At 67.8% G+C, this 115343-nt stretch carries 92 protein-coding genes and 1 pseudogene (1 of these 93 cut by a window edge); 35 read left to right on the top strand and 58 right to left on the bottom strand.

The window, feature by feature from the left end:
* On the bottom strand, positions 1-276 hold the beginning of the coding sequence (locus FXO19_RS03440) for a rhomboid family intramembrane serine protease (RefSeq protein ID WP_149193631.1). Its footprint begins 348 nt before the window's first position; only the first 276 of its 624 coding nucleotides appear in the window; its start codon is at positions 274-276; its stop codon lies off the left edge, out of view.
* A gap of 184 nt (positions 277-460) precedes the next feature.
* On the opposite strand from FXO19_RS03440, the gene FXO19_RS03445 reads away from it, so the two are divergent.
* From FXO19_RS03445 to FXO19_RS03480, 8 genes are all read left to right on the top strand, one after another.
* The gene (locus FXO19_RS03445; RefSeq protein ID WP_149193832.1) at positions 461-2239 is read left to right on the top strand and encodes a M14 family metallopeptidase; all 1779 of its coding nucleotides are present in this window, start codon (positions 461-463) and stop codon (positions 2237-2239) included.
* On the top strand, positions 2236-3090 hold the full coding sequence (locus tag FXO19_RS03450) for an endonuclease/exonuclease/phosphatase family protein (RefSeq protein WP_149193632.1): 855 nt from the start codon (positions 2236-2238) through the stop codon (positions 3088-3090). Before FXO19_RS03445 ends, FXO19_RS03450 begins: the two co-directional genes overlap by 4 nt.
* An 89-nt stretch (positions 3091-3179) precedes the next feature.
* Positions 3180-3596: a YbaY family lipoprotein gene (locus FXO19_RS03455; protein WP_187775607.1), complete on the top strand. Its 417-nt coding sequence runs from the start codon at positions 3180-3182 to the stop codon at positions 3594-3596.
* A 28-nt stretch (positions 3597-3624) separates the two neighbouring features.
* Positions 3625-4344: an MliC family protein gene (locus tag FXO19_RS03460; RefSeq protein ID WP_149193634.1), complete on the top strand. Its 720-nt coding sequence runs from the start codon at positions 3625-3627 to the stop codon at positions 4342-4344.
* A gap of 403 nt (positions 4345-4747) precedes the next feature.
* Positions 4748-5374, top strand: coding sequence for a TetR/AcrR family transcriptional regulator (locus tag FXO19_RS03465; protein ID WP_149193635.1), 627 nt, complete (start codon positions 4748-4750; stop codon positions 5372-5374).
* A 42-nt stretch (positions 5375-5416) separates the two neighbouring features.
* The gene (locus FXO19_RS03470; protein WP_149193636.1) at positions 5417-6133 is read left to right on the top strand and encodes an ABC transporter ATP-binding protein; all 717 of its coding nucleotides are present in this window, start codon (positions 5417-5419) and stop codon (positions 6131-6133) included.
* A gap of 6 nt (positions 6134-6139) precedes the next feature.
* On the top strand, positions 6140-8509 hold the full coding sequence (locus FXO19_RS03475) for an ABC transporter permease (protein WP_223115410.1): 2370 nt from the start codon (positions 6140-6142) through the stop codon (positions 8507-8509).
* 19 nt (positions 8510-8528) lie between these two features.
* A complete protein-coding gene (locus FXO19_RS03480) occupies positions 8529-9812 on the top strand; it encodes an efflux RND transporter periplasmic adaptor subunit (protein ID WP_149193637.1) in 1284 nt (427 codons plus the stop codon).
* An 84-nt stretch (positions 9813-9896) separates the two neighbouring features.
* On the opposite strand, the gene FXO19_RS03485 is transcribed toward FXO19_RS03480, so the two are convergent.
* Together FXO19_RS03485 and FXO19_RS03490 are read right to left on the bottom strand one after the other, a co-directional pair.
* The gene (locus FXO19_RS03485; RefSeq protein ID WP_149193638.1) at positions 9897-11786 is read right to left on the bottom strand and encodes an ATP-binding cassette domain-containing protein; all 1890 of its coding nucleotides are present in this window, start codon (positions 11784-11786) and stop codon (positions 9897-9899) included.
* Between the two features lie 657 nt (positions 11787-12443).
* The gene (locus FXO19_RS03490; RefSeq protein ID WP_149193639.1) at positions 12444-14003 is read right to left on the bottom strand and encodes a protein adenylyltransferase SelO; all 1560 of its coding nucleotides are present in this window, start codon (positions 14001-14003) and stop codon (positions 12444-12446) included.
* Positions 14004-14526: 523 nt separating this feature from the next.
* Between FXO19_RS03490 and FXO19_RS03495 the strand changes: the two genes are divergently transcribed.
* Positions 14527-16326 carry a DEAD/DEAH box helicase gene (locus FXO19_RS03495; RefSeq protein WP_149193640.1) on the top strand — a complete coding sequence of 600 codons (1800 nt, stop codon included), beginning with the start codon at positions 14527-14529 and terminating at the stop codon, positions 16324-16326.
* A gap of 56 nt (positions 16327-16382) precedes the next feature.
* The gene (locus FXO19_RS03500; RefSeq protein WP_149193641.1) at positions 16383-17138 is read left to right on the top strand and encodes a type 1 glutamine amidotransferase; all 756 of its coding nucleotides are present in this window, start codon (positions 16383-16385) and stop codon (positions 17136-17138) included.
* Here FXO19_RS03500 and FXO19_RS03505 read toward each other — a convergent pair.
* The 4 genes from FXO19_RS03505 to FXO19_RS03515 form a co-directional block, all read right to left on the bottom strand.
* Positions 17135-17635 carry a pyridoxamine 5'-phosphate oxidase family protein gene (locus tag FXO19_RS03505; protein ID WP_149193642.1) on the bottom strand — a complete coding sequence of 167 codons (501 nt, stop codon included), beginning with the start codon at positions 17633-17635 and terminating at the stop codon, positions 17135-17137. The genes FXO19_RS03500 and FXO19_RS03505 overlap by 4 nt on opposite strands.
* 61 nt (positions 17636-17696) lie before the next feature.
* Positions 17697-18974 carry a threonine synthase gene (locus FXO19_RS03510; protein WP_149193643.1) on the bottom strand — a complete coding sequence of 426 codons (1278 nt, stop codon included), beginning with the start codon at positions 18972-18974 and terminating at the stop codon, positions 17697-17699.
* A 4-nt stretch (positions 18975-18978) separates the two neighbouring features.
* Entirely contained in the window at positions 18979-19155 is a 177-nt protein-coding gene (locus FXO19_RS19105) for a hypothetical protein (RefSeq protein ID WP_187775608.1), read from the bottom strand.
* The gene (locus FXO19_RS03515; RefSeq protein ID WP_149193644.1) at positions 19152-19910 is read right to left on the bottom strand and encodes a sulfurtransferase; all 759 of its coding nucleotides are present in this window, start codon (positions 19908-19910) and stop codon (positions 19152-19154) included. Before FXO19_RS03515 ends, FXO19_RS19105 begins: the two co-directional genes overlap by 4 nt.
* Positions 19911-20278: 368 nt before the next feature.
* On the opposite strand from FXO19_RS03515, the gene FXO19_RS03520 reads away from it, so the two are divergent.
* Both FXO19_RS03520 and FXO19_RS03525 read left to right on the top strand, forming a co-directional pair.
* Positions 20279-20653: a VOC family protein gene (locus FXO19_RS03520; RefSeq protein ID WP_149193645.1), complete on the top strand. Its 375-nt coding sequence runs from the start codon at positions 20279-20281 to the stop codon at positions 20651-20653.
* 322 nt (positions 20654-20975) lie between these two features.
* Positions 20976-21383 carry a VOC family protein gene (locus tag FXO19_RS03525; RefSeq protein WP_149193646.1) on the top strand — a complete coding sequence of 136 codons (408 nt, stop codon included), beginning with the start codon at positions 20976-20978 and terminating at the stop codon, positions 21381-21383.
* Between the two features lie 65 nt (positions 21384-21448).
* Here FXO19_RS03525 and FXO19_RS03530 read toward each other — a convergent pair whose 3' ends face one another.
* From FXO19_RS03530 to FXO19_RS03555, 6 genes are all read right to left on the bottom strand, one after another.
* Positions 21449-22081: a hypothetical protein gene (locus FXO19_RS03530; RefSeq protein WP_149193647.1), complete on the bottom strand. Its 633-nt coding sequence runs from the start codon at positions 22079-22081 to the stop codon at positions 21449-21451.
* A gap of 172 nt (positions 22082-22253) precedes the next feature.
* Positions 22254-22877 carry a hypothetical protein gene (locus tag FXO19_RS03535; RefSeq protein ID WP_149193648.1) on the bottom strand — a complete coding sequence of 208 codons (624 nt, stop codon included), beginning with the start codon at positions 22875-22877 and terminating at the stop codon, positions 22254-22256.
* Between the two features lie 49 nt (positions 22878-22926).
* Positions 22927-24258 carry an MFS transporter gene (locus FXO19_RS03540; protein WP_149193649.1) on the bottom strand — a complete coding sequence of 444 codons (1332 nt, stop codon included), beginning with the start codon at positions 24256-24258 and terminating at the stop codon, positions 22927-22929.
* A 19-nt stretch (positions 24259-24277) separates the two neighbouring features.
* On the bottom strand, positions 24278-24643 hold the full coding sequence (locus FXO19_RS03545) for a DUF6164 family protein (RefSeq protein WP_149193650.1): 366 nt from the start codon (positions 24641-24643) through the stop codon (positions 24278-24280).
* An 84-nt stretch (positions 24644-24727) separates the two neighbouring features.
* Positions 24728-25183 carry a PA2169 family four-helix-bundle protein gene (locus FXO19_RS03550; RefSeq protein ID WP_149193651.1) on the bottom strand — a complete coding sequence of 152 codons (456 nt, stop codon included), beginning with the start codon at positions 25181-25183 and terminating at the stop codon, positions 24728-24730.
* 256 nt (positions 25184-25439) lie between these two features.
* Positions 25440-27488 (bottom strand): alpha/beta hydrolase family protein, encoded by a 2049-nt coding sequence (locus FXO19_RS03555; RefSeq protein WP_149193652.1) that lies wholly within the window; start codon positions 27486-27488, stop codon positions 25440-25442.
* Between the two features lie 297 nt (positions 27489-27785).
* Between FXO19_RS03555 and FXO19_RS03560 the strand changes: the two genes are divergently transcribed.
* Positions 27786-28265, top strand: coding sequence for an FKBP-type peptidyl-prolyl cis-trans isomerase (locus FXO19_RS03560; RefSeq protein ID WP_149193653.1), 480 nt, complete (start codon positions 27786-27788; stop codon positions 28263-28265).
* A 205-nt stretch (positions 28266-28470) separates the two neighbouring features.
* Here FXO19_RS03560 and FXO19_RS03565 read toward each other — a convergent pair whose 3' ends face one another.
* The 5 genes from FXO19_RS03565 to FXO19_RS03585 all read right to left on the bottom strand — a co-directional run bounded on the left by FXO19_RS03565 (position 28471) and on the right by FXO19_RS03585 (position 33252).
* On the bottom strand, positions 28471-29118 hold the full coding sequence (locus tag FXO19_RS03565; RefSeq protein ID WP_255516270.1) for an HD domain-containing protein: 648 nt from the start codon (positions 29116-29118) through the stop codon (positions 28471-28473).
* A 99-nt stretch (positions 29119-29217) separates the two neighbouring features.
* Positions 29218-29937: a DUF998 domain-containing protein gene (locus tag FXO19_RS03570; RefSeq protein WP_255516271.1), complete on the bottom strand. Its 720-nt coding sequence runs from the start codon at positions 29935-29937 to the stop codon at positions 29218-29220.
* Positions 29938-30030: 93 nt separating this feature from the next.
* Positions 30031-30492 carry a DMT family transporter gene (locus FXO19_RS03575; protein WP_149193655.1) on the bottom strand — a complete coding sequence of 154 codons (462 nt, stop codon included), beginning with the start codon at positions 30490-30492 and terminating at the stop codon, positions 30031-30033.
* 170 nt (positions 30493-30662) lie between these two features.
* Positions 30663-32237, bottom strand: a complete 1575-nt coding sequence (locus FXO19_RS03580; RefSeq protein ID WP_223115411.1) for a M20/M25/M40 family metallo-hydrolase — start codon at positions 32235-32237, stop codon at positions 30663-30665.
* Between the two features lie 73 nt (positions 32238-32310).
* Positions 32311-33252: an AraC family transcriptional regulator gene (locus FXO19_RS03585; protein ID WP_149193656.1), complete on the bottom strand. Its 942-nt coding sequence runs from the start codon at positions 33250-33252 to the stop codon at positions 32311-32313.
* A gap of 169 nt (positions 33253-33421) precedes the next feature.
* On the opposite strand from FXO19_RS03585, the gene FXO19_RS03590 reads away from it, so the two are divergent.
* Both FXO19_RS03590 and FXO19_RS03595 read left to right on the top strand, forming a co-directional pair.
* Positions 33422-34420 carry an aldo/keto reductase gene (locus tag FXO19_RS03590; RefSeq protein ID WP_149193657.1) on the top strand — a complete coding sequence of 333 codons (999 nt, stop codon included), beginning with the start codon at positions 33422-33424 and terminating at the stop codon, positions 34418-34420.
* Between the two features lie 131 nt (positions 34421-34551).
* The gene (locus tag FXO19_RS03595; protein WP_149193658.1) at positions 34552-34860 is read left to right on the top strand and encodes an HPF/RaiA family ribosome-associated protein; all 309 of its coding nucleotides are present in this window, start codon (positions 34552-34554) and stop codon (positions 34858-34860) included.
* Positions 34861-35133: 273 nt separating this feature from the next.
* Here the strand turns inward: FXO19_RS03595 and FXO19_RS03600 are convergent, their stop codons facing one another.
* Positions 35134-36336 carry a glycosyltransferase gene (locus FXO19_RS03600; protein ID WP_149193659.1) on the bottom strand — a complete coding sequence of 401 codons (1203 nt, stop codon included), beginning with the start codon at positions 36334-36336 and terminating at the stop codon, positions 35134-35136.
* 156 nt (positions 36337-36492) lie between these two features.
* Complete coding sequence (locus tag FXO19_RS03605) at positions 36493-37476, bottom strand: glutathione S-transferase family protein (protein ID WP_149193660.1); 984 nt, start codon at positions 37474-37476, stop codon at positions 36493-36495.
* A 352-nt stretch (positions 37477-37828) separates the two neighbouring features.
* Here FXO19_RS03605 and FXO19_RS03610 point away from each other — a divergent pair, with 352 nt between their 5' ends.
* A complete protein-coding gene (locus FXO19_RS03610; protein WP_149193661.1) occupies positions 37829-38218 on the top strand; it encodes a hypothetical protein in 390 nt (129 codons plus the stop codon).
* 299 nt (positions 38219-38517) lie between these two features.
* Here FXO19_RS03610 and FXO19_RS03615 read toward each other — a convergent pair whose 3' ends face one another.
* The 21 genes and pseudogenes from FXO19_RS03615 to FXO19_RS03725 all read right to left on the bottom strand — a co-directional run bounded on the left by FXO19_RS03615 (position 38518) and on the right by FXO19_RS03725 (position 71904).
* Positions 38518-41619, bottom strand: coding sequence for a TonB-dependent receptor (locus tag FXO19_RS03615; protein WP_187775609.1), 3102 nt, complete (start codon positions 41617-41619; stop codon positions 38518-38520).
* A 443-nt stretch (positions 41620-42062) separates the two neighbouring features.
* On the bottom strand, positions 42063-45566 hold the full coding sequence (locus FXO19_RS03620) for a GH92 family glycosyl hydrolase (RefSeq protein WP_149193663.1): 3504 nt from the start codon (positions 45564-45566) through the stop codon (positions 42063-42065).
* A gap of 69 nt (positions 45567-45635) precedes the next feature.
* Positions 45636-46898, bottom strand: a complete 1263-nt coding sequence (locus FXO19_RS03625) for an AGE family epimerase/isomerase (protein WP_149193664.1) — start codon at positions 46896-46898, stop codon at positions 45636-45638.
* Positions 46888-47892: a carbohydrate kinase family protein gene (locus FXO19_RS03630; protein WP_149193665.1), complete on the bottom strand. Its 1005-nt coding sequence runs from the start codon at positions 47890-47892 to the stop codon at positions 46888-46890. Before FXO19_RS03630 ends, FXO19_RS03625 begins: the two co-directional genes overlap by 11 nt.
* A 7-nt stretch (positions 47893-47899) precedes the next feature.
* Positions 47900-49216, bottom strand: coding sequence for a sugar MFS transporter (locus FXO19_RS03635; protein WP_149193666.1), 1317 nt, complete (start codon positions 49214-49216; stop codon positions 47900-47902).
* Between the two features lie 84 nt (positions 49217-49300).
* Complete coding sequence (locus FXO19_RS03640) at positions 49301-50335, bottom strand: LacI family DNA-binding transcriptional regulator (protein WP_149193667.1); 1035 nt, start codon at positions 50333-50335, stop codon at positions 49301-49303.
* 123 nt (positions 50336-50458) lie between these two features.
* Positions 50459-52870 (bottom strand): GH92 family glycosyl hydrolase, encoded by a 2412-nt coding sequence (locus tag FXO19_RS03645; RefSeq protein ID WP_149193836.1) that lies wholly within the window; start codon positions 52868-52870, stop codon positions 50459-50461.
* Positions 52871-53468: 598 nt separating this feature from the next.
* Positions 53469-53969, bottom strand: a pseudogene (locus FXO19_RS19110) (copper homeostasis protein CutC).
* A 10-nt stretch (positions 53970-53979) separates the two neighbouring features.
* On the bottom strand, positions 53980-54999 hold the full coding sequence (locus FXO19_RS03660; protein ID WP_149193669.1) for a DUF6708 domain-containing protein: 1020 nt from the start codon (positions 54997-54999) through the stop codon (positions 53980-53982).
* A gap of 3 nt (positions 55000-55002) precedes the next feature.
* Positions 55003-57882: a T6SS effector BTH_I2691 family protein gene (locus FXO19_RS03665; RefSeq protein WP_149193670.1), complete on the bottom strand. Its 2880-nt coding sequence runs from the start codon at positions 57880-57882 to the stop codon at positions 55003-55005.
* 23 nt (positions 57883-57905) lie between these two features.
* On the bottom strand, positions 57906-58778 hold the full coding sequence (locus FXO19_RS03670; protein WP_255516287.1) for a DUF4123 domain-containing protein: 873 nt from the start codon (positions 58776-58778) through the stop codon (positions 57906-57908).
* Positions 58744-61707 carry a type VI secretion system Vgr family protein gene (locus FXO19_RS19515; RefSeq protein WP_255516272.1) on the bottom strand — a complete coding sequence of 988 codons (2964 nt, stop codon included), beginning with the start codon at positions 61705-61707 and terminating at the stop codon, positions 58744-58746. The genes FXO19_RS03670 and FXO19_RS19515 overlap by 35 nt, the downstream gene beginning before the upstream one ends.
* Before the next feature lie 90 nt (positions 61708-61797).
* A complete protein-coding gene (locus FXO19_RS03685) occupies positions 61798-62148 on the bottom strand; it encodes a hypothetical protein (RefSeq protein ID WP_149193672.1) in 351 nt (116 codons plus the stop codon).
* A gap of 38 nt (positions 62149-62186) precedes the next feature.
* Complete coding sequence (locus FXO19_RS03690) at positions 62187-65078, bottom strand: type VI secretion system ATPase TssH (RefSeq protein WP_149193673.1); 2892 nt, start codon at positions 65076-65078, stop codon at positions 62187-62189.
* A gap of 121 nt (positions 65079-65199) precedes the next feature.
* A complete protein-coding gene (tssG, locus tag FXO19_RS03695) occupies positions 65200-66288 on the bottom strand; it encodes a type VI secretion system baseplate subunit TssG (RefSeq protein WP_149193674.1) in 1089 nt (362 codons plus the stop codon).
* On the bottom strand, positions 66252-68087 hold the full coding sequence (gene tssF / locus FXO19_RS03700) for a type VI secretion system baseplate subunit TssF (protein WP_149193675.1): 1836 nt from the start codon (positions 68085-68087) through the stop codon (positions 66252-66254). Before tssF ends, tssG begins: the two co-directional genes overlap by 37 nt.
* 1 nt (position 68088) lies before the next feature.
* Positions 68089-68574 (bottom strand): type VI secretion system baseplate subunit TssE, encoded by a 486-nt coding sequence (gene tssE, locus FXO19_RS03705; RefSeq protein WP_149193676.1) that lies wholly within the window; start codon positions 68572-68574, stop codon positions 68089-68091.
* Positions 68575-68740: 166 nt separating this feature from the next.
* The gene (locus tag FXO19_RS03710) at positions 68741-69238 is read right to left on the bottom strand and encodes an Hcp family type VI secretion system effector (protein WP_149193677.1); all 498 of its coding nucleotides are present in this window, start codon (positions 69236-69238) and stop codon (positions 68741-68743) included.
* Positions 69239-69377: 139 nt separating this feature from the next.
* Positions 69378-70868, bottom strand: coding sequence for a type VI secretion system contractile sheath large subunit (tssC, locus tag FXO19_RS03715; RefSeq protein WP_149193678.1), 1491 nt, complete (start codon positions 70866-70868; stop codon positions 69378-69380).
* A 3-nt stretch (positions 70869-70871) separates the two neighbouring features.
* The gene (gene tssB / locus FXO19_RS03720) at positions 70872-71372 is read right to left on the bottom strand and encodes a type VI secretion system contractile sheath small subunit (protein ID WP_149193679.1); all 501 of its coding nucleotides are present in this window, start codon (positions 71370-71372) and stop codon (positions 70872-70874) included.
* A gap of 40 nt (positions 71373-71412) precedes the next feature.
* Positions 71413-71904, bottom strand: coding sequence for a tetratricopeptide repeat protein (locus tag FXO19_RS03725; protein ID WP_255516273.1), 492 nt, complete (start codon positions 71902-71904; stop codon positions 71413-71415).
* A gap of 416 nt (positions 71905-72320) precedes the next feature.
* Here FXO19_RS03725 and tssJ point away from each other — a divergent pair, with 416 nt between their 5' ends.
* From tssJ to FXO19_RS03775, 10 genes are all read left to right on the top strand, one after another.
* Positions 72321-72977, top strand: coding sequence for a type VI secretion system lipoprotein TssJ (tssJ, locus tag FXO19_RS03730; protein WP_149193681.1), 657 nt, complete (start codon positions 72321-72323; stop codon positions 72975-72977).
* A 203-nt stretch (positions 72978-73180) separates the two neighbouring features.
* Positions 73181-74518: a type VI secretion system baseplate subunit TssK gene (gene tssK, locus FXO19_RS03735; RefSeq protein WP_149193839.1), complete on the top strand. Its 1338-nt coding sequence runs from the start codon at positions 73181-73183 to the stop codon at positions 74516-74518.
* Positions 74515-75303, top strand: a complete 789-nt coding sequence (locus tag FXO19_RS03740; RefSeq protein ID WP_149193682.1) for a DotU family type IV/VI secretion system protein — start codon at positions 74515-74517, stop codon at positions 75301-75303. Before tssK ends, FXO19_RS03740 begins: the two co-directional genes overlap by 4 nt.
* A 7-nt stretch (positions 75304-75310) precedes the next feature.
* Entirely contained in the window at positions 75311-78079 is a 2769-nt protein-coding gene (locus FXO19_RS03745) for a type VI secretion system Vgr family protein (RefSeq protein ID WP_149193683.1), read from the top strand.
* 10 nt (positions 78080-78089) lie between these two features.
* Positions 78090-79532 carry a hypothetical protein gene (locus FXO19_RS03750; RefSeq protein WP_149193684.1) on the top strand — a complete coding sequence of 481 codons (1443 nt, stop codon included), beginning with the start codon at positions 78090-78092 and terminating at the stop codon, positions 79530-79532.
* Positions 79533-79534: 2 nt separating this feature from the next.
* Entirely contained in the window at positions 79535-80506 is a 972-nt protein-coding gene (locus FXO19_RS03755) for a hypothetical protein (RefSeq protein WP_149193685.1), read from the top strand.
* Positions 80507-80682: 176 nt separating this feature from the next.
* Complete coding sequence (locus FXO19_RS03760) at positions 80683-81330, top strand: hypothetical protein (protein WP_149193686.1); 648 nt, start codon at positions 80683-80685, stop codon at positions 81328-81330.
* Positions 81331-81536: 206 nt separating this feature from the next.
* Positions 81537-82298 carry a hypothetical protein gene (locus FXO19_RS03765; RefSeq protein WP_149193687.1) on the top strand — a complete coding sequence of 254 codons (762 nt, stop codon included), beginning with the start codon at positions 81537-81539 and terminating at the stop codon, positions 82296-82298.
* Between the two features lie 214 nt (positions 82299-82512).
* The gene (locus tag FXO19_RS03770; RefSeq protein ID WP_149193688.1) at positions 82513-82980 is read left to right on the top strand and encodes a hypothetical protein; all 468 of its coding nucleotides are present in this window, start codon (positions 82513-82515) and stop codon (positions 82978-82980) included.
* Between the two features lie 53 nt (positions 82981-83033).
* The gene (locus tag FXO19_RS03775) at positions 83034-83828 is read left to right on the top strand and encodes an NRDE family protein (RefSeq protein ID WP_149193689.1); all 795 of its coding nucleotides are present in this window, start codon (positions 83034-83036) and stop codon (positions 83826-83828) included.
* Positions 83829-84110: 282 nt separating this feature from the next.
* On the opposite strand, the gene FXO19_RS03780 is transcribed toward FXO19_RS03775, so the two are convergent.
* On the bottom strand, positions 84111-84617 hold the full coding sequence (locus tag FXO19_RS03780) for a hypothetical protein (protein WP_149193690.1): 507 nt from the start codon (positions 84615-84617) through the stop codon (positions 84111-84113).
* Positions 84618-84754: 137 nt separating this feature from the next.
* Between FXO19_RS03780 and FXO19_RS03785 the strand changes: the two genes are divergently transcribed.
* Positions 84755-86170: an alpha/beta hydrolase family protein gene (locus FXO19_RS03785; RefSeq protein WP_187775612.1), complete on the top strand. Its 1416-nt coding sequence runs from the start codon at positions 84755-84757 to the stop codon at positions 86168-86170.
* A 243-nt stretch (positions 86171-86413) separates the two neighbouring features.
* Here FXO19_RS03785 and FXO19_RS03790 read toward each other — a convergent pair whose 3' ends face one another.
* The 6 genes from FXO19_RS03790 to FXO19_RS03815 all read right to left on the bottom strand — a co-directional run bounded on the left by FXO19_RS03790 (position 86414) and on the right by FXO19_RS03815 (position 92136).
* A complete protein-coding gene (locus FXO19_RS03790; RefSeq protein WP_149193692.1) occupies positions 86414-86851 on the bottom strand; it encodes a hypothetical protein in 438 nt (145 codons plus the stop codon).
* Positions 86852-86865: 14 nt separating this feature from the next.
* The gene (locus tag FXO19_RS03795; protein WP_149193693.1) at positions 86866-87063 is read right to left on the bottom strand and encodes a PspC domain-containing protein; all 198 of its coding nucleotides are present in this window, start codon (positions 87061-87063) and stop codon (positions 86866-86868) included.
* 97 nt (positions 87064-87160) lie between these two features.
* Positions 87161-88231, bottom strand: a complete 1071-nt coding sequence (locus tag FXO19_RS03800; RefSeq protein WP_149193694.1) for a class III poly(R)-hydroxyalkanoic acid synthase subunit PhaC — start codon at positions 88229-88231, stop codon at positions 87161-87163.
* Position 88232: 1 nt separating this feature from the next.
* Positions 88233-89468, bottom strand: a complete 1236-nt coding sequence (gene phaE / locus FXO19_RS03805) for a class III poly(R)-hydroxyalkanoic acid synthase subunit PhaE (RefSeq protein ID WP_149193695.1) — start codon at positions 89466-89468, stop codon at positions 88233-88235.
* 63 nt (positions 89469-89531) lie between these two features.
* Positions 89532-90152, bottom strand: a complete 621-nt coding sequence (locus FXO19_RS03810) for a CDP-alcohol phosphatidyltransferase family protein (protein ID WP_149193696.1) — start codon at positions 90150-90152, stop codon at positions 89532-89534.
* A gap of 157 nt (positions 90153-90309) precedes the next feature.
* Positions 90310-92136: a 3-hydroxybutyrate oligomer hydrolase family protein gene (locus FXO19_RS03815; RefSeq protein ID WP_149193697.1), complete on the bottom strand. Its 1827-nt coding sequence runs from the start codon at positions 92134-92136 to the stop codon at positions 90310-90312.
* A 249-nt stretch (positions 92137-92385) separates the two neighbouring features.
* Between FXO19_RS03815 and FXO19_RS03820 the strand changes: the two genes are divergently transcribed.
* Both FXO19_RS03820 and FXO19_RS03825 read left to right on the top strand, forming a co-directional pair.
* Positions 92386-93102 (top strand): response regulator, encoded by a 717-nt coding sequence (locus tag FXO19_RS03820; protein WP_149193698.1) that lies wholly within the window; start codon positions 92386-92388, stop codon positions 93100-93102.
* A 41-nt stretch (positions 93103-93143) separates the two neighbouring features.
* Entirely contained in the window at positions 93144-93596 is a 453-nt protein-coding gene (locus tag FXO19_RS03825; protein ID WP_255516275.1) for an NIPSNAP family protein, read from the top strand.
* Between the two features lie 24 nt (positions 93597-93620).
* Here FXO19_RS03825 and FXO19_RS19115 read toward each other — a convergent pair whose 3' ends face one another.
* The 4 genes from FXO19_RS19115 to FXO19_RS03840 all read right to left on the bottom strand — a co-directional run bounded on the left by FXO19_RS19115 (position 93621) and on the right by FXO19_RS03840 (position 100439).
* Complete coding sequence (locus FXO19_RS19115; RefSeq protein WP_187775613.1) at positions 93621-93791, bottom strand: hypothetical protein; 171 nt, start codon at positions 93789-93791, stop codon at positions 93621-93623.
* A 66-nt stretch (positions 93792-93857) separates the two neighbouring features.
* Positions 93858-94346, bottom strand: coding sequence for an NUDIX hydrolase (locus FXO19_RS03830; RefSeq protein ID WP_149193699.1), 489 nt, complete (start codon positions 94344-94346; stop codon positions 93858-93860).
* A 127-nt stretch (positions 94347-94473) separates the two neighbouring features.
* A complete protein-coding gene (locus FXO19_RS03835; protein ID WP_149193700.1) occupies positions 94474-97833 on the bottom strand; it encodes a hybrid sensor histidine kinase/response regulator in 3360 nt (1119 codons plus the stop codon).
* 377 nt (positions 97834-98210) lie between these two features.
* Positions 98211-100439 carry a TonB-dependent receptor gene (locus tag FXO19_RS03840; RefSeq protein ID WP_149193701.1) on the bottom strand — a complete coding sequence of 743 codons (2229 nt, stop codon included), beginning with the start codon at positions 100437-100439 and terminating at the stop codon, positions 98211-98213.
* A 158-nt stretch (positions 100440-100597) separates the two neighbouring features.
* Here FXO19_RS03840 and FXO19_RS03845 point away from each other — a divergent pair, with 158 nt between their 5' ends.
* Entirely contained in the window at positions 100598-101995 is a 1398-nt protein-coding gene (locus FXO19_RS03845) for a GntP family permease (protein WP_149193702.1), read from the top strand.
* Positions 101996-102166: 171 nt separating this feature from the next.
* On the opposite strand, the gene FXO19_RS03850 is transcribed toward FXO19_RS03845, so the two are convergent.
* Positions 102167-104413, bottom strand: a complete 2247-nt coding sequence (locus tag FXO19_RS03850) for a glycoside hydrolase family 3 N-terminal domain-containing protein (protein WP_149193703.1) — start codon at positions 104411-104413, stop codon at positions 102167-102169.
* Between the two features lie 233 nt (positions 104414-104646).
* On the opposite strand from FXO19_RS03850, the gene FXO19_RS03855 reads away from it, so the two are divergent.
* The 5 genes from FXO19_RS03855 (at position 104647) to FXO19_RS03870 (ending at position 110585) form a co-directional block, all read left to right on the top strand.
* Entirely contained in the window at positions 104647-105066 is a 420-nt protein-coding gene (locus FXO19_RS03855) for a hypothetical protein (protein ID WP_149193704.1), read from the top strand.
* A gap of 312 nt (positions 105067-105378) precedes the next feature.
* Complete coding sequence (locus tag FXO19_RS03860) at positions 105379-106650, top strand: HlyD family secretion protein (protein ID WP_149193705.1); 1272 nt, start codon at positions 105379-105381, stop codon at positions 106648-106650.
* Positions 106647-108794, top strand: a complete 2148-nt coding sequence (locus tag FXO19_RS03865) for a peptidase domain-containing ABC transporter (RefSeq protein WP_149193706.1) — start codon at positions 106647-106649, stop codon at positions 108792-108794. The genes FXO19_RS03860 and FXO19_RS03865 overlap by 4 nt, the downstream gene beginning before the upstream one ends.
* Positions 108795-108901: 107 nt before the next feature.
* Positions 108902-109078, top strand: coding sequence for a hypothetical protein (locus FXO19_RS19120; RefSeq protein ID WP_187775614.1), 177 nt, complete (start codon positions 108902-108904; stop codon positions 109076-109078).
* 517 nt (positions 109079-109595) lie between these two features.
* Complete coding sequence (locus FXO19_RS03870) at positions 109596-110585, top strand: MvdC/MvdD family ATP grasp protein (protein WP_149193707.1); 990 nt, start codon at positions 109596-109598, stop codon at positions 110583-110585.
* A 21-nt stretch (positions 110586-110606) separates the two neighbouring features.
* Here the strand turns inward: FXO19_RS03870 and FXO19_RS19125 are convergent, their stop codons facing one another.
* From FXO19_RS19125 to rbfA, 5 genes are all read right to left on the bottom strand, one after another.
* Positions 110607-110846 carry a DUF6624 domain-containing protein gene (locus FXO19_RS19125; protein ID WP_317133781.1) on the bottom strand — a complete coding sequence of 80 codons (240 nt, stop codon included), beginning with the start codon at positions 110844-110846 and terminating at the stop codon, positions 110607-110609.
* A gap of 68 nt (positions 110847-110914) precedes the next feature.
* Positions 110915-113023 (bottom strand): polyribonucleotide nucleotidyltransferase, encoded by a 2109-nt coding sequence (pnp, locus tag FXO19_RS03875; protein ID WP_149193708.1) that lies wholly within the window; start codon positions 113021-113023, stop codon positions 110915-110917.
* Positions 113024-113290: 267 nt separating this feature from the next.
* Positions 113291-113551 carry a 30S ribosomal protein S15 gene (gene rpsO, locus FXO19_RS03880; protein WP_149193709.1) on the bottom strand — a complete coding sequence of 87 codons (261 nt, stop codon included), beginning with the start codon at positions 113549-113551 and terminating at the stop codon, positions 113291-113293.
* Between the two features lie 155 nt (positions 113552-113706).
* On the bottom strand, positions 113707-114666 hold the full coding sequence (gene truB, locus FXO19_RS03885; RefSeq protein ID WP_149193710.1) for a tRNA pseudouridine(55) synthase TruB: 960 nt from the start codon (positions 114664-114666) through the stop codon (positions 113707-113709).
* A gap of 232 nt (positions 114667-114898) precedes the next feature.
* Complete coding sequence (gene rbfA, locus FXO19_RS03890) at positions 114899-115255, bottom strand: 30S ribosome-binding factor RbfA (protein ID WP_149193711.1); 357 nt, start codon at positions 115253-115255, stop codon at positions 114899-114901.
* Positions 115256-115343: the final 88 nt, after the last annotated feature.

Below are 115343 nucleotides of genomic sequence, written 5' to 3' on the forward strand. Positions count from 1 at the left end.
CGACAGGTAGAACGCCAGGTATCCGAGCGCGCCGATGCGCTCGGCGAAGAACTGCTCCATCACGCTGCCGAAGAAATACAGCGTGATCATGTTGAACAGCAGGTGCATCCAGTCGGCATGGATGAAGCCATGGGTGACCAGTCGCTCGTACTGGTGATGGCGGTCGATCGCCGGCGGCCACAGGATCAGCCGCGCGAGCAGCTGCGGATTGTTGAACGCCTGCCATGACACCAGTGCGGTGACGCCGATGATGGCCAGGGTGACGATCGATTCCATCCCTTCTCCAGATGCCGATTGCGGCAGTGATCATTGCCGGACGTCCACGGTGGACGCGGAAAGCGAAGCCTAGCGCATCCATGCGCCGCCGCGTGCCGGCGCATGCGGATCGTGCCTCTGCGCGCACTGCAGTCTGGCGCGCAAACGGGCATCATTGGCGTTTCCCGATCACGCCCCGGTGCCAATGAACCGTCTGTCGCTCGCCGCCGCGCTGCTGTCCTGCCTGCTCCCCGCCATGTCCGTCTCCGCCGCTCCCGATCCCGCACTCGTCACCGCGTCCGAACGCAGCGGTTTCGTGCAGACCGGCCGCTACGACGAGGTGATCGCGTTGTGCGACGCCTTCGCCAAGGCCTACCCGGACGCGGTGCGTTGCTTCGACTTCGGCACCTCGCCGGAAGGCCGGCCGATGAAGGCCCTCGCCGTCTCGCGCAGCGGCGCGCTCACGCCTGCGGCGGCGCGCGAGCGCGGCCTGCCGGTGGTGCTGATGCAGGGCGGCATCCACGCCGGCGAGATCGACGGCAAGGACGCCGGCTTCCTGGCGCTGCGCCAGGCGCTCGACGGCGAAGCCGCGCCCGGCGCGCTGGAACGGCTGGTGTGGGTGTTCGTGCCGGTGTTCAGCGTCGACGGCCACGAGCGCTTCGGCGCCTGGAACCGCCCCAACCAGCGCGGTCCCGAGGAGATGGGCTGGCGCACCACCGCGCAGAACTACAACCTCAACCGCGACTACGCCAAGGCCGACGCGCCGGAGATGCAGGCGATGCTGCGCCTGGTGAACGAGTGGGACCCGATCGCCACCATCGACCTGCACGTCACCAACGGCGCCCAGTTCGAGCACGACATCGCCATCCAGGTCGAGCCGCTGTATTCCGGCGACGAGGCCCTGCGCGAAGCCGGGCGCGCGCTGCGCGACGGGGTGATCGACGATCTTGCCGCGCAGGGATCGCTGCCGCTGCCGTTCTATCCGTCGCTGGTCGAATACGACAATCCGGCGTCCGGCTTCGAGGACGGGGTCTCGCCGCCGCGGTTCTCCACCGGCTATTTCCCGCTGCGCAACCGCCTCGCCATGCTGGTCGAAACGCACTCCTGGAAGGACTACCCGCACCGGGTGCGGATCACCCGCAACACCGTGGTGTCGGTGCTGGAGCGTACGGCCCGCGACGGCCACGACTGGCTGCGCCTGGCGCACGAGGCGGACGCGCGTGCCGCGCAACTGGGCGGACGGCCGGTGCCGCTCGACTACAAGGCCACCGACGCCAGCCGCACGATCGACTTCCGCGGCTATGCGTACACGCGCGAGCCGTCGGAGATCTCCGGCGCGCTGATGACCCGCTACGACGAAACCACGCCGCAGGTCTGGACGGTGCCGCTGCGCGACGAGGTGGTGCCGGACCGCAGCGTTACGGCCCCTGGCGCGGGCTATCTGGTGCCGCCGGCGCATGCGGCGTGGATCGCGGAGAAACTGGACGTGCACGGCATCGGCTACACCCGGATCGCGCGCGCCCTGCCCCGGGCTGACGTCCAGACCTTCCGCGCCGACAGTACGGCGCTGGCGGCCGCCACGGTCGAGGGTCACCAGATGCTGACGCTCGAGGGCGAGTGGAAGGCCGAGCCACGCGACGTGCCCGCCGGCGCCCTGTTCGTGCCGATCGCGCAACCGAAGGCGCGCCTGGTGACGGCGCTGCTGGAGCCGCAGGCGCCGGATTCGTTCGCCTCCTGGGGATTCTTCAACAACCACTTCGAGCGCAAGGAATACATGGAGGCCTACGTCGCCGAGGACGTGGCGCGCGAGATGCTGGCCGCCGACCCGCAGCTGAAGGCCGAATTCGAACGCCGCCTGCGCGAGGACGCCGATTTCGCCGACAGCCCGCGCGCGCGCCTGGACTTCTTCTACCAGCGGCACAGCGCCTGGGACGAGCGCCACAATCTCTACCCCGTCTACCGGACCGAACACGCCCCGCGATGATCCGCACCCTCGCCCGCCTGTTGGCACCGGTCGCAACGCTCGTGCTGCTGAACGCCTGCGCCAGCAACGCATCGCGCGCGCCGGCTGCATCGGCGGGCGGTGACGGCGCGACCTTCAGCGTCGTCACCCTCAACATCTACCACGACCGCGACGGCTGGGACCGGCGCCGGCCGCTGGTGATCGAGGGCCTGCGCGAATTGCGGCCGGACGTCATCGGCCTGCAGGAGGTGCTGCAGCACGAGACCCTGCGCAACCAGGCCGAGGACATCGCCGAGGCGCTGGGTTACCAATACCACTTCGTCTCCACGGCGCCGGAAGAAGAGGCCAAACGTTACGGCAACGCGATCCTCACCCGGCACCCGATCCTCGCGCGCAGCGAACGCCGGCTGCGGCCACTCGAGGACTCGCGCACGGTGGCGCACGTGCGCATCGCGGTCGACGGCAGGCCGGTCGACGTCTACGACACCCATCTGCACCACACGGCGGAAGGCGGCGCGATGCGCGCCGAACAACTGGCGGACGTACTGGCCCATATCGACGAGAACGACGACGGCACGCCGCTGGTACTGATGGGCGACTTCAATGCCGAGGCCGACCGCCCGGAGCTGCAGCCCCTGGCCGAACGCTACGTCGACACGCTCGGCAGCACCCACCCCGGCAAGAACATCACCACGCTCAATCCGCACTACTTCCCCGACCGGCACGAACGCATCGACCATGTCTTCGTGCAACGCGGGCGCTTCGAGGTGCTCGAAGCGCACCGCGTACTCGACCGGCCGGACGCCGCCGGCACCTGGCCCAGCGACCACTTCGGCGTCATGGCTCGGCTGCGCCTGTCGCCTGTACGCTGACCTCATCCACCCCACGCTATGCTCGCCCAGGATCGCCAAGGAATCATCCGATGCACGTCCGCCTCGCCTCCGTCGCCTGCTGCCTGGCCATGGCGGTCGGCGCCTGCCAGTCGCCGTTCTCCGGCCCTCGCGTCGACAGCGACGCGATCGTTGAAGCCGCCGGGCCCGATCGCGCCGTGATCCGCGGCAGCGCCACCTACTTCGAAAAGATGCTGATGCCGACCGACTCGGTGCTGTCGGTGCGGCTGGTGGACCGTGATGTCGCAGCCGACAGCCAGCAGGCAATCATTGCCGAGGCCGCCTTCAGCGATATCGCCGGGCCTCCTTATGCGTTCGTTCTTCCCTACGACCCCGCGCGCCTGAAGAAGGGCGGCCGCTACGGCATCACCGCCAACCTGACCACGCCGCAGGGGGAGACATTCTTCGCGACTGCCGAGCCGGTGCCGTTCGAACCCGACGAACCCGGCACGATCAAGTTCAGGATGATCCGCCTGCCAACGCCCTGAACCGGCCTGCCAGGCAAGGAGCTTGCCCATGAACATCGCCGAGACCGCAACACTGACCGTCGTCCTCGCAACATGCCTGTCCGCATGCCAACAGCCGACGGATACCGCGGACCCCGAGCTCGAAGCTGTTTCCACCATCGATTCCGGCGACGGCGACGCCATGGTTCCGCCATCGGATGCCTCGACCAGCCGCAGCTTCCGCTGCGACGAGATCCTGGTCGCCAGCCGCGTCGATGCCGGTGATGGGCCGCTCACGCTGTCCCTGTCCGGGCGCAGGCTGGTGCTCGCGCCAGAAGCATCCGCGTCCGGGACCGCCTACGCCGACCAGCAAAGCAACGAATTCCGGTTCGACGGCGAGACGGCGACGCTCACCCTGCACGGCGATCCGCCCCGCACCTGCCTGCCGACCACCCAGGTCTCGCCCTGGGACGCCGCCGCCGCGCGTGGCGTCCGTTTCCGCGCGATCGGCCAGGAGCCCGGCTGGCTGCTCGAAGTCGGCAGCGGCGACCGGCCGACGCTGACCGCACAGCTGGACTACGGCGAGCGCTTCATCGAAGTGGAAAACGCCGAACCCAGGGCCGACGACGGCGGCTTCGAGGGGACGACCACCGAGGGCACCGTCGTCCGGCTCGATATCGAACGCGAGGCCTGTGCCGATCCCATGAGCGGCGAGCCTTTCGAGGCCAGCGTGCGGTTGCAGGTCGGCAAACGTACCTATGCCGGCTGCGGCGCGTACCTGGACGACTGATCGCGTTCCTCGACCCTACTGCTTTTCCTGGCCGGGCCCAGGATCGCCCTCCTCCGTAGGAGCGCGCCACGCGCGCGATGCCGCGGGTGCCGGCAGGACCCGGTGGATGGCGCGATCCTGGACCGGCAGGCGCGCCGGCCATCGGAATCCGCAGGCGGCGAAGCACCCGCGGCATCGCGCGCATGGCGCGCTCCTATGGAGGGCGACCATGCCGGTCGTCGCCGGAGGATGGCGGCCCAAGTCCGGGGCAGCTTTTCGACGTTGGCCGCGTCGCCCGGCACCACCCGCAGACGCCTCCAGCCGCATTCGCTTGACATCCCGGCGCCTGCGTGGAGGATTAGACCAACTGGTCCAACCGAAAAGTCCTACCGATCGGTCCAGCTGTTCCGTGTAGAGCATCCACATGCCGCGACCAAGATTCCTCAAACTCGACGAAGCCCGCCGCGAACAGGTGCTGGAGACCGCCGGCGAAGAGTTCGCCGCGCATGGCTACGACCAGGCCTCGCTCAACCGCATCATCGAGCGCCTGGGCCTGAGCAAGGGCCAGTTCTACTACTACTTCGACGACAAGATCGACCTGTTCCAGGCGGTGATGGACTGGGCCTGGACGCTCGGCGTGCCGGAGGAGATCGGCGACTTCAGCCACCTGCAGGCCGACACCTTCTGGCCGACGCTGGAACGGCTGTCCGAGCGTTCGCGGGCGCTGCTGCGCGAACGCCCGTGGTACGTCGGCGTCTGGCGCCCGCTCTACCACCCGCCCGCGGACGAGCGCGCGCAGCGGATCGCGCAGGAGAAGATCGAACAGATCAACGCGATCCGCCGCACCTTCATGCGCCACGGCCAGAAGATCGGCTGCATCCGCAGCGACATGCCCGAGGACCTGCTGCTGGCCGCGATCTTCGGCCTGCGCGGTGCACTCGACCGCTGGTTCGTCGATCACTGGGACGAGCTGTCGGCCGAGCAGAAGGACACCCTGCCCCGGCTGATGCTCGACATGTTCCGGCGCATGTTCGAACCGCCCGCCGACTGACTGCCGATCGAGCAGCGATCCCGCCTGCCGCGATCCGACGCCATGACCGACGACGCCACCCCTGTCTTCGAAGTCGAGGGCCTCAACAAGGTCTACACCATGGGCGAGGTCCGGGTGCAGGCGCTGGATGACGTCGATCTGCGCCTGCGCGACGGCGACTTCGTGGTACTGCTCGGCGCCTCCGGCTCCGGCAAGTCGACCCTGCTCAACCTGCTCGGCGGCCTCGACACGCCGAGCAGCGGCCGCATCCGCTATCGCGGCGATGAACTCAACGCCGGCGACGAAGCAGCGTTGACCCGCTATCGCCGCCACCACGTCGGCTTCGTATTCCAGTTCTACAACCTGATCCCGAGCCTCACCGCGCGCGAGAACGTCGCCTTGGTGACCGAGATCGTCGACGACCCGCTGTCGCCGGAGGAAGCGCTGGCGCTGGTCGACCTCGAGCACCGGCTCGACCATTTCCCCTCGCAGCTGTCGGGTGGCGAGCAGCAGCGTGTGGCGATCGCGCGCGCGGTCGCCAAGCGGCCGGCGGTGCTGCTGTGCGACGAGCCCACCGGCGCGCTCGACCTCTCCACCGGCGTGGTGGTGCTCAAGGCGCTGGCGCAGGTCAACGCCGAGATGGGGACCACCACGCTCGTGATCACCCACAACGCCTCGATCGCCGACATGGCCGACGTGGTGCTGCGCATGGCCGACGGCCGCATCGTCTCCAGCGAGCGCAACGCGCACAAGCGCTCGCCCGACGAACTGGAATGGTGACGGCCGATGGCGATCTCGGCACTGAACCGCAAGCTGCTGCGCGACCTGCTGGCGATGGCCGGCCAGGCGACGGCGATCGCGCTGGTGCTCGCCGCCGGCATGACCATGTGGGTGATGTACCTGTCGAACTTCCAGTCGCTGCAGCGCACCCAGCAGGCGTACTACGAACGCCAGCGCTTCGCCGACGTGTTCGCTTCGCTCAAGCGCGCGCCCGAGCCGCTGATCGAGCGTATCGCCGCCCTCCCCGGCGTGGTGCGCGCGGAAAGCCGGGTGGTGGCCGACGTGGTGCTCGACGTGCCCGGCCTGCAGGAGCCGGCCAGCGGCCGCCTGATCTCGGTGCCGGCGGACCGGCGCCCGGACCTCAACGACCTGCACCTGCGCGCCGGACGCTGGATCTCGCCGACACGCGCCGACGAGGTGATGGCCAGCGAGTCCTTCACCGAGGCGCACGGCTTCCACGTCGGCGACCAGGTGGCGGCCATCATCAACGGCCGCAAGCGCACGCTGGAGATCGTCGGCATCGTGCTGTCGCCGGAGTACGTCTACAGCATCCGCCCCGGCGAGCTGGTGCCCGACGACCGGCTGTTCGGTGTGTTCTGGATGGAGCGGCGCGCGCTGGCCAGCGCCTTCGACATGGAGGGCGGATTCAACGACGTCATCCTGAAACTGGCGCCGGGGGCGCTGACCGACGACGTCATCGCCCGGCTGGACACGCTGCTGGAGCGCTACGGCGGCCTCGGCGCCATCCCGCGCGCGCTGCAGCCCTCGCACTGGACGCTGGACGCCGAACTCCAGCAGCTGCGCAGCATGGGCATCGCGGTGCCGGCGATCTTCCTGCTGGTCGCCGCGTTCGTGCTCAACGTCGCGCTCAGCCGCGCCCTGGCGCTGCAGCGGCCGCAGCTGGCCGCGCTCAAGGCGCTGGGCTACCGCAACGACGAACTCGCCTGGCATTACCTGAAATGGGCGCTGGCGATCGCCGCGGCGGGCGCGCTGCTGGGGGTGGCCGCCGGCGCCTGGCTCGGCGCGGCCATGACCGACCTGTACGCGCAGTACTTCAGCTTTCCCGACACCGACTACCGCGTTTCGCCGGCGGTCGTGCTCGGCGCGGTGGCGGTCAGCCTGCTGACGGCGATGGCGGGCGCGTATTCGGCGGTACGGCGCGCGGTGCGCATCCCGCCGGCCGAGGCGATGCGGCCGGAGCCACCGGCACGTTACCGGCGCAGCCTGATCGAGCGGCCCGGGCTGCGCGAGCGGTTCGGCATGGCCACGCGCATGATCCTGCGCAACCTCGAACGACAGCCGCTGCGCGCGCTGGCGTCGGTCACCGGCATCGCCTTCGCCGCCGGCATCCTGTTGTTCGGCTTCGCGCTGGTCGCCTCCACCGAGCGCCTGATCACGATCCAGTTCTCGGTCGCCGAACGCCAGGACGTGACGGTCAACTTCGTCGAGCCGGCGTCGTCGACCGCACACCATGCCCTGGCACGGCTACCCGGCGTGCTGGCGGTGGAACCGCAGCGCACGGTGCCGGCGCGCCTGCGCGCGGGCTTTCACCACCGCGACCTGGCCATCACCGGGTTGCCCGCCGATGCGCGGCTGCGCCGCATCGTCGACAGCGACGGGCAGGCGGTGGCGCTGCCGCCGGAGGGGCTGGTGCTGTCGACGATGCTGGCGCGCGTGCTCGACGTCGCGCCCGGCGACCGCGTCACCCTCGACATCCTGCAGGGCAGCCGGCCGCGCCGCGAAGCCCAGGTGGCCGGGCTGGTCGACGACGCGGTCGGGTTGTCGGCCTATATGGAAATCGAGGCGGTACGCCGCCTGATGCGCGAGGGCGGCACCCTGTCCGGCGCGGCGCTGAAAATCGACCCGGCGCAGGAGCAGGCGCTGTCGCGGGCGCTCAAGGCGCTGCCGGTGATCGCCGGCGTGGCGATCAAGCGCACCGTGATCGAGAACTTCCGCGAGACGCTGGCGCAGAACATCGGCCTGATGATCGGCATCAACGTGCTGTTCGCCGGCATCATCGCCTTCGGCGTGATCTACAACGCCGCGCGCGTGTCGCTGTCGGAACGCTCGCGCGAGCTGGCCAGCCTGCGCGTGCTCGGCTTCACCCGCGCCGAGATCTCGCTGATCCTGCTCGGCGAGCTGGCCATCCTGACCGCGCTCGCGCTGCCGCTCGGCATGGCGCTGGGCTACGGCATGGCGCTGGCGATGGTGCGCTCGATCGAGAGCGAGGTCTATCGATTTCCGCTGGCGATCACCTCCGCCACCATGGCCTGGTCGGCGCTGGTGGTGATCGCCGCGGCCGCCGTCTCCGGCCTGATCGTGCGCCGCCGGCTCGACCGGCTCGACCTGGTCGGCGTCCTGAAGACACGAGAATGACTTTCGAGGAGTGAGCACGATGCCGCGTCTCCGCGATTCCCTGCGCAGGATTCCCGCCTTCTTCGGTCGCTTAGGCTTCCTGAAGAAGCGCAGCGTACTGTTCGGCGCCGCAGTGGTATTGGTCCTGTTGCTGGTGGCGCTGTGGCCGCGCGCGATGGAGGTCGACCTCGCCACCGCGACCGTCGGCGAGCTGCTGGTCACCGTCGACGAGGAAGGCGAAACCCGGGTGCGCGAGCGCTACATGGTGTCAGCGCCGGCGGCCGGCGAGATCCGCCGCATCGAACTGGAACCGGGCGATCCGGTCGAGGCCGGGCGCACGGTGGTGGCGCGGTTGCGTCCCTCGGCGCCGGTGCCGCTGGACGTGCGCACGCGCGCCGAGACCGAAGCCGCCATGCAGGCGGCCCAGGCCGCACTCGGACGCGCGCAGGCCGAGCGCGCGCGCGCCGCGACCGTGGCCACGCGGGCGCAGCAGCGCTACGCCAGGTTGCGCGACCTGCAGGACAGCGGCGCCATCGCCCGCGACACGATGGAGGCGCAACAGGCCGAGGCGCAGGCGGCGCGCGACGCCGTCGAATCGGCAGAGCATGCAGTCGAACAGGCGCGGCACGAACTGGCGGCCGCGCGCGCGCGGCTGATCCGGCAAGGCGCCGTCGCGGAGGACCCCGCGCCCGATGCATCCGATGCCGGCGACATCGACGGCGACGACCTGCTGGTGTTCGCACCGGTCGACGGCGTGGTGCTCCGGCGCCTGCGCGAGAGCCGCGGCGTGGTACCCGCCGGCGCGGAGCTACTGGAAGTCGGCGACGCCCGCGGCCTGGAGATCGTTTCCGACCTGCTGTCTTCCGAGGCGGTGGGGGTATCGTCCGGCGATCCGGTGCGGATCGAGCAGTGGGGCGGCGGCGAGACGCTGCGCGGACGGGTGCGGCGGATCGAGCCGGCCGGTTTCCTCAAGATCTCGGCGCTGGGGGTCGAGGAACAACGCGTCAACGTGATCATCGATTTCGAGGATCCGGTGGAGGCGCGCGAGGCGCTCGGCGACGCCTACCGGGTCGAGGTGCGGATCGTGGTCTGGCAAAAGCCCGATGCCCTCAAGCTGCCGGTCGGCAGCCTGTTCCGCGAGGGCGGGGACTGGGCGGTGTTCGTCGCCGAGGACGGCCGCGCACGGCTGCGTACCTTGACCCTGGGGCCGCGCAACGACCGCGAGGCGGAAGTGGAAGAAGGCCTGCGCGAAGGCGAGCAGGTGGTGCTGTATCCGGCCGACGATCTGCGCGACGGCGCACGCATCAAACCGCGCGGGGACTGAATCGAGCTGTCAGGTGCACGCGGCCGGCCATGGCCGCATCGTTCTTCGTCGGTCCTGCTCAGGATGATCGGCAACGATTTTCCGTCAGCTGGAGGACGCGCCCTCCAGCGCTTCCCAGCGTGCATAGGCAGCTTCCAGTTCCTTCTGCGCCTCGGCCAGGGCCGCATTGTGGGCCGTGACGGCGGCGGCGTCGCGCCGGTAGAACGCCGGGTCGGCGATATCCGCCGTGAGCTCGGCGACCCGTGCTTCCAGGCGCTCGATGGTGGCGGGCAGCTGTTCCAGCTCACGCGTCTCGCGATAGCCGAGCTTGCGCCTGGGCGTCGGCGCGGCGACAGGCGGCGCTTCCGTCCTGGCCGCGGCCCCCGGCCGGGCATCGGCGGAATCCGCGGCCGACGCCGGACGCTGCCGCAACCAGTCGCTGTACCCGCCCACGTAGTCGCCGACGTGCCCGTCGCCTTCCATGACCAGGGTGGAGGTGACCACGTTGTCGAGGAAGTCGCGGTCGTGGCTGACCAGCAGCAGCGTGCCCGGGTAGTCGGCCAGCAACTCCTCCAGCAGTTCCAGCGTCTCGACGTCGAGGTCGTTGGTCGGCTCGTCCATCACCAGCAGGTTGGACGGCTGCGCGAACAGCTTCGCCAGCAGCAGCCGGTTGCGCTCGCCGCCCGACAGCCGCGTGATCGGCGCGCGCGCGCGCTCGGGCGTGAACAGGAAGTCCTGCAGATAGCCGACCACGTGCTTGCGCTTGCCGCCGACCTCGACGAACTCGAGTCCCTCGGCGACGTTCTCCAGCGCGTTCCAGTCCTCGCGCAGCGCGGCGCGGTACTGGTCGAAGTACGCGACCTGCAGCTGGGTGCCGATTCGGATCTCGCCGGACTGCGGCTGCAGCTGGCCCAGCAGCAGCCTCAGCAGGGTGGTCTTGCCGGTGCCGTTGGCGCCGATCAGGCCGATGCGGTCGCCGCGCAGGATGGTGCCGCTGAAATCCCGCACCAGCGGCTTGCCCGGATAGCCGAAGGACACGTGCTTGGCCTCGATCACCTTCTTGCCGGAGTTGCCGGCCTGCGCGGTTTCCATGCGCACGTTGCCGCTCAGGTCGCGCCGCTGCGCACGGTCGCGGCGCATCGCCTCCAGCCTGCGCACGCGGCCTTCGTCGCGGGTGCGCCGGGCCTTGATGCCCTGGCGGATCCAGACCTCCTCCTGCGCCAGAAGCTTGTCGAAGCGCGCATTCTCCTGCGCCTCGGCATTCAGCCGCTCCTCGCGGCGGCGCTGGTAGTTGGCCCAGTCGCCGGGCCAGTCGCTGACCTGGCCGCGGTCGATCTCGACGATGCGGGTCGCCAGCGCGCGCAGGAAGCGGCGGTCATGGGTCACGAACACCAGCGCCCCCGCCCAGCCCTTCAGGAAGCCCTCGAGCCAGTCGATCGCGGCGATGTCGAGGTGGTTGGTCGGCTCGTCGAGCAGCAGCACGTCGGGTGCGGACACCAGTGACCGCGCCAGCAGCACGCGGCGCTTCATGCCGCCGGAGAGCCGGCCGAAGACGTCGTCGCCGTCGAGATCGAGCCTGGCCAGCGTTTCCTCGACCCGCTGGTCGGCCGACCAGCCGTCGGCGGCTTCGATCTTGGCCTGCACGGCCGACATCGCGTCGGCGTCGAACGCGTCGGCGTGACTGAGATGGTGGAACTCCGCCAGCCAGGCGCCCAGCTCGCCCATGCCCTCGGCGACCACGTCGAACACCGTGCCGGAGGCGCCCGCGGGCACCTCCTGCTCCAGGCGCGAGACGCGCACCCCGCCCTCGCGGCGGATCGTGCCGTCGTCTGGCCGCAGGTCGCCGGACAGCAGCCGCAGCAGGGTGGACTTGCCGGCGCCGTTGCGGCCGATCAGGGCGATGCGCTCGCCGGAATCGATGGACAGGCTGACTTTCTCGAGCAGGAGCGGGCCGCCGACGCTGTAGTCGACGGCGTTCAGGGTGATCAGGGGCATCGGCATAGTCTACCGGCTGCCCGCCTCCGGGGGCTGATGGCCGGCTGACCGGACCCCCTGTTCGCCGGTCGCCGCAGGCAGTACATTTGCGCCACGATCGACCACCCACCAGCGGAGCACGCCCATGGCCAAGAGCCTGGACAAGAAGAAGGAAGACAAGAAGAAGCCGGAAAAGTCGCTGAAGGAAAAGCGCGCGGCCAAGAAGGACAAGAAAGCCGGCAAATGAGCCGGCTTTTTTGTTGCGCGACTGCAGGAACCCGGCAGCTGGCCTCCTCGTAGGAGCGCCCCATGGGCGCGATACCGCGGCTGTCGACAGGATCCGGCGGATGCCGCGACTCTGGACCGGCAAACACATCGGTCATCGGCGTCGCCGGCGGCGATGCGCCCGCGGCATCGAGCGCATGGCGCGCTCCTACGCGAACGCCAGACGCGGCTTGAACGAATCGCCGCCGAGGTTGCCACACCGTAGGAGCGCCCCATGGGCGCGATACCGCGGCTGTCGGCAGGATCCGGCGGATGCCGCGATTCTGGACCGGCAAACACACCGGCCACCGGTGTCGCCGGCGGCGATGCGCCCGCGGCATCGCGCGCGTGGCGCGCTCCTACGCGAACGCCAGGCGCGGCTCCAACGAATCGCCGCCGGCGCGGCGCTTCACCCTACGAACTGCAGGACAGCATCGAACACCCGGCACGGTCGCGGGCCCAGTCCGGCCGCCGGGCGGCGAACTGTTCGCGGCCGGGTTGCTCCTCGTACGGCCGACGCATCACCTCCAGCAGCTCGTGGATACCGCCGTAGTCGCCTGCGTGGGCGCGATCGATCGCCTGCTGCGCCAGGTAGTTGCGCAGCACGTAGCGCGGGTTGGCGGCGTTCATCCGTTCGCGGCGCTGCTGCGGCGTCAGCGGGTCGTCGTGCAGCCGCGCCGCGTAGCGCGCCAGCCAGTCGAGGAAGCCGTCCTCGTGCGCGCGCAGCTTGCCGTCGTCGTAGAACGCGTCGCGCAGCGGGCCCAGCGCCGGCTGGTCCGGATCGAACTCGGCCAGGCCGCGGAAGAACAGGGTCATGTCGACCTCGCCGGCGTGCAGCAGCCCGTACAGCTGCGCGGCGAGCGCCGGGTCGTCGTCGCGGCACTCGGCCAGGCCCAGCTTGCGCGCGACGTTGTCGCGATCGGCCTGCACGAACGCGGCGCCGTAGCGGTCGAGCCCGGCCTGCAGCGGCTCGATCCCGTCGAACAGCGGCGACAGCGCCTGCGCCAGGCGCGACAAATTCCAGTGCGCGACGCGCGGTTGCCAGCCGAAACGGTAGCGGCGGCCATGGGCGTCGGTGGTGTTCGGGGTCCAGTCCGGGTCGTAGTCGTCGATCCAGCCGTACGGGCCGTAGTCGATGGTCAGGCCGAGGATCGACATGTTGTCGGTGTTGAGCACGCCGTGCACGAACCCGACCCGCATCCAGTGCGCGACCAGCACCGCGGTGCGCTCGCAGACCTGCGCGAACCAGTCGCCGTACAGCGCCTCGCCCTCGCCTGCCAGCTCAGGAAAATCGCGGCGAATGGTGAAGTCGGCCAGCCTGCGCAGCAGGTCGACGTCGCCGCGCGAGGCCGGCAGCTCGAACGTACCGAAGCGGATGAACGACGGCGCCACCCGGCAGACGACCGCGCCGGGCTCGTCCCGGGGATGGCCGTCGTAGAACATGTCGCGCTCGACCGCCTCGCCGGTCGTCACCAGGCTCAGCGCGCGGGTGGTCGGCACGCCGAGGTGGTGCATGGCCTCGCTGCACAGGAACTCGCGGATCGACGAGCGCAGCACGGCGCGGCCATCGGCCGTGCGCGAATACGGCGTCTTGCCCGCGCCCTTGAGCTGCAGTTCCCAGCGGCCGCCGTCGGCGCCGATCGCCTCGCCCAGCGTGATCGCGCGTCCGTCGCCGAGTTGCCCGGCCCACTGCCCGAACTGGTGGCCGCCGTAGTTGGCGGCGAACGGCGCCATGCCGTCGAGTAGCGCATTGCCGGCGAACACCTGCGCGAACTCCGGCGAGGCAACATCGGCCTCGGAAAACCCCAGCGCGTCCGCCATCTCGCGCGAATGCGCGATCAGCTTTGGCGCCGGCACCGGGGTAGGCGTCACCCGCGACCACGCCGCGCCTTGCACCTGGCGCAGGCGCGGGCCCGTCTCCGGATCGCCGGGCAGGTCACGCAGGAACGCATTGTCGAACCGTGGCAGCTGCATCGTCGCGAGCCTATCAGGGCGCCCGCCAACGCAGCGGGAACGGCGCCGCCGCCTGCCGGAACGGCCGGCACGCGCCGCTTTCACGCGGAAATGACCCCCATGGCCTAGCCGTGTCATGCAGTGTATTTCGGGAGCAGGCGAGGTTGCGGGCTTCGGAGCCGGCGGCGCCCGGGCCGGGACATGCTCCCCGGCTCGGTCTGGCCATCCATGGCCCGACTCGCCGCCGCAGCCCGTGCCGCTTCGCGGCCCGGTCCGGTCCGGCGCAGCGCGCCGGGCGTTCGCACAGGCCGCGCGGCAGTGCCGCGCAAGCGGCCCGTGCTCACCCATGGCCTGCTTGTCCGCACATCCCGGCACGGGCGCGCCGCATCGGCGATTTGCTTTCGGATGCCCGGAAGCTCGCACGCGTCGGAGCGGGAACGGCGCCGGACATAGCTCAACCGCCACGACGAGACGTTCGCGCCGGAGGCGTAGAATGCCCGGTTGCCCCGAACGGCTGCCCGCTGGCGCCGAACAGAGATTGTCCATGAGCGCCGAAACCGCCCACGATATCCGCTTCACCGATCTTGCCCTCTCCGAACCGCTGCTGCGCGCGCTGGCCGACGTCGGCTATGAGTCGCCGTCGCCGATCCAGGCCGCGACCATTCCGCCGCTGCTGGCCGGCCGCGACGTGCTCGGCCAGGCGCAGACCGGCACCGGCAAGACCGCCGCGTTCGCGTTGCCGGTCCTCAACCAGCTCGACCCGGCCGCAAGGAAACCGCAGGCGCTGGTGCTGGCGCCGACCCGGGAACTGGCGATCCAGGTCGCCGAGGCGTTCCACAAGTACGCCCGCCACCTGCCCGGCTTCCACGTGCTGCCGGTGTACGGCGGCCAGGGCTACGGGCCGCAGCTGAGCGCGCTCAAGCGCGGCGTGCACGTGGTGGTCGGCACGCCGGGGCGCGTGATCGACCATCTCGAGCGCGGCACGCTGGACCTGTCGGAACTGCGCTGCCTGGTGCTGGACGAAGCCGACGAGATGCTGCGCATGGGCTTCATCGACGATGTCGAGGCGGTGCTGAAGAAGACCCCCGAGACCCGGCAGGTCGCGCTGTTCTCGGCGACGATGCCACAACAGATCCGGCGCATCGCGCAGACCTACCTCAAGGATCCGGTCGAGATCGCGATCAAGTCGACCACCACCACCGCGGCCAACATCCGCCAGCGCTACTGGATGGTCAGCGGCGTCAACAAGCTCGACGCGCTCACCCGCATCCTCGAGGCCGAGCCCTTCGACGGCATGCTGGTGTTCGCGCGCACCAAGCTCGGCACCCAGGAGCTGGCCGATAAGCTGGCCGCTCGCGGGCTGTCGGCCGCGGCGATCCACGGCGACGTGGAGCAGAAGCAGCGCGAGAAGCTGGTGCAGTCGCTCAAGGACGGCCGCATCGACATCCTGGTCGCGACCGACGTCGCCGCGCGCGGACTCGACGTCGAGCGCATCAGCCACGTGCTGAACTACGACATTCCCTACGACACCGAGAGCTATGTGCACCGCATCGGCCGTACCGGCCGCGCCGGGCGCAGCGGCGAGGCGATCCTGTTCGTGGCCCCGCGCGAGCGCGGCATGCTCGGCGCGATCGAGCGCGCGACACGGCAGAAGATCGAGCCGATGGAACTGCCGAGCGTCGAAACCGTCAACGAGCGCCGCGTCGCCAAGTTCCTCGAGCGCATCGGCAGCGGCCTGGAGAGCGGCCAGATCGGCCTGTTCCGCGAGCTGATCGAGCGCTACGAACGCGAGCACAACGTCCCCGCGGTCGAGATCGCGGCGGCGCTGGCGGGCCTGCTGCAGGGCGACACGCCGCTGCTGCTGGAACCGCCGCGCGCCCGTCCGAAGCCGGCCCCGGACCGCGGCGAACGTGCCGAAAGGAGTGAAAGGCGCCCCGACCGCGGCGATGCGCGCCCGGCGGAGCGCCCACAAAAGCCGCGGGCGCCCCGCGACCAGGGCCCGCGCGCGCCGCAAGCCGGCATGGAAACCTTCCGCATCGAGGTCGGCCACCGCCATGGCGTGCAGCCCGGCAACATCGTCGGCGCGATCGCCAACGAGGCCGACCTGGAAAGCCGCTACATCGGCCGCATCGACATCCGCGACGACCACAGCCTGATCGACCTGCCGGAAGGCATGCCGCGCGAACTGATGGAACACCTCAAGCGCGTGCGCGTGGCCGGGCAGCAGCTGAGCCTGCGCCGTGCCGAAGCCGGCGACACAGACGCGCCGCCCCGCGGCAAGCGCCCCTTCGCCGGTCCGCCGCGCGGCAAGCCCGCCGGCCGTCCCAAGCCCGGAAAGCGCTGAGTCGCGAACGGCAGGCCGGTACCGGAGAACGGAAAAACTCCGGCTAGAATCCGGCGATGTCCCGCATCCTGGTATTCCAGCACGTCGCCGCCGAACCGCTCGGCACGCTCGATCCGTTGATCCGGCGCCGCGGGCATCGCATCCGCTTCGTCAACTTCGAACGCGAGCCGGACGCGCAGCCGAACATCGACCGCTACCGCGGCCTGGTGGTGCTGGGCGGGCCGATGAACGTCGACGATCGCGCCCGTCGCCCGCACCTGCGCACCGAACTGCTGGCGATCGAGCGCATGCTGCAGCAGGGCAAGCCGGTGCTGGGCATCTGCCTCGGCGCACAACTGCTCGCGCACGTGCTAGGCGCCGGCGTGACGCGCCGCCAACAGCCCGAGATCGGCTGGTATCCGCTGCACGTCACCGATGCCGGCCGCGGCGACCCGGTGCTGGCATCGCTGCAAACCGCCGCCCCGGTGTTCCAGTGGCACCGCTACCAGTTCGAGGTCCCGAGCGAAGCCGTGCATCTGGCGCGCACCGACACCTGCGAATCCCAGGCCTTCCGCTGGGGCGAGAACGCCTACGGCTTCCAGTTCCACCTGGAGATGGACCAGCCCCTGGTCGAACGCTGGCTACACCACCCGCACTATCGCGAGGAACTGCTGGCCTCGGGCCTGCCGCATGACGCACGGGCGATCCAGGCGCAGACGCGGCAACACATCGCCACGATGCAGGCCAACGCCGACGCGGTGTTCAACAATTTCCTCGACCTCGTCGGCCGCCCGCAGAAGCTCTACACCCTGCCCACGCGCGAATTCTTCTAGGGCAGGTCCACGCGCTCGTTGCCGGCCGCCCTTCCGCGATCGCCGGTCACCGCGGCGCTGGCGATGTCCAGCGCCTTGCCGATGGCGGTGCCGGGGCCTTCCCAGTATTCGGCCGTCCTGGCGTCGACGTGGATCAGGCGCAGCTGCGGGTCGTGCTCGCCTTCCGGGAAGAAGACCCGCATCGTCGGCGACCACAGCTGCTCGAGCTTGGCGCGATCATCGACGATGGTGGCGATGCCCGACACGGAGACGTAGATGCCCCTGGACGGATTGGCATAGGCAACGCTGACCTGCGGATTGGCGCCGATCTCCGCCACGTTGCCGCTGTCGGCACGGGTGATGAACCAGAGGTCGCCATCGAACTCGACCTCCTGCGTGCCCATCGGCCGGCTCACCAGCCGGCCCTCCGGGGTCGCGGTGGTAAGCATGGCGATGTCCACGCCCTCGATGAGTCTGGCGAGCTTGCGGATGTGGTCGCTGCGGTCGTGGTCGCTCACGGAAGGGCCCTCCGCCGGAATTGCGCCCATGACAACGCAACTCCCGCATAAGGCGGGTGAATCACCCGGCGTTAACGCCGTCGCCAGCCTGCAACAGGTGCCGCAATGCCGGCAGATACTTCTCCGCCGAGCCGGTGTTGACAGCGACCACGCGCTCGCCGGCGGCCAGCAGGCCGCGGTCGAGCAGCTGCGGCAACGCCGCCAGGCACGCCGCCCCTTCCGGCGAGATCCAGTCCCGGGTGCTCCGCCACCGGGCCACGAGTTCTTGCGCGATCTCGGCCTCGCTCACCGCCACCGCCGCGCCGCCGCTGGCGCGCACGATCTGCAGCACGCGGAAGTGGCCGACGCCGCCGGGCACGTTGAGCCCGATGGCGAGGGTCGCGCCCGCGGGCAATGCCGTCGTGTCGTCGGCGCCGTCGTCGAAGGCGCGCACCAGTGGCGCGGTCGAGGCGCTCTGCACGCACAGCATGCGCGGCCGCGCGCTGCCGATCAGGCCGAGCGCCTCGAGCTCGTCCCAGGCCTTCCACATGCCGAGCACGCCGGTGCCGCCCCCGGTCGGGTAGATCACCGCATCCGGCAGCGACCAGCGCGTCTCGCCGTGCGCGGGCTCCGCCAGTTCCAGGCCGAGCGATTTCTTGCCCTCGATGCGCCAGCCCGGTTCCTGGAAGGTCGCGACCGAGAAATAGCCCTGCGGCAGGTAGCGCTCGCGCAGCAGCGCCGCCGCCTCGCGGATGGTGGGACCGGCGAGCTCGAGAATGACCTGTTGCGGGTGGCGGTGCGCGGCAGCGGCGACGTTGCCGAGGATCGGCATCGGCGTATCGCCCGGCATCGCCACGACCACCGACAACCCGCCCGCCAGCGCGTAGCGCACCAGTGAATCGCCGGCGTTGCCCTGGGTCGGCACCGCGAGCTTGGATAGCCCCAGCCGCCGCGCCTGGGCGACGACCATCGCCATCCCGCGGTCCTTGAAGCTCTGGGTCGGATTGGCACCAAATCCCGGATGCGCCCTGCCCTCGTCCTTGACCCGCAGGTCGAGCGCGGCGCGGCGCGCGAGCGGATGGTCGCGGTAGTCGAGCAGCGGGGTGTTACCTTCACCGAGCGCGACCACATGCGCGGCATCGGCGGGATCCGACACGTCCAGCGCCATCAGCGCGCCAAAGCGCCACATGTCACGGCGCCCCGGGTCGTACCAGGCCGCATGCGGCCTGTCCGCCGCCAAGCGCTCGAGGTCGAGCACCATCTCCAGCGGCCGGCCGTCGGCCGGGTCGAGGTTCATCGGCGCGTCGGCCGGGTACTCGACCGCCGACCCGAGACCACGCAGGCAGCGCACGTAGCTCATCGGCTCATGGCCCGAGCACGTGGATCACCTCGGCCAGTTCCGGCCAGCCGAACAGCGGCGCGAGGAACCAGTACGCGCCGACGATCACCAGCAGCCACATCGCCAGCTTCAGCGCGAAACCGACCAGCTTGAAGGCCAGGTACAGGCCGAGAACGATGACGACGATCCCGAGCCAGCTCACGCGGCATCCTTCAGGCTTCCACCGCCGTCGACCCGCGGCCGCAACGCCGGATCCAGGGCGACGCGGCCGTCGAACACGAAGCAGTCGCCCTCGTAGCCGTACCCGCCGACCTGCTCGAAGTAGCCGAGGATGCCGCCGTCGAGCTGCAGGACATGCGGCATGCCGGCATCTTGCATCCACAGCGCGGCCTTCTCGCAGCGGATGCCGCCGGTGCAGAAGCTCACCACGGTCGCATCGGCCAATGCATCGCGATGCGGCGCCAGCGCCTCCGGCAGCTCGCCGAAGTTGTCGATCGGCAGCGTCAGCGCACCAGCAAAACTGCCGTAGCCGACTTCCTCGCGGTTGCGGGTATCCAGCAACACCAGCCGCCGGCCGGCATCGTCCGCGCCGCGGCGGATCCAGCGCGCGAGCTCGGGAGCGGTGACGGCAGGTGCACGCCGCCCCAACGGCGCGGTTGCGGCGCAGCGGAAGCGGATGATTTCCGGCTTGACCTTGACCTTCAGGCGCGCGAACGGCTGTGTGCGGCTGCGGCTGAATTTCGCCGGCAGCCCGGAGAAGCGCGAATCCGCGCCGAGCCGCACGAGAAAGGTGTCGATGGCGCCCGCCTCGCCGGCCAGGAACAGGTTGATCCCCTCCCCGGCCACCAGCACGGTGCCGCGCAGGCCGCCCGCCTCCGCCCAGGTGCGGACCTGCCGCGCCACGGCAAGTGGATCCTCGATGACCACGAAACGGTAGGCGGCGACGTTGCTCAGCATGCGCGGATTGTACTGGCTGCTCGCGGCGGACGGCCCCCTCTGATCACGCATCGGTGCACGGCCATGGTAGCGGGCGATCGTCCGCAAACTCGGCACCTGATCCCTTGCGCAACATTAAACCTTCAGGTTGACAATTGATCGGCCCCGTATATATTCAACCATATGGTTTCTAATAATTCTGGCCGGTCGATGCCGTGTACAGGCACTTCCCGACCACACCCGCTCCGGGATGCGTAGTGCGCATCGCCGGCGGCATCCTGGACGGCCGCTCCGCGAACGTCGCGGCCTGCCGCTCACCCTCATTCACGACACGGATCCCGTCAGGAACTCGTCCGATCCATCACCGCACTGCACACAGGAGAAACGTCATGAACCCTCCGGTCCCGTCGATCAAGGGTGGCCGCAACATCGCCATGAAGGTCCCGCCACACGCCTGGGATGCCACCGTCGCCTTCTACCGCGACGTGCTCGGGCTGAAGCCGATCACCGGCCACGCGCCCGAGATCGGCTTCGAGTTCGGCGCCAACCAGCTGTGGATCGACCGTGTGCCGGCGCTCAGCCAGAGCGAGATCTGGCTGCAGGTGACCACCGACGATATCGACGCCACACGTGCTCGGCTCGAGGCCGCGGACATCGTGCGCTGCGACGATATCGAACCGCTCGGGGAAAGTGCCCGCTCGTTCTGGATCCTGAGCCCGGCCTCGATCGTGCACCTGGTCTCGCCGTCCGAACGCGAGTGGTGACATTGCAAGGCCTCCACAGCGAACACATCGGCGGCATTCGGCCCGGCCGATCGCGCGTTTCCGGTACCGGCGGGCACAGGATCGAGCCGCGGATCGCTGGACGTTACGCGCTGTTGGTTCGGCAACGGCCTGGCCCATCCGGCCAAGCGCCGCCGCTAGCGGGTTGCTGGCTGGATACGACGGCGTCGCCCGGCATGGCATGCTGCCCACGCGCGGCAGACCCGACTGCCCGGTAATCCGCGTCGGCGGCAACGCCGCCCCGCCGTGACCGCACCGGTCCTGCAGCGCACGTCCCGACAGAATCCCGACCGAGGAGCCCCCGATGAGCAGCATTGCCCTAGTTCCGCATCTCGCCGTCAGCGATGGCGAGGCGGCCATCGCGTTCTACGAAAAAGCCTTCGGCGCCAAGCTGGAAGCGAAACATCCTGCCGACGACGGCAAGCGGTTGATGCACGCGCACCTGAACTTCGACGGCGCCGCACTGTATCTGCACGACGAGTTTCCGGAGTACGGAGGAAGCGGCGGCGCCACGGCGCCGAACCGGCTCGGCGGCGTGAGCTGCGTCCTGCACCTGGAGGTCGCGGATGCCGATGCGGGCTGGGCGCAGGCGGTGGATGCCGGTGCCGAGGTGGTCATGGCGCTGGAGAACCAGTTCTGGGGCGCGCGCTACGGCCAGCTCCGCGATCCGTTCGGCCATGTCTGGTCGATCGGCGGCCCGCTGAAGGAATAGACACGGCGTCGGTACACCCGGCCGTCACGACGGCCGGGTGCCACGGGCGCGCCTGCCGCCGCGGCTCAGCGACGCGCGAAATACTGCGAGGAGGTGCAGACGGCGATGTCCTCGGCGCTGGGCGCGGGCATCTCGCTGCCGCGCAGGCCCATCACCCGGACCACGTCGTTGTCGTCTTCGGAGATCTTGGCGATGGCCAGATAGTCGGTCTTGAAGTTCCGGCAGAAGGCGCTGCCGGGGCTGAGCGTCGGCGACTTCTCCGACACCACCCGCCGCAGCTCGACCGGATGCTCGGCGCCGATCATCAGCGCGTCGGCGTAGCGTTCGCCAGGGCGATACTCGTCGCTGCCGCGGACGATGGCGACGCGTTCGGTGACGAATTCGGCGCCGTTCTCGCCGCGAATCAGCGCACCTTCGATGGTCACGTTGCCGGTCACGGACTCGGCGATCGGACTGCCGGACTCGAACGCCCCCAGCGCCACCGGATGCAACATCGGCGGGGCAGCGCGCCCGGTGGCCCGGGCCGGATCGGCCTCCGGCACGTCCGCCGGCGGCGGTGCCTGGACCACGACCGCCGAGGTGCGGACGGTCGTGCCGGATGCGGTATCCGGCGCCGGCTGGCAGCCCGCCGCAAGGGCGAGCGCCGAAAGCGCGCAAGCGGCCAGGACGGCACGAGTGCCTCGTGGGATCTGTTTCATCACTTGGAGAACTCCATCGCAAGGTACTCCAGCGCACGAGCTCGGGGGAGGCAAGGCTGGAATCCCGGATTATGCGGGCCGGAGTGCGGCAAGATGTTCAACCTGCGTGAAACGCACCTCCAACTCCCGCTACCGGGCGCTCAACTCCGGTCAACGGAACTTGCGCGCATTCTCACCTGGCGGCTTCGTAGTGCGCCGCGGCGCACAGGGCGATGTCCTCGGCTGCGGCCGCCGGCATCGATTCGCCGCGCAGGGCGATCAGCTTGACCGTATCGCCGCGCTCCGAGGGCACGCTCGCCAGTGCGATGTAGCCGGTACCCGTATCTCCGCAGAACGCCGCATCCGGCTCTTCGTCGGGCGGGGTCTCTTCCAGCACCCGGCGCAGTTCCACCGGCTGTTCGCTGCCGACGGCCAATGCGTCGGCGTAGCGCTCGCTCACCCGGTATTCGTCACCCGCACGGACGATGGCGATGCGCTCGGTGACGAACTCGGCGCCGTTGGCGCCGCGGATCGCATCGTCCTCGAGCGTCAAGCGACCGGTGGCCGCTTCCGCCACCGGATCCCTGGGTTCGAACTCGCCCAGCGCCACCGGCCGTACTTCCGGCGGTGCCGCGCGCTCGACCCGCTCCGCGGAGGGATCCGCCTCGGGATTTTCCTGCGGTGGCGGCGCGATGCTCTCCGCCGGAGGTACGGCATCGTCCGCCCGTTCGGGTTGCGACGAATTGCAGCCGCCGACGAACCAGGGGACGGCCGCGACACAGAGAGCGAGGGAGAGATGGCGGAGTCGTGTATTCATCGCAAGGATCGATGAGCCGAAGCAATGCCCAATCATAGGAAGCAGGCATTCACGCCACGTGAGCACGCCCGGCTTCATCGCCCGTGACACCATCGGCCTCATACCCGCGCCGCGGCACCGCCAGCAGCGCGCCCAGCGTCAGCAGCGCCGCCGCGCACAGGTACCAGCCGACGGATTGCAATCCGTAGCGGCCCGCCAGCCAGGTGGCGATGTACGGCGCCAGCGACGCGCCGAAGATCCCCGCCAGGTTGAACGCCAGCGACGCACCGGTATAGCGCACCGCAGCCGGAAACTGCTCGGCCAGCAGCGTGCCGAGCGGGCCGTAGGTCAGGCCCATCAGGCCCAGCCCCAGCACCAGGAACAGCAGCGTGCCGCCGAGGCTGCCGGCGACGAACAGCGGCGCGAAGCATAGCCCGAAGACGAAGATCGCCAGCGTTGCCAGGATCATCGCGCGGCGGCGTCCGTAGCGATCGGCGTACAGCGCCGCCAGCGGAATCGTGAGGCCGAAGCACACCACCCCCAGCATCTGCAGCCACAGGAACTGTTCGCGCGTGTAGCCGAGCTGCGAGGTGCCCCAGCTCAGCGCGAACACCGTCATCAGGTAGAACAGCACGAAGGTCGCCAGCGCCAGCACCGTGCCGAGCAGCAGTGCACGCGGGTAGCGCAGCAGCACTTCCGCCATCGGCAGGCGCACCCGCTCCTGCCGATCGAGCACGCGCTGGAAGGCAGGCGTCTCGTGGATGCGCAGCCGCACCCACAGGCCGACCGCCACCAGCACCGCGCTGGCCAGGAACGGGATCCGCCAGCCCCAGGCGAAGAAGGCATCGTCGTCCATCACCGCGGTCAGCAACAGGAAGGTGCCGGTCGCCATGAAGAAGCCGATCGGCGCGCCGAGCTGCGGGAACATGCCGTACCAGGCGCGCTTTTCCGGCGGCGCGTTCTCGGTCGCCAGCAGGACCGCCCCGCCCCATTCGCCGCCCAGCCCGAGCCCCTGCCCCAACCGGCACAGCGCCAGCAGCAGCGGTGCCGCCATGCCGATCTGGGCGTGGGTCGGCAACAGGCCGATGACCACGGTCGAGACCCCCATCGTCAGCAATGCCGCCACCAGGGTGGTCTTGCGGCCGACCCGGTCGCCGAAGTGCCCGAACACGGCCGAACCGACCGGGCGCGCGAAGAACGCCAGCGCGAACGTCGCCAACGACTGCAGCGTCGCCGACGCCGGATCGGCCGCCGGAAAGAACAGCGCCGGAAACACCAGCACCGCGGCGGTGGCGTAGATGTAGAAATCGAAGAACTCGATGGTGGTGCCGACCATGCTGGCGAACAGCACCCGGCGCCGGCCGGCGCCGGTGGTCGCACCCGAGTGGTCGGCCACCGTCATCGGCGGCGCACCGACGACTTCACCGCCACAGCAGGTATCCCGGCAAGGCCATCAGTGCCAGCAGCAGTACGATGCCCAACACCCGCAGCAGGACCCAACCTGGCCGCTCACGCAGCAGCGAGGCGAAGGTCTCGGCGCTGCCGTCGCGGCGCGCGGCCGCGTGCTCGGCGCGAACGCGCGCCCGGCGCTCGCCCTGGTAGGCCACCATCAGCCGCTTGGCCTCGGCGATGTCGCTGTCGTGCTTGACCCAGATCCCGCCATGCGAAATGCCGAACGGTCCGGGCCTGGTCTGGTACCAGGCGATGCGGTGTGCATCCAGGAAACCGCACACGTCCGCGATCTCGTCGTCGGGCACGTGGCGCAGGTTGAGCAGCAGCTTCGACATGGCGCCATGATACCCGCGTGACCGGGACCGGGTTTCCGCCCGGAAGGCCGGCTATCGCAGCCGGCCTTCGCGCCGACGCGCTTGCTAGGCGGCGTGCTTCATCGCCTGCTTGCGGTCGCGCATCACCTGATGGCAGGACCGCACTTCCGGCAGCAGCCGATTGACGATGTCGCGGGCGGCGACCGGGACGTCCTGGTCGCTGGCGGCCTTCTCGAAGGCCTTCAGCAGCCGGTCCTCGGACTCCTCCAATTCGGCCACGTAGCCGTAGGCCTTGTCGCCGAGCGTGGCGCGGACCTTGCCGTAGAACTGCTGCATGCTGCCGACGGCGGTGCCGGAGGTTTCCACCTTGCCGCCGGCCGCCTGGACCGCGCTACCGAGTTCGTTGACGATCGCCGCCTTGATGCCGGCGATGCGGGTGAACAGTGCCTTGAGGTCAGCGTCGTCGACCTTGCCCGCGGCCTCCTCGTAGAACTCCTGGCCGTCGCGGGCGATCTCGATGAGATCGTTGAGGGTATGGGTGGTCTTGTCGTGTTCGGTCATGGTTGGACTCCATCGTCTGCCACCGGGATCGGCAGGCCGATCCCGGGGCGAGGTGCGGGGGGATACGGCGCGTAGCCGTAGATGTGCGCACCGCTAGATGCGAACAACCGCGAGACTAGCAACGCCTGGCTCAAGGCAGCGTGATGCGGACGTCCGTCCCGGCGGCTGGGCAAGGCGACCCCGACGCAAGTGAATGCGTCACGACGCGAACGTTCCGGACCGGACACCCATGCACAGGCGGCGCCGGCGATCGGGTTCACGCCTTGTCTTCGGCCGCCTCCGGCGCCGGCAGGCGGTGATCGATCCTGTACTCCGGCGGCTCGCCGCCCGGCCCCTGCAGGTAGTGCTCCATCCAGCGCATCAGCCGCAGCGAGTAATCCCAGCGCGAGGCGGCGCGCGCGTTGCCATGGCCCTCGCCCGGGTACAGCACCAGCCGCACCGGCGCCTGGCCGGCCAGCTTCAGGTAGCGGTACATCATGTACGACTGCATCGGCGGCACGCGCGGGTCGGCCTCGCCGTGCAGGATCAGCGCCGGCGTGCGCGACTTCTGCGCGTGGGTGATCGGGCTGGCCTGGCGGTACAGCTCCGGATCCTCCCACGGCCAGGTTCCCATGTGGACCAGATACTGCTCCTGCGGGATGTCGCCGGTGGTGACCAGGCTGGCCTGGTCGGAGATCCCCACGAACATCACCGACGCGGCGAAACGCTCGCTGTAGTACGTGGCACCCCAGGCGCTGGCGTAGCCGCCGTAGGAGCCGCCGGTAATGCCGACCTTGTCGCCGTCGACCAGGCCGCCATCGATGAGGTGATCGACGCCGTCGACCAGATCGTCGAACTCCTCCATGCCGGGGCGGCCGCGGTCGAGCTTCGAGAACGCCACGCCGCGCCCGGTGCTGGCGCGATAGTTGGGGAAGAACATCGCGAAGCCGCGCGCGGCGGCGTGGTGCGCCGGCTGCGCGTAGCTGTTCATCCAGCCGTTGGAATAGTGCGACTCCGGACCGCCGTGCACCACCAGGATCAGCGGCACGCGGCGGCTGCCGCGGCGCTCGAGCGGATGCACCAGCACGCCTTCGAGCTCGAGCCCGTCGCGGGCGCGGTAGCGCACCACTTCCTGCTCGGCGAAACGCACGTCGGCGAGCCAGGGATTGCTGTCGGTCAGGCGCCGCGGCACGGTCGCGTCGGCGGCGAGATGGAAGACCTCGTTCGGATGCGTCGGTGCGTTCGCCAGCAGCGCGATCTCGCCGTTGTCCGCCACGCTCAGCCCGTACCAGACCGGCCCTTGCGCGGCGAGAATGGTGCGCTGCCCGCCGCCGTCGACCCCGATCTCGCCGAGCCGGCTCTGCACGCCCTCGTGGCTGATGAACAACAGCCGCGAGGCATCGCGCCAGCCGACGCTCCAGACGTGCCCTTCCAGGCCCGGCAGCAGGTCGCGCTGTGCGCCGCCGTCCTTGGCCACCACGGTCAGCCGGCCCTCGCGCGGATCATGCGCGTCCTCCGCGGAAATGATCGCCAGGTGCTCGCCGTCCGGGCTCCAGGCCAGGTCGCCGAGCTTGCCGGGATTGTCGACGCGCCCGAGTTCGCGACCGTCGGGCGCGATGATGCGCACGCGCGCGAACACCATGATGTCGTCGGTCAGCTGGCGCGGCGTGACCACCAGCGCCAGACGGTCGCCGGCGGGGCTCCACAGCACCTTCTGCACGCTGCCCTCGACCTCGACGTGGCGCGGCTGCGCCTGATCGTCGCCGAGGTCCTGGATCCACAGCTGCAGCGGACGCCAGTCTTCCTCGTACACCTTCTGCGTGAAGCCCTGCTTCTTCAGCGCTTTCAGCGCCTCGCTTTCCGGCTCGACCGCCAGCAGCGCCGCCCGACGGCCGTCAGGCGACAGACTGAACGCCGAAACGTCGCTGTCGAGACCGGCGATCCGCGTCGCCTCGCCGCCGCGCAGCGGGATCCGGTACAGCGCCGAGTTCTTGTCGCTGCCGCGCTTGGACAGGAAGGCGAGCGCACGCCCGTCGGGGAACCAGGCCGGCGCTTTCACCTCGACCTCGCCGGTCACGAAACCACGATCGTTGCCGCCGCGGTCGACCACGTGCAGCTCGGCATGGGCGATGCCGTCCTTGTCCGCGCCGGGACGCCGCGGCACCGACAATACGTACGCGGTCTCGCGACCGTCCGGACTGATCGCGACCTGCGTCACCATGCGCGTTTTCGCGATCTGCTCGAGGGTCATGCCATCGCGCGCCTGGGCGGTAGCCGCGGCGGTGGCGAACAACAGGCACAGCAGCAGCAACCGCAATTTGCGCATGGATTCCGCTCCACTGTTCAGGAATCCGCACTGTGCCACAGCGGCCGGCGCCGAAGAAGCAGCAAAAGCCGGCCATGTCACGTCCGTGCGCAGGGTTGAACGCGTCGACGCCGCGGTCGCTGCACGTCGCTGCACCTGGCGGGCAGGACGCACATTCTTCCAGTCCTTGCAGCGGATGTTCACCCGCACGGTTGCGATCGCGTCCGGAGTTGTCTAGCCTTTACGAGCTACACCATCTCTCGCGCCGTGAATCGCCCGGTGCACTCCCACTCCGCCCATTCATCGAGGAGATCACCCATGGAGATCGCCACCGAGTGCGTCGCCACCATCCATTACACATTGACCGACGATAGCGGCCAGGTCATCGACAAGTCGCCCGAAGCGCGGCCGCTGAGCTACCTGCACGGCGCCGGCAACATCGTGCCCGGTCTCGAGAAGGCGCTTGCCGGCAAGAAGCCCGGTGATTCGCTGGAAGTCGACGTCAAGCCCGAGGAAGCCTACGGCGAGCGCAACGAGAACCTGGTCCAGGCCGTCCCGCGCGAGGCGTTCAAGGGCGTGGACTCGGTCGAGCCGGGCATGCAGTTCAAGGCGCAGACCGATCGCGGTCCGCTGCTGGTGACCGTGATCGAGGTCGGCGAAGAGCAGGTCAAGATCGACGGCAACCATCCGCTGGCCGGCCGCAAACTGCACTTCGCCGTCGAGGTCGCCGAGGTGCGCGAAGCCTCGCCGGAGGAAAAGCAGCTCGGCCAGGCGAACCAGCCGCAAGCCGCCGCCTGATCGGCCGACAGTCGGTCGAACGCCGCCGGTGCCTGCGCGCCGGCGGCAGTTTCCGTCATCGGGACCGAACCTCGCGTTCCGTCCGGTCCGGCACATGCCCGGCTCGCTCCCACAGATCGGACGCCTGTGTGCCTGGTCCACGATCAAACCCTTCGTGTTCGCGGAATCCCTGATGTGTTCAGAGGTTTCCTGGCAGGTACCTGCGCTACTGCCAGGCGTTGATCGTCCGCCGCAGGTTGTCGCGCGCCTGCGCGTCGTATCGCGCATGGAAGAAATCGCTCAGGAATATCCGCCGCTTCGCCAGCAGCGCCTTCAGGAATCGGCGGCGATTGAGCCGGAACAGCCAGCCCGGCATGCGCTCCCGATATTCGGCGGCGATGCCCCGGTGATAGGCGTTGAATGCCGCCGGCTCGGCACCGAGGATCGCCATGTCGCAGTCGAGGAAGTGGCGCGTGTCGTCCGCTTCCGGGCCGCGGCCGAAATCGTCCGGACCGTGCTGGCCGTGTCGCGCCGTCAGCTCGATCAGGACTGCGACCCGCGCCGCATCCACCCCGGCCTCCGGCAACCAGCGTGCGATCGCTTCGACCGCCATCTGCGCCGAGCGCGCCTCGCTGTCGCGCCGACCGGCCTCGTACACCGCATCGTGGTACAGCACCGCCAGCCAGATCTCGACCGGCTGCGTCCAGCCCGGGCCCGCGGCCACCTCGGCGTAGTGCCGCAACACCTCGCCGACGTGCGCGAAATCATGATAGGCGCGCGGCGGGCTTGCATAGGCGGACAGCAGCGCCTCGCGCTGCGGCTGCGGCAGGACGGGCACCGCGCATACGGCAAAGGGATCGTCGATGCGTGTCATCACGGGAGCGGGCCCTCGGCTCGTTGCGTCGCAGCGCCCCATACTGCGCCGCTTCCAGGTGCGACTCCATGCGTATCGCCGCGGCGCACGGCGTCCAGTTCAGCCAGGCGTCCGCGCATCGCGCCACAACCAGACCGACATCGTCGCCAGCCACAGCACGATGATCGCGATCAACACCTTCTGCGCCAGTCCGCGCGGCAGTTCCCGCCACAGCGCCAACAGCCAGACACCGGCGAAAGCGACCAGGGCCACGGCAAAGGCCACGGCGAATCGCCGCCGCCAGCGGCGATCGACGCGCAGCCGCCACGCCTGCAGCAGCATCGCCGTGGTCACGCACAGGAACGCCGTCTGCGCGGCGACGCCGTGGAGCCAGTTCCACAGCGTCGGCGGCAGGCAGGCCTGCGCGGTCGGTGCGAACGCAGCCACCCCGAGACCGGTCGCGGCCAGCAGGAACAACAACGTCGGCGCGCCGCTGCGCGCCGGATTGGGCAGCGCGCGATACCAGCCGACCGCCAGCGCCACGATCGCGCAAGCCAGGGCAACGTAGCCCGCTTGCAGCCAGCGTCCTTCGTCGCCCAGCAGATAGAAACTCATCGGCGTGCGGATCCAGTCGAGCTCGGCGCGCACGAACTGCAGTGCGACCGCGGTCAGCACGAACAGCGCGATGCCGCCGAGGGCGGCGCCGGCCATGGGTCGCAAGAGCGGATCCGGGGCTGCGCCGGCAACGGGCGTCGGCGACGGCGGGGTCACCCTACCCGGCTTGGCCGCCCGCACGTCGTCGGTCGGCAACCGCCTGCTGTTGTCAGTCCTTCCGCTCATTCGCACCCCTCCCGCCAGAATGCGTCATGTGCGCGAAGCCCGCTCCCCGGATCACATCCGACCCGCATGGCGGGAGTGCACGACGCATCGGATTCATCCCGCCGCCGCAGGCCGGACCACCAGCACCGCCCCCATCGCCACCAGGGCCGCGCCCAGCAGCCGCCAGACATCCACCGGCCGCGTGGCGTTGAGCACGCCGAAATGATCGAACAGCAATGATCCGGCCACCTGCCCGAACACGATCAGGCAGATCAGCGCCGCCGCGCCCAGCCGCGGCACCAGCACCGTCGCGCTCAGTACGTATAGCGCCCCGATCAGGCCACCCAGCCAGACCCACGACGGCTGCGATGTCACCGTCTGCGCATTGGGCAGCGACGTGCGCATGACCAGCAGCGCCGCGCCGAGCGCCAACGTACCGACGAGGAAGGACACGAACGAGGCAAATAGCGGCCCTTCGGTGGCATGTCCCAGCCGCGCATTGATCAACGCCTGCAACGGCAGCAGCACGCCGACCGCCGCCGCCAGCAGAATGCCGCCCAAGACTCCCAGGTGCATGGTCCAGACTCCGGATCGATGGAACGGGAAAGTCTAGGGCTTCGCGGCGTCGATGGCGCCCTCGGCGATGGAACGGTGTAGCCGGCGGTTCCGTCAAGGCAACGCAACGCGCCGCATCGACTCGCCGTCGTCCGCCACGCCCACCCTCGGCACCATCGGGCACGTCGGCATCAGTCGCTTCCCGAGCGAGACAGGGCATAGAGGAGATCGACATACGATTTTTCGATATCCGCCAGCCCCGCTGCACGCACACCGGACGCTGGGGTGATCAGCATGTATTCGTCCGGCCCGTGGGCACCCGACCCGTGCCCCAAACCGCCGAACACGAACGGCAGTTCGAGCGTACGGGTGAACTGATAGAACGGCGCACTCCCTGCCAGCCACGGTGATACCCGGGGCATGGCGCCGTACTTGTTGAACACGCCGATCGCGGCCTGCACCAGCGGCGCGTCGACCGAGGTGGCGGCGGCCGGGTATCCAGACATCGGGCGTATCTGGACGTCCTCGAAGCCTTGCGCGTCCAGGTGCGTCCGGATCATGCGATGCGCAGCTTCCGGCTCGAGCCCGGGCGGCAGGCGCGAGTCGATCTTCGCAGTGGCCACGTGCGGCAGGATGGTCTTCATGCCCTCGCCTGTGTAGCCGCTCCAGATCCCGTTGATGTTGAGCGTCGGGACGAACAGGTTGCGGATGATGGCCTCGCGGCCGTGCATGCCGCCGATCCATTGCGACACGCCGAACGCCTCCTGCATCGCCGCATCGTCGGCGTGCAGGGCAAGGCCGTTGATCAGTCGCTGCTCCTCCTCGCTGGGGGCGCGCACCGCGTCGTAGTAGCCGGGAACAAGGATGGTGTTGCCGTCCGGCGTGGTCATCGAGGCGATGGCCTGCACCAGGCGCAAGGGCGGGGAGTCGACCAGCGCCTTGAGCGAGCCGTGCACTTCCGCCTTCGCCGGACCGCCCCACTCGCCGCCTTTCGACTCGAGTTCGAAGTAGATGATGCCCTTGACGCCGAGGTTCAGCGATACGTCGCCGTCCGGCCTCTGGAGGTTCATCGGGAAGAACGCGCCGTCGGCGGCACGCAGGCGATCGAGGTAGGGCTCGATCACGGCGCCGAAGTTCGGCGAGCCCAGTTCCTCCTCGCCCTCGGCGATCACGTACAGGTTCACCGGCAGGCTCCCGTGCTCCTGGATGATCGCGTCCACGGCATTGAGGAAGGCCCGCTCCGGACCCTTCTGGTTGGTGGCGCCGCGTGCCATGAGCACGGTGCCGAGTTCGTGCTCGACCAGTTCGCCGGCGAACGGATCCTCGATCCGCCAGTTCTCCTCGACCGGCTGCACGTCGTACATCATGTAGACGACCAGCGTGCGCTCGGCCCCGGCGTCGTAGTGTCCGAATACGCCGGGGTGCCCCGGCGTCTCGACCAGCGCGACTTCCTGGAAACCGAGATCGCGCAGGTCACCGGCGACCAGTTCCGCCATCTCGCGGATCCCGTCGTCCTGTGCGCTGACCGAACGCTGGCGCAGCCAGCGCTGCAGGTGTGCGAGATGGGCGTCGAGATCGGCGTCGATGCGCGCGTACACCGCATCGTGGCGACCCTGGTAGGCGGGGATCGACGCCGGATCGAACGCCTGGTCGGTCGAGAATTTCCAATCCGGGCGCGGCGCCTGGGCGTACGCACCGGGCAGAGCCGTGGTCGTTGCCGCCAGCGCCAGGAGCAGCGCGAGTGCCGTCGATCGAATACGCATCATCGTCAACCTCCGGTGGTCTGTCGGCACTATAAACGCGATGGCGGCACCGACGACCGCCCACGCCCACCGGCATTCACGCCATCGCGGCACCGTTCTGCAGCGCCGCCTGCACGTCGCGCCGCGGCGGTGCGCCGAACAGGCGACGGTACTCGCGGCTGAACTGCGAGGGGCTTTCGTAACCGACGCGATGCGCGGCGGCGGCGGCCTCTACCCCTTCCATCAGCATCAACCGGCGCGCCTCCTGCAGGCGCAGTTGCTTCTGGAACTGCAGCGGGGTCATCGCAGTGGCGGTCTTGAAGCGCTGGTGCAAGGTGGACGGGCTCATGTGCGCGGCGGCGGCGATCTGCTCGATGCGTAGCGGCTCGGTGTAGTGCGCCTTGAGCAGCTCGATCGCGCGGGCGATGCGCTGGGCGGCGCCATCGACATGGCACAGCGCCTGCAGGCGCGCGCCGAGTTCACCGGAAAGCACCCGGTAATGGATCTCGCGCAACGCCAGCGGCGCCAACACCGGCGCCTCGTCCGGGGTATCGAGCAAACGCACCAGCCGCAGGATCGCATCCAGCAGCGAAGCATCGGTGCGGGCAAGATACAGCGCCCGCCCGTTCTCCTGCGCGGGCGGCGGCGAGGCCGCCAGTTGCGTCGTCAGTTCGGCGACCGCCTGGGTGTCGATGTCGATGCGCAGGCAGAGGTATGGACGTTCCGGCGAGGCCTCGGTCACCTGTCCGGTCACCGGCACCGACATCGACACCACCAGGTAGTGCAACGGATCGTAGTGGTACAGGTCCTCGCCGAGCATGGCCTGCTTGCGTCCCTGCACTACGATGCAGAGGCTGGGGTGGTAGACGCACGCCAGCGGCTGCGAGGGTTCGTCGGCGCGGATCAGGGCCAGATCGGGCACGGCGCAGGCGTGCACGCCCGGTTGCGGCGCGTTGCGGATGATCCGGTCGGCCAGTTCGGCGCGCTGCGCCTCGGTGCCGTGGCGGGTGGCGATCACGTTGAAAGCGTTGTCGGGCATGGCGGCGGCTCCTGACCGGGGCATCCGTGATTATGCGCATCGACGCCGATGCCGCCAGCGCGGCGGGCGGAGTCGCGGAGGATCGGGCAAGAATGTTCCAGCAATGGACTAACCGCGACCGGCGGTCGGGGCCTAGCCTGTAGCTCCCCCGCAGCAGGAGATTTTCAGCATGCATACATCCTTTCCCCGCCGCACCCTGGGCCGCCAGGGCCTCAGCGTGTCCGCGATCGGCCTGGGCTGCATGGGCATGTCCGACTTCTATGGCGACAGCGACGAGGCGCAGAACCTCGCCGTGCTGAACCATGCCATCGACATCGGGGTGAACTTCCTCGATACCGCCGACATGTACGGCGTCGGCCGCAACGAGGCACTGCTGGCCAAGGTGCTGCGCGCGCGGCGCGACGAGGTCGTGCTGGCCACCAAGTTCGGCAACGTGCGCGCGCCGGACGGCGCCTTTCTCGGCGTCGACGGCCGGCCCGAGTACGTCGCCGCGGCCTGCGATGCCAGCCTGAAGCGCCTCGGCATCGACCGGATCGACCTGTACTACCAGCACCGGGTCGATCCGAACGTGCCGGTCGAAGACACCGTCGGCGCGATGGCGCGTCTGGTCGAATCGGGCAAGGTGCGCCACCTCGGGCTGTCCGAGGCGGCGCCCGACACGGTACGTCGCGCAGCGGCCGTGCATCCCATCGCCGCGCTGCAGAGCGAATACTCGCTGTGGACGCGCGAGGTGGCCGATGCCGTGCTGCCGGTCTGCCGCGAACTGGGCATCGGCTTCGTTCCCTACAGCCCGCTCGGGCGCGGCTTTCTCACCGGCGCCATCCGCAAGGCCGACGACTTGGCCGACAACGACTGGCGCCGCCAGAACCCGCGTTTCCAGGGCGACAACTTCGACCGCAACTACGCGCTGGTGGAGGCGGTCACCGAGGTAGCCGAGGCGCGCGGCGCCACGCCCGCGCAGATTGCGCTGGGCTGGCTGCTGCACCAGGGCGAGGACATCGTGCCGATTCCCGGGACACGGCGCATCGAGCGCCTGGACGAGAACGCAGCCGCCGCGCGACTGCGGCTCGAGCCCGAAGACCTGGCGCGCATCGACAGCTTGCTTGCCGAGCATCAGGTCGCCGGCACACGCTACCCGGAAGCGCAAATGGGTTCGGTCAATCGTTAAGCGGTCCCGATGTCGGTCGAAGCGCCAGCCATCACTGGCGCTTCGGCTTTTCGCGGCGTTTACACCTCAATCACTAATGTTAGGGTCTTCGCAAGGCCGCACCGGCGGCCCGCCGTCGCACAGGAGCGCGAATGAAGATCCAGCTCAACACCGATCACCATATCCAGGCCGACGAATCGGTCGTCCGCCATGCCGAAGACAGCATCGGCAACGCGCTTGCACGCTATGCCGGACAGGTCACCCGGGTCGAGGTGCACCTGCGCGACGCCAACGCAGGCAAGGGCGGCGCGCAGGACAAGCACTGCACGCTCGAGGCACGCCTGGAGGGCCGCCCGCCGGCCACCGCGTCCGAGGACGCCAGCACCGTCGCTGCGGCGATCACCGGTGCGGCGAAGAAGCTGGTGCGGGTGCTGGACAGCTCACTCGGCAAGCTCGGATAGCGCCATGCTCCGCGGTGCCAGCGACTGCATCGGCCCAGGCTGGCGCGCTGGCGGTGTACCTGTTGTCTAGCATCTGAGTTCGTCACCGGCCAGGCATTCGTGATCGACGGCAGCATGCCCGCAAGACGCAATACGCGTAGGAGCGCGCCATGCGCGCGATGCCGCGGGTGTCGACAGGACCCGGCGGATGCCGCGATTCTGACCGGCAGGCGCGCCGGTCACCGGAATCCGCGGACGGCGAAGCACCCGCGGTATCGCGCGCATGGCGCGCTCCTACGTGGAGACGACGGCGATGCTGCTTTCGCTCCGTGCACCCAGTTCCTGATACAAGACTACCGCCCGCTGCATCAGCGCATCGTTGCTCCACGCCTTCGCATCCCCGGGCCCGGCTGCGGCCAGCGCCGCGCGCTCGGCGGGTGAGCGCAGCAGCGCGGCGACGTTTCCGGCGAACGCATCGATGTCCTCGCTGCTCACCCGTGCGCTGCGTGCATCGCGCAGCACCATAGCGGTGCCCATCACCGCGGTGGAGACGATCGGCACGCCCAGCGCCATCGCCTCGATCAGCACCAGTCCCTGGGTTTCAGTGGGCGAAGCGAACACGAACACGTCGCCGGCGCGATAGCAGTCGAGCAGCTCGGTACGGCGATCGAGATTGCCGAAGAACCGCACGTGATCGCGCAGCCCGAGCTCCACGGTGAGTTTCCGCAACCGGGCGGCATCCGGCCCTTCGCCTGCGACGACGAGCAGCAGGTCTGGAAACTCTCCGATCAGCCGTGCCACCGCCTGCAGCAGGAAAGCCACGTTCTTTTCCACCGCCAGCCTGCCTACCGTGACCAGGACCGGCCGATCGGCCGCGATGCCGTGGCGGGCGCGGAAGCGTCCGCCGTCGCCGCCCGCGAACTCGTCGAGTTCGATCCCCGTCGGCAGCACCGTTGATGGCGTGCGGACGCCGTAGCGCCGCAGCACGTCGGTCATCTGCGCGCTGGGCACGATGAGGTGGTCGACCCCATGGCACAGCCGGCGCGAAACCGCGCGCGCGAACGCTCGCAGCAACGGGGCGGGCAGCCATGGCAGGTAATGCGCCACGTACTCCTCGAAGTAGGTGTGGTAGGTCTCCACCGTCGGCCGCCCGGTCCGCTGCGCCAGGCGCACGCCGAGTTGATGGGCGCGGAACGGCGTATGGATGTGGATCACATCCCAGTGCCTTCCCGCGAGTTGCGGCAACACCCTGCGCAGCGCCGGCGCGCGGATCAGCCGGTCTTCCGGATCGAAGAAGATGACGCGCGCCGGCAGCCGCAGCACCTCGAGCCCGCCCTCAGCGTCGTGCGCCGCCTGCCCGCTGTCCGGGCCGTAGTCCGGCGCCACCAGGGTCACCCGGTGCCCCATGCGGATCAGCGCCTGGGCGAAGGTGCGGATCGAGGTCGACACCCCGTTGACCCGTGGAAAATACACGTCCGACAGCATGAGGATGTCCATGCCCGGCGAGACTATGTCGGCAATATGACAGCCAGACGACGAATGGCGTTTCTGTGTGACCCTTGTGGGAGCGACGGGAGTCGCGACCGGCAGCGATATACCGCCGCTGGCACAGGGAAGGTTGTCGCAGGCGTCGGAAACCCTCGCCGTTCAATATCATCTCGTCGCGGGCAGGCGGGTCGCCGGCGCGTCGTAGTCCAGCACCGGCCCCTTCGGCACGATCCCGGTCGGATTGATCTGCCGGTGGCTCTCGTAGTAGTGCCGCTTGATGTGCTCGAAGTTCACCGTCGGCCCCACCCCCGGATGCCCGTACAACTCACGCGTGTACGACCACAGTGCCGGATAGTCCACCAGCCGCCGCAGGTTGCACTTGAAATGCCCGTGATAGACCGGGTCGAACCGCAGCAGCGTGGTGAACAGCCGCCAGTCGGCCTCGGTGAGCGTGTCCCCGCACAGGTAGCGCCGCTTCGACAACACGCCTTCGAGCCAGTCGAGGGTCTCGAACACGCCGTCGACCGCCTCCTCATACGCCTCCTGGCTGCGCGCGAACCCGGCGCGGTACACGCCATTGTTGAACGTGTCGTAGATCCGCTCGTTGCAGGCATCGATCTCCTCGCGCAGCGGAAGCGGATAGAAGTCGCCTTCGACCGCGCCCACCGCATCGAACGCCGAGTTGAGCATGCGGATGATGTCCGCCGACTCGTTGCTGACGATCCGCCCGCTTCGCGTGTCCCACAGCACCGGCACCGTCACCCGCCCCGTGTAGCCGGGGTCGGACCTGGCGTACAGCTGCCACAGGCACTCGACCCCGTTCACCGGATCGGGAATCACCCCCGGCGCGGGGCGGAAGGTCCAGCCATCCTCCACCATCAGCCAGTGCGTCACCGATAGCCCGATCATCTCCTGCAGGCCCTTGAGCTCGCGGAAGATCGTCGTCCGGTGCGCCCACGGGCAGGCGCGGGCGATGTAGAGGTGGTAGCGCCCGGGCTCGGCCGCGAACCCGCCCTCGCCGCTCGGTCCGGCGCGACCGTCCGCCGTCACCCAGTTCCTGAACACGGACGACGGACGCTGCAGACGGCCGGTCTTATCGACCGGGATTTCTTCCTCGCTGTGCCACTTGCCGTCGATCAGCATGCCCATGCCGGATTCTCCCGTCAGTCCATCGAGATGGCGAGCTTGCCCGCGGGGCGATCAAGGACATGTGCCCAGCGTGGGCAGCAGTCGTCGCCCCACCGTTCGGTGCACAACACCCGCGACAGCGCTCGTGTTCAGCAGGCTCCGCTGCCGATTTGCACAACGCGCCGGCGAGCGCAGACCCTAGGGGCAATACGTTTGCGCAGGGGTTGAATCCGCAGAGAAGCGCCCTATCTTGCGCACGCGCAGCTCTTTCGATACGACCGTCAGTCGATGCGCTGCGTCATCGCGCCGTCTTGACGATCGCGAGCCAATACTTCGTTTCACCACAGGAACAATCGCCAGCAGGAACGCCACCATGTCGGCCCCATTCGATACCCGGGACTCCTCCTCCGACACCTCGTCACCGGACCAGCAGGTCCTCGCCGATCAACATCCGAGCGGCCCGCCCCGCCGGCTGCTGTCACTGCCGCAGGCCGCTTCGAAGCTGGAACAGGGCCTGTGGCGCCTGATCGCCCAAGGTTTGGACGACGAGCACTTCTGGCTCGCATTCTCACGCCTCTATCGCGACCTGACCGGCCAACTCCCGAAAACCGAACGCGGCCGCCTCGCCGTCCATGCCGACTACGCCCTGGCACGTCTCGGCATGCCGGTCTGGACCGTCATGGCGGAATCGGTGCAGCTGGCCACCGACGATGGTTCGAAGCCGGATCCGGATGACGCTCCAACGGTCGCGGCAGCGGCATAAAGGGCAACCTATCGGCCGTCGTCGACCTGCGTTGTCCGCGTGCGGCTCCGCCTCAACCTCAGGGTGAAAGCCAGCGCAGCTCCAACCGCCGCGCCGGCAGGTCGGGAGCTGCGCCGGCGTCGACGCGCAGTGAGACGCGCTCGCCCGGCAGCAGGATCAATGCGGTGTCGAAAAAGGTCGGCGTCGAGGCGGTCGAAGCCGACCCAGACCGCGCGCCCGGTTTTTCCTGCGGGTCGGGGGCGTGACTCGGACCTGCACCCCCCTCGGGTCCGGCGGGCACAAGGGGCGGGACGAAGCAGCTAGAACTTGTAGGTCACGCCCAGATAGTAAATGCGGCCGGAGTAATTGTTGGAGAAGAAACGGCCCTTGGTGTCGTTGCCAAGGTGCGACCGCTGTTCTTCCTTGGTCAGGTTCAACACCGATCCGGTGAGCGTCAGATTCTCCAGGATGCTGTAGCCGAAATTCAGATCGATCTGCTGGTACGGCTCGGAGTAGATGCTGAGGCCGTTGTGCAGCCCCCCCACCTGTTCGCCGCGACGGTTGTACGACGCACGCGCCAGGAGCTTCTCGGTCTCATAGAAGACCGTAAGGTTGGCCTGGCTCTTCGAACTGCCAACCAACGGCGACTTGCCGATCTCCGTGCCGTCGTTGAGGACCACGGCGGCCAGGTTGGTGTCGTTATAGGTGTAGTTGGCCTGGAAGCCCAGGCCGAAGTCGAAGGTGTGCTGCGCGTACACTTCGACACCCTGCGAAACGCCGTCGCGACCGTTGACTTCGGTCGAGAAGTCCTGGACCGTCACCGTCTCGCCGCCGACGACCAGCTGTTGGTCGAACACTGCCGGCACGGTGAAGTTCTTGACGTCCTTGTGGAACAGGCCCACGCCGACGACCGCGCCCGGCTGGTAGTACCACTCCAGACCAAGGTCGTATTGGGTGGCTTCGAACGGCTCCAGATCCTTGTTGCTGCCGCTGCCGTACCAGCCCGGATTGGTGCTGCCGCCGATCACGCCGCGGTCATCGCTGTATTCCTGGCTGTAGAACTGGAGGCCGCCCGGGCGGGCGATAGCGGTGAAGGCCGGCCGCGCGATGACCTTGGAGGCGGCGCCGCGCAGCACCAGGTTGTCGGTCAGGTCCCAGGCAATGTTGAAGCTGGGCAGGATGTCGGTGTAGCTCTTGTCCAGCGAAGCGAGTGCGAACGTCTTCTCCCTGACGTCCGCCCACACGAAGCCGCCTTGGCAGGTACGTCCGGGAGGCGGGTTTTCTGCATCGCACGGCAGCAGATTGCCATCCGCGTCCTTCTCCAGAAGGTACAGGAACCTTTCAATCGAGTCGGTCGATTCGGCGCGCTGGTTGGTACGTACCAACCTTACGCCGACGTTGCCGCGCAGGCGCTCGGTGCGGAAGTTGGCCTGAAGATAGCCGGCATGGATTTCTTCGCCGACGTTGTAGATGAAGTCGGGCTCCTGACGGCGCTGCGCGCCGCCGTAGCGGCTGTTCAGGTGGTCGATGTAGGCCGGGTAGTCGATACCTGGGAAGACGTTGGCGTTGAAGCCGCCTGGAATGTTGGTGATCGGCTGGGACAGGAAGAAACCCGGCTGGGCGATGCCCGCCTCCGGGTCGCACCCGGTCTGGTACCGCTTGTCGTAATCGTTCGGGTCCTCGCCCTGGCAAACCCAGTAGGTGTTGCCGGTGTTGCGGTGGACATGACCGTCGCGGAACTTGACGCCGAACTGCAGCGAGTCCAGCCAGCCGGTTTCGAACATTTTGGTGGCGTCGATCTGGAAGTAATCCTGCGTGATGCTGGTCTCCATCCAGGAGGAGTCGGTCGAACCGACATCGATCTCGGCGACGCCGGCCATCAGCATATCCTGCAGGTTCGGCGAGAAGGTTGCCGTTGGCGTGCCGCGCAGGTCCCAGGCGCTGAAGGTGTTGCCGGCCTGCCACGCGCCGTTCACGAACCGACGCGGCTTGGCCGACATGCGGAAGCTCATCGACGGACCGCCCGAGGACTTGGTCCGGCCACCCTTGGCGGAGATGTGGAGCAATTCGCTCACGCTCCATTCCATCGCCAGGTCGAAGGTTTCCGACTTCGTCTTTTCGCGGCTGAAGGTGCCGGTGAGCTGCGGCGTCGGCACGGTGCAGTCGTCCGGGCCCCAACCACCCGGGGCTTGCCCGCCCGCTTCGGCCTCCGCTTCGCTGCAGTAGTACGCCTTGCCCGCGATCTTCTCGTATTCCGCGCCGGTGGCGATCGTGCCACTGGGATCAAAGGTCAGGCCATTGAGCAGGCGGCCACCCGGCCAGTTGCCGTCCCAGTTGATGCGGGCCAGGTTCCATTCGGGAATCTTCAACTGGTTGAAGACGTAGTCGCCCTGCAGGTCGAAACGGAAGTAGTTGGCGGTCAGGGTCAGATCGTCGGTTGGCTTGAACTGGAAGGTCAGCTGCGTGCCCTGGCGCTCGCGCTTTTCCTCGAGGATGCCGAAATTGACCGAGGTCGGCAGCAAGAAGTCGGAGTAGTGGTTGCCGCGCTGGTCATTGAAGCCCGATCCACCCCACCACTTCGAAGGTTGCGGGTCGAGCGCGTTGCCGTTGACGTCGACGGCGGGACGCGAATTGTCATCGCTGTACCAGGTCCAGTTCTCGGTATCGACTTCCATGCGGCGGGCGGTGCGCTCCTGCTTGCTCACCCCGACCAGGAAGCCGAAACGGTTGTCCTCGCTGTGCCAGGAATACATGCCCGACAGCTGCGGGTCGGTGGTCTTGCTGGTATCGGCATAGGTGCCCTCGGCCGAGACGAAACCCGAGTTGGGCTCCATCTCCAGCGGACGACGGGTGTGCAGGATCACGGTGCCACCGATGCCGCCTTCGTCGAGTCGCGCTTCCGGCGTCTTGAACAGTTCCGCGCTGCCCAGCATGTGCGCCGGCATCAGCGTGTAGTTGAACGAGCGCGAGGCCTCGTCGTTGCTTTCGGAAGAGGCGATGTAATTGCCGTTCAACTGGGTCAGGGTGAGATCCGAATCCAGGCCGCGGACGCTGACGGATTTACCTTCGCCACCACTGCGCTCGATGATCACGCCCGGCACGCGCTGCAGCGCGTCGGCGACGTTCTTGTCGGGGAACTTGCTGACGTCTTCCGCGGTGATGACCTCGATGATCGCGTTGGCGTTGCGCTTCTGCTCCAGGCTCTTCTCGATCGCGTAGCGGTAGCCGGTGACAACGACCATGTCGAGGTCGGTCGCCGCGTCGGACGAACTGGCTGTTGCCTGGGCCACCTGCGTGTCGGTGTCGGCAGTGGTGGCCGCCTCCTGTGCGAAGGCGCTCGTCGGCACCCCTGCGGCCGTCGTCAATGCGATGGCGATGGCGGCGGACAACGAGCTCTGGATACAAGTGCGTGTCTGTTTCATTTCAATCCCTCTCCCGATTGAATGACGTTGCGAAACGATTGCATCGATCTAAATTTACGGCGAGGGATAAGGCGACCCCGTCGTCCCCCTCCACCACGTCGTCCCTCAGTGCTTACTTGCGGCCGCTAGCCATCACTGGATGCGATCCGATATTTGGATCGATCTAGTTCGGCGGAAAAGTTGTAACACAGGCCTTTGCAGCACGCATACTGCGGCGCAACACGACCTGTCGTGGGTATTGGCTGCACTGCGCATGCACCATGCTGCGCAGCAACACGAACTCGAAAACCAGCCGGCTGCAGTTCGCCGGGCATCTCCGCGGAGTACGCCGAGACGATCAATACCGCCATGAGTGGCGGGTTGTAGACGCCATTCAAGTTCAGCGCTGCAGCGCACCCTGTCGCCGGGAAAGTCCAGGGCGGACTTTCCCGGCGTTGCCTGGATCATTCGACCGGACGCGACGGATGCACCACGGGCACGCCGAGAAGCTCGATCTCGGCAAGCGAGAACTGCCGCGGGTCGCTGGCGTCGGTGATGACGAGCCGATACCCACTGTACCGGACAGGCGTGTCGAGCCGGAACGGCCGAGTGTAGCGCGCCCACTCGAAGGCCTCGCCCCTGCGGCGATCGAGCTCTTCCCAGGTGCTGCCGTCATCGGAACCCTGCAGCACCCATCCAGTCGGATGACCACCGGTGTTGCCGGAGGTGAGCGTGTAGAAGGTCACCTCCGCGGAGGGCGTCGCGTCGAACGCGTAGGTCACCGACACCGGTGCTGGGCCGGGGAAGACCGCCTGCGTGCGCGAGGTGTTGTCGAAGAGGCCGCCGGCATTCACCGCGGACACGCTGGTCGAGGCGGAGCCACGGCCCGGACCCGTGAGATCGGCCAGCGGGACGGGGGGCGCATCCCCCGTCGTCAGGGACGGCGGCAGGGCCGAGGCACCGCTGCCCCATGCGGCGGGCGCGGATGACATCTGGAACTCGATGTGCCCGCCCTCGGCCAGTAGCCGGTGCGGAAGGTAAGTGCTGTCCCACGCCTCGCCATCCACGTTGACGCCCGCGACGTAGAGGTTGTCGGGGCTGTTGTCCGGCGCGGCGATCACCAGTTCCCGTCCGTTCTCCAGGTGCACGGTGGCCTTGGTGAACAGCGGTGAACCCACCACCAGATGCTCGCTGCCCATCTGCAGCGGATAGAACCCCAGCGCGGCGAAGAGCCACCACGCCGACGACTCGCCGTTGTCCTCGTCCCCGGGGTAGCCCTGGCCAATCTCCGAGCCGACGTACATCCGCGCCAGCGTCTCGCGGACGATCTGCTGGGTCCGCCACGGCCGCCCGGTGTACAGGTACATCCACGGCACGTGGTGGGCGACCTGGTTGGAGAAGCCCCACTGCCCCATCCGCACGTCGCGGGCCTCGACCATCTCGTGGATCACGCCGCCGTAGGAACCGGGGAACCCGGCGGTCTCGGGCGTGGCGAAGTATTCGTCCAGTTTGCGGGCCAGTCCGTCGCGGCCGCCGTAAAGGTCGGCCAACCCCTGACCGTCGTGCGGCACGAGGAAGGCGAAGCCCCAGCCGTTGGTCTCGGTGTAATCGTGGTCGTGGCCCCAGACCTCGGGGTCGTAGTCACCGGGAGACGATTTCCACTCACCATCGGTCGAGCGTCCCTGGAAGAACCCGATGGCGGGATCGAACATGTGGACATAGTTGCGGGCCCGGTTGCGGTAGTACGCGTGCTCCGCCTGCAGCCGGTCCTGCGGAACGGGGGCTGCGGGATCCTGGGCCATGACCGCCAGCATGTTCGCGATGCCGTAGTCGTTGATGTAGCCCTCCAGCGCCCATGAAACGCCCTCCCCGACCGAGCTCGGCGTGTAGCCGATGAAGGGCGCAACATCCATGCCCTTGCGGCCGATGTTGTCATTCGGGGGGGCGACGGCGGCGTTCCTGATCATCGCGTTGTAGGTGTTGGCGGCGTCGATGCCCTCGACGCCCTTCACGTACGCGTCGGCGAACGAGACGTCCGAACTGGTGCCGGTCATCAGGTTGGCATAGCCGGGCGAGGACCAGCGCGGCACCCATCCGCCGTCGTGGTAGTGCTGCACGAAGCCGTTGACCATCTCCGCGGCCTGGCTGGGCGCGAATAGCGAATAGGCCGCCCACGTGGTGCGGTAGGTGTCCCAGAAGCCGTTGTTGACGTACACCTTGCCGTCGACGACCGGTGCGCCGGTCCGCGTCTCGGTCGTCCCCTCCGGGATGTCCTTGCTGGCCGAGGACTGCACCGCGTGCCGCCAGACCGGAGCCGCGTTGCTGCCGACGTTCTCGTGCCCCGTGTTGGGGTACAGGAACAGCCGGTAGAGATTCGAGTACAACGTGGTCAGCTGGTCCGGGCTGGCGCCCTCGACCTCGATCACGCCGAGCCTTTCGTCCCAGGCCTGTTGCGCGCGCGCGCGGATGTCCTCGAACGTATCCGTCTCGGCAATCTGCAGCGCGAGGTTGTGCCGGGCCTGGTCAACGCTGATCAGCGAGGTGGCGATCCGCATCGTGACAGTGCGGTCGTCGCCGGCGTCGAACCGGTAGTAGCCGGGGACGTTGACCCGGGGCCCACTGCCCTCAGGACCGTCCGTCGCAACGAGCTTGCCGCTGGCCGTGACCGGGCGGTCGAACGTCGCATAGATGAACATGCGGCTGGCGCCGTTGGACAGGCCGCTGCGCGTATCGGTGTAGCCGGTGAACTCACTGGTGTCGGGCGACAGGGACAGTCCGCCCTGGTCGTTGACGTTGTCGAAGATCAGGCTCGCGTCGTCGCCCGGGAAGGTGAAGCGGAACATCGCCGCGTGATCGGTGGGCGCGATCTCGGCGACGATGCCGTTGTCGAGCCGGACACGGTAATAGTGGGGGCGCGCGATCTCGTTCTCGTGCCGGAACGGCACGGCCCGGTCGTCGCGGTTGGCGCCGGGCACGCCGCTGGCCAGCGAGGGCATGACCTGGAAGGTCTGCCGATCGCCCATCCACGGGCTGGTCTCGTGGGTCAGCGTCAGCGCCTGCAGCCGCGGCAGGTTCCGCTCGTCGTTGCGCTTGGCATATTCGTAGAACCAGCTCAGGGAGCTGGCGTCGGTGACCGGCGCCCAGAAATTGAAGCCGTGCGGCATCGCGGTGGCGGGAATGGTGTTGCCGCGGGAGAAGGCGCCGCTCGAGTTCGTGCCGCGGGTGGTCAGCACGTGGTCGCTGGGGCGCTTGGTTGATGCAGCCGGCAAGTCGGCGGTGATGCCGTCAACGAGCCTGATGTCGTCGAGCCAGCCGCGGAAGGCACCGCGGCCGAATGGAGCGTCGACGCCGATCAGGATCTGCTCGATCACCTTGCCGGCGGCCACGTCGCCGAGGCGCGACTGCTTGTGGTTCCACTGGTTGGTGTAGAGCGACTTCGACTCGCCCTGCCCCCGCGGCGACAGCGTGAAGCCGTGCTGGTCGCGCGCGCCGAGATCGGACAGCCGGGTGCCATCGCTGAAGATCAGGTCGACGGCGACAAAGGTGCTGGTGTAGCGCAGAGACTGCCCCGGACCCGAGCCGGGATCGCCGTCCATGAACCGTGGGAAGACCCGGTAGGACAGTTCGGTCGCATCCGTCACCGGGATGTTGACGTCGAACAGGGCGTGGTAGGCATGCCCGCCATCACCGCCGGTGGCTTCCCCAGCGTACTCCAGCGAATGCACGCCGGTGAATCCCACCTGCGTCCGGGCGGTGTATGCGGCGTCGGGGCCGTCGGCGCGGCCGAGAGCCATGCCCATGCTCTCGGCCCGTTCGATCCGGTCCATGGCAGGCTCGGGATCGCCGGCCTCGAAGGACGACCAGAAGTGTTCCGTCACCGGCGCGGTGGAGGATGCGGCCGGCGCTTGCACACCGGCCTGCGACGCGCAGCCGGCCAGTGCAGCGATTACCTGGACGGCGCCGATCATGGCGCACCAGCGGGGACGACGTGATGGCATTGAGATCATTGCACTACTCTCTGCGGGCACGCGGCAGCCTCAGCGCAGCACGCTCAGCACCTCGTGGCAGGCGCCCATGGTGTGGTAGTCGGTCTTGCCGGCCGGGCTCTTCTCGTCGTCGTACTTGCGATTGTCGGCGTCGAGGACCCGGTACCAGGCACCGTGTTCGTGGTCGACCATGTGTGTCCACGCGTAGGCCCACAACCGGTCGTACCAGTCCCAGTACTTCGCTTCGCCGGTGCGGTGCGCGAGCAGCGCCGCCGCGGCCAGGGATTCGGCCTGGACCCAGAAATACTTGTCGTCGTCGCATACGTAAGCCGCACCCTCGGCCCGGGCGCTGCCACTGGCGGCATCACGCAGGCCCTCGAACGCGAACCCGTAGACCATGCCGCCGCGTGCATCGTCCCAGGAATGCTCGAGCGCGGTGTCGAACAGCTGGCGCGCGGTCGGCACCAGCCAGTCGACATCCATCCCTTGTCCGGAGCCATGCCGATCCAGGATCAGCAGCAACTTGGCCCATTCGGTCTGGTGGCCGGGCTGGAAACCCCACGGGCGGAACAGGTGCTTGGGGTCGTCGAGGTGGTAGGTCCAGTCGACGTTCCAGCCGGCGTCGTAGTGCTCCCAGACCAGACCGCCTGCCTGGGCGGCCTGGCGCCGGGTCATGTGGTCGGCCAGCAACAGCGCGCGGTCGAGGTAGCGGCGCTCGCCGCTGGCCTCGAACGCGGCCAACATCGCCTCGCACATGTGCATGTTGGCGTTCTGGCCGCGGTAGTCACTGAAGCGCCAATCGGCGTCGGCCTCGTCGCGGTATAGGCCGGGGCCGGGTTCCCAGAAGCGTGTTTCCAGCAGCCCCCAGGTCTCGTCCATCCACCCACGCGCTTCCTCGATCCCGACCTTGAGCCCGCACGAATACGCGAGCAGCACGAAGGCGACGCCGTAGCAGTGGTTGGTCGCGTCCTCGACCTTGCCGTCGCGCAGCGTCCAGGCATAGCCGCCCGTCTCCGGGTTGCGGTGCGCCGTGCGCAGGTAATCCAAACCGTGCCGAACCGAGGCCAGGTACTGCGCGCGCAGCGCCGCATCCTCGCCGAACTCGCGCGCGGCCATCGCGTAGTTGAAGACGAAACGGGTGCTGCTCACGAGATGGCGATGGCTGCGGTCATAGACCGTGCCGTCATCCTTGAAATAGTGGAAGAAACCGCCGTCCGGATCGATGCAGCGCGGGTGGTAGAACGCCATCGTCTTCGCGACATGGGCGCGCAGAACCTCGGGGGCGCGAAAATCGGGCAGGGTTTCAGGCATCATCTTCGTACTGTTCCTTGAGCAGTTGTTGTGCTTCGGCGCGCGCGGGCATTGCCGCGAACGCACCGTTGCGGGTCACCGCGAGCGCACCGATCGCGGCGGCAAAGCGCAGCGCGCGCTCGACCACCCCGCTGTCGCGGACGAACTCCGGCAGGCGGGCGGCATCGACGCCTGTCTCGGCCAGGTGGAACAGCAGACCACCGACAAAGGCATCGCCGGCCGCGGTGGTGTCGACCGCCTTGACCCGGAAACCCGCCAGCTCGCCACCACCACTACGGCTGTGCCATTGCATCGGTGCGGCACCGTCGGTGACGACAAGCCACTGTGCGATGCCGGCAAACACCTGTTCCAGCACCTTCTGCTCACCCGCCTCGCCACCGCCAAATCCGGCCGCGAGATAGTCGAGTTCGTTGCGCGCAAGCTTGACCACGTGGGCCCTCTGCAGTGCCTGCCACAGGCGCGGTCGCGGGTCGACGCCCTGCGGCCACAGCAGCGGCCGCAGGTTAAGGTCCATGCTCACCAGCACCCCGGCTTCGCGCGCCATGCGCATGCCGTGCAGCGTGGCCTCGGCAATGGGTTCCTCGGTCATGCTGTTGGAGCAGACGTGGAATGCGCCGGCACCGGCAAAGCATTCCGGCTCGAAATGCGTGGCGCGGAACAACAGATCCGCCGATGGCGGGCGATAGAAACTGAAACTGCGCTCGCCCTCATGATCCAGCGCGACGAAGGCCAGCGCGGTCGGGGCAGCGCCTGTACGGACGACATGGTCCGTGCCGACACCGGCCGCGCGCAGACTGTCAAGCAGGAAGTCGCCGAACATGTCGGCGCCGAGCATTCCGACGAACTGCACCGGTGCGCCGAGCCTGGCGGCGGCGACCGCGACGTTGGCCGGCGCGCCGCCGGCATGCTGGACAAAGGTACGCGGGATGTCCGGCGTGACCACCGGCTGGGCGAAGAAGTCGATCAAAGCCTCGCCGAAACAGACGATCTTGCGCATGCCCGCCTCAGCCGCGCGCCACGCGCGAACCGCGCAGGCCATACCAGACGACGTAGGCGTAGCACAGGGCGGGCAGCAGGAACGCGTATTGCAGCGCGCGGGTCTCGTTGCCGGTCACGCCTTGCAAAAGATCGACCAGGTTGCCCTGCAGCAGCGGAATCACCGCGCCGCCGAAGATCGCCATCACCAGCAGGCTCGAGGCCTTCGGCACCAGCGGACCGAGGCGGTCGATCACCAGGGTGAAGATGGTTGGAAACATGATCGAGTTGAAGAAACCGACCGCGATCACCGCCCACATCGCCGTGCTGCCGCCGCTGAACATCGTCGTCAGCAGCAGCGCGATGGCAACGGCCGCATACGCACCGAGCATCTTCCGCGGGTTGAACTTCAGCAACAGCGCAGCGCCGACGAAACGGCCGATCATCGCCGCGCCCCAGTACAGCGAGACGTAGAACCCGACATCCTGCTCGGCAATGCCGCCGATATCCGGCCGCATCGCGTAGTTGGCGAGGAAGCTGCCGATCGCGACCTCGGCACCGACGTAGAGGAAGATCGCCAGCACGCCCCAGCGCACGTGCGAGCGCTTCATCACTTCCGCAAAGGTGTGCTTGAACGGGTCCGCCTTCTCGGTGGCCTCGGCATGCGCGGGCAGGCGGAACAGCCAGACTGCGATCGCAAGCACGACCAGCGCCAGCGCCACGCCGAGGTATAGCGGTTGCACCGTCTGCGCGCGCTCCGCGGCCGGCAGCAACGCCAGATCGTCCGCGCTCAGATGCGTCGCGCTGAAGATCAGCGCGCCGCCAATCGCCGGACCGATCGTGTGGCCGATCGAGTTGACCGCCTGGGCGAAGTTGAGCCGGCTCGGCGCACGCTCCGGCGCCCCGAGCAGCGCGACATAGGGATTCGCCGAAACCTGCAGCAACACGATGCCGCTGGCGAGGATGAACAACGCAGGCAGGAACAGGTAGAACGATCCCATCTTGGCCGCCGGCAGCACCAGCAGCGATCCGCCACCGGCGACCAGCAGACCGATCACGATGCCGAGCTTGTAGCCGACACCCGCCGTCACCCTGCCCGCCGGCACCGCCATCACCAGGTACGCGCCAAAGAAACAGAACTGGACCAGCATCGCCTGCCAGTACTTGAGCTCGAACACCGACTTCAGGTGCGGGATGAGCACGTCGTTGAGCTCTGTGATGAATCCCCACATGAAGAAGATCGCGGTCATCGCGATCAGTGCCACGCGCGTGCTGTGGGCAGGCACGCTGCTCACGGTCGCGGCTGCGCCGGGTCGCGGACTGTCGAGCTTGTCAGGCGTGCTCATGCGGGATCTCTCGGTTGGGTGATCGGTTGGATACGGTTCTCAACGGCGTCGGGAGGGAACTGTTGGATGAAGGACGGGAATGGCTCATGGCCGCGCCTCCCCGCAGCTGCCGCGGACCATCAGCTTTACCGGCGCGATCACACGACGTGGCGCGGCTTCGGGATCACGCACGCGTTCGAGCAGCAGTTCCGCGGCCAGGCGGCCGCAGGCGCGCGGCTGCACGGCCAGCGTGGTCAACGGCGGGGTGGACAGTGCGGCCTCGCTGATGTCGTCGAAACCGGTGAAGGCGAACTCGGCGCCCGGACGCACGCCACGCGCACGCAGGCCGAGCATCAGGCCGAAGGCGACGTTGTCGTTGTAGCAGACCGCCGCGGTCGCGTCGGGCGCGCGCTCGAACAGTCCGGCGGTGCGTGCGGCGGCGTCGACGCGGGTCGGACTCGACTCGACCAGCCAGCCCGCTTCGGGTTCGATGCCGGCATCGCGCATCGCCTCCAGATAGCCCTCGCGGCGCTGCCGGCACGAGCTCGAATCGGCATGGCCGCCGAAGAATGCGATCCGGCGGTGGCCGAGCGCGAGCAGGTGCTCGGTGGCCAGGCGGGCGCCACGCTGGTTGTCCAGGGCGAGGAAATCCCATTCGTGGCCGGACAGTTCGCGGTTGAACACCAGCACCGGCGTGCGCACGCCGAGCAGGCGCCGCAACGCCGCGCCGTCGCTGTGCTCGGCCGGCGACAGGATGATTCCGGCCGGGGCGTGCTCGACCAGCGAAGCCAACACCGCATCCTGGCGCTCCGGCGACTCTGCGGTGCTGCCGAGCAGGGTCACGTAGCGGCCCTCCCCCAGCGCCTCGTCGACGCCGGCGGCGAACTCGGCGAAGAACGGGTTGGACAGATCGTTGACCACCAGCGCGACCGACGAGGAGGTCTGCCGGCGCAGGTTGGCCGCGGCGCGGTTGTAGACGTAGCGCTGGCGCTTGAGCTCGGCCTCGACCCTAGCGCGGGTGTCGGCATGCACGAGCGGGCTGCCGCGCAACACCAGCGACACGGTCGCACGTGAAACCCCACAGCCATTTGCGATGTCGGTGACGGTGACGGCTTTGCGCCTGGACTTGGCTTCAGTCATCGGAATCCCCCTTCTGCGAATCCTTGGGTACAACCGATTATTGCCGAAATGAATCGATTCAAGCCGGCAGCCATCGAAAGCCGCCCTGCATGCCGCACGCTGCACGTCGATACTCGTCTGCGCTCAACGTGCCGCTTGGCGCGCCGCTTGCGGGGCCGAAGGACAGGCCGGCGTCGGCCGGCTCGCAGCCGCCACACCCCAGTCCGATGGCTCGCTGCCGAGTTCGAAGCGCAGCTCACCGCCGTCGCGCAGACGCGACCAGTCCAGCCAGACCTCGTCGTGGGCCTGGCCGTCGACGCCCACGCCGGTCACGTACTGGACCGCGCGACCGTCGGCACCGGGCGCCGCGATGCGCAGCGTGCGGCCCTCGCCGAGATCCAGCTCGATGCGCTCGAAGCGTGGCGGGTGCAGCAGCAGTTCACCGGTGCCGGGCATGGCCGGGTACAGGCCGATCGCGCTGAACAGGTACCAGGCCGACATCGTGCCGAGATCATCGTTGCCGGTGACACCGTTCGGTGCGTTGGTGAACAGCGTCTGCGCGGCGCGCACCACGGTGGCGGTCCGGGCCGGATCACCGAGCAGGGTGTACATCCACGGCACGTGCATGGTCGGCTCGTTGTTGGGATTGAAACGGAACTGGCCGTAGTACTCGTAAGGGCCGGCCACCCACGCCGAACGTGCCCGCTGCAGGTCCTGTCGCAACACGTCGATCGCAAAGAAGGCATCCAGGCGCTCGAAGGTGCGCTCGGTACCGCCCATCGCCTCCGCCAGACCCGGCGCGTCCTGCGGCGCCAGCCACTGGTACTGCCAGGCCGTGCCCTCGTGGAAACCGTAGTGCGAGCGCGGGCTGTAGAGGCCGGTCGGCGGCGTGAACCAGCGCCCGTCCTCCAGACGCGGCCGCGGGAAACCGATGAAGCCGCTGTCCGCCTCCTTCAGCGCGGGGTCCCAGACATTGCGCCAGTGGCCGCCACGCTTGCGCAGCTCGGCGGCATCGTCGGCATGGCCCAACTCCGCGGCCATCTGCGCCAACGCGCAATCGGCGACGGCGTATTCGAACGTGGCCGAGCCGGCATGGTGCGGATCCACGTCCATGCCCTTGGAAGGGAAGGCGCGGTCGAACTGGACAAAGCCCTCGGCCAGATAGTTCGGGTTGCCGCTGCGGCCGGCGTGGCGTGAATTCAGTGGCGGCACCTCGTAGGCGTTCTGGCGAAGCGCCGCCCAGGCCGGCGCTTCGCGCCCCTCGAGCGCACCGAAGCGCCACAGGTCGACCAGGAACGGGGTGACCGGATCACCGGTCATCACGTTGGTCTCGAAGTTAGCGTAACCCCAACGCGGCAGCCAGCCCCCTTGCTCGTGGATCGCCAGCACCGAGCGCGCGATGTCGCGCGAGCGCTCCGGCCGCAGGATCGCCAGCAACTGGTTCTGCGAGCGGTAAGTGTCCCAGAGCGAGAAGTATTCGTAGTAGGTCCAGCCGTCGGCGACATGGATGCGGTCGTCGTAGCCGCGGTAGCGGCCGTCGGCATCGCTGCCGGTCAGCGGCTGCAACAGGACGTGGTAGAGCGCGCTGTAGAACACCGTGTGGTCGTCGCTGCTGCCGCCCGCGATCCGCACCGAGGCCAGTTCCTTGCGCCAGACCTCCTGGGCGGCCTTGCGCATCGCGTCGAAACCGATCAGCTTGCCGTCCTTCATGCCGTCGGCGCGCAGGTTGATGCGCGCGCCTTCGGCATCGACATGCGAGATTGCGCTGATCGCGGTCACTGTCCGTTCCTTCGAGGTGTCGAAGGTCAGCCAGGCACCGTTCCAGGGGTCGTGCTCGCCCTCCATGCTGAAGCGCGCGCCGGGCGTACCGCCGGCCTGGCCCCAGGTACCGAACGACTTGAACGGACGGTCGAACTCGATCCGGAACCAGGTGCTGTACTGGTGCCCGCCACAGAAGCTCAGCGTGGTCACCTTGCCCTCCACCACCCGATCACCCACCACCTCGACGACACTGCCGATCACCCGGTGCCGCGCATTGGCCTGGCTGACGTTGACCAGTACATGGCCTTCGGCACCGCCGGCCGGGAAGGTGTAGCGCTCGGCCGCGGCTCGGGTCAGTGCGGTCGCCTCGGCATCGATGCCGCCATGCGGCCCGTAACCGGTATCGGTCAGCCGCACCTTGTAGTAGCCGGCCTGGCCGACCTCGCCGTCGTGTGCATAGCTGGAACCGTACTTGCGGTGGTCGAAACTGTCGGCGCGGGTGGTATCGAACGTGTCACCCGGGCCGATCGTGCCGACCACCGGCAGTACCGACACCTGCCCACCCTGCTCCCAGCAGCCGGCCCCGGATATGAAGGAGTGGCCGAAGCCATGGATCTTCGGGTCGTCGTAGCGCCAGCCCGAATAGTGCTCGCCGATCGGCGACACCTGGATCAGACCGAACGGCGCCGAGGCACCGGGGAACGTGTTGCCGTCGTCTTTGCTGCCGATGAAGGTATTGACGACTGCGGCGAGATCATCGGTGGGTGCGGCTATTGCGGGCGCGGACAACACCATCGCGGCACCAAGCGCGAACGCGCCGATGCTTCGACGACACTGGATCAGGGCGGACGACAACGGGCTTCCAGGCACAAAGACACCTCTGAAAATCAGTTCGCTGCAGCGGTGCAGCCGGGGTGGTGCGTCCTGCAGCATCGCTCTCGCGGCGCTGCGGGATTCGGTGCCCACGGGCCGCGATCGCGGCTCGTGGCTTGAAAACATGTCGGGGCGAAAAAACGAGTCCGGCCGGACAGGCTTCGAGGGATGAGAGCAGAACGTGTCTTCCCGCTTTTGCCACGATCTAAACGGTCGACCTGGTCAGGGCAACCTCACGCCTGAATCATTCTTCCCTCGGAACTGGATCGATCTAAATCAATCACATCATGCACTGTTTTGCATTCCGCAGTGCAACATGAGGCTTAGTTGAACCAGGCTATCCCCGCAGCATCTGTCGGGTGACCAGACCGAAGCAACTAGCTGTTTTCAGATGTTTTTCAAGGCCGATCCCAGGGCCGCTACACCATTGCGGTCGCTCTGCCGCCAATTCGACTCCAGCCGTGGCAATCCGCTGGCTCGATGCTGCATCGCCGAACGACGGACCGCCCCGGCCGAGGGCCTAGAACTCGTCGGCGCCACTGCTCGCGCAACAGGCCGATGCTGCGGCATCGACCCCGGCGCCGGCCATGACCGTGATCCGCCCCGCCGCCTGCCGCGCCAGCGCCGCGATCGTCGTGGCGCCGGCCAGTGCGGACGCCGCCTGCCCACGGTCAATACCCGCTCGCAGCCAAGCGCGATCGCCGCCTCATTGCGCGGGCCTGGTCACGGAGGCATCCAGTGCGCGATGGAACGTAGCCCCGAGCGGACCGGCGGAGGCGACCAGTTCACGACAGGTTTCGACATCGACCTCGCCGGCGGCGTCGAACGCGCCGATCACCACGCCGTCGCAACCCAGCCGCTCGCACATTTCAATGTCGCGAAGCATGACCTCGCGCTCGGACCCGTCATAGAGAAACCTGCCGTATCGAACCAGCAGCGGCGCATCCAGGCTTCCAGGCTGTCGTCCTTGAACAGCACGATCAGAACGACCAGCACTAGTGTCTACACCAGCGTAGAACACGACGCCTGCATCAATCCATCGCCGACATCAGCGCCGACAAGCCCCATACCACCACGCTAAGACCCACTACGAAGCAGATCACTGGCCACACGCCTTCCTGGAAATTGAACTTCACATTGTTGCGCCAATCCCGGCGGCACGGATCGTCCGGTTCGATCACGTACTGCGCTTCGATCTCCGCTGGCCACTTCGGCACCTTGCTCGTGTACATCGCGATCCAGCGGCCAAGCGTCACCACCGACCACACCGGGGATAGAAAAAGCAGCAGGATTGGCTTTTCCGACCCCTGCGCGAATACACGAACAATCCCGAACCAGAACCCTTCACGACGCCCGTCGATCGGCATGCAGATGTCGCTGTAGCGCCAGTTCTGCTCCACGCCGTCCGGCTCTTCCATGTAACGGCGGATGTATTCCCACAGAGCCCGCACCTTGTCCTTCTTTCCCATGTAGCAGTATGCCAACGTAAACGTATCTACCACCGTCTTGCGGTCCTTGCCCATCACGTGTGCGCGCACGTCGTAGGTCTTGCCGTAGGCCGGAATGATGCTCTCGCCCACGCAGAAATACAGCTTGTCCCAGTCCGCCTCGATGATCCTACCGTCAGGGCGATACGCATGTACCTTGCGTTTCTTGCGGTTCAACCGGATCGGGTAATGCGTTTGGCGGAAGGCTTCGAGGCGGAAGCCGTACCAGGCGATCCAGAAAAATAGAAAGCAGAAAGATAGAACGAAGGCCAAGAAGGCCCAGGATTCGAGATTGTTGTGGCCAATGGCAATTAGCGTAAAAGTTGGGGCTGCGTACAAAAATGGACTGGCCACCATCATCGCGAAGATCACCGACCACCCCTTCGGGGCATACCAACGATCCACCAACTCCATATAGGTGCTGTTGATCTTGATCACCGACAGTTCATCGCGCACTTGTGTATTCAGCTTACGCTTGCGGTCCAGACGATCCGCCCTCTCCTGTTCGGTCAGCGGACGATCGACCTTGTAGGCGGTGAACCGCCCTTGTCCCGTGAAGTCCATTCGTTATCGCCCGCCACCGCCTGCCGTACCCAGATTCGCCTTCAAAAGCGCGTCAAGTTCGGCCATTTCCTCCTTCTGCGAGCCGAACCGCGCGCCACCTGCCGTGCCGAACCAGCAGCGCCGCATCCAAGCCTCCAGATTATCGTCCTTGAACAACATGATGAGTGCGGCGACCAATACGGCAATTGCCGCAAGGACGATACCGACGCCGGTGGCTGACAGGCCAAAGATCAAGGGACCGAACCAACCAGCAAGAACAGCGAAGGCGCCAACCGCCGAAACTGCGGAAACGACGTAAAGCGCGCCCATTCCAATTTCGCCGCGCCCAAATGAATCTGCAGCGTTCTTCAAATCCCAGAACGCAAAAATCACCGCGGCCGCAAAGCCCAATGCACGTCCCGTAACGCGCAAGAATCTCGACCATGTTTCGCCGATCCTCACCGCCAACCGCGACCCAGCCTGCCTTCCGTTCTCCAACGCCGTGTGCAGCCCGTCGCTCACCGCCGCCACAACGCCCAGGATCGCCGCGGAGTAGCGCCAGCCGTTCTCCTTGCGCGTCTTGTCGGTGCTTTCGTCCAGTTCCTTCGCCAGCGACTTCAGCGACCATACGCTCAGCAGAACGCCCACGATCCCGCCGTTGATGCCGTTGGTCAGCGTCCGCCAGCGGCTTTGCGGGCTGCGCTGCCAGTCGTCGAACGACATCACCGATTGCCCCGCCCGCCGCAACTGCTCGCGCGGGCTCATGCTGCCGTCGATCTCGCCCAGCGCCAGTTGATCCACCCGGATCTGGAATGTGTTCTGCCCGCGCCGTCCCGCCCCGCGTGCGCGCGTGGTCTGCCGATTCCCCTGCGATTGATTGCGCATGCGCGTGCGCAGCCGATCGCGGTCCAGCCGCCCTAGTTCGGGATTGGCCCGCACCATCCGCTCGACCAGGTCGTCGACCGCCTGTTCTAGCGAGCCCGTCAACTGCGTATAGACCACCGGCTGCCGCGCCACCAGCCCTAGGCCGATCACCAGCGGGCCCACGCCCCGATTCAACGCCCGGTCCAGCGCCGTCATCACCGGCCCGGCCACCGCCATCAGCAGCCGCGCCGGCGTGTTCTGCTGCGAGGCCGGAAGCTCATGCAACGCCCGCCTGTAGCCCTCCAGCAGCGTCCCCCAGGGCAGGGTTCCCGCCTGGCGCAGGCCGATTCCCGCGCCGGACGCCAACGATTCCACCACCGCTTTTTGGTTCAGGCTGATCGCCCGCAGCAACAGGTTGCCTTCCTCCACATCCTGCGCGCCCAGCCATTCCACGTACTGCTTCGCGTTGATCGCGATCGACTGCGTGTCCTGGATGCACAGCAGCACCGTGTCGCAGTAGGCCACCCCGGAGGCGGGATCGTTCTCGTCGTGATTGCAGCTCATGCAGCCCACCATCTGTGGGCTCTTGAGCCATGCCACGTGCGCATGCGCCAGCGGCACGATCACCTCGCGATCGAACTTCTGCAGCGCCGGCTGGTAGGTCTCGCGCTGCCACTTGCCGGGCTGGCCGTCCTGCAGTTTCTTCCGGTACTTGCGCCACGCCGAGTCCGAGGAATTCTGAAGCTCCTGTGCACCGATCCCGGACAATGCGTCTTCCCGCGCCTGCTCGACTTTCCTCTCCCATTCCGCGCGGTAGCCCGGGTCGTTTCGCATCCGCTCGTGGTGCTGCGTTTCCATCTGGTATCGCGCCGGGTCGCGGGGGCCCTCTCCGGTCGCCCACGGAATCCCCCGCCAGTACTCGAGGTCCTGGGCAGCCTTGTCCTGCGCCGACTTCACCAGGTCCAGTTCGGCGTTGTTGCGCACCGCCTCTTCCAGCGAAGCCATCAGCGTGGACACCGCCAGTGGCCGCTTGAGCGACGGCTGCACCATGAACTCCGACAGCCGCTCGTTCATCAGGCTCGCCAGATCCATCGCCATGCCGGCCGGGTCCTCCAACGCCACCATCGCCGGCGGGTACGGACCCGGGCTGCCGCCGGCCGCCTTGCCCAGTTCGCCGGCCTCGGCCGCCTGCTCCTGGAAATCCTCCGCCATCCCCGCGCTGTTGTGGAAATCCGCCAGCGAGAAATCGAAGGCCGGGTACGGCTTCGCAACCACCGTCACCGCTTCCAGTTCCACTTCCAATGGTTCATCGTCCGGTTCGCGCCCTTCCCGGATCGCCTGCTCCCGACGCGCCGCATGTTTGGTCTCACGCGCCTGGTTGCGCGCCCGCCGTGCTTCGCGCTCTGCCTCGCTTTCGCCCGGGCCGTTCGAGGGCAACGGCAACGCGAACTCGCCTACGTGCGCGGTCAGCTTCGACAGGCTATCCAAATGCGGCTGGGTCTGCTGGCCCTGGCCTTTAACCCATGCGCCCACGTCCACCCGGCGCATGTGCTTCTCGCGGTAGGCTTGCTGCTTGTGCTTGCGCCACACCGCGGGCGTCCACGCCACGTCCGAGAAGCCGAACCACACCGCCCCGGTCTTGTGCGCATCGGGAACGATTACGCAACGGCCCAGTTCCGGATTACCGTGCCGCGAGCAGACTTCGCGGATCTCGTCGTCGCCCAACGGCGGGGGCGGCGAAGGGTCGCGATGATCGAACCCGTGCAGCGTGCCGTACTCGTCCACTTCGTACGCGCTCCATGCGCCGCGGGTCTCGTTGAACACGTACAGGTACCCGCTGCGCAACGTGCGCAAGGTGTAGCGCGCCGAATTCTCCGGCAGCGCGATGTCCGCGCCTGCGAACGGCGCGCACAGTGGCGGGGCCTTTTCCGCGACTGCCGCGTCGTCGCGAGCGACCGCATAGCGCACCGGCAGGATGGGCAGGCCGGGCTTGACGCAATTGGGGCAAGGGTCTTGTTGTGTCTGGTCGGTCGCGGTCATGCTCGTCAATCCTTGTACAGGGGTCACGCAGCGCCATCTCGGCGCAAGAAGTCGTCTTTCAGCAGGGTATCGCAAGCCACGACGTAGCTGGTCTCGAGCTCACGCGCCTGCCGCAATCGCAGCGCCACCGCCGGCAACCGTGCGATTCCGGGACCATGCTCCAACTGCTGGCGCGCGTACAGCATCGCATCTACGCTCTGCACCAATCCTTGCCGCCGCGCTTCCAGCAGGCTTTCGAGCAGGCGGCGGGCGGTATCGCCGTCGGAAGATTCGCCCTCGTCGGCAAGATCGCGCAGGCAGCCGTTCAGTGCCTCGAACTGCTCCACTGCCTGCCATTGCCTGGAGTCCAGGCGCAGCCTCGGATGCCCAGGCACGTCCGGTCGGCTCCACTGGCGCCAGCGCCTGCATAGCGGATCGAAACCCAGCCATGTTTGCGCCGGTCCCATGAGCACCGCTAGTTGTTCCTTATCGAGCAGCCATTGCAAATGCCGAAACACGCGCGGGTCGTGGTAGCGCAGCCACACGCGCCGGCCATCGTCGCGCCGGAGCAGCATTCTGGCCAGAAGGCCCGCCCTGACGCGACCCGGTGCGTGCGCACTCGAAAACAGGGCACTGAACAGCGGCATGTGATGATGGCGCGACCAATGATCGGCGCGTTCGAGCAGCTCGATTCGCCGCGACTCTTCGACGCTTGCCAGATAGACAAGCAGCGGCATCATCCGCCGGTGCCGTTCCAGCCCTTTCGGCAGCAGGTACTGGACATCGAGATCGGCGTACTGATCGCTGCCGACCTGCATCGGGTTGATGATGGCGTAATCCTGCGCAAGGAACAGCCGATGGCCCAGCTCGACGATCATCGGATCAATCCAGGCTGACAACACCTGCCCCACCAGCATCGCCACGTTTCGCATCGAGCTCGCAGAACTTCGGTTCGGCTTCACCGAATGCTGGCGGCTGTCCACTCGCCGCCTGCGGCGACGTCCACTCCTTCTTCGTCGCCTTGAACTCGATGGTGCCGGGCGCGCCCAGTTCGATGTCACCGCCTTCCAGCTTCAGGTAGGCGCCCTGCGCGGTCAGCAGCACGTGCTTGTTGGGCGCGGCGACTTCCACGTCCGCCTGGGTACTGGCGACCGTTATGCTGGTCTTGGCCGCCACCTTGGCCAGATTCTTGTGCGCCCGCGCACTCACCTTGCCTTGTGCTGTGTGCAGGGCGATGCCCTTCTCCTGGTTGGGCTTGCCGGCCGGGGCGTTACTGCCTTGGGTGAACAAGGCGATGCCGCCGGCCGAGGCGATCACGGTGCCGGCCTGGCTTGCCCAGTCGAGATCGCTGCCGGCGATCAGGCTGGTCTGGGTACCGGAGACCCAAGCCTGGTCGGCCGGGGTCAGGCTCAACAGGCCTTCGGGGCTGCCGACGACCAGTTGTGGGGCGCTCCAGCCGGGGGCCTCGCCTTCGCCGCCGCCGATAGCGCCATCGCCCTGGCCCTCTCCCGCCGAGCGGGAGGGGGAGGAAGCGGAAGCGCCCGCGGCGGCGCCGCCCCGCTGGGTGGCCTGCATCGTCTCCTGCATGGTCTTGAGGCTCGCCTGCGCCGGGAGGGTGTCGGCATCGGCCGGAAGCGCCGCTTCCTGGCTCTTCGCAGTGTCCGCCAATGCCTGTAGCAGCTGCTCGCTCTCGCCCAACTGGCCAAGGGTCTGCGAGGCCGCCAGCTGTTGTGTGCCGGGTTCGGTGGTCAGCAACAGGCCGGCGCCGGCGCGGATGGCGCCGCTTGCCTGGCTCGACAGTTCCGCCCCGAATCCCCGGTCGGCGCCGCGCACGTTGTCCTCGCCGCCCTTCAGGTGGCCGAGAGTCAGCGTGGTCTCGTGTTGTGTCGTGGCCGCCTGGGCACGGCCTTGGCCGGGCGTGTCGTCCAGCCGCAAGTGCTGGTAGCCGCCGCTGCCGTCCTGGCTGCTGCCCAGCGTCTGGCTCTTGAACCCGGTGTACACGGCGGCATGCTCGTTGCCGTCGAACCAGGCCGCGGCATTGCCGGTGGCGCCGGCGCCGCCACCCGCGACCTGGTTGTGCGGCGCGTCGTCCTGACCTTTGCCGTTGTAGACACTGCCGATCACCACCGGCCGGTCGATATCGCCTTCCAGGAATGCGACCAGCACTTCCTGACCCTTGCGCGGAACCATCACCCCGCCCCAGTTATCACCGGCCCAGGGCGTGGCCACGCGCACCCAGGTCCAGGCGCCGTCGGTGCCGGGGGCGTTGTCGTCGCCGCTCGGGTGCGGATGGCCGCTGCTGGCATCGCCGCCGCGCTGCCAGGCGAACTGCACCTTGATGCGATGGTCGCGGTCGGTCAGCACCGGGCCGCCGTCGCTCACCACTATCGCGCTCTGGGTGCCTTGCACGGCGGGTTTGGGGTGCAGGCGCAGGCCATGGCCGTCGGTGGTCCTCGGGCGGTAGGGCACTGATGCCGGGATGGCGATGAAGGTGTTGCGGTAGAAGTGGGTCTCGTCCTGCGCGCTACCACCAGTGATGCGGGACAGCAGGGAGTCGACGGCGTGGGTGGCGGTCTCGGCGCTTCCAGTGTTGCCGGCTTCGGGGGCGCCCTCACCCCTGTCCCTCTCCCGTGAACGGGAGAGGGGTTCGTTCGCAGCCGCGAATCCCGCGTCGGATGACATTGCGGTCAGCCCCGACAGGGCATCGGGGAGGTCTGCGCCTGGCAGGGCCACGGGGCCGAGGGACGCTTCGAGGACGCTGTGGATCTCCGCACCCAGGTTGTTGCGGGCCTGATGTTCGATCTTCAGGCAGGTGAAACGATGGGCATCGGCGTCGAGCCTGGCGTGGCGCTGGACCAGCTCGAAGCGGACGCCCGGCGCGAGCCGGCGCCAGGTGCCCTGGCCGTCGAACGTGCGGGCATCGACCTGCAGCGCCTCCAGGTGCTGGCGGGCGCGGCGCTCGCCCTGGGCGCTGTCGTGCCAGGCGTAGGGGCCGGCGGTATCGTCGTCTTCGGCGATCGCGTCGCCGAAACGCTCGCCGTCGGCGGTAGCCGGGCGCATGCCCAGGCTGCGGTAGTCCCAGCTGGCGCGTATCAGCCGACCGGTCTGCCAGCGGCGTGCGCTGGACCACTGCTGAATGCCGTCCTCGCGCTCGGTGACGTCGCTGCGGTGGTAGCGCACGGGGCCGACATCGGCGAAGGCCTCGCCATGATCGGCCAGCACCAGCGTGTGCCGGCCGAGCGTGTCGGCGGCGGCATCGCCGGCGTGTTCGAACCAGCCGAAGATGCCCTCCTCCGCCAGCAACCGCCGCAGGAAAGCGAAGTCGCTCTCCTCGTACTGCGTGGTCAGGCTGCGCTTGGCGTACACGCTGCGGTCGGCCAGCTCCCAGCGCCACGCCGGCGCCAATGCCCCGGCTTCGGCGTAGTCGGCAAAGATGTCCTCGGCGATCTCCAGCACCGTCATGTCCTGGAACACGTAGCTGTCCACCCGCTGGCGCAGGAAAGCCAGCCACGGCTCCAGCACCAGCCGGTAGCGTGCCAGGCCACCGTTGCTGCCCAGCCGCTCGAAGGCGGTCACGTGGCCATGGAACGGGCGCAGCCGGGTGCGCGAGTCCGCGGTGAGCAGTTCCAGCAACAACGGCTGACCCAGCAGGTCGTCCAGCGACAGGTGTGCGTCGACCGACAGCGCGGTCAACTCGAAGCGGAAGCCGTCGTCCAGCGATTCGTGGCCGGCCAGCGTTTCGGCGACCAGGACATCCGGGCCCAGGCCGGTGTGCAGCCGCAGCAGCCGTTCGTGCTGCTTTGGGCCGGAGACCAGGGCGGTGAGTGCGGTGGCGAGTGCGTCCATGGCGATGCTCCTTGCGCGGCCCCGTCCATCCGGCCGGACGGGCAGGCGCCCGTGTCGACGGGCGCCCGGTGTGCCGCCTGTGTGTCCAGGTCAGGCGGTGATCCGCTCCAGCTTCAACGACGGGTTCTCGGTGCAGTGCAGCTGGAAATTGCGGCCTGCCGCGGAGATCGTGATTTCGCGGACGTTGCTGACGATGCGGTTGCTGTTGCCCTGCGCCTGTGCCGCGCCGCGGATGCGCCACGAGAACCGCGACAGCAGCGCCGCGAGGTTCCGCGCGTCGCCGCGTGCTTCGGGTGCGGCCTTGTCGAGCAGCTCGACGACATGCTCGGGCCGGATCCGGTTCCAGCTACAGACGCTCTCGGTGCCGCGGTCTTCACGGCCGAGCGCGAGGCTGTCGCAGTGGCTGATGGTGGTTTCCCTGTCGATTCCGTAAAAATCCATGATGTTTCCTCCTTGGGTGTGGCAAGGCGCCCTCGACTTCAGGCCACCTTGTACTTGAAAGCTCCGTTCTTGCCGGCCGCGACCTTGATCTGTCCGATCTTGCCGCCTTCGGCCATGCTTGCCAAGACGGTTTCGGCAATTTCCGGTAACAGCGTGCCGTTGAGGATGTGATCGACGTTGCGTGCACCCGAGTCCACTTCGGTGCAGCGCGCCAGCACCGCGTCGATCAGGCCCGCGTCCCACTGGAAGGCGGCCTTGTGGTTGGCGGCGACGCGATCGCGGATCCGGCCCAGTTTGAGGGCGATGATCTGCGCCAGCACCTCGTCGCCGATCGGGTAGTACGGCACCACCTTCAGCCGGCCCAGGAACGCCGGCTTGAAATGCTTCATCAGCACCGGGCGCAGCGCTTCGGCCAAGGCGTCGGCCGCGGGAACTTCCTTGGCGGGCTTGTTGAGGCAGGCCTGCATGATCTGCGGCGAGCCGACGTTGCTGGTGAGGATGATGAGGGTGTTGCGGAAGTCGATCTCGCGGCCTTCCGCGTCGTCCATCATGCCCTTGTCGAATACCTGGAAGAACATCTCCAGCACGTCGGGGTGGGCCTTCTCCACCTCGTCCAGCAGCACCACGCTGTACGGATTGCGACGCACCGCCTCGGTCAGCACGCCGCCCTCGCCGTAACCGACGTAGCCGGGCGGCGAGCCCTTCAGGCCGGAGACGCTGTGCGCCTCCTGGTACTCGCTCATGTTGATGGTGATGAGCTTGCGCTCGCCGCCGTAGAGGATGTCGGCCAGCGCCAGCGCGGTCTCGGTCTTGCCGACCCCCGAGGGTCCGACGAACATGAAGACGCCGCGCGGCTTGTTCGGATCTTCCAGCTTGGCGGTCGCGGTGCGCACGCGCTGGGCGATGGCGTCGAGCGCGTGATCCTGGCCGATCACCCGCTCGCGCAGCAGGCCCTGCAGCCCGCGCACCGTGCGAATCTCGTCCTTGACCATGCGCCCGAGCGGGATGCCGGTCCAGGCGGAGACGATTTCGGCGACCACGGTGCCGTCGACCTGCAGCGGCACCATCGGGGTCTCGCCCTGGAGCTCGCGCAGTTCCGCCTGCAGGCGTCGCAGCTCGGCATGCTTCGCGGCGTCTGGGCCACCAACCGCGGCACCGGCGGCCGCGGGAGCGGCAGTGGTCTTGCCGCCTTTGCCTTTCGCGACTTTCGCAGCCTTGGTGGCGTTCGCGCGCTTGCCCGTTCCGCCGCTTTCGGGGGACGGCTGGGATGGTGGGAGCGCACCGGGCGAAGCCGCGGCGGCATCGATCCCCTCGGCTCCGGCCGCCCCCGCACCCGACCCCTCCCCCGCTTCCCCGGTAGAGGGAGTGCGATCGTGACCCTGCTCAAGCTCGGCGCGCAGCGATTGGATCTGCTGCGCGAGTGCGGTTTCGCGCTGCAGCCGCGCCTCGTTGTCGGCCAGCACCTTGCGTGCCTGCGCCTGCTGTTCGCGCAGTTCGCCCAGGCGCTCGTCATGGTGATTCGCACCGCCCGCGGTCTCGCGCCCGAGCGCGGCGAGCTCGGCCTGCAGCCGGTCGAGATGACGACGCGTGTCCTCGATGATCGCAGGCGTCGCGCTCTGCCCGAGCGCCACCTTGGCGCAGGCGGTGTCGAGCACGCCGACCGCCTTGTCCGGCAGTTGGCGGCCGCTGATGTAGCGGTGCGACAGCCGCACCGCTTCGGTGATGGCCTCGTCGAGCACGCGGATGCCGAAGTGCTGTTCCATCAGCGGCACGATGCCGCGCAGCATCGCCGCGGCCAGCGGCTCGGTGGGCTCCTCGACCTTGACCACCTGGAAGCGGCGCGCCAGCGCGGCGTCCTTCTCGAAGTATTTCTTGTACTCGCTCCAGGTGGTGGCGGCGATGGTGCGCAGCTCGCCGCGCGCCAGCGCCGGCTTCAACAGATTGGCGGCGTCGTTCTGCCCGGCCGAACCGCCGGCGCCGATCATGGTGTGCGCCTCATCGATGAACAGGATGATCGGATGCGGGCTCTTCTTGACCTCGTCGATCACGTTCTTCAGGCGGTTCTCGAACTCGCCCTTCACGCTTGCGCCGGCCTGCAGCAGGCCCATGTCGAGCACGTGCAGCTCCACCCCCTGCAGCACCTCGGGCACATCGTGCTCGGCGATGCGCCGCGCCAGGCCCTCGACCACCGCGGTCTTGCCGACGCCGGCCTCGCCGGTGAGGATCGGGTTGTTCTGGCGCCGGCGCATGAGGATGTCGACCAGCTGGCGGATCTCGGCGTCGCGGCCGATCACCGGGTCGATCTGCCCGTCGCGCGCGCGCTGGGTGAGGTTGGTGGTGAACTGGTCGAGGGCCGGCGTTTTCGACAGGCCGCCCTGACCGGGCGCCGCGTCGCCGTCCGCCCCGTCGGCGGACGTCTGCCCATCGGCATCGACGAAGCCCACGCCCTGCCCCGCCTCCTGCGAACCCTCGGTCAGCTTGGCGAAATTGTGCTTCAGCTCGTCGCGCTTGAAACGCACGAACTGCTTGGAGCCGCGATAGGCCAGCTGCGCCAGGTCCGGCTCGGTCAGCAGCGCCAGCAGCAGATGACCGCTGCGGATGCGGGTGGTCCCTGAATCCAGCGAAGCCAGCAGCCAGGCGTGCTCGAACAGTGCCGGCAGGTGCTGCGAGAACACCGGCGTGCGGGTATTGCCGGCCTTGAAGCGGCCGATCTCGTCGGCCAGGTCCTTCTCCAGCGTCTCCAGCGAAATGCCGCTGCGCCGCGCGATCAGCACGAAGTCGCTCTGCGGTTGCTCCAGCAGCGCCAGGAACAGGTGCTCCAGGTCGACCTCGTAGTGTCCGCGCGCCATGCACAGGTTGGCCGCGCGCTCGGCCGCCTGCCGGCAGGTGTCGTCGAGCTTGCTGATCAGGGTCTTGAGATTGATGCTCATGCTTGAACGGATGGCTCCATGCTGGATCGATACATTCCCTTCCCGGCCGACACACCATCACCTGCCGCAACGGTCGGTATGGAGTCCGGCTCCACGCCTGCGTGGCTCGATGCGGGGGCGTTCATTGCAGCGTGTGGATGCCGTAGCCGGCATCGGAACGGGGGATTTCGGAGGGCCGGGTGCAGACGTAGCTGTCCCAACCCAGGCGTGCGCCATGCTCGCCGCCGATGCCGGCACCGCGCACGTCCTCGGCCTTGAGCACCAGCCGCACTTCGTACTCCAGGCACGACCCGGTGAGCAGCGTCAGCCACTTGGCGAGCGCCTTCGCCGCGTCGCCGCCGGGCAGGAACGCATCGAAGCGGTCGCGATCGAGCGGACCGATCATCAGGCGCAGGCGCAGGTCGCGCTGCCAGACGCGATCGCCGGCCAGCGCATTGGCGCCGAGATTGGCGTTGGCCATGCCGAGCCGGGTCGTCTGGTGCCCGGGGACCTGATACCAGGCACCGACGAACTGCTCGACCCGGATGTCGATGCGGAAGTAGTCGGCGAGCATGTGTTGCAGGAACGCCGCCGATACCGGACGCTGGCGCACCCCACCGGCGTAGTAGGCGATCGCCTGGTCGAACACGTCCCCCTGCCCGTCCGCCATGCGGTCGCGCAGGCTCGGCATGCCGACCCCGGACAACGACAGCACCAGCGGCAGGAAGCGCTCGCGCCGGTCCAGCTCGTACTGCATCGCCAGCCGGTATTTTTTCCATGCCGCGTAGTGTTGCGCGAGCGCACGGCTGGTGAAGATGTCGAGGAAGGCTCGCGCCGCGCGATCGCGGTGGTAGACCTCGCGCTCGTGCAGCATCTCGGTGTAATGCAGCGGCAGCGCACCGGCGGTGCCGAGCAGCCCCATGAACGCCGGCGTGATGTGCACCTGGCCGATGCTTTCGGTGGCGATCGCGTGCTCGAGGGCGGCGCTGTGCGCCAGCGCTTCGCCTTCGGTGGACCAGGCACGCACCTCTTCCAGCTCGGCGGCCGGGAACCCGAGCGACAGGGTGTTGCGAAAACGGACCCGCTGCGGGATCACGTCCTCCGCCGTCGCACCCTGGTGGTGGAACAGCTGCTCGATCACCCGCATCGCCTGGAAGTACTCGAAGCGGTGCGGGTGCTCGAACAGCTGCTGTGCTACGCCAGGATCGACTCGCCGCTTCGCGGGTCGCATCGGACCAGTACCTCTTCGTTGTGGCTGGAGATCAGGATGAGCTGGGTGAAGCTGTTGGCATGGACGTACAGGCCGAAGAACCGGTCGAGCACGTGGGCGAAGGCGGCGACGCCGGCGCCGACGAAATTCGCCTCGTCGATGGTCACGCGGATTTCGATGCCGCGGACGACGGACGCGAAATGCTTGCCCGACATCCACGCCGTGGTCGGTCGATGCTCGAGACCGACGATGCCCTCGATCTGGCGGCCGGACACGCTGCTGGCCGAAAGATCGTACAGCCGCAGCATTTCCTTGAGCGCGGGCAGTCCGCTCTGGGTCAGCGACAGATGGTTCAACGCCAGGTGTGAGATCAGCCGCCAGTGCGCACCGCGGCCGCGACGGAACCGCAGCGGCCGGCTGGGCTTGCGCAGCAGGCTGATCGTGCGCGCGGGGCTTCCGCCCTCGATGCTCAGGTCACCGCCGGACACGCCGTAAGCCAGGTGCGTGGGCAGGTCGCGATTGCTGCAGGTCAGCTCGATGCTGACCACGTCGGTCTTCGGCACCGTCGGGTTGAAGTCCAGGTCGACGAACGACAATTCCGTTTCATAGCCGGGGCTGTGCCGGGCGACGGCCTCGTCCCGGCGCGACAGCCAGTAATGCCCGGTCTTGTCCGGATCCTCGCCGTGATGCAAGGAATAGAACGGCCGGAATTCCTGGACCTGCTCGCCCTGTGGAGTCTGGCGGACGCGCTTGACAGAATCGATCGAATGGATTTCGTAGGCGAACGCGCGCCGCGCATCGGCGACCACCGGATAGTGGGTCGTGCGCTGGGTGACGCGAATCGGCTCGCCGTGCTGACCGAACAGGTTGACCACCGGCGTGCAGCCGGAGAGCACATTGTCGCGGCTCAAACCCTCCAGCACCCGGCTCGAGGGCTGGTCTGGCGGCATCGCCCGCAGGATCAGGTGCAGGGTGAAGCCACGGCTCGCCTGCGCGCTCACCGGCTTCAGGTCGAGATCGAAGAAGCCGAACTTCTCCGGGAACGCGAACAGCTCGGTCAGCAGCCGGTAGGCGGGATGGGCGCGCGCAGGGAAATCGATCAGCGCCTCGTCTGCGGTGAACCCGACCGGCCGCAGCGGCACCGCTTCCAGCCGTCGCCAGCGGCCATCACGGTCGGCCTCGACATAGGCATTGGCGACCTGTAGCGACAGCGCGTCGCGCAGCGCCGCGCAAAACGAAGGTTCGCCATCGACGAACAGGCGCAGCGCCTCGCTGCCGAGCTTGGCGAACGACACCTGGTCCGACAACAGCTCGAAGGTCAGCGAGATCTGCGCGCCCGACCCCGGCGGCAGGTTGACCGCCATCGGCGCCTCGGCGACGGCGCGATACTCGGCCGACCGCAGCACGATCGGCGCCAGCTGCACGTCGTAGGCCGTGCGGAAACGGCAGTTGACCCCCCGCACCGGACGCGACTGCAGCTGCGTGCCGCGCGGGATGCGCACCGGTGCGCTCAGCTTCGCCGCCGCGGGCCCCATGTCGAAACGGGCGATCGAGCACGACGGGAACGGCCGCAGGTAGTGCGGATACATCACTTCCAGCAGCGCGTCGGTGAACTCGGGGTAGTCGTCCTCGATCCGCTTCGACACCCGTGCGCTGAGCAGCGCGAACGACTCGATCAGGCGCTCGACATGCGGATCCTGGCTGCCGTCCGCCGACAGCAGCAGACGCCCGGCGATCTTGGGGTAGCGCTCGGCGAACTCGCGCCCATAACGGCGCAGGAAGGCCAGTTCGCGCTCGTAGAACGGCAGCAGGTCCTGCATCTCAGGCCGCCTGGCGCCGCAGACGGCTGACCGAATACTGCAGGGTCGTCGGCTGCAACATGGCATCGAAACTGACCGCCTCGCGCGCCGGCTGCAGGTCCAGCAGTCCGTGAATGGTGAAATGCAACCCGGTCCCCATGTGCGTGTCCGAATCCAGCCGCACCTGCACGTTGTGCAGCCGGCGCTCGTGGCGGGCGATCGCCTGCTCCAGCGAACGGCAGATCGCCGCGCGGTCATAGGCGTTGGCCAGACTCATCGAAGAAAAGTCGCACAGGCCGTACGTCATCAGCGACTGGCGGCAGTTCGGGTACTCGCCCAGGTCATCCTCGGAGAACGCGGATCGGCTGTTGAGCAGCCCCTCCAGGTCGCGGGCAACGGATTCCTTGTACTGCTCCACGGAAATCGACTTGAACACGTTGTCGCCGGGCTTGGCCCGCGGCGTGTCGTCGAGCAGTTTTTCCAGCAGGCTCGGTTCGAATCCCTTCATTGACCGTCATACCTCATAAGCGGCTTGTCCAGCCGCGCGACCTCGATACCGGACCTGCGGCCGTGATCGCGCTTCCTGCGACCCGGCCGCGGCGGCGCATTCCATGCGCTGTGCGCGACGTCCGGGCCAAATGCGGTGGCGCGTGCAGCGCCACCGCAAAGCGTCATCAGGCCGTGTAGTTGGGAACGTTCTTGATGGCACTCCACTGCGCAACGGTCTTGCCGCCGACGCCGCCTTCGGGCTTCTGCTGGTTGTAGGTCCAGCGGATGGCGCCGAAGCTCAGCTGTACGACTTCCTGCGGCATGCCGTCTTCGTCGACGGTGGTCGTGACGCGATGGACCAGTACGTTCAGCAGCTCGACTGCGTAGTAGTTGAGCGCGTTACCGTCCTTGTCGGCACGCATGAATTCCATGCGGGCCTTGGGGAAGGTCGTACCGTTCGCGCACGCCTGGTTCAGGGCGGTGGTGGACAGGTCGATCGACTTGACGATCTCGATTGGCGACAGGTTCACGCGTGCCGCGGACTGGCCACCGGAGGTGGACGCCGTGGCCGAGCGCGGCTGCAGCAGATCCTGCGAGAACGACTTGATCTCGATCCAGTTCGGGTGCTTGTCGTCCCGCGATTCGCCCTTGATGGTATCGATTGAGAGGAATGCATGTTGCATATCTTGGTTTCCTTGTTCCGATCTTCCGTGAGATTGAGGTCGCCGGGCAACGGCCCGACAGTCGGTTACGAACCGCCCCGCGGGGCGGCTGCGTCACTGCAAATGCGGGATCTCCGTCCCTTGACGCTACGAAAAAGCGTTACGACTTCTTGGCACCGGCCGGCAGTTCGGCCACCAGTCGCAACGAAACGGACAGCTCGTCGAGCTGGAAATGCGGCCTGATGAAGGCCACGGCACGGTAGACACCGGGCTTGCCCGGCACTTCCGAAACCTGGATGGAGGCTTCGCGCAGCGGGTACTGCGCCTTGGCCTCCTGCGATGCGTTGTCGTCGAGCAGCACGTACTGGGCGATCCAGCGATTGAGGAAGTCCTCGACGTTGCCCGCCGAAGCGAAGCTGCCGATCTTCTCGCGCATCATCGCCTTCAGGTAGTGGGCGATGCGCGACACCGCGAAGATGTACTGCAGCTGCGCCGACAGGATGGCGTTGGCGTTGGCCGAGTCGGTGTTGTACTTCTTCGGCTTCTGCGCCGACTGCGCGCCGAAGAAGGCGGCGTAGTCGGTGTTCTTGCAGTGCACCAGCGGGATGAAGCCGAGGTCGCTGAGTTCCTTCTCGCGGCGGTCGGTGATCGCGATCTCGGTCGGGCACTTGAGCGCGACCTCGCCGTCGTCGGTACGGAAGGTATGCGTGGGCAGGTCCTCGACCAGACCGCCGCCCTCGACGCCACGGATCGCCGCACACCAGCCGAAGTCCTCGAACGCGTGCGTCAGGCGCGCACCCATCGCATAGGCGGTGTTGCACCACAGGTACTTGCCATGGTGGGTGGCCTCGACCTCCTCGACAAAGTTGAAGCCCTCCACCGTGGTGCCGTCCTTCGGGTTGTACGGCAGGCGGCCGAGGAAGCGCGGCAGGGTCAGGCCGACATAGCGGCTGTCCTCCGACTCGCGGAACGACTTCCACTTGGCGTACTCGACGGTGTCGAAGATCTTCGCCAGGTCGCGCGGCTTGCCCAGGTCGGTGAAGCTCTCCAGGCCGAACATGTCCTCGGAGGCCGCGGTGATGTACGGCGCGTGCGCGGCTGCGGCCACGTGCGACATCTGCTCGATGAAGTACATGTCCTCCGGCTGGCGGCCGATGTGGTAGTCGCCGATCAGGGCGCCGAACGGCGCACCACCGAAGGTGCCGAACTCCTCCTCGTAGACCTTCTTGAACAGCGCGCTCTGGTCGAAGTCGATCGCCGACTTGAAGTCGCGCACCAGGTCCTTCTGCGGCGCGTTCATGACCTTGACCTTCATCATTGGCCCGGTCGACGTCTGCTGGCACAGGTAGTGCAATCCGCGCCAGCTGCTTTCCAGCTTCTGGAACTCCGGCACGTGCATCACTGCGCTCAGCTGCTCGGAAATGATGCGGTCGAGTTCGGCGACGCGCGCATCGAGGGTGAGGTTGAGGTTGTCGGAAACGACGACGGTGCCGTCCAGCACCTCCTTCGCCAGCTCCGAGATGATGTCCTTGGCGCGCTGGTGCTCGGCGCTGGACTTGGCCACCTTGCTCTGCTCGACGATCTGGTCGAGCAGACCGGCCTCGGTGACGGTGGCGGCTTCTTGCGTTGCGGTCGTCGCTTCTGCGGCCATGGTTTACTCCTGGTCCTCGCTGCCGAGTTTCTTCAGCTGCTCGGTATTGGTGAGCACATCGTTCAGCAGGTCCTCGAGCTTCTCGTTACCGGCCAGCTTGTTGCGCAGGTCGGCCAGCTTGGAGCGCGACTCGAGCAGCCGACGCAGTGGTTCGACCTGCTCGACCACGGCCTCGGGCCGGAAGTCGTCGATCGAGTTGAACTTCAGTTCCACCGCGAACTCGCCGCCCTCGTCGCTGATCTTGTTGGGCACGCGATAGACGGCGCGCGGCGCCATGCCCTCCAAGACCTCGTCGAAGTTGTCGAGGTCGACGTTGACGAACTTGCGGTCCTTCAGCTTGGGCAGCGGCTGCTCGGGCTTGCCGCTGAAATCGCCGAGCACGCCAACCACGAACGGCAGCTCCTTCTGCTCGATCGCGTCGCCCTTCTCGACGTCGTAGGTCAGCTGCACGCGCGGCGGGCGCACCTTCTGCAGGCGCTTCTGGACACTATCCTTCTTGGCCATCTCACTCGTCTCCTGACGATGGGTCGGGCGGAACGAACTCTCAGTTGCCGCCGATGTTCTTGAATGGATCCGCGCCGGACTGACCGCCCGACTCGTTCGAAGCGCTGCTGGCGGCGGGACGCGCAGGCGCCTGCGCCGCCGGTGCCGGCGCCCGGCGCACCGGTCTGCGCGCGGCGGTCGCCTTCTGCGGCTCCTCGGGCGCGAGGATGTCGTCGCCCATGGTCGCCTTCAGCGTGCCGGCCAGGGTCTCGGCTTCGCGCCGCGCGGTTTCCGACGCCAATGCGCCGCGCCCCTGCAGGCGCTGCAGCGAGTGGTTGGCGATGCGGAACCCGCTCACGGTGAGAATGCCGTCGGCGACCATGTCATCCGGGTCCCGTTGCAGGACCTCTTCGGCCGCGACGATGGCACGCGCGTAGTTGGACTTGTCGAACTGGAGTTGCGCCGAGCGCACCCACGGTTCCTTTCTGGTGGGATCGGCCTTTGCGGCGTCGGCAAAGGCGACCAGGGCGGCATCGACACGCCCCGTACTCACCGCGGACTCCGCCTGCGACATCAGGCTGCCATAGTCGGAGACACTCCCGCCTCCGGTCGTCGCGCATGCTCCCAGCAACGACAGCAGCACCAACCCCATCAATCCCTGACACGTTCCTTTCCCGCTCCATCTAGTCATCATGACCGTCCCAAATCAATCCTGATTCATTCCATGTGCCCACACGGTCCCCGTGTGACACGACCTGAAATCCGTCCGCAACGCCGCCTCGGGCGATCGGCCGGATTTCAATTCCTGCTTGTTTCTGGAGTGGGTATAGTAGGCTTTCCCTGCTGCGTCAAGATGACATTCCCCGGCAGACGCCCCGGCTCCGGAAGGGTCGCCGCCTGCCCCATGCGCCCCGGCATCGCGCGCCGGGAGCCCATCCATTAAAAACCAGCGAACCAGGCGATTCAAGTATGGACACACATTTCGCAGCCCGCGCCGTGGCCGGAACCTCCCCTTCGCGACTCCGTTTCCGCCTACCCGCACGGCTTGCGCTGGTTGCGCTCCTCGTCGCGCTCGGCGGCTGCGCGAGCGGCGGCGGCGGCATCGGCAAGGCGGTCAACCGCACGCTGGAGAGCGTCGGCCTCAAGGATACCGACACGCAGCAGGAGGAAAAGCGCATCCCGCTGCGGCTGTACGCGGGAGACAACCTCAACGCCGGCAACGACCGGCGGGCGCTGGCGGCGGTAGTGAAGGTCTACCACCTGCGCAGCAACCGGCGCTTCGAACAGGCGCCGTTCGACATGTTCCTGGACGAGGATCGCGAGCGGCGGGCGCTGGGCGACGACCTGATCGCGGTCAACGAGATCGTGCTGATGCCCGGGGCGCGGCACGAGGTCGAGGAGCGGCTCGCGCCCGAAGCCGAGATGCTGGGCGTGGTGGCGCTGTTCCGGGCCCCGGCGAACAGCCGCTGGCGCTTCGCCTTTGACGGTCATCACAAGAAAATCCAGAAGGAAGGCGTGACCGTCGGCCTGCACGCCTGCGCGATGACCACCAGCAGCGAGGCGCTGATCACGCGCATCGCCGGCGACCCGGCGAGCCTGGCGTCCGTACAGTGCATGTCGCCATGACCGGCACGGGGTGACGTCCGCCTGCTAAGATCGGCCGACAGGGGGGAACCCGCGGTGGCATTGCCTGATCCGCGACCGCATGGGTAAGCTCCTTCCCGAAGGATCCGGGTACCGGAACGACGTCCGGCGCCCCGCTCGTGCCGCAGCGATGCGGCATGACGAACGAACAGCCAAAGGATTGCAGCGTGTCGCATGTGAGTCGGATGTCGAAGGTGTTCTGGGGCGAGGGACTGTTCCTGCGGCCGCAGCATTTCCAGCGCCAGGATGCCTACCACGAGGCGCGCCTGCAGGATCTCGCCCGCAGCCTGCACCCCCACGCCTGGGGCGTGCGCAGCCTGCGCTTCGACCCGCAAAGCCTCGCCACCGGCAGCCTGCGCGCGCTCGAACTCTCGGCGATCTTTCCCGACGGCGAGACCTATGACGCCCCTGCGCACGACGAACTGCCCGACGCGCTGTCGCTGGGCGACCTGCCCGAGGGCGTGCAGGCGACGACGGTGCACCTTGCGCTGCCGCTGATCCGTGAGCACGGCGGCAACTGCGGCGACAACGGCGACGGCGCGCAGTCCGCGCGCTTCGTGCAGGACAATCAGCCGACGCCGGACCTCTACACCGATGCCGCCGAGGCGGAGCTGTCGTACCTGCGCAAGGCCGTGCGCCTGCTCACCGACGACAAGCCCCGCGACGCCTACGTGACGGTCGCGGTGGCGCGGGTGCGGCGCACGCCGACCGGCGGCTTCGAGTTCGACGAGGCATTCCAGCCGCCGAGCCTGAGCATCGGCGCCGCCCCGCAACTGCGCATGCAGCTGCGGACGCTGCTGGACTCGCTGCAGGCCAAGGTGGACGCGCTGTACGGGCTGCACCGCCAGCCGTCGCAGCACATCATCGAATTCCGTTCCGGCGACATCGCCTCGTTCTGGCTGCTGCACACCGCGACCTCGGCCTTCGCCACGCTCTCGCACCTGTTCCACAACGCCGGGCTGCATCCCGAGCGCCTGCACCAGGAACTGCTGCGGCTCGCCGGGGGACTGCTCACGTTCTCGAAGGCCTATGGGCTGTCGGACCTGCCGAAGTACGACCACGCCGCCCCCGAGGCCGGTTTCGAGCGCCTGTTCGGCATGATCCGCGAACTGCTCGAGACGGTGATCTCGGCACGCTACTTCCAGATCGCGCTGTCCGAGGTCAAGCCGTCGTTCCACGTCGGCCGCATCGATTCGCAGCGGATCGACGACAACTCCGCGTTCTACCTGGGCGTCGCCGCCGACATGCCGGGACAGGAATTGGTGCAGACGGTGCCGGTGCGGTTCAAGGTCGGCGCCCCGGACGACGTGGAGAAGTGCGTGCTGTCGGCGTTGCCCGGCGTGAAACTGACCCACGCCGCGCAGGTGCCTGCCGCGATCCCGGTACGCCCGGGCAGCTACTACTTCGCGGTCGAGGCACGCGGCCCGCTGTACGAACGGATGCTCAAGGCGCAGTCGCTGATGATCTACGTGCCTTCGGGCCTGCGTGAACTCAAGCTCGAACTGATCGCGGTGGCGCCATGAACTCGAAGCTTCCCCCCGTCCCCGCCCCGATGCCGTCGCTCACGCCGCAGCACGCGGCCGCGCCGGGCGCCGGCGCCGCCACGCCGCGCAGCCTGCTGGACCTGATGTCCGATGGCTTCTACCTGCTGCTGCTGCTCAAGCGCGGCCAGTTGCCGGATAGCGTCGACGGTTTCGTGCAGTCGGTGCAGCGGTTCCTCGACGGCGTCGAACGCGGCGCGATCAAGCTCGGCATCGCGTCCGAGGACGTGTACGCCTCCAAGTACGCCTTCTGCGCCGCCGTGGACGAGGTGATCCTCTCGCAGCCATCGTCGATCCGCGACGCCTGGGAACTGCAGCCGCTGCAGCTGCGCCTGTTCGGTGACCATCTCGCCGGCGAGCACTTCTTCGACCGCCTCGAGGAGCTGCGCGCGCAGGGCGCGCCGCGGCTGCCGTCGCTGGAGGTCTATCACTACTGCCTGCTGCTGGGCTTCGAGGGCAAGTACCGGCTCGAAGGCCCGGAGAAGCTGGGTTACCTGACCGCGCGCCTGGGCGACGAGATCGTCTACCTCAAGGGCAAGCGCACCGGCTTCGCGCCGCACTGGCCGCCGCCGGACAACGTCGCCCACGCCCTGCGCCGCGTGGTGCCGCTGTGGCTGCCCGCCGTGCTGGTGGGCACGTTCGGCCTGCTCGGCTACTTCGGCCTGAGCGCCTGGCTCGGTCACCAGACCGAGCAGCGCATGGCCGCCTACCAACAGGTCGTGCAGATGCCCGAACGCACGGCCCACGTCACCATCACCCTGCCGTGAGAACGATATGGACATGCCTTCTCTGGCCCGCGAAGCGCTCGCCGCGCTCGCGGTACCGTCGCAACATGCGCGCCTGATCCAGCTGGACGCCCCGGTCTCGGGGCTGGTGGTGGAACGATTCGATGGCAATGAAGCCGTCTGCGCGCCGTTCCGGTTCGACATCGACGTCTTCTCCACGTCGGCCTTCCTGTCGCCGGACGACCTGCTCGAGCAGCCGCTCGGCCTGCGCCTGCGCCGGGCCGACGGCGGACAACGCCGCTGGCACGGCCTGTGCACCGAGGTCGCGCCGCTGGGCGCCGACGGCGGCTTGGCGCGCTACCGGCTGACCATGGAACCGTGGACGGCCCTGCTCACCCATCGCCGCAATGCGCTGGTGTTCCAGGACCTGGACGTGCGCGGCGTACTGGAACAGGTGTTCGCCGACTACCCGCAGGCGGCGTTCCGCTTCGACGTGGCCCGCGCCCTGCCGGTACGCGCCATCACCACCCAGTACCGCGAGAGCGACTGGGACTTCGTCACCCGGCTGCTGGCCGAGGCAGGGCTGGCCTGGCGCTACGAGCACGCGCAGAGCGAAGCCGGCGACGATGACGATGCCGTCCGCCACACCCTGGTGATCCAGGACCAGGCGGCCGAAGCGCCCGAGAGCGGGCGCATCCGCTTCCACCGCGTCGACGGCACCGAGACGGCGGACGCGATCAGCGCCTTCAGCGAGCAGCGCCAGCTGGTGCCCAACCGCAGCCAGGTCGCCAGCTGGCAGAGCGAACAGCTGACCAGCGTGGCCGGCCAGAGCGATGCCGAGGCCGGCACCCTGCCTGCGCTGGAGGTCTTCGTGCAGCCGCGCGCCGGGCGCTTCGCCCAGGCCGATCACGCCCAGGCCGAGGCCGGGCACCGGCTCGATGCGCTGCGCCTGCCGCACACCCTGCACTTCGGCGCCGGCAGCGGCCGCACGCTGACAGCGGGCAGCACCTTCACGCTCGAGCAGCATCCCAATCACAGCGGACAGGCCTTCCTGCCGCTGCGCATCGCCCACGTGGCGGTCAACAATCTCGGCAGCGGCATCACCGCCCTGCTCGCCTCCGCCGACCTGGAGCACGGCAGCTATCGCAACCGCTTCGCTGCGGTGCCCGCCGGCACCCCGGTGGCGCCGTTGCCGCGCCCGCGCCCGACCGTGCACGGGCCGCAGACCGCGCGCGTGGTCGGCCTGCCCGAAGCGGCGGTGACGCCGACCCGCGACCATCAGGTGCGGATCCAGTTCGCCTGGCAACGCGGCCCGCAACCGAACCCGGGCGGCCTGACCGACACCGCCAGCCAGCACCCTGGGCATGCTCCCGGGGACGCCACCAGCGGCACCTGGGTGCCGGTGGCCGAATGGCTCGCCGGGCCCAACTGGGGCAGCCATTTCCTGCCGCGGCTGGAAGCCGAGGTGCTGGTCGAGTTCCTGCACGGCGACATCGACCAGCCACGCATCACCGGCCAGCTCTACAACGGCGAAGTCGCCCCGCCGTTCGCCGGCGGCGTCGACGGCGCGTCCAACCACCCCGGCACCCTGAGTGGCCTGCACAGCCAGACGCACGACGGCGCCGGCACCCAGCAATGGGTGCTCGACGACTCTCCCGGCCAGTTGCGCACCCGCCTGCACACCACCCTGGCCGACAGCCGGCTGGAGTTGGGCTACCTGATCGATCACCAGGACGGCAGCCGTGGCGGCCTGCGCGGACAAGGCGTCGAGCTGGCCACCGGCGGCTGGGGCAACGTTCACGCCGGCCAGGGCCTGCTGCTGACCACCACCGCCCGCCCCGACGCCACGTCCACCCAACTCGACCTGACCGAGGCGGTCGCCCAGCTCAAGGGCGCCGAGCGCGCTGCCGAGAGCCTGCACGACACCCTGCTCCAGCAGCAGGTGCCGGGCTTCGACGCCAATGATCGCCTCATCGCATTGCGCGAGGCGATCGATCCGCAGGTCGACGGCAAGTACGCCGGCAGCGTCGCCGGCCAGAGCGCGATGAAGCCGGCGCCCGGCAGCCGCGACCCCGGCGAAACTCCGGTGGAACGCTTCGCCGATCCCAAGCTGATCGCCGAATCGCCGGAATCGATCGCCTTCGCCACGCAGAAGAGCGCCGTCGCCTATGCCGGCGGCGCCCTGCACCTGACCGTGCAGGACGACGCCCAACTCAGCGCCGGGCAGACCTTCTCGTCCGTCTCCGGCCAGCACGCCGCCCTCTACGCCCACGCCGGCCCGATCCGCGCCATCGCTGCCAACGGCCCGGTCACCCTGCAGGCGCATACCGGCCCGCTGGAACTGCTGGCCGACCAGTCGGTCACCTTCACCGCCACCGACGATCGCATCGACGTGCTCGCGCAGCAGAAGATCGTGCTGCAGGCGGGGCAGACGCAGGTGACGCTGGAGGGTGGCGACATCACGTTTGCCTGTCCGGGGAATTTCACGGTCAAGGCGAGTCAGCATCCGTTCTTGGGTGGGGCTTTCGGATCAGCAGAACTTGGAGCGCTTCCCGACTCCTCCGTCAAACTCGACAACTGGATCGAGATCGATCATCGCGACGCGGACGATGCCCCATTCGCACAGCAGGGCTACAAAATCTTCTTCGCGAATGGGCAGATCGTCTCCGGAAAACTTGACGCGAATGGTCATGCACGACACGAGAACGTGCCCGAACGAGCGGAGCGCGTGGAGTACGAATACCCGGAACCCTTGAAGGACCAGCCTTGGGATCCCCTCGAGAAGCTGATCTCTGCGGCCGGCACAAAACTTGGATGAATGATTGACCATGGAATGGGATGATCTCGAAAACGCGCTTGCCTGGTTCAAGTCGGCGCCCGGGGAGTGGATCGACAGCGGCCGTCAGAATCTCGAGGCCGCCGCACAGTGGATATGGGAAGTCATCCAAGGCGACTTCAACGACGAGCAGACGACTGCTCAGGTCGTCACCGGCACAGTCGTCTCCATGATTCCATTCGTGGACCAAGTCTGTGATGTCCGGGACGTCGTGGCGAACTGCCGCAAGATCAACGAAGACACCAGCAACTCGTGGGCCTGGGTCGCGCTCGTGCTGACGCTGATCGGCCTCTTTCCGACATTCGGCTCGTTGGCCAAGGGCTGTCTGAAGATCCTGTTCGCCTATGGCCGTAAAACGGTTTTTCGAACCGCGAAAGCGACCATGGACAGCGGCTTCTGGAACGCGAGCCGCCCTTTCGTGGAAGCCGGAATCGGAAAGCTCAACGAGTTCCTGCAGCGCCCTGCGGTACGGCGCGCACTTCGGCGCTTGAGATGGCATAACCCGTACCGGGAACTCGCCACTCTAGTTCGCGAGACGGCTGGCTCGCTCAATATCGGCAAGGTGCTCACCGAGTTCGACAAGGTCATTCGTGCATTCCGCAGCCTTGTCGACAAGGTCAAACGTTGGGGGCCGGACTCGCTGGGCCGTCAGGCAGACGAACTGACTCGGATGGTGGCGCGCATCCGCGGGATGGCGGACGCTCCCCTGCGCAGAGTGCTCGGCCCCGTGTCGGATTGGTTGAATAGGCTCGCACGCCGCCTCGAAATAGAGTCGGACATGGCGTATCGCGCCAGCACCAATTCGGTGAACCCACATCACTACCGCCGTGTATCGAATGATGCGGAGGAGATGCAGTCGATGGGCTCCCGTACGCCGGCTTGGGCAGATGCGAGCTCGCAGCTTCGCTATCGGCCGCTCAGGGCTGCACCATCGCAGGCAGGTTGGCCGGACATCAGCGGTCATGCACGGCGTCCCATGAGCGATGCATACAAAACGTTCCACAGCGCCCGCGCAGCCACGATACCCGAGGGCGAAGTCCTCTATCGCGTGGTGGACCCGGCCAGTGGCGACAACAGCATCTGCTGGATGCGCAAGGCTGAATTCGACAAGCTTAAGAGCAAAGACGGCTGGCGACGCCATTTCGCAGTGAAAGCCAACTGGAATGCGAACGGCGAGTACGTCACCTACACTGTTCCGCGTGGTGGCCTCCGGGTCTGGGAAGGTCCTGCTGCATCCCAGGCCTACAAGGACGCGAGCGGCGCAACCCGGTATACCCTCGAGGGCGGCTACTCCCAGATCGTCCTCGACCCTGCGCATCTGGACCGGACCCAGCTGGGACGGCGCCGGCCAACCGGCTGGGGCTACACCAGCTTCGGTGGTTCCGTCAGCATGGTGGGTGTGCCAACGTTGAAGAACAACTGGTACGGGAACTAAGCATGCCGACCCCTCTCCTCCCCCAGGAAATCCATCTGCTGGAGCGATACAGCTCGAAGGCGTACTTCGGCGCGATGCGAGATGCATGGGAACAGATGCTGCGGCACGCGGAGCAATGTCTCGAGGCGTTCGTCGGCAAGCTCCCGCCCGACTACCGCGGCAGGCCGCTTCCCGAGCAGCCGGACATCGTCTGGGGAGAAAGGATCCTGCCCAATTTCCGGAACACGGCGGACAACCTCAACAACGCCTATATCCAGCTAACGCATGGCGAGATGCAGGCTCTCGGTGTCGCCGGCATGGTGCAAAGCGATTTTTCAGGCTTTTCCCGTGACTACAGCTCGGACTGGATGGACGAGCCGCAGGTTCTGGCCAGGGTCGACGGAGGAAGCGCCGTGTTCTGGCAATGGCTCACAACCGCCGTGGAACACGCCGCGAACATCGAATTTACCGTGGGTGCGTACTGGACACAGGGAGACCTGGGCAGCCGGTACGACCCGGTCGCGCGGGGCACCCTGGATCCTCCGCCACTGTGGCACGCGTACGTTCTCTCTGCGACGCAGACGGCCCGGACCGGCGAACCCGTAATCAAGACAGGCATCTATCTTCCGCGGGTCGACGACAGTTGCGCGGCTTTCATGATCGAAGGCCTGCCCGCCCCCCCTGCGAGCATAGGCTACGACCCCGAGACAATGCAGAACACGTCCGAAGCGGAGTGCAGCTGGAGGCTGGTCGAACGGGCCGCGGAGGGCTCGATCGAAGACGGACTGTGCGACCTCCTGTCCTCGGCGGACGCGACAGGCCCGGGGCGGGTGCAGGCCGGCGAGACCTGCCCCAGATCCGGTTGGTGGTACACGCCCGCACAATCAGGATCACGCCGCTACTTCAGCCGTGGCAACACATTTCCGTCTATCGACAGCGACTACGGCGGCACGTTCTGGCTGTGGGCACAAAACCAGTCCCCGCCTGCGCTCTAGTCCATGAGCACGTCCATCGCGATCTGAATCTGGTGCCGACGACGATTGCGGTAACGTGACCGGCTGGCTCGTGAACGGCGGCGACAACGGCCTGGCAGAGCGACGAATCTATGTCACATGGGGTCAAGAGCATGAATTATGAGTCAAATTATATTAGCAAGCCTTGATGGGGTGCCATGATTCTCGTTGTCACGGTATCGCTTCTGGTGATCTCATGCAGTGCGGAGATCTTTGGCAACACGGGTGGAGGCACCCTTTCGGTCGAGACCGATCCTGCCGTGCAGACGCTCGATCGCGTTCCCTGCAACCAGGATGAGGGGCTTGATGCGTATATAGACAACGGCCTGTACACCACCTTTGATTTGGATATCGATATGGACGGGGTGCAGGACAAGGTCGTTAGCAGCGCACAGAATGCAGGTAACGAACTAATTTTCTTTAGGAACACAGAGAAGGGTTGCCGCAAGGCGCTTGTGAGCACGAACCTTACCGAAGATGGCGGCAGAACCCTCGGGAAGATCAAGCAAGAATCTACAAATGGCGGAAGAGACGAGGTTCTCTCCATGGAAACCTACTTCCCCCGGGGAATGGACGTCGCAACGCACTATGTGTCCTATTCTGGCAACGAGTGGGGGCTTTCAAGAACGGTTTATGAAATCTCCGATTGGAGAGATCGGCGGAATGTGGTGTATCGCTGCGAGGTAGAGCAGAGCATTTCGATGCACGAACTCGTTTCGGAAGAAGCTGTATCAAGGGTTCGCCAAATCCCAGACCAGTCCGATCGAGATCACATGTGCACGCTGCAGAGTCCTTCCGGGACATGAGCCGTCGCCAGGGTGCGGGCACCATCCACCAAGAAGGAATTACCAGCGCCTATGCCTATAAGGCGGAGATTTTTGATCCGAGCCGGACATTGAGATGCACTTGATCAGCTAGGCAGACGAGCCTCCGATGAATATTCTGCCAAGCCAGAAAAAAACTAGTGCGCGATATGAGCACATAGCATAAAATAGCGAATTATTGACGGCTGATGCTGAGAATGTCCTCGAATTTCTCGCTGTTGTTCCCGTCCGCTCTCTTCATCCTCTTGCCGAGTCAGGACGTCGCGACTTGCGGCAATACGAGCTTGCTACCCCCTCCTTCACAGATCGCGTCTGCAATCGAAGACGAAGAAACCCGCGTCGCGCAGTATCTGGACAGGATCAAGGAAATCGCCATTACGAAGGACATCGTCGCAAATCATGGCTCGAACTTTATCTACTTCGATGGACCTTCAGAAGGCAGATACATAATTGTCCACGAGACATTTTCGTCCCGCTCGAAATACAAGACGATTACGCCGATCGTCGGCGTCGAGCAGGACGACCTCCTCATCGATTGCAGCTATGTGAGATCCATGGCGGACATGACCACGGTATGGGTAGGAACCTACTGCAGGGGCCGATCCGAAGCATCTCTGGACTCTATAGAGGATGCTATTGACGACGAGTACTTGCTCACGTACTCCTCATCCCTGCCGTGGCTCGGCGAAGCAGGCAGCTCTGCCGACTGCGAGCATCCATCAGGCCTGGCTTACGCAGGGTATTACATTGTCAGGTGCCAGGCGGGAGAAGACGATGAAACGACGGGGAACCTGTCCATCAGAGTTCTTTCGCCAGACTACCGTCTGATCTTTTCAATTGCCGGATTCGAATTCGCGCCCACAACGGCGGGGACCGACCAGAAAACACTGAATTTCTGGGGGCTTAACAAGAGCGCGCATCACGAGATCGTCCAGAAGACGCTCCCTTGAGCACCTCGTCGCGCTATTGCTCTGCTGAACGAAGCATCTTGCCTTCGTTCCATCGCATGCATGTAGATGCATGGTCATGAAATTTCCTGTAGGCGCGCTGGCTGTGCTCGTGTTGGTCGCATGCACACCGGCTGCGCGATTAGATGGTCACGCAACTGGGAAGGATGTTACTCGACGTGTGGATCCGTGCCCGACGGCTGACCATGAAAGCCGGATGGCAATTGAAGTCGGCGATGATCGACACGTCAGCATCTGCCGCGCGGATGGCTTAGGGGACTGTCTCTACAGCTTCGAGCTCGGGAAGACATTCATACACGCCAGTCCGGACCTGAACTCGGATGGCCGGAAAGACTATCTGATTAAGGATTTTTCCGGCATCTACGGCATGCACGATGTCGTGCACTTCATGGGATTCGTGAACTGTCCGGGAGGATTTAGCGTCAAGGTACTCGACGATTTCTTCACTGATGTCCGGCCGACAGAGGCCAGGGAAACCTGGGTCGATCTGCAGGTCAGCCGGGCATGCTTTGATGAAGGCAAAGGCGAAACCGGGACGCGAAAGTACACCGTTGCGTTCGATTCGGCGCGCTCGGCGTATGGCTCTCCGGATGGAAATCCGGCGCTTACGGAATACTGCGGCCCTGAGGAGCTTGCTCTGCCGCTGACGCCGGCCCATGAATGAACATACCGAGAAGGTCGCCTCGCTTCCTCGGCGACCGGGCTAGGATGTACTCCATGTGCCTGATCGCCATCGCCTGGAACATCCATCCCCGCTTTCCGCTGGCCTTGATCGCCAATCGCGACGAGTCGCACGCACGACCGGCTGCGGCAGCCGGAATCGATCCGGAGGCGCCGGATGTCTACGGTGGCCGGGATCTGGTGGGAGGCGGGAGCTGGCTGCAGGTGTCGACGCGGGGGCGGCTGGCGGCGGTGACGAACGTCAGGGACGGCCTTGCGCCGGAGGCGGCGCCGCGGTCGCGTGGATGGCTGGTGCGGGATTTCGTACGTGGTGACACACCGGCCGGTCAGTACGTCGAGGCGTTGCAGCCTCTCGCGCACGATTACGGGCGCTTCAACCTGCTGGTGTGGGATGGCGATGCCCTCGCCTTCGCCAGCAACCATCCGGCTATGCACGCGCCGGTGGCGCCGGGCGTCCACGCCGTGTCGAACGGCGCTTTCGACGCGGCCTGGCCCAAGAGCGGGCACGCGACCCGGGCGTTGACGGCCTGGCTGGAGTCGCTGGCGGATCGCGCCGATCCCACAAACGGTCCCGATCTGATCGAACCGCTTTTCGCGGCCCTCGCCGACACGGCCACGGCGCCGGATGCATCGCTGCCGGACACCGGTATCGGGCTGGAACTGGAGCGGGCGTTGTCGCCGCCCTTCGTCCTTGGGGAAACCTACGGCACGCGCTCGAGCAGTGTGGTGCTGGTGGAACGCGAGCGAATCGTGTTCGCGGAACGGCGTTTTGGATCGAATGCTCAACCGTTGGGCGGGTCGGTGGAGGAACTGGCCCGCACCGTGGCGTGACAAGCGCTCATACGTGCCCACTGAATAGAGCAATAGAGATCAGAAGCGCCCTCATCCGCCCCCCGATTAAAGCATTCGGGGGGGCAGGCTCTCCGGGCACCTTCTCCCGCAAGCGGGAGAAGGGATCCGCCAACACTTGCGCCAAAACCGCTCTAGCCAAAGATCTCTCTCACGAATCCTGTTTCCCGAAATCGGCAACATTTCGAATCCGTGCAGGGCGCGCGCAGATGCGAGCAGACGACTTGCCCGGATGTACGGCCTGGCCAGGCAGCACCAGCCGCGTCAGGGCGAGGTTGCGGTACAGCGGATCGGCGCGTCGTTCTCGAGGCTCTGCTCCCAACCGTTGCCGCTTCGATAGGCCACCGTGCCATTGATGCAGGTGGCGTTGTCGCCGTCGCGGCGGGCGCTGAGCGGCCCCGGCAGTTCCTGAAGCGCACTGGACGCCGGCACCTGGGCGGAATCCGCTTCAGCTTCACCCGGGCCGACACCGGCCGCGGCCTCCGGTGGCTGCGTGGCGTTGACTGGCTCGGCTCGCGGGCTGCTCGCGGCGTCCTGGTCGGCAGCGTCGAGGTCCGGGCCCGGCAATGCCTCGCCATTTGCGGCAATGGGCGAATCATCCGACTCTGCCGCATCGCGTGGCGTGGTCTCGGCAATCGGTGCGTCGTGCCCGGCGAACACCGTCACCACCGCATAGCGGATCGCGTCGGCGGCAAGCACGCCGACGATGACGGCCAGCGCGATCGGGACGAAGAAGGACCAGGGCGGAGTGTCGTCGCGGAACCCGCTCATGATGCTGCCCTCTCCGGAGGAAGATCGAGCCTAACGCATCCAGTGACTTTCGGCACCCGAAAACCCTCTCTTTCGGCACAGGATCGGCACCCTGCGGAACGTTAGTCTGGTGTCCTCGCCCGCTCGCATTCATGCCCATGCTGACCCGACTGCCCGCCTCCGCCCTGATCCCCATCGTCGCGATTGCGGCGGCCCTGCTGCTGGGCGGCTGTGCCGATCGCGACGCCACCACGCCCCTGCCCGAGACCATCGCCTGTCAAACCGGCGCCTGGCGCATGGAAAGCGGCGAAATCCTGTCGCTGTCACCGGTCGATGGCGGATTGCGCTATCGCCTGCTCGACGGACGCAGCGGCCGCTTCGAAACGGCCGGGGACGACACGCAACTGTCCGCGCCCGAGGGCTGGCGCGAGCAAGGCGCTATGGTGGCGACGGTGGCGTTCGAGCCTTGCGACGCCGGCCGCATGCGGTTCCGCATCGATGGCGGACCATCGGGCAAGGCGGAGAAGATCGCGCTGCTGATGCAGGACACGCGCTTTCGCAGCGACGACCTGACGCTGCGCGGGCGCCTGGTGTTGCCGGCGGACAGCGACGCGCCGGTCCCGCTGGCGGTACTTGCGCACGGTTCGGAGCGCTATTCCGCGGTCGACATCTATCCGCTGCAATACCTGCTCCCGGCGCAGGGCGTGGCCGTGTTCGTCTACGACAAGCGCGGCACCGGCGGTTCCGAGGGCGAATACACGCAGGATTTCCACGTGCTTGCCGATGATGCCGTCGCGGCGCTGGACGAGGCGCGGCGGCTGGCGCCGGACGCCTTCTCCCGCACCGGCTATGTGGGTGGAAGCCAGGGCGGCTGGATCGCCCCGCTGGCGGCATCGCGTTCCCGCGTGGATTACGCCGTAGCGATGTTCGGCCTGGCGGAGGGCGCGCTCGCCGAGGATCGCGAGCAGGTCATGAACGACCTGCGCGCCGCCGGCCACGGCGAGGACGTGTTGGCGAAAGCGCGCGAGGTCACCGATGCGACGGCCCTGCTGATGGCTTCGGGCTTCACCCGCGGCTTCGACGAACTCGACGCCGTGCGCCGCGCCTACGGCGACGAGGCGTGGTTCGGCGATATCCGCGGCGAGTTCACCGGCAGGATCCTGGAGTTCCCGGGCTGGCTGCCGCAGTGGGTCTCGCGACGGATCGCAATGCACTACGACGTCGGCACCAGCTGGGATTACGAGCCGCTACCGGTGCTGGCCGAATTGGATGCGCCGCAGCTGTGGATCATCGCGGCCGAAGACCGTGAAGCGCCGAATGCCGAGACGCTGCGCCGCCTGCGAGCGCTGCAGGCGCAGGAACGGCCGATCGACCTGGCGATATTTCCGGAGACGGATCACGGCATCTACGAATTCACCGAGAAGGACGGCGAGCGGACCCTGCTGCGGCATCCGGAAGGCTATCTGCGCCTGCTGGCGGACTGGATCGCGGAACCTGTGCTGCGGGGCCGCTATGGAACGGCGAAACTCGAGCCGGCGCCGGCCGCCGGGCACGCGGACGCGCTTCCGCAATAGGGCGAGTATGGGGCCCTATGAGCAGGGGAGTTGCGCGCCTCCGTCGTGCCGGAGGTTGCACGCCCACAAAGCAGAAGGCCCAGTCTTTCGGGTTTGACCCCGATCGGCTGAGCCTTCCTTGTCGAAGCGATTGCGTCCGGCTTGCGCCTTTCGCTTTTTCTTCGACGCGTGCAGGTTACCGCGATGCCCGTTAGCCGGGCGTAAAACAGGGCGACCGTTCGTCGGCGACTCCATCGGTCGCCCTCACCACGGCCACCAGCCCCGGCCCGTCTGCGCGTAGCGGTCGGCGGCGCGCTCGAAGCGGTTGCGCACGCTGATGCCGCCGCAGGCCAGGTACAGCGGCAGGAACAGCGGGCCGAGCGCCATGTACTGGTAGACGTGCGCGCGTTCGTGGTCGCCGATGCGGACCGGCGGCTCCTTACAGTGACCGGCGCGGTGCGCATAGGTCAGGCACGGTGCGTCGAGGGTCTCGCCGGTGTGCAGGATCGTGTTGCCCAGTGTCATCGCCCCGCCCGGCCCCCAGGGCCAGCGGTGGAACACGAGCGCCACCGTTTGGGGGTCGAAATGGACGCGGGCGCCGAACGGCAGGCCGGCGCTTCCGGCGATCAGGCCGAGGCCGGTGTTGGGCCACGTCCACAGCATGCCGAGGACGCGCAGCAGCAGCGACGCGAACCGGCCCATGCGCGCCGTGGCGCTCAGTCGCCTTCCGGCATCACCAGCCACAGCACCAGGTAGACGAGGATGCCCGGGAACGCTGCGGACAGGATCGACACCACCACGAACAGCACCCGCAGCAAGGTCGAGCTCCAGCCGAAGCGCCGGGCGATTCCGCCCAGCACGCCGGCGAGGACGCGGTCGTTGATCGAACGGGAGAGGGTGGCAGGCTGGCTCATGGGATCGCTCGTGGGCGGACTGCGTTGCCGACGAGTCTAGCGCGAAGCCGACGGAGCGCGCGTGGAAGCCTGGGTGCGCCCGGGCCGCCGGCAGCATTCAGGGCGCGCGCGCCGCGAGCCAGTCGTGGATCGCCGTCGGCACTTCCTTCTGCGCGCGGCCGGAGACGTAGATGCCGATGTGGCCGCCGCGGAACGACAGCTCCGAATAGTCCTGGCTGCCGACCAGTCCCTGCAGCGGCCGCGAGGCCGACGGCGGGACCAGGTGATCCTGCTCGGCGAAGATGTTGAGCACCGGCATCTCGACCATGCCCAGATGCACTTCATTCTCGCCGATGACGATGCCGCCCTCGACGAAACCGTTGCCCTGGTAGAACTGCTTGATGAACTGGCGGAACGCCTCGCCCGCCTGGTCGGGTGAATCGAAGATCCACTTCTCCATGCGCAGGAAATCCTCGATCGCCTTGCGGTCGTCGAGGATGTCGACCAGACCGATGTACTTCTGCACGAACAGGCGCCACGGCTTCAGCGTCAGGTAGCACAGGTTCATCAGGTCCGCCGGCACGTTGCCGAGCGTGTCGACGAACAGGTCGACATCGATGTCGCGGGTCCAGTTGGACAGCATGTTGTCGTCGGTGTGGAAGTCCACCGGCGTGACCATGGTGATGAGGTTGCGCACCTTGTCCGGGTGCAGCGCCGCATAGCACAGCGAGAACGTACCGCCCTGGCAGATGCCGAGCAGGTTGACCGCATCGATGTCGAACGTCGCGCGCAGGTGATCGACCGCGCCGCCGAGAAAGCGCTCGATATAGTCCTCGAGGGTGAGGAACCGGTCCGACCGGTCCGGATAGCCCCAGTCGATGATGTAGACGTCCTCGCCCCGCGCCAGCAGCCCCTTGACCAGCGAGCGGTCGGCCTGCAGGTCGACCATGTATGGTCGGTTGACCAGGGCATAGGCGATCAGCAAGGGCACCTGCGCGGTCGGCGTGCCCTCGCCGCGGAAGCGGTACAGCACCACCTTGCCGTCGCGCCAGACTTCCTCGCGTTCGGTGGCGCCGTAGTCGACGTCGTCGACCTCGCGCAGGGTCTGCAGGCCGGCGGCGAGCTTCTGCTGCATTCGCAGGGCCTCGTCGGCCATGGCCTTGGCACTGATGTCGAGCGGGCCGTGCATGTCAGCGCTTGCTCCTGCTGGTCTTCTTCACTGCACCGGGCGCGGAAGAAGCCTTGCCGGCGGCGACGGAAGCCGAGCGTTTGGCGCGACCGGCGGCGCGCTTGGCTGGACTGCTCGCGTTGCTTCGCGGCGGACGCTTCGATGCCCGTGGTTCGGTTCCGGCGGTTCGCGACGGCGCTTTCCTGGCCGCGGCCGGCTTGTTCGCCGTCGCCTTCGCATTGCGCTTCACCTCCGCGGGCTGGCCGCTGCGGGCGGCGGACTTTCGCGGCTTGCCTGTCTTGGCCGTCTTTGCCGGTTTGCGCGCCGGCGCGGCTTCCGGCGATGCGCTCGAGGACGAAACCACCGCATCACGCAATCGCCGCACCTGCCGTTCCAGTTCCACGATCTTGCGGTGCGCGCCGTCGAGTTCGCTGCGCGTCGGCATGTCGAACTGCCTGCACAGCTGCTCGACCTCGCGCTGCACCGCGCCGCGCACGCGCATCTGCGCGTTCACCAGGTGCCCGTACGCCTCGCGGAATTCCGGCGACAGCGCAACCTCCGCATAGGCCTCCTCGGCCGCGTCCACCCACAGGTCGAACAGCGCGCGCGGCGATTCGATCTGCAGCCCCGGCTGCTCGCGTTCGGCGAGCCGGTGCTCGAGGATCTTGTAGGCCTGCTGCGAAGCCTTCAGCATCAGCGCGTTGTAGGCCTCGGTCCGCTGCTGCAGTTCCACCTGCGCCTGCGCCAGCCGCTGCCAGCGTTCCTGGTGCTCGCGGGCGAAACCGAACGTCGGCAGCTCGAGCAGATCGCTGCCCTGCGCGCGCCAGGCCTTCAGCAACGGCGCCGCCTGTTCCATCCAGTGCTCGAAGTCGTGCAGCCCGGGCCCGCGCATGCTCCGGAACATCTCCGGGAACGGATTGACACCGGCAGCGCCGAGCGCGCGCTTCCAGGCATCGACCACGTCCGCGGCGTTGCCGTCACGCCCGGCGAACTGCGCCGCAACCTGCTGCATCTGCGCATACCACTGCCGCGCCTGGGCATCGAAGCGGCCGACGACGTCGTCGGCCGCACCGGGCTGTCCCTGTCCCTGCGCCATGCGTGTCCACCGACCGATCGCGTCCTGCAGCGCCTGCGCGCCTTGCGCACCGGCACCGGGCGAAGCGCCGCGCAAGGCGTCGCCCCAGGCGTTCCAGTATTGCCGCGCCAGGCTTTCGAAATCGGCAGCCGCCGCGCCGCCTGGTGGTTCGCTGTTCGCCATGCCGCCCTCCGAAACTGTTCCCGGATGATAGCAATCAGGCGCGTCGTCGCCGTGACACGGCCGTCATGGCTTGGGGATGCGCACCGTCTTGCTGATCATCAGGGTGCCGGACAGGGCATAGACCAGCACCAGCGGGTGCAGTTGCCACGGCCCGATCTGCCATACGCCCAGCCACAGCTGCTCACCGATGCGGCCGGACCAGGCCAGCACCGCCAGCAGGATCACGATCGCCAGGCTGGTCGGGATCGGCGTGCCCTCGAAATACTTCACCTTGCCCGCGTCGCCGGCGAGTTGCTCGGCAGTGACGTTGTAGCGCGCCAGCCGGCTGACGCCGCAGCCGACGAAGTAGCTCAGCACCACCCAGTCCCAGCCGCCCTGCAGCCCGCAGGCATAGCCGAGCGCGGCCGGTGCCACGCCGAAGGAGATCACGTCCGCCAGAGAATCCAGTTCACGCCCCAGGGTGGAGGCGACTTTGCGCCAGCGGGCGATGCGCCCGTCCAGTGCGTCGAACACGAACGCCAGCGGGATCAGCGCCATGCCGATCGTCAGGTCGCGAACCACCCCGTCCTGCAGGAAGCGCATCGCCGCGAACACCGCGCCGGTGCCGCAGAACGCATTGCCGAGGGTGAACCAGTCGGCGAGCCGGAATTCGCGCAACATCGAGAAGTGGCGGGGAGCCGGCATGGGCGTGATCCGTGAGGTGTCGCCGACAGACTGCCAAAAGCGGCAGGCGGCCGCCAGCGATAATGCCCTATCACCCCACATAGGGTGGGCCTTGGCCCACCACAAGGATGGCGCAGCTGCTATGGCCCCCGGCAGAGCCGGGGTCTGCTTCGAGGCATCAGGGGATCGCCAGCGCCTCCGAGGTCAGGGCCCCACTGGCGCCGCGCGGCCTGCCCTCGATGACGGCATCGGCCGGCAGCACACCCTCGCCATCGAGGTGCGCCGCCACCCGGTCGAGCGCCGCGTACACGTACGGCAGCAGCGGCACGTAGCGCACGCCGTAGTCCGGCAACCCGAGGAACGCGTCGAAATGCTGCGCGTTCCGCACCTGCCAGAAGCGGACGTCGCGACCGGCGGACTGCGCCGCGGCCGCATAAGGCGCGCTGGTGAAGGCGAGCGGGATCAGGCCATCGTCGCGGCCGTGCACCACCAGCACCGGCAGCCCCGCGCGCGGCAGGCCGGCGCGTACAGCGGCGACGCCCTCGCGGACACGGTCGGCGTCGGCGCCCTTGCCGTCCCAGAGCGCGCGCAGGCACTGCAGCCCCGGCAAGGTCGAATCGGGCGGCGCCATTTGCAAATCGATGATCCCGACGCCCGCGCCCGGCGGGATGCCGCTGGCATCGCTCCACCAGGCGCCGCGCTCGGCCGCGGTGGCGGCGCGAGGCGTGAAATCGGCGTTCTGCGCGGAGAACCCGAAACCGCAGAGATGCTCGCCGACACGATAGCGGCCGTAGGCCGAGGCGTAGGTCACCGCCACCGCGCGCCACAGGTCGAACTCCACCGAAAGCGTTCCGGCGCGGATCGCCGCCTCGCTCCAGCCGCCGTCGCGCAGCCGCTGCCAGGCCGAACGCGCCTGCGCGGCGGTGTCATCGCCGTCGATCAGACCGGCTTGCTTCAGGGCGGCGCAGCGCGGCGCACGCTGTGGCTGGTGCACGGCCGTGAACGGCGACTGCGGCAGATCGTCCAGGTGCGCCAGCGCGCACGGCATCAGCAGCGCGGCCTCGGTGGTGTAGTCGTACAGGGCGCGAGCGCCGTCGCCGCCGGACAGCACGCTCGGCGCGCCGGCGACCACGGCATCGAGCCAGTCGCCGTCCAGTTCCGCCGCGCGCAGGACCGCGCCGCCGCCGTTGGAGATACCGACCGCGATGATGCGGGTGTTGTCGAAGGTGAACGGCGCCGCCTGCGGCAGCGCCTCGTCGAGCGTGCGCAGGGCGAACTCCGCCGCCTGGCGCACATGGCGGCCCCAGTCGGCCTCGGGATTGTCCCGCGAATGCGCGTGCTTGAAGGCGATGCCGGATACCGACGCCGGTGCATCCGGCGCGAATGCCGCTGCCTGTTCGCGTGGAACGACGGCACCGCTCGCGTCGTTGCCGAGCCCGGCGTCGAGGTCGAAGTAATCGCTGCCCGCACCCTTGTCGGTGTACGCCACCGCGCAACCCTTCGGCAGTCCCCAGGCGCCCGCGACAGCGATCGCGCCGTAGATGCCGCGCGAACCGGAGGAGGCGCTCACCAGCACGCAGCGGCGTCCGGCATCGAAATCGTCCGGCAGCTGCAGCAGCACGCGGTGCGGATGGCGCGCGCCGGGCAGCATGGCCAGGGCGTGGAACTCGCGACCGGGGACGGCCGCGACGCTGCCGTAGATTTCGCCGTAGCCGCCGCCCGGCACCAGATCGGCGATGCCGCGCCAGTTGCTCCAGATCGCACGGCGGCGCCGTTCGACCGCGGTCGGCCGCTCCGGATCGGCAAATGCCGGTGCCGCCATCGCGCGCAGGCCGTCGAGCCCGAGCCCGGCGCTGAGCAGGTCGTCGCCGTCGCGGTGGGTGCTGGCGTGCCGGTCGGTGAACATGGCGGGTTCCGATGATGCGCGTTGCTGGCCGGTGGCGCAGGCGGCCAGCAGCACGGAGGCGGCAGCCAGGAGGATGGTATTTGCGGGATTTCGGCTCATGCCGCCGACCTTAGCAGCGGCGGCCGGCACCGACATCGTACTTTGGTACACCGCGCACTCCCGTAGGAGCGCCCCATGGGCGCGATGCCGCGGGTATCTGTCTGCAGGCGCTTCGCCCTGGAGCGTGATCGGCAAAGGCGCTCGGGGCGCGATTTTCGTCCCGCAATCCGACACCCGCGGCATCGCGCCCATGGGGCGCTCCTACGTGCGTGCTCCCGCTTGCGGGGCGGGCTCTTCTACAATCGTCCGATGCCCGTCCTGCTGATCGCCGACGACCACCCGCTGTTCCGTGCCGCATTGCGTGGCGCGGCGGCGGACGCCGTGGCCGACATGCAGGTGGAGGAAGCCGACACCTTCGACGGCGTCATCGCCGCGCTCGATGCACGCAGCGACATCGACCTGGTGCTGCTCGATCTGCACATGCCCGGCAACCACGGCCTGGCCGGGCTGGCCGCGATCCGCGCGCAGTTCCCGGCGGTGGCGGTGGCGCTGGTGTCGGCCAATGAGGATCCGCAGGTGATCCGCCGCGCGCTCGACCACGGTGCTGCCGGCTACATTCCCAAGAGCGCCGGCCTGGACGAGATGCGCCAGGCCATCCGCTGCGTGCTCGCCTGCGAGCAGTGGCTGCCGCCGGCGCTGCGCGGTCCGGTGGAGCGCGCCGACTCGCTGCCGCACGATGCCGATCTCGCCGCGCGCCTGGCCAGCCTCACGCCGCAGCAGTTCCGCGTGCTCACCCTGGTCGCGCAGGGGCTGCTCAACAAGCAGATCGCCGACCGCCTCGACGTGCAGGAGCGTACGGTGAAGGCGCACCTGTCGACGATCTTCGAAAAGCTCGGCGTCCGCAACCGCACGCACGCGGGTGTGATCCTGCGCGAGTTGGAGATCGGCGATCCGGCGCGGCGGGTCGAACGCGATGCGACGGATCGGGCAGACGGATCGCGAACGGGAACTTCGCCGGCTCAATGATAGTCTCCGGCATCGCCTCCTCCCTGATCCGGAGTCCGTCGATGCCAACTGTGTTTTCCGCGCCCCGGTTCCTGCGTTCTCTTGCGCGTGCCCTCGCCCCGCTCATGCTCGTCGTGGCGCCGCTGTCCGCCGGCGCCGCCGTGCAACAGACCGGACCGATCCAGCAACTGCGCATCTACGAGATCTTCGACGACACCCGCGACGCGTTCCACGACCGCTTCCGCGACCACGCCGCGCGCATCATGAAGAAGTACGGCTTCACGATCGTCGCGATGTGGGAGTCGCGACGCGAGGACCGGCTCGAATTCGTCTACCTGCTCGAATGGCCGGACGAACGGACCATGCGCGACAGCTGGGAGCGGTTCATGGCCGACGAGGAGTGGGCGGAGATCAAGCGCGTGACCGGTCGCGAGCACGGCCGGTTCGTCGGCGGGATCGAGGAGCGCACGTTGCGACCGACTGATTATTCGCCGCTCCGGAGCTTCGCGGACTGAGCACGCCGCACCTGATCCGCGGATTCATGGGGCGCTGCGCGTGATCGGCGCCGCTGGGTTGCCTTCGTAGGAGCGCGCCATGCGCGCGATGCCGCGGGTGCCGGCAGGATCCGGCGGATGCCGCGATTCTGGACCGGCAGGCGCGCCGGTCACCGGAATTTGCGGGCGGTGAAATGCCCGCGGCATCGCGCGCATGGCGCGCTCCTACGGACATGACCATTCCGTGCGCGGGTTGCGTGATGCGCCGACGCGCCTTTCGGCTCAGAGGCGCGAATACGTCCACGACAGCATGCTGCCGTCGCGATAGGGCATGACGCCGTGGAAGGCGCGCGGGTCGGCATCGAACACCAGCGGCAGGAAATGACGGTCGCCATCCCATAGCGGCAGTTCCAGAATGCGGTCGACCGGCACCCATTCCAGCGTCCCCTCCGGGTTGCTGGCGAGCGGCGTGCCGCTGAAATGCGTCACCAGGAACAGGAAGCCGAACCAGTCCTCGCCCGCCTTGCCGAACCCGGGCCAGCTGATGGTGCCGCGCAGCTGCAGCTCCTCGCACTCGATGGCGGCCTCTTCGCGGATTTCGCGGCGCATGCCCGTCACCACGTCCTCGTCCGGATCCAGCTTGCCGCCCAGGCCGTTGTACTTGCCGAGATGATGGTCGTCGTCGCGAGCGTTGCGGTGGATCAGCAGCACCTCGCGGCGATCGGGCGACAGCACGTAGCCGAGGGTGGCGACGATCGGGGTGTAAGGCATTGGGCGATGGGCGGTGCGGAGAAAGCGCGATTGTAGAGGAGAGGCGCTCGGAGAAACGAGTGAAGAGAAACGAGGAACCAGTAAAAGCGGCACCACTCGTTCCTCGCTTCTAAGTTTCTGCTCCACCCTAGACGCGGCTCGTCAGCAAACGATCCAGCACCGATTTCAGCGCCAGCGGCCGCACCGGCTTGTTCAACAGTGCCAAGCCATTGTCGAGCACGTCGCGGCGGACGCCGGTGCCGTCGTCGGCGCTCAGGATCAGCGTCGGCCGTGGCCCGAAGCGCGCGCCCAGCCGTGCATGCAGGCGAACGCCGGTGTCACCGTCGTCGAGGTGGTAATCGAACAGCCACAGCGCCGCCGGATCGGCCTGCATCGCATCCGCCGCGGCAGTGCCGCCGGCAACGGCGGCGATCGTGCAGCCCCAGCCGCGCAGCAGTCCGGCCAATGCCTCGAGCGCGTTGGCGTCGTTGTCGACCACCAGCACCCGCGTGCCGGACAGCACGGGACGCGCGGTACCCACCGATGGCGCTTTCCGCGCAGGCATCTGCGGCAGCGTGAGCGAGAACACGGTGCCGCGCCCGACTTCGCTGCGCAGCCCCAGCGGCGCCGCCAGCAGCCGTGCGATCCGGTCGGCGATCGCCAGGCCGAGCCCGAGCCCCTGCCCGCCGACGCCTTCGCCGCGACGGAACTCCTCGAAGATCGGCGCGCGCTGCGGCGCGGGGATGCCCGGCCCGGTGTCGTGCACTTCCACCCGCAGCGCGCCGCCTTCGCGGCGCACGCCCAGCAGGATCGCGCCGGACCGGGTGTAGCGCACGGCATTGGCCAGGAAGTTCTGCAGCACGCGACGCAGCAGCTGCGGATCGCTGCGCGTCCATGCCTGCGTCGGCCGATAGCGGAAGTCGAGCCCCTGCTCCGACGCCAGCGCGCGGAACTCGGAAGCCAGCGGATCGAGCACTTCGGACAGCGGGAACTCACGCGGCTGCGGCGCCAGACCGCCCGCCTCCAGCCGCGACATGTCGAACAGGCCGGTCAGCAGGTCGCTGGTGGAGTCGAGCGCACCACGGATCTGCCGCAACTGGCCGCGGCGCGACGCGTCGTCGAGCTGCTGTGCGAGCGAGTCGGTGAACAACTGCGCAGCGTGCAGCGGCTGCAGCAGGTCGTGTCCGACCGCGGCGAGAAAGCGGCTCTTGGCGTCGTTGGCGCGCTCGGCCTCGCGCCGCGCCTGGTCGAGGCTGGCGGTGCGCTCGGCCACCCGCTGCTCGAGGGTTTCGTTGGCGGTGCGCAGCGCGCGCTCGGTGCTGCGGAACGCGGTGACGTCGGTGAAGGTGGCGACGAAGCCGCCGCCGGGCATCGGGTTGCCGCGGATTTCAACAGTGATGCCTTCGACGGTGATGCCCTCGACAGTGCTGTCGCCGCGTGCGTCCGCGTCGGGGAAACGGCGCTCGGCGACGTACGGCGTGCCCGCGCGCATGTGCCGCAGGCGTTTGTGCACCTCGTCCTCCACCGACACCGCGCCGAGCAGGCCGCGGTCGAGGTTGAAGCGCACCAGGTCCGCCACCGGCACGCCCACGCGCAGCAGGTCCGGCGGGTATCCGAACAGTTCGGCATAGCGCGCGTTCCAGGCCACCAGCCGCAGTTCGGCATCGACCACGCTGATACCCTGGCTCATGTTCTCCAGCGCCGCTTCCAGCACGCGCTGGTTGAAGCGCAGGTCCTGTGAGGCCTCACCGACGATCGCGGCGACCGTGTCGAGGTCCGGCCCGGCTTCGCGCCGGGCCGCGTCCAGCAGCAGTCGCGCCGAGGCGCTGCCGAGCACCGCCGACAGTTCGCGTTCCAGGCGCGATTCCAGCGCTGCCGGCACCGGACCTTCGGCCGGGGCATCCTGCAGCAGCGCGTCGACCAGGCGCTCGGGCAGGAATCGGCGGCCGGCATTGCGCAGCGTCCGCAAGTCGGCGCGCCGCTGCGGTCCGTGCCGTTCGCGCCGGTCCAGCGCCGCGACCAGCACCGTGGCCAGGGTGCCGGTGAACAGCGTCGCCCCGACGGCGCGTCCCAGCCGGCTCCAGCCGGTCAGTCCGAACAACGCATCCGGCGCCAGCCAACGCAGCCCTAACGGACCTGCAGTCAGCCACGCGGCATCGGCGCGCGCGAACGCCGGCACCAGCATCACCCAGGCCCAGACCGCGAACGCCGCCAGCACGCCGGCGGTCGCCGCGCGTGCGGACGTCTGCGGCCGCCACACCGCGAACGCCAGCGCCGGCGCCAGCGTCGCCAGCGCCGAGAACGACACCGCGCCGATGTCCGCCAGTGCATCGCTGTCGCCGACCAGGCGGCTGTAGGCCCAGGCCAGCAGCATGATCACGACGATGCCGGCGCGACGCAGCAACAACAGGCCGCCGCGATGATCGTCGCCCTGCCCGCGCGACCACGCACCGCGCAGCAGGCCCGGTGCGAACCAGTGGTTGCCGATCATCAGGCTCAGGGTCAAGGTGCTGACGATGACCATGCCGGTCGCCGCGCTCAACCCGCCGAGGAACGCGAACAAGGCGATTCCCTCGCCGCCCTGCGACAGCGGCACCGCCAGCGCGTACATGTCCGAGGGCACGCTATCGCCGAGCAGCGCCATGCCGGCATGCGCCAGCGGCAGGCCGGGGATCGCGATCAGCAGCAGGTACAGCGGAAACTGCCAGCGCGCCGTGCGCACGTCGCGTTCGTCGCGGCACTCCACCACCGCGACATGGAACTGGTGCGGCAGGATGAACATCGCCAGCCCGCCCAGCAAGACCAGCGGCACGAAACCACCGACGTCCTGCGGCGGCGGCGGCACGCTCGGCAACGGATCCAGCGCGAACCAGACGAACGCGCCCAGCGCCAGCATCGCCGCCAGCTTGAACAGCGACTCGAACGCCATCGCCAGCACCAGGCCCCGGTTGTGCTCGGCGGCGCTGGCGCGCCGGGTGCCGAACAGCATGGTGAACAGGGCCATCGCCAATGCCACGTACAGCGCGCTGTCGCGCCACGGCGGCACTTCGGCGAGATCGCTGACGACGGCCCCGGTGAGCGTGGCGAAGCTCATCGCCACCGCCTTGAGCTGCAGCGCGATGTAGGGGATCAACCCGAGCGCCGCGACCAGGGTGATGGTGGCCGCCAGCCATGCGTCCTTGCCCAGCCGGGTGGCGATCAGGTCGGCCAGCGAGGTCGCGTTGCTCTCGCGGGCCAGCTGCACCAGCCGCGTCATGAAAGCGAATGCGACCGTGTAGAACACGATCGCGCCGAGGAAGGTCGGCGGCAGCGGCCAGCCGTAGCGCGCCGCCTGGGTGACGGTGCCGTAGAAGGTCCACGAGGTGCAGTGCACCGCCAACGACAACGCATACACGTGCCGCCAATGCTTCGCGAATACGCCCGGATGCCGCTCGCCGAACAGCGCCGCGCCGAACATCAGCCCCAGCCACAGTCCGGCCGCGAGCACCACCACGCCGACGCTCAGCATCGGCGCTCAGGCTCGCATTCGCTCCCCTGCCCCATCTCGTCCCGGCCCGCGTTCGTCACGCAGGCGAGCATAGCGCAGCGGCTGTACCTGGAATTGTCCATGAAAGCCGATCTCCGCTCCCAAGTCGCGAGTGCCGGGCCGCGCAAGGCGCCTGCCGGCTACTACGCTGAGTCGCGGCCCGATATCCGCTTGGTCAGCGCAGCACCCGGCAGGCGCCCCACACAATCCCGCCAGCGGACTGGAAAGCGATAAACAACAGCTCTTGAGCTTCCCCGTGGCCACCGCGAACCGTCTGGCGGAGGTCCGGTGCCGTCGCAACCAAGCGGATATCGGGCCGCGACTTGCGGCGGCACCGGACCTCCGCTCCCGCGACCCGCTCAGAACTCGTAGCGCGCGCTCAGGCTGTACTGCCGCGGCGCGCCGTAGAAACCGGTCAGCACGCCGTAGGACGGGATGTTGTAGCCGGTGGTGCGGTATTCCTTGTCGGCCAGGTTGCTGCCCTGCAGCGACAGCGACCAGGCATCGTCGATGCGCCAGATCACGCCGGCAGAGACCAGTCCGTAGCCCCCCTGCCGGATCTCCGGACTCAGGTCGGTGGTCGGCCACACTTCCGACTGGTAGCTGTAGCCGACCCGCGCCGAAAGATTGCCGCCGTTGGCCAGGTCGGTGCGGTACTCCACGTTGAGCGCGCCGGAGAATTCGGGGGCGTTGGTGAACTCCTGCGTGTCGGCGATGTCGACGCCGCCGCTGATGAACTCGTCGTACTTCGCGTCCAGCCATGACAGGTTGCCGCTGATCAGCCAGTTGGCGGTCGGCAGGAACTGATACTCCGCCTCCACGCCCTGCACCGTACCGCGGCCGGCATTGGTGAAGTCGCCGAAGAAGCTGGAACTGCCGTCGGGCAGCGTGTAGGAGGTGAACACCGACAGCTGGATGTCCTTGTACCTGTTGTGGAAGTACGCGAGATTGAGGAACAGGCGCTGGTCGAGCAGCGCCATCTTGCTGCCGATCTCGTAGCTGTCGACCTGCTCGTCGTCGAACGGCTCGCCCGAACGTGGGATCGACGTGGTGTTGGCGCGGATGTTGTAGCCGCCGGACTTGAAGCCGCGAGAGGCGAGCCCGTACACCATGATGTCGGGCGTGACCGCGTAGTCCAGCGATACCTTCGGCGAGACGTTCTTGAAGTTCACGGTCTTGTCGAAATCGGCGGCCGTGCCCCATGAGGTGGCGTAGGTGGCATCGGTGTAGAACCGGTTGAGGGCGATGGCGTGCTTGTCCTCGTCGGTATAGCGCGCGCCGACATCCAGCTTGAGCCGCTCGCTGAGATCGAAGGTCCAGTCGGCATACAAGGCGTAACTTTCGGTGAACACCTTGCCCTGCGTATCGCCGAACAGCGGGTTGGTCAGCGACGGCGGCAACAGCGGATTCTCGAAATGGTTGAGCACCTGGCCACCGGCCTCGCCATCGAAGTAGTAGAAGCCCATCACGCCGCGCGCGCGGCCGCCGCCGTCGAAGTTCGCCTGCAATTCATGGCTGACCTGGCTGTCCTCGTAGAAGGCGAGCACGTCGACCAGCTGCAACGGCGTCTCGTCGAAGTCGATGTTGGTCTCGGTGTCGGACTCGCGCTTGGCGACGACGTACTTGAACGCCCAGTCCAGGTTCGGCCGCCAGTTGAGCGTGGCCGATGCGCCTTTCATCTCGGTGTCGTTGACGTTGGGCATGCCGCTGCGGATGTCGTAGCGGTCCTCGAGCGGCGGGTAGTCAGGCGCCAGCGGATTCGGCGCCAGCAGCCTGGCGCCGCGCACGCCGGACTGGTCGTCCATGTAGTCGAGCGCGAACTGCACGTCGAACTGCTCGCTGGCGAAGGCGCCGAGCTGGAAGCGCGCGGCGTTGATCTCCTTGTCGCTGACCTCCTGGCCGTTCTCCAGGTTGGTGCCGAAGCCGTCGCGATTCATGCTGGCCAGCGACAGCCGCGCGCGCAGCGCCTCGCTGCCGCCGATCGGGCCGCCGATGCCGGCCTTGACGTCGAGCTGGTTGTAGTTGCCGACCGTGACCTGGGCGAAGCCGCCGAGTTCCGTCGGAAGCTCGCGGCCGATGTACTTGATCGCGCCGCCGATGGTGTTCTTGCCGTACAGCGTGCCCTGCGGCCCGCGCAGCACCTCAATGCGGCCGACGTCGAACACGTCCAGCAGCGCGCCCTGCGGGCGGGCGATGTAGACGTCGTCGAGATAGATGCCCACGCCCGGATCGACGCCCCACAGCGGATCGGCCTGGCCGATGCCGCGGATGTAGGCCGTTGCCGTGCTGGTGGAACCGCGCGCGGCATAGATCGTCAGGTTCGGCACCTGCGCATCGAGGTCGCCGATGTCCTGGATGTTGAGCTTGTCGAGCGTCTCCGGCGTGAATGCGGTGACCGCGACCGGCACTTCCTGCAGGGTCTCCTCGCGCTTGCGCGCGGTGACCGTGATGGCATCGAGCGTGGTGGGCTCCGCCTGGGCGTTCGCTCCGACGGCCTCGCCGGATTGCTGGGCGAACGCGGCAGGCGACGACAGCCCGAAGGCGATCGCGAGGCTCAAGGCGGTGTGCTGGATCGTGGCGCGCTTCATCGGGCTCCCCTCGCGGATATGGCAATGCGGGCGGCCGGTCGCCGCCGAGGAGAAGCTTAGGTAGAACGCACCGCGGCGGGCATCGTACCTTCGGACAATGGGCCGTCCGCAGGCGGGCGGCCACACTGGCCGCCGGCATTTCCGCAACCGGACCCGCGATGGCCCTGCTGATCGTGCTCGGCGCGCTGAGCTTCCTGATGGTCGTCGCCTACCGCGGCCACAGCGTGATCCTGTTCGCGCCGGTGGCGGCGATGGGCGCGGTGCTGCTGACCGATCCGACCCTGGTGGCGCCGATGTTCACCGGCCTGTTCATGGAGAAGATGGCCGGTTTCCTCAAGTTGTACTTCCCGGTGTTCCTGCTCGGCGCGGTGTTCGGCAAGCTGATCGAGCTGTCCGGCTTCTCCAAGTCGATCGTGGCCGCGACCATCCGCCTGTTCGGGCCGCAGCGCGCACTGCTGTCGATCGTGGTGGTCTGCGCGCTGCTCACCTACGGCGGCGTGTCGCTGTTCGTGGTGGTGTTCGCGGTGTATCCGTTCGCCTCGGAACTGTTCCGCCAGAGCGAGATTCCCAAGCGCCTGATTCCCGGCACGATCGCGCTCGGCGCGTTCACCTTCACCATGATGGCGCTGCCGGGCACGCCGCAGATCCAGAACATCATCCCGACCGCGTTCTTCGGCACCGACTCATGGGCGGCGCCGGTGCTGGGCACGGTCGGCTCGGTGCTGATCTTCGCCTTCGGCATGCTGTACCTGGAGTGGCGCCGGCGCCGCGCCGCGGTCGCCGGCGAGGGGTACGGCACCGAGTTGCGCAACGAACCCGAGGCCTTCGTCGGCGGGCAGCTCCGGCACCCGCTGCTGGCGGTGTTGCCGCTGGTGCTGGTGGGCGTGGCCAACAAGCTGTTCACCGTGCTGATCCCGCGCCTGTACGGCGATAGCCACACGTTCGTGCCGGCCGTGATGGGCGAGGCCGCCCCGGTCGTGCAGGAGGTCTCGCGGGTGACGGCGATCTGGGCGGTCCAGGGCGCGTTGCTGGTCGGCATCCTCAGCGTGCTGCTGCTGGCCTGGAAGCCGGTGACCCGGCGATTCGCCGGGGGCACCCGCACGGCCATCGGCGGCGCGCTGCTGGCGTCGATGAACACGGCGTCCGAGTACGGTTTCGGCGCGGTGATCGCCGCGCTGCCGGGGTTCCTGCTGGTGGCCAATGCCCTCAACGGCATTCCCGACCCGCTGGTCAACGAGGCGGTCACGGTGACCGCGCTGGCCGGCATCACCGGCTCGGCGTCCGGCGGCATGGGCATCGCGTTGGCGGCGATGTCGGAGAGCTTCATCGCCAACGCCGAGGCCGCCGGGATTCCGATGGATGTCCTGCACCGGGTCGCGGCGATGGCCTCCGGCGGCATGGACACGCTGCCGCACAACGGCGCGGTGATCACCCTGCTCGCGGTCACCGGGCTCAGCCATCGACAGTCCTACGGCGACATCTTCGCGATCACGGTGATCAGCACGCTGACGGTGTTCGCGGTGATCGGGCTGTATTACCTGACCGGCTGGGTGTAACCGCCAAGGCGTCAGGGGCGGCAGGCGGCCCCATTGTGGGCATGCCGCCGCCGGGAAGTCGCGACGCTCGCTGACGGGAAAGGCGTCGCGACTTCCGTCGCTCCCACGAGCCGCTTTCCCAAGTCGCTCCGCAGAATGGAGATGGCGATCGGGCAGGCTTTCGTCCGCCGATCAGTCTCCCGCCACCTCGAACGTGGTCTCGATGGTTTCGGCCGAGCTGCCGCCGGCGAATACGGTGAAGGTGCCGGGTTCCACCACCGGCCGCAGGTCGGCGTCGAGCAGCGCCATGGCCTTGGGCTCCAGCCGGAACCGCAGCGTGCGGCTTTCGCCCGGCTGCAACGTCACGCGCTGGAAGCCACGCAGTTCCTTCACCGGGCGGGTGAAGCTGGCGACATCGTCGCGCAGGTAAAGCTGCACTACCTCGTCGCCGACGCGGCGGCCGGTGTTGGTCACCATGACCTCCACGTCCGCCGCCTCGCCACGGCCGATGCGCGGCGTCATCACCCGCAGATCGTCGTAGCGGAAACGGGTGTAGGTCAGGCCGTGCCCGAACGGATACAGCGGCGTCCAGTGTACGTCGAGGTATTTCGAGGTGTACTTGTCCTCCGCATCGGGCGGGCGCCCGGTGTTCTTGTGGTTGTAGTGGATCGGCACCTGGCCGACGTTGCGCGGGAAGGTCACCGGCAGCTTGCCGCTGGGGGCGTGATCGCCGAACAGCACGTCGGCCAGCGCGTGTCCGGCCTCCACGCCCGGATACCACGCCATCAGGATCGACGGCACGTTGTCGTGCAGCCAGTTCACCGACAGCGGGCGGCCGCTGAACAGCACCGCCACCACCGGCTTGCCGGTCGCCTGCACCGCCTGCGCCAGCCGCTGCTGCACGCCGGGCAGGTCGAGCGTGGTGCGATTGTTGGCCTCGGCGCTCATTTCCTGGTCCTCGCCGAGCATCAGGATCACCGCGTCGGCCTCGCGCGCGACGCGTACCGCCGCGTCGATGCCGGACGCGTCGTCGCCGTCGATCTCGGCGCCCTGGGCATGCAGCACGCGGACGCCCGGCTCGAGCGCGGCGCGGATGCCGTCCAGCGGCGTGACCGCATCCTCGGGACGGCCGGCGGCAGCCCAGTTGCCCAGCATTTGCCGACGGTCATCCGCCAGCGGGCCGATTACCGCCACCGTGCGCACCTGCTTCGACAGCGGCAGGGTGTCCCCGTCGTTCTTCAGCAGCACGAAGGACTTGCGCGCCAGCTCACGCGCGGCCTCGCGATGCGCCGGCGTCAGTGTCATCGCCACCTCGCGCGCGGCATCGCTGTAGCGGTAGGGATCGTCGAACAGCCCGAGCCGGTACTTGGCGCGCAGCACGCGGCGCACGGAAGCGTCGACCAGGGCTTCGTCCAGGCGACCGTCGCGCACCGCCTCCGCCACGTCCTCGAGATAGATGCCGCTGACCATGTCGATGTCGACTCCGGCCTCGAGCCCGAGGATGCCGGCGTCGGTGCGGGTCGCTGCGACGCCGTGCGGCATCAGCTCCTGGATTGCGTTGTAGTCGCTGACCAGAACGCCGTCGAATCCCCACTGCTCACGCAGCAACGTCTCGATCAGAGGCCGGTGGGCGTGCATCGGCACGCCGGCGACCTCGTTGAACGCCGGCATGATCGACTGCACCCCGGCGTCGACCGCCGCCTTGAACGGCGGCAGGTAGATCTCGTGCAGGGTGCGCTCGGAGACGTCGACGGTGTTGTAGTCGCGGCCGCCCTCGGCGCCGCCGTAGGCGACGAAATGCTTGGCGGTGGCGAGCAGCGTGTCGGTCGCGGTGAGGTCCGCGCCCTGGAAGCCACGCACGCGCGCCTCGGCCATCCGCGAACCCAGGTAGGGATCCTCGCCCGCGCCTTCAACGATCCGTCCCCAGCGTGGATCGCGCGCGATGTCCACCATCGGCGCGAACGTCCAGTGCAGCCCGTGCGCGGTCGCCTCCACCGCAGCGATGCGCGCGGCGTTCTCCACCGCCTCGAGATCGAAGCTCGCCGCCTCCGCCAGCGGCACCGGGAAGGTAGTGCGGAAGCCATGGATCACGTCGTGCGCGAACAGCAGCGGAATGCCGAGACGCGACTCCTCCACCGCCACCTGCTGCATCTGCCGGCTGTAGTCGGCACCATAGACGCCCAGGAACGAGCCGACCTGCCCTTCCCGAATCTGTGCCTCGCCGCCTTCCGGCACGCGCGGCCCGGTATCGCTGCCGCGGCCGCGGTACTGGGTCAGCTGGCCGAGTTTCTCCTCCAGTGTCATCCGCGCCAGCAGCGCTTCGACCACCGTTGTCTCGTCGCCCGGGATCGGGTCGGACGCCACCGTCTGCCCCAGCGCCAACGCCGGCAACAACAGCACCAGCCCGAACAGCACCCGACCCGCACGCCACGCTTTCATCGACACGCCTCCAGCAAAAGGGGCACCATGCTAGCAGCAGCATCGATCGCTCCGCGTGCGCGCAGCGCGGTGATTTCAGGTCGGTCGGATCGCAATGCACGATGTAACGTTTCAATGCGTATTGGCGTGTTGTCTGGAACACCAGTTCTGCGCCGTTGGTCAAAACCGGGGGAATGCCGTCGACGGTATATTCGGGATGCCAGGAGCTCCTGGCGACTCAAGGACAGGGCCTCATGAATACCCAAGGATCGAATGCATTCAAGGTCACGATCTGCGCAGCGCTTCTGTTGGCATCCGGTTTGATCGGCACGGCCATGCCCAACAAGGCGGAAGCTCAGCCCGCGTCACCCTTCCTGTACTGCTTTGTCAGTCCCAACAGCCAGCCCGGCGGTCCGCTCGGCTTGTGCTCGTCGCAATATCCCAGCGCATCCTATTCCGCCTCGTTCTCGGTCCAGAGCCTGCCTGCTGGCACCTACAGTTTCGTCTGGACCAACGAAATCGGCCAGGTACTCCCATGCACCCGGAGCAGCTGCACCGTCAACTACCTCGGCGGCATGGCGATCAACGACGTCATCTACGTGAACTACACGAACACGACGACCGGGGCGTCGAACACGCTGTCCCGGGCAGTCGCGATCAACGGTCCGTTCTGACGGTCGGTTGTCGTGGAGCCCAGGAAAAAAGCGGGCCCGAGCCCGCTTTTTTCTTGCCGCAAAAGCCTTGCCGCTCATTTCGCCGGCACGCCTACGCTTTCTTCCACGGCCTTCATCGGCAGGCGGATGCGGCACTTGCCGCCCCTCGGGCGGGACGGCGGCCAATGGCCGCAACGCGCGAATGCGATCGCCTATGATGTCGGGCCTGCCAGTGGAGGACGGCACCCGCCGTGATCGAGGCGCTGCACAGCACACACCGGACCCGCGCGCCATCGGCGCCGGCACGCGGACCCACGCGGAGCTGAGGCCGGCATGGTCGAGGGCCTGTTCCGCGACGAGGTACTGGAAGCCCGCAGGCAGGACTGGCTCGGCAGCGTGCACCTGTCCACCTCGAGACTGGCCTGGCCGATGGCCGCGATCGCGGCCCTGGCGGTGATTACGCTGGTGCTGATCCTCGCCTTCGGCAGCTACACCAGGAAGGAGCGCGTGCACGGCCGGCTTGTCCCCGTCGGCGGTCTGCAGATGGTGGCCGCACCGGCCGCGGGCGTGCTGACGCGCCTGCTGGTCGGGGAAGGCCAGGCGGTGGCGGCTGGGCAGCCGCTGCTGGAGATTTCCCCGGACCTCGACACGGCGCAGCCCGGCGGCGCGGTCGGTGAACAGGTGGCGATGGGACTGGAACGCCAGCGCGAGCGCCTGCACCGGGACCTCGCAGAGCTCGTCGCCTTGCAGGCACAGCGGGAGGCGGCGCTGCACGCGCGGGTCAGATCGCTGCAGCGGCAGCTCGCTTCCGCCGCGGCGGAACTCGAGGTCAGGACCCGGCAGGCGGCCGGCGCGCGGCGCACGCTGGAGCGCATCCGGCCGCTCCAGGGAGAAAGGATCGTAAGCGACGTGCAGATCCAACAGTACGAGGAGCTGGCGCTGAACGCCGAGGCGCAGCGCGAGCTCGCGGAACGAAACCGGCTCGACCTCGACCGTCAGCTCACCGATGCCCGCCAGAAACTGGAAGCACTGCCGCTGCGCAGTGGAGAGCGGCGCAGCACGATCGAACGCACACTCGCGGAGGTTGCCCAGTCGGCGGCGCGCAATCAGGCGCAACGCTCGGTGCTCGTGCGCGCCCCGGGTCCCGGCATCGTCTCCGGGCTGGCGGTGGACGCCGGCCAGGCGGTCTCCGAACGCCAGCGCCTGCTGTCGATCGAACCCGAGGACGCCGAGCTCCGCGCCGAGCTCTGGGTGCCGTCGCGCGCCATCGGCACGCTGGCGCCCGGCGGCCGCGTCGCGATGCGCTACCACGCCTTTCCCTATCAGACCTTCGGCCAGCAGTACGGGCGCATCGTCGAGGTGGCCGGCAGCGCGCTCGGTCCGGACGAGGTGCGGGCCCGGACCGGCATCGACCCGGGCGTTCCGGTCTACCGGGTGCTGGTCGCGCCGGACCGGCAGCACGTGTCGGCCGGCAATCGCACCCTCGCGCTGCGCGCCAGCATGGGCCTGGATGCGGACCTGCTGCTCGAGCGCCGCCGCCTGTACCGGCTGATCCTTGCCGCATTCGACGGCCCCCGTTCCGACCCGCCGCCGGGAGCGCCATGAACCTGCGCATCGACGGCGCGACGAAGCACCGGCTGCCGGTGATCCAGCAGAACGAGATCGCCGAGTGCGGCCTGGCCTGCCTGGCGATGGTCGCGCGCTACTACGGCCACGACGTCGACCTCGCCGGGTTGCGACGGCGTTTCCCCATCTCGCTCAAGGGCGCCGGGCTGGCGCGGCTGATCTCGGTGGCCGGCAGCCTGGGATTCGATACCCGGCCGCTGCGTGCGGAGATCGGGCACCTGCGCGATATCCGTACGCCTTGCATCCTGCACTGGGACCTCAACCATTTCGTCGTTCTCCGAGCGATCCGTGGCGATCGGGTCGACGTCCACGACCCGGCGCGCGGGGCGGTCACGATGTCGCTGCGGGAGTTCGGCCGACATTTCACCGGCGTCGTCCTCGAACTGACGCCGTCGCCGAGCTTCGCGCCCATCCGCGAGCGCCGGCGCGTGTCGATACGCGCCCTCACCGGCCAGGTGTTCGGCCTGCGCCGCGCCGCCGTGCAGGTCCTCCTGCTCGCCCTGGCCCTGGAACTGTTCACCCTGGCGCTGCCGCTGGCGCTGCAATGGGTGATCGACCTGGTGCTGGTTTCAGGCGATCTCGGGCTGCTAACCCTGCTCGGGATCGGCTTCGTCGTCGTGGTCCTGTTCCAGGCCGCGATCGCGATCATGCGCGGCTGGGTCGTCGCCGACCTCGGCGCCTCGTTGAACGCGCAGTGGATCGCCAATCTCTTCGGCCACCTGCTGCGGCTGCCGCTGGATTTCTTCGAGAAACGCAGCGTCGGCGGCGTGCTGTCGCGCTTCCTGTCCGTGCAGTCGATCCAGCAGACCCTGACCGGCAGCTTCATCGAGGGCATCCTCGACGGCCTGACCGCGCTGCTGGTGCTGGTGCTGCTGCTGCTTTACAGCCCGCCGCTAACGCTGCTGGTCCTGGCGGCGTTCGCGCTGTACACGCTGCTGCGCTGGGTCAGCTACCGCCGGCTGCAGCAACTGAAGGAGGAGCAGCTCGTCCATATCGGCCGCCAGCAAAGCCAGATGATCGAGTCGATCGAGGGCGTGCAGACGATCAAGCTGGCAAACCGGCAGGCCGAGCGCCGGGCACGGATGGCCAACGCCACCATCGAGGTCGCCAACCGCGAGGCGGCGATCAACCGGGTCGCAGCCACGTTCTCGGCGCTCTCGAAGCTGATCTTCGGCCTGCAGCGCATCGCGCTGATCTGGATCTGCGCGTTGCTGGTGCTGCGCGGCCAGTTCACCGCCGGCATGCTGGTGGTGTTCGTGGCCTACGCCGAACTGTTCGCCACCCGCGGCGGTGGCCTGATCGACAAGCTGGTCGAACTGCGCCTGCTCGGCATGCACGGGGAGCGCATCGCCGACATCGCGCTGGAGCCGCCCGAGGCGCACGTGGAGACCGGTTACGCCGGGCCGGCACCCAGGCCGCGCCTCGAGATCGAGGGGGTGGGTTTCCAATACGCGGAGGACGACCCGTGGGTGCTGCGCGATTGCACGTTCGACATCGAGCCCGGCGAGTGCGTGGCCATCGTCGGTCCGTCCGGCTGCGGCAAGACCACCCTGGCCAAGCTGCTGCTCGGCCTCATGCGTCCGGCCGAGGGCAGGATCCGCATCGACGGCATCGACATCGAACGCTACGGCCTGGCCCGCTACCGCGAACATTTCGGCGCGGTGATGCAGGAGGATACGCTGTTCGCCGGCTCCATCGCCGACAACATCACCTTCTTCGATGCCGAGGCCAGCGCGGAACGGATCGAGGCCGCCGCGCACGCGGCGCAGATCCACGAGGACATCGTGGCCATGCCGATGGGATACGAATCGCTGGTCGGCGACATGGGCTCTTCGCTGTCCGGCGGCCAGAAGCAGCGCGTGCTGCTGGCGCGCGCGCTGTACCGCGATCCCGCCATCCTCCTGCTCGACGAGGCCACCAGCCATCTGGACGTGGCACGCGAGCGGGCGATCAATGCGCGCATTTCCGCGATGGCGATCACACGCATCGTGATCGCGCATCGGCCGGAGACGATCCGCAGCGCGGACCGGGTGATCGCCCTGCACGGCGGTCGCATCGTCGGGGCGGATACGCGTGAATGGAGCGAGGCGGATGAACCATCCGCACCCGCACGTCCGAATTAAGACGGCGGTAACAGACCTCCGCGTGCGTTCGGCTAGCATCGGAGCGATGCCGAACGCCGGAACGGCGCAGAAGATTCCGGCAACTTTCCCCAACCCGAGGAGTTCCCATGAAGCATCAAGCCGAAAAGGTGACCGCCGATACGACCGACACCGTGCGCCCGTTTGCGCGCCAGGTCGCACGCGAACTCACCCAGGACGAGATCGCCGCCATCGCAGGCGGCAAAGGCGACACGACCCACGCGACCGGCCCCAACGGCGACGATCCGTCGGATCCCGGCATCTGACACACCTGCCGGTTCCGCAGCAGGCAGAGCGGCCGTTGCGACGGCTGCACCCGTCCTGCCGATGGATCACCGAGCCATTGCACGCCTCGCTTCGCGCGGGGCGTGCATTCGTCTGGGCCGCGTAATTTTCCGCCGTGGAGCCGGATGTCTTCGGCGATGCCGTTCCGGAATTCTTGTCAAAAGGGGCAGCGAAGCTAGCTCCGCTCTACAGGGGGATGGATGTCGGGAAATATCATCGGAGCGGGCATTTTTGTGGAGTGATGGATCGCGCGCCCACCTGAAGCAGCCGTCGCGACTTCCGTCGCTCCCACAAGCAAGGCTTCCGCCCAGCAACTGCAACCCATCAGCCAGCGACTTTCCGGCTCCCGCCTGTTCACGCCAAGTCCCACCCATGCCCGTCCGATCCCCGCTGATCCTCTCCGCCCTCCGTCACGACATTCACGCCGCGGCCGTCTGTTGGGGGCTCCGCAAGCAAGGGGCCGCGCCGGTCTGGATCGATTCCTGGGCCGATCCCGGCATGGCGCCGCTGTCGCTGCACTGCGACGCCTCCGGGCTGCGGGCGAACGGGGGGCCGGCCGATCCCGGCGTCTCCAGCGTCTGGTTCCGTCGGCCGCGCGCCCCGGAATCGTTTCCGGGCACGCTGGAGGCGGACCTGCCGTTCCTGCGTAACGAATGGAGCCGCTTCGTCAACAACGTGCATGCCCTGGCGGGGGAATTTGGCGACCCGCTGTGGGTGAACGCCCCCCGGGCGGCGATCGACGCCGAGAACAAGATGGTGCAACTGCACGCCGCACGGCGCGCCGGCCTGCGCTTTCCCGCCACGCTGATGTCCTCGGACCCAACGGAGATCAGGCACTTCGTCGGCCGCCACCGCCGCGTGGTCTACAAGCCGTTCCAGACCCACACCTGGCAGGACGCCGCAAGCGGGAAGATGTTCAGCACCTATGCGCGCATCGTCGACGCGGAGATGCTGCGCGACGACGCCAGTCTCCGCCAGTGCCCCGGCATCTATCAGGCGGTGGTCCGCAAACGCCACGACGTGCGGGTGACGCTGATCGGCGACCGGGCCTTTCCGGTACGACTGGATACGCCGCCGCAGGAGGATTTCGTCGACTGGCGGATCGCCTCGCTCGCCGACACGATGCGGGCCGGGCCCGTGGAACTGCCCGCCGGCATGCTGGAGGGACTGCAGCGGCTCATGCGCGAGCTCGGCATCGTGTTCGGCTGTGTCGATCTGGCGGTCGACGCAGCGGGCGATGCGCACTTCCTCGAGGTCAACCAGGCCGGCCAGTTCCTGTTCCTGGAGCAGGCGGTGCCGTCGATGCCGATGCTGCAGGCGATGTGCGCGCTACTGGCGCAAGGGCGCACCGACTACTCGCCGGAATCGATCGACGGCGTGAACTTCGCCGACTATCTCTCGAGCGACGAACACCAGCAATGGTGGGAACGCGTCGGCGGCGGGATCAAGGGCAAGGACGGAGCGATCCCCGGCGTCAGCGTGGAATGACGGTTCTCGACACGCCGCAATTCATTGTCGTACCGAACAATCGGGGAAGCTTGCCAGGTACCCCGCCAGCGGCGGCAATCCGATCCCGGCACGCAATTCATCGATGGCACCGCTCTCGTCCAGCGGCTGAGGCACCCGCTCACCATCGATGCACGTGACCTGTGTGCCGTATCGCTGCTTGCCGGTCAGCTTCAGCATGACCCGATCGTACAGATAGCCGTACTGTCGAGGAAACCGTTGCCCGGCAAAATGCCGTTGCACCGCACGCAAGGCCAAAAAAAAAGCGGGCCGAAGCCCGCTTTTTCAGCATGCACGACAGCGGCGGCGGATCACTCCGCCGACACGCCCTCGCCTTCTTCGACGGCCTTCATCGACAGGCGGATGCGGCCCTGCTTGTCGACCTCCAGCACCTTGACCTTGACCACGTCGCCTTCCTTCAGCTTGTCGGAGACCTTCTCCACGCGCTCGCTGGAGATCTGCGAGACGTGCACCAGGCCGTCCTTGCCCGGCAGGATGGTGACGAACGCGCCGAAGTCCATGATCTTGACCACCTTGCCCTCGTAGATCCGGCCCGGCTCGACGTCCGAGGTGATCTGCTCGATCCGGTCCTTGGCGGCCTGCGCGGCGGCGGCATTCACCGAGGCGATGACGATGGTGCCGTCGTCCTGGATGTCGATCTGGGTGCCGGTTTCCTTGGTGATCGCCTGGATCGTGGAGCCGCCCTTGCCGATCACCTCGCGGATCTTGTCCGGGTGGATCTTCAGGGTCAGCAGGCGCGGCGCGTACTCGCTGAGCTCGCCACGCGGCTCGGTCAGCGCGTTGCTCATTTCCTTGAGGATGTGCTGGCGGCCCTGGTTGGCCTGAGCCAGCGCGACCTTCATGATCTCCTCGGTGATGCCCTGGATCTTGATGTCCATCTGCAGCGCCGAGATGCCCTTTGAAGTACCGGCCACCTTGAAGTCCATGTCGCCGAGGTGATCCTCGTCGCCGAGGATGTCGGACAGCACCACGAACTCGTCGCCTTCCTTCACCAAGCCCATGGCGATGCCCGCCACCGGCGCCTTGATCGGCACGCCGGCGTCCATCAGCGCCAGCGAGCTACCGCAGACCGAGGCCATCGAGGACGAGCCGTTCGACTCGGTGATCTCCGAGACCACGCGGATGGTGTAGGGAAACTCCTCCATCGTCGGCATCACCGCCAGCACGCCGCGCTTGGCGAGGCGGCCGTGGCCGATCTCGCGGCGCTTCGGGCCCATCATGCGGCCGGCTTCACCGACCGAATAGGGCGGGAAGTTGTAGTGGAACAGGAAGTGCTCCTTGTACTCGCCGCCGACTGCGTCGATCACCTGGCCGTCGCGCGCGGTGCCGAGCGTGGTGACAACGATCGCCTGGGTCTCGCCGCGGGTGAACAGGGACGAGCCGTGGGTGCGCGGCAGGATGCCGACCTTGCTGCTGATCGGGCGCACGGTGTCGAGCGCGCGGCCGTCGATGCGGACCTTGGTGCTGAGCACGGAACTGCGCAGGGTCTGGTATTCGAGCTCGCCGAATTCCTTGGACAGGTCGGCGGTATCCCAGCCGTTGGCGTCGATCTGCGGCGCCAGCGACTCGAGCACGTCCTTCTTCAGCGAGGCAATCGCGTCGCGGCGCTTCAGCTTGTCGCGGATCTGGAACGCCTGCTCCAGGCGGTCGCCGACCGCGGACTGCAGCGCCGCGACCATCGAGCCGTCGCGCGCCGGCGGCTGCCACTCCCACTTCGGCTTGCCGGCCTCGGCGACCAGCTCGTTGATGGCGTCGATCGCGACCTGCATCTGCTGGTGGCCGAACATCACCGCGCCGAGCATGACGTCCTCGGAGAGCTCCTTCGCTTCCGACTCGACCATGAGCACCGCGTCCTTCGTGCCGGCGACCACCAGCTCGAGCTCGCTGTCCTGCAGCTCGCTGGCGGTGGGATTGAGCAGGTACTGGCCGTCCTTGTAGCCGACCTTGGCGGCGCCGATCGGCCCCTGGAACGGGCAACCGGTCAAGGCCAGCGCCGCGGACGCGCCGATCAGTGCCGGGATGTCACCATCGACCTCCGGGTTGAGCGACATCACCGTGGCGACGATCTGCACCTCGTTGCGGAACTCGTCCGGGAACAACGGGCGGATCGGACGGTCGATCAGGCGCGAGATCAGCGTCTCCTTCTCGGTGAGGCGACCTTCGCGCTTGAAGAAACCGCCCGGGATGCGGCCACCGGCGTAGAACTTCTCCTGGTAATCGACCGTCAGCGGGAAGAAGCTCTGCCCTTCACGCGCGGTCCTGGCGGCGACCGCCGCCACGAGCAGCGTGGTCCCGTCCATCGACACCATGACGGCGCCGCCTGCCTGGCGGGCGATCTCGCCGGTCTCGAGGGTCATGGTACGGCTGCCGTACTGGAAGCTCTTGGTAACTTTCGACACGTTGGGTTTCCTTGGATCTCTTTCGATGAACCGGCCGGAGCCCCTGCCCCGGTCGGGTGGCCGCTACTAGGGCGGCGCGGGAGGATGGACATCGATGAAGGCGGACCTCGTGCCTTTCTCCATCGCCGCCTTCACCGGGCATGCCCGGAGCGACGGAAGCGGCCCGGGTCCGGCCCGTACCGCGCGCGAACCTTCCTGGATCGCGGTTGCCGGCGGACCGGCAAAAACAAAACCGCGGCGCATCGCTGCGCCGCGGCATGGATTCGGTCAGCGGCGCAGACCGAGCTTTCCGATCAGGGCCTTGTAGCGCTCGGCATCCTTGCGGTGCAGGTAGTCGAGCAGGCTGCGGCGCTGGTTGACCATCTGCAGGAGGCCGCGCCGGCTGTGATGATCCTTCTTGTGCGTCTTGAAGTGCTCGGTGAGGTGCGCGATGCGTGCGGTCAGCAGCGCGACCTGGACCTCCGGGGAACCGGTGTCGTTGTCGCCGCGCTTGTGCTGGCTGATGATTTCATTGGTGTCGATGGACATATGTCGCCTCTGTGATGCGCGGCCTGCAGGAACGGCGCACCGTGCCGATTGGCACGGGCGAAGCACCGCATGGCCCGCCGCTTGCTGGAATGAATGCGTGAAATGCTTGAGAAAAGCCGCAAAATTGTAACCTCTGGCCGCCCTTGCGACAAGGCTCAGTGCGGCCCCGGCGGCTGGCTGCAGGCCCAGGCGAACAGCCGCTGCGGGCGCAGCTGCCCCGCCTCGTCGACCTGGCCGAGCCCGAGGGCGCGCCCGCCGCGATCGAAGGCCGCCACCGCGCCGCGCGCCGTGAATCCTCCAGCCACCCCCTGGCCGTACGCGAGCCGCCGGGCCTGCTCCTCGTTCAGGACCACCACCGGCCAGGCGCTCATGCCGGCCTCGATCGGCAGCAGGCAGGCATCGAGGCAATGGCGGCCGCGTTCGGCCAGCGCCTGCAGCGCTTCCAGGGTCCACAGCCGCGGCTCCCTGAACGGGTCCACCCAGAGCCGCCGCAGTTCGGCGACGTGGGCGCCGCAACCCAGCGCCTCGCCGAGGTCGCGCACCAGGCTGCGCACGTAGGTCCCCGACCCGCACTCCACATGCAGCCGCAGCAGCGGCTCGCCGCGGTCGAGCAGGTCCGCCGCGGACTGCAGCCGGAAGGCGTGGACGTCGACTTGACGTGGCTCGACCTCGATCGTCTCCCCGCGCCGCGCCTTGGCGTACAGCGGCTCGCCGCCGCGCTTGAGCGCCGAATACACCGGCGGACGCTGCAGGATCCGGCCGGTCAGGGCGGTCAGTGCCGCGTCGAGGCTGGGAATGTCCAGCAGCGGCACCGGCCGTTCACGCAGCGGCTGCCCTTCGGCGTCGTCGGTGTCGGTCACGATGCCCAGCCTGGCCACGGTGTCGTAGGCCTTGCGCGCGCCGAGCAGTCCGCCGGCGATCTTGGTCGCCTCGCCGAAGCACACCGGCAGCAGGCCGGTCGCCAACGGATCGAGGCTGCCGGTGTGACCGGCCTTCTCCGCCTGGAACAGGTGGCGGACGCGCTGCAACGCCTGGTTCGAACTCAGCCCGCGTGGCTTGTCGAGCAGCAGGATGCCGTCGAGCTTGCGAAAGCGTGTGCGTGGCCGACGGGTCATCTATTCATTGTAGTGGGCGGGACTCGGGACCCGGGACAGGGAATGGGACCGCGGACTGGGAAGCCTCATGTTCGATCACCCCGGCGAAGGCCGGGATCCAGCTTCACGTGCCCGAAAGGCTGGATCCCGGCTTTCGCCGAGATGACGGTGCGGGGCATTTCAGCTGCCGACTGCCGACTCTCGGGCCGGATATCGAACGCCGCCCGCCAGCCGTCATTGCCGGCTATCGGCCTCAGGACGCGTTCCCGCCGTGGTCATCGCGCAGCAGGTTGTCGATGCGCTCGCCACGGTCGACCGAATCGTCGTAATGGAAATGCAGTTCCGGCACGTGGCGCAGGTTCACCGCGCGTGCCAGCCGGAAGCGGATCTCGCCGGCAACCGCGCGCAGGCCCTTTACCGCCTCGCCGGAACGCTCCGCCTGCAGCGCGGTGACGAAGACCTTGGCGTGTGCCAGGTCGCGGGTCACCTCCACGTCGGACACGCTGACCGACGGCAGCCCATGCTCCTGCACCGCCGCGCGCACCAGCGCACCCAGCTCGCGGCGGAGCTGTGCGGAAACGCGGTCGGTGCGGGTGAATGACTTCGTCATTTTTTGGTGATTCGTGATTCGTGATTGGTGATTCGATAACGGCAACGGCTAAGGTGCGGACGACTCGGGAGGCGCGCCGCGAACCGCT

It is taken from the genome of Luteimonas suaedae (assembly GCF_008312895.1).
Lineage (GTDB): Bacteria > Pseudomonadota > Gammaproteobacteria > Xanthomonadales > Xanthomonadaceae > Luteimonas > Luteimonas suaedae.

Coding starts and splice junctions, on each gene's coding strand:
- FXO19_RS03740 (WP_149193682.1), top strand. CDS start 74,515: ATGAACTCGAAGCTTCCCCCCGTCCCCGCCCCGATGCCGTCGCTCACG.
- FXO19_RS03860 (WP_149193705.1), top strand. CDS start 105,379: ATGGTCGAGGGCCTGTTCCGCGACGAGGTACTGGAAGCCCGCAGGCAG.
- FXO19_RS03625 (WP_149193664.1), bottom strand. CDS start 46,898: ATGATGCCTGAAACCCTGCCCGATTTTCGCGCCCCCGAGGTTCTGCGC.
- FXO19_RS03770 (WP_149193688.1), top strand. CDS start 82,513: ATGGCAATTGAAGTCGGCGATGATCGACACGTCAGCATCTGCCGCGCG.
- FXO19_RS03445 (WP_149193832.1), top strand. CDS start 461: ATGAACCGTCTGTCGCTCGCCGCCGCGCTGCTGTCCTGCCTGCTCCCC.
- tssB (WP_149193679.1), bottom strand. CDS start 71,372: ATGGCCAAGAAGGATAGTGTCCAGAAGCGCCTGCAGAAGGTGCGCCCG.
- FXO19_RS03640 (WP_149193667.1), bottom strand. CDS start 50,335: ATGACTGAAGCCAAGTCCAGGCGCAAAGCCGTCACCGTCACCGACATC.
- FXO19_RS03585 (WP_149193656.1), bottom strand. CDS start 33,252: ATGCCCGACAACGCTTTCAACGTGATCGCCACCCGCCACGGCACCGAG.
- FXO19_RS03665 (WP_149193670.1), bottom strand. CDS start 57,882: ATGACCGCGACCGACCAGACACAACAAGACCCTTGCCCCAATTGCGTC.
- FXO19_RS03555 (WP_149193652.1), bottom strand. CDS start 27,488: ATGCGCAAATTGCGGTTGCTGCTGCTGTGCCTGTTGTTCGCCACCGCC.
- tssF (WP_149193675.1), bottom strand. CDS start 68,087: ATGCAGGACCTGCTGCCGTTCTACGAGCGCGAACTGGCCTTCCTGCGC.
- FXO19_RS03635 (WP_149193666.1), bottom strand. CDS start 49,216: ATGAGCACGCCTGACAAGCTCGACAGTCCGCGACCCGGCGCAGCCGCG.
- FXO19_RS03820 (WP_149193698.1), top strand. CDS start 92,386: ATGCCCGTCCTGCTGATCGCCGACGACCACCCGCTGTTCCGTGCCGCA.
- FXO19_RS03790 (WP_149193692.1), bottom strand. CDS start 86,851: ATGGGCCGGTTCGCGTCGCTGCTGCTGCGCGTCCTCGGCATGCTGTGG.
- FXO19_RS03615 (WP_187775609.1), bottom strand. CDS start 41,619: ATGAAACAGACACGCACTTGTATCCAGAGCTCGTTGTCCGCCGCCATC.
- FXO19_RS03480 (WP_149193637.1), top strand. CDS start 8,529: ATGCCGCGTCTCCGCGATTCCCTGCGCAGGATTCCCGCCTTCTTCGGT.
- FXO19_RS03825 (WP_255516275.1), top strand. CDS start 93,144: ATGCCAACTGTGTTTTCCGCGCCCCGGTTCCTGCGTTCTCTTGCGCGT.
- FXO19_RS03710 (WP_149193677.1), bottom strand. CDS start 69,238: ATGCAACATGCATTCCTCTCAATCGATACCATCAAGGGCGAATCGCGG.
- FXO19_RS03520 (WP_149193645.1), top strand. CDS start 20,279: ATGAACCCTCCGGTCCCGTCGATCAAGGGTGGCCGCAACATCGCCATG.
- FXO19_RS03590 (WP_149193657.1), top strand. CDS start 33,422: ATGCATACATCCTTTCCCCGCCGCACCCTGGGCCGCCAGGGCCTCAGC.
- FXO19_RS03560 (WP_149193653.1), top strand. CDS start 27,786: ATGGAGATCGCCACCGAGTGCGTCGCCACCATCCATTACACATTGACC.
- FXO19_RS03865 (WP_149193706.1), top strand. CDS start 106,647: ATGAACCTGCGCATCGACGGCGCGACGAAGCACCGGCTGCCGGTGATC.
- tssJ (WP_149193681.1), top strand. CDS start 72,321: ATGGACACACATTTCGCAGCCCGCGCCGTGGCCGGAACCTCCCCTTCG.
- FXO19_RS03580 (WP_223115411.1), bottom strand. CDS start 32,237: ATGATGCGTATTCGATCGACGGCACTCGCGCTGCTCCTGGCGCTGGCG.
- FXO19_RS03620 (WP_149193663.1), bottom strand. CDS start 45,566: ATGATCGGCGCCGTCCAGGTAATCGCTGCACTGGCCGGCTGCGCGTCG.
- FXO19_RS03495 (WP_149193640.1), top strand. CDS start 14,527: ATGAGCGCCGAAACCGCCCACGATATCCGCTTCACCGATCTTGCCCTC.
- FXO19_RS03500 (WP_149193641.1), top strand. CDS start 16,383: ATGTCCCGCATCCTGGTATTCCAGCACGTCGCCGCCGAACCGCTCGGC.
- FXO19_RS03750 (WP_149193684.1), top strand. CDS start 78,090: ATGGAATGGGATGATCTCGAAAACGCGCTTGCCTGGTTCAAGTCGGCG.
- FXO19_RS03475 (WP_223115410.1), top strand. CDS start 6,140: ATGGCGATCTCGGCACTGAACCGCAAGCTGCTGCGCGACCTGCTGGCG.
- FXO19_RS03785 (WP_187775612.1), top strand. CDS start 84,755: ATGCTGACCCGACTGCCCGCCTCCGCCCTGATCCCCATCGTCGCGATT.
- FXO19_RS03490 (WP_149193639.1), bottom strand. CDS start 14,003: ATGCAGCTGCCACGGTTCGACAATGCGTTCCTGCGTGACCTGCCCGGC.
- FXO19_RS03830 (WP_149193699.1), bottom strand. CDS start 94,346: ATGCCTTACACCCCGATCGTCGCCACCCTCGGCTACGTGCTGTCGCCC.
- FXO19_RS03645 (WP_149193836.1), bottom strand. CDS start 52,870: ATGGTGTTGTCCGCGCCCGCAATAGCCGCACCCACCGATGATCTCGCC.
- FXO19_RS03470 (WP_149193636.1), top strand. CDS start 5,417: ATGACCGACGACGCCACCCCTGTCTTCGAAGTCGAGGGCCTCAACAAG.
- FXO19_RS03485 (WP_149193638.1), bottom strand. CDS start 11,786: ATGCCCCTGATCACCCTGAACGCCGTCGACTACAGCGTCGGCGGCCCG.
- FXO19_RS03630 (WP_149193665.1), bottom strand. CDS start 47,892: ATGCGCAAGATCGTCTGTTTCGGCGAGGCTTTGATCGACTTCTTCGCC.
- FXO19_RS03465 (WP_149193635.1), top strand. CDS start 4,748: ATGCCGCGACCAAGATTCCTCAAACTCGACGAAGCCCGCCGCGAACAG.
- FXO19_RS03855 (WP_149193704.1), top strand. CDS start 104,647: ATGAATACCCAAGGATCGAATGCATTCAAGGTCACGATCTGCGCAGCG.
- FXO19_RS19115 (WP_187775613.1), bottom strand. CDS start 93,791: ATGCGCGCGATGCCGCGGGCATTTCACCGCCCGCAAATTCCGGTGACC.
- FXO19_RS03530 (WP_149193647.1), bottom strand. CDS start 22,081: ATGAAACAGATCCCACGAGGCACTCGTGCCGTCCTGGCCGCTTGCGCG.
- FXO19_RS03775 (WP_149193689.1), top strand. CDS start 83,034: ATGTGCCTGATCGCCATCGCCTGGAACATCCATCCCCGCTTTCCGCTG.
- FXO19_RS03545 (WP_149193650.1), bottom strand. CDS start 24,643: ATGTCGAAGCTGCTGCTCAACCTGCGCCACGTGCCCGACGACGAGATC.
- FXO19_RS03610 (WP_149193661.1), top strand. CDS start 37,829: ATGTCGGCCCCATTCGATACCCGGGACTCCTCCTCCGACACCTCGTCA.
- FXO19_RS03795 (WP_149193693.1), bottom strand. CDS start 87,063: ATGAGCCAGCCTGCCACCCTCTCCCGTTCGATCAACGACCGCGTCCTC.
- FXO19_RS03845 (WP_149193702.1), top strand. CDS start 100,598: ATGGCCCTGCTGATCGTGCTCGGCGCGCTGAGCTTCCTGATGGTCGTC.
- FXO19_RS03455 (WP_187775607.1), top strand. CDS start 3,180: ATGGCGGTCGGCGCCTGCCAGTCGCCGTTCTCCGGCCCTCGCGTCGAC.
- FXO19_RS03550 (WP_149193651.1), bottom strand. CDS start 25,183: ATGACCGAACACGACAAGACCACCCATACCCTCAACGATCTCATCGAG.
- FXO19_RS03780 (WP_149193690.1), bottom strand. CDS start 84,617: ATGAGCGGGTTCCGCGACGACACTCCGCCCTGGTCCTTCTTCGTCCCG.
- FXO19_RS03670 (WP_255516287.1), bottom strand. CDS start 58,778: ATGCTGGTGGGGCAGGTGTTGTCAGCCTGGATTGATCCGATGATCGTC.
- FXO19_RS19120 (WP_187775614.1), top strand. CDS start 108,902: ATGAAGCATCAAGCCGAAAAGGTGACCGCCGATACGACCGACACCGTG.
- FXO19_RS03515 (WP_149193644.1), bottom strand. CDS start 19,910: ATGCTGAGCAACGTCGCCGCCTACCGTTTCGTGGTCATCGAGGATCCA.
- FXO19_RS03510 (WP_149193643.1), bottom strand. CDS start 18,974: ATGAGCTACGTGCGCTGCCTGCGTGGTCTCGGGTCGGCGGTCGAGTAC.
- tssG (WP_149193674.1), bottom strand. CDS start 66,288: ATGCGACCCGCGAAGCGGCGAGTCGATCCTGGCGTAGCACAGCAGCTG.
- FXO19_RS03835 (WP_149193700.1), bottom strand. CDS start 97,833: ATGCTGAGCGTCGGCGTGGTGGTGCTCGCGGCCGGACTGTGGCTGGGG.
- FXO19_RS03540 (WP_149193649.1), bottom strand. CDS start 24,258: ATGACGGTGGCCGACCACTCGGGTGCGACCACCGGCGCCGGCCGGCGC.
- FXO19_RS03745 (WP_149193683.1), top strand. CDS start 75,311: ATGGACATGCCTTCTCTGGCCCGCGAAGCGCTCGCCGCGCTCGCGGTA.
- FXO19_RS03690 (WP_149193673.1), bottom strand. CDS start 65,078: ATGAGCATCAATCTCAAGACCCTGATCAGCAAGCTCGACGACACCTGC.
- FXO19_RS03660 (WP_149193669.1), bottom strand. CDS start 54,999: ATGGACTTCACGGGACAAGGGCGGTTCACCGCCTACAAGGTCGATCGT.
- rbfA (WP_149193711.1), bottom strand. CDS start 115,255: ATGACGAAGTCATTCACCCGCACCGACCGCGTTTCCGCACAGCTCCGC.
- FXO19_RS03605 (WP_149193660.1), bottom strand. CDS start 37,476: ATGGGCATGCTGATCGACGGCAAGTGGCACAGCGAGGAAGAAATCCCG.
- FXO19_RS03815 (WP_149193697.1), bottom strand. CDS start 92,136: ATGAGCCGAAATCCCGCAAATACCATCCTCCTGGCTGCCGCCTCCGTG.
- FXO19_RS03450 (WP_149193632.1), top strand. CDS start 2,236: ATGATCCGCACCCTCGCCCGCCTGTTGGCACCGGTCGCAACGCTCGTG.
- FXO19_RS03575 (WP_149193655.1), bottom strand. CDS start 30,492: ATGCACCTGGGAGTCTTGGGCGGCATTCTGCTGGCGGCGGCGGTCGGC.
- FXO19_RS03810 (WP_149193696.1), bottom strand. CDS start 90,152: ATGCCGGCTCCCCGCCACTTCTCGATGTTGCGCGAATTCCGGCTCGCC.
- FXO19_RS19515 (WP_255516272.1), bottom strand. CDS start 61,707: ATGGACGCACTCGCCACCGCACTCACCGCCCTGGTCTCCGGCCCAAAG.
- phaE (WP_149193695.1), bottom strand. CDS start 89,468: ATGGCGAACAGCGAACCACCAGGCGGCGCGGCGGCTGCCGATTTCGAA.
- FXO19_RS03600 (WP_149193659.1), bottom strand. CDS start 36,336: ATGGACATCCTCATGCTGTCGGACGTGTATTTTCCACGGGTCAACGGG.
- FXO19_RS03760 (WP_149193686.1), top strand. CDS start 80,683: ATGATTCTCGTTGTCACGGTATCGCTTCTGGTGATCTCATGCAGTGCG.
- FXO19_RS03840 (WP_149193701.1), bottom strand. CDS start 100,439: ATGAAGCGCGCCACGATCCAGCACACCGCCTTGAGCCTCGCGATCGCC.
- FXO19_RS03595 (WP_149193658.1), top strand. CDS start 34,552: ATGAAGATCCAGCTCAACACCGATCACCATATCCAGGCCGACGAATCG.
- rpsO (WP_149193709.1), bottom strand. CDS start 113,551: ATGTCCATCGACACCAATGAAATCATCAGCCAGCACAAGCGCGGCGAC.
- FXO19_RS03565 (WP_255516270.1), bottom strand. CDS start 29,118: ATGACACGCATCGACGATCCCTTTGCCGTATGCGCGGTGCCCGTCCTG.
- tssE (WP_149193676.1), bottom strand. CDS start 68,574: ATGAAGGGATTCGAACCGAGCCTGCTGGAAAAACTGCTCGACGACACG.
- tssK (WP_149193839.1), top strand. CDS start 73,181: ATGTCGAAGGTGTTCTGGGGCGAGGGACTGTTCCTGCGGCCGCAGCAT.
- FXO19_RS03685 (WP_149193672.1), bottom strand. CDS start 62,148: ATGGATTTTTACGGAATCGACAGGGAAACCACCATCAGCCACTGCGAC.
- FXO19_RS03570 (WP_255516271.1), bottom strand. CDS start 29,937: ATGAGCGGAAGGACTGACAACAGCAGGCGGTTGCCGACCGACGACGTG.
- FXO19_RS03870 (WP_149193707.1), top strand. CDS start 109,596: ATGGCGCCGCTGTCGCTGCACTGCGACGCCTCCGGGCTGCGGGCGAAC.
- FXO19_RS03765 (WP_149193687.1), top strand. CDS start 81,537: ATGCTGAGAATGTCCTCGAATTTCTCGCTGTTGTTCCCGTCCGCTCTC.
- FXO19_RS03460 (WP_149193634.1), top strand. CDS start 3,625: ATGAACATCGCCGAGACCGCAACACTGACCGTCGTCCTCGCAACATGC.
- FXO19_RS03535 (WP_149193648.1), bottom strand. CDS start 22,877: ATGAATACACGACTCCGCCATCTCTCCCTCGCTCTCTGTGTCGCGGCC.
- tssC (WP_149193678.1), bottom strand. CDS start 70,868: ATGGCCGCAGAAGCGACGACCGCAACGCAAGAAGCCGCCACCGTCACC.
- truB (WP_149193710.1), bottom strand. CDS start 114,666: ATGACCCGTCGGCCACGCACACGCTTTCGCAAGCTCGACGGCATCCTG.
- FXO19_RS03850 (WP_149193703.1), bottom strand. CDS start 104,413: ATGAAAGCGTGGCGTGCGGGTCGGGTGCTGTTCGGGCTGGTGCTGTTG.
- FXO19_RS03525 (WP_149193646.1), top strand. CDS start 20,976: ATGAGCAGCATTGCCCTAGTTCCGCATCTCGCCGTCAGCGATGGCGAG.
- FXO19_RS03755 (WP_149193685.1), top strand. CDS start 79,535: ATGCCGACCCCTCTCCTCCCCCAGGAAATCCATCTGCTGGAGCGATAC.
- FXO19_RS03800 (WP_149193694.1), bottom strand. CDS start 88,231: ATGCACGGCCCGCTCGACATCAGTGCCAAGGCCATGGCCGACGAGGCC.